77 protein-coding genes, 3 tRNA genes and 1 pseudogene are annotated in these 98,218 nt (G+C 69.7%); 54 read left to right on the top strand and 27 right to left on the bottom strand.

Going from position 1 to position 98,218, the window contains the following annotated elements; translation table 11 throughout:
- The first annotated feature begins 242 nt into the window (after positions 1–242).
- From ACFSE6_RS07250 to ACFSE6_RS07235, 4 genes are all read left to right on the top strand, one after another.
- Positions 243–1,445, top strand: coding sequence for an ADP-ribosylglycohydrolase family protein (locus tag ACFSE6_RS07250; protein WP_388004283.1), 1,203 nt, complete (start codon positions 243–245; stop codon positions 1,443–1,445).
- A gap of 115 nt (positions 1,446–1,560) precedes the next feature.
- Positions 1,561–2,847 carry an ABC transporter substrate-binding protein gene (locus tag ACFSE6_RS07245; RefSeq protein ID WP_388004280.1) on the top strand — a complete coding sequence of 429 codons (1,287 nt, stop codon included), beginning with the start codon at positions 1,561–1,563 and terminating at the stop codon, positions 2,845–2,847.
- Positions 2,848–2,914: 67 nt separating this feature from the next.
- Positions 2,915–3,862 (top strand): carbohydrate ABC transporter permease, encoded by a 948-nt coding sequence (locus ACFSE6_RS07240; protein ID WP_388004277.1) that lies wholly within the window; start codon positions 2,915–2,917, stop codon positions 3,860–3,862.
- Positions 3,849–4,730: a carbohydrate ABC transporter permease gene (locus ACFSE6_RS07235; RefSeq protein ID WP_388004274.1), complete on the top strand. Its 882-nt coding sequence runs from the start codon at positions 3,849–3,851 to the stop codon at positions 4,728–4,730. Before ACFSE6_RS07240 ends, ACFSE6_RS07235 begins: the two co-directional genes overlap by 14 nt.
- Positions 4,731–4,752: 22 nt before the next feature.
- Here the strand turns inward: ACFSE6_RS07235 and ACFSE6_RS07230 are convergent, their stop codons facing one another.
- Positions 4,753–5,805: a LacI family DNA-binding transcriptional regulator gene (locus ACFSE6_RS07230; protein WP_388004271.1), complete on the bottom strand. Its 1,053-nt coding sequence runs from the start codon at positions 5,803–5,805 to the stop codon at positions 4,753–4,755.
- A 94-nt stretch (positions 5,806–5,899) separates the two neighbouring features.
- On the bottom strand, positions 5,900–6,727 hold the full coding sequence (locus ACFSE6_RS07225) for an IclR family transcriptional regulator (RefSeq protein WP_388004267.1): 828 nt from the start codon (positions 6,725–6,727) through the stop codon (positions 5,900–5,902).
- A gap of 265 nt (positions 6,728–6,992) precedes the next feature.
- On the opposite strand from ACFSE6_RS07225, the gene ACFSE6_RS07220 reads away from it, so the two are divergent.
- The 6 genes from ACFSE6_RS07220 to ACFSE6_RS07195 all read left to right on the top strand — a co-directional run bounded on the left by ACFSE6_RS07220 (position 6,993) and on the right by ACFSE6_RS07195 (position 12,915).
- Positions 6,993–8,084 carry a mandelate racemase/muconate lactonizing enzyme family protein gene (locus tag ACFSE6_RS07220; protein WP_388004264.1) on the top strand — a complete coding sequence of 364 codons (1,092 nt, stop codon included), beginning with the start codon at positions 6,993–6,995 and terminating at the stop codon, positions 8,082–8,084.
- Positions 8,081–8,731: an ABC transporter permease gene (locus ACFSE6_RS07215; protein ID WP_388004261.1), complete on the top strand. Its 651-nt coding sequence runs from the start codon at positions 8,081–8,083 to the stop codon at positions 8,729–8,731. The genes ACFSE6_RS07220 and ACFSE6_RS07215 overlap by 4 nt, the downstream gene beginning before the upstream one ends.
- 4 nt (positions 8,732–8,735) lie before the next feature.
- Positions 8,736–9,728: an ABC transporter ATP-binding protein gene (locus ACFSE6_RS07210; RefSeq protein WP_388005001.1), complete on the top strand. Its 993-nt coding sequence runs from the start codon at positions 8,736–8,738 to the stop codon at positions 9,726–9,728.
- Positions 9,725–10,513 (top strand): ABC transporter permease, encoded by a 789-nt coding sequence (locus ACFSE6_RS07205; protein ID WP_388004258.1) that lies wholly within the window; start codon positions 9,725–9,727, stop codon positions 10,511–10,513. Before ACFSE6_RS07210 ends, ACFSE6_RS07205 begins: the two co-directional genes overlap by 4 nt.
- Positions 10,514–10,543: 30 nt before the next feature.
- Positions 10,544–11,488, top strand: coding sequence for a glycine betaine ABC transporter substrate-binding protein (locus tag ACFSE6_RS07200; RefSeq protein ID WP_388004255.1), 945 nt, complete (start codon positions 10,544–10,546; stop codon positions 11,486–11,488).
- 92 nt (positions 11,489–11,580) lie between these two features.
- Complete coding sequence (locus ACFSE6_RS07195; RefSeq protein ID WP_388004252.1) at positions 11,581–12,915, top strand: Gfo/Idh/MocA family protein; 1,335 nt, start codon at positions 11,581–11,583, stop codon at positions 12,913–12,915.
- 102 nt (positions 12,916–13,017) lie between these two features.
- Here the strand turns inward: ACFSE6_RS07195 and ACFSE6_RS07190 are convergent, their stop codons facing one another.
- Positions 13,018–15,054, bottom strand: coding sequence for a DUF6807 family protein (locus ACFSE6_RS07190; RefSeq protein ID WP_388004249.1), 2,037 nt, complete (start codon positions 15,052–15,054; stop codon positions 13,018–13,020).
- Positions 15,055–15,467: 413 nt separating this feature from the next.
- Between ACFSE6_RS07190 and ACFSE6_RS07185 the strand changes: the two genes are divergently transcribed.
- The 3 genes from ACFSE6_RS07185 to ACFSE6_RS07175 all read left to right on the top strand — a co-directional run bounded on the left by ACFSE6_RS07185 (position 15,468) and on the right by ACFSE6_RS07175 (position 18,843).
- Positions 15,468–16,406: a carbohydrate ABC transporter permease gene (locus ACFSE6_RS07185; RefSeq protein WP_388004246.1), complete on the top strand. Its 939-nt coding sequence runs from the start codon at positions 15,468–15,470 to the stop codon at positions 16,404–16,406.
- Positions 16,399–17,343, top strand: coding sequence for a carbohydrate ABC transporter permease (locus tag ACFSE6_RS07180; protein WP_388004243.1), 945 nt, complete (start codon positions 16,399–16,401; stop codon positions 17,341–17,343). The genes ACFSE6_RS07185 and ACFSE6_RS07180 overlap by 8 nt, the downstream gene beginning before the upstream one ends.
- A gap of 177 nt (positions 17,344–17,520) precedes the next feature.
- Entirely contained in the window at positions 17,521–18,843 is a 1,323-nt protein-coding gene (locus tag ACFSE6_RS07175; protein WP_388004240.1) for an ABC transporter substrate-binding protein, read from the top strand.
- 27 nt (positions 18,844–18,870) lie between these two features.
- Here ACFSE6_RS07175 and uxaC read toward each other — a convergent pair whose 3' ends face one another.
- Positions 18,871–20,319, bottom strand: coding sequence for a glucuronate isomerase (gene uxaC, locus ACFSE6_RS07170; RefSeq protein ID WP_388004237.1), 1,449 nt, complete (start codon positions 20,317–20,319; stop codon positions 18,871–18,873).
- Positions 20,320–20,433: 114 nt separating this feature from the next.
- Between uxaC and ACFSE6_RS07165 the strand changes: the two genes are divergently transcribed.
- Positions 20,434–21,909 (top strand): mannitol dehydrogenase family protein, encoded by a 1,476-nt coding sequence (locus tag ACFSE6_RS07165; RefSeq protein ID WP_388004234.1) that lies wholly within the window; start codon positions 20,434–20,436, stop codon positions 21,907–21,909.
- Here ACFSE6_RS07165 and ACFSE6_RS07160 read toward each other — a convergent pair.
- The 4 genes from ACFSE6_RS07160 to ACFSE6_RS07145 form a co-directional block, all read right to left on the bottom strand.
- Complete coding sequence (locus ACFSE6_RS07160) at positions 21,899–22,804, bottom strand: glycoside hydrolase family 43 protein (protein ID WP_388004231.1); 906 nt, start codon at positions 22,802–22,804, stop codon at positions 21,899–21,901. The genes ACFSE6_RS07165 and ACFSE6_RS07160 overlap by 11 nt on opposite strands.
- A gap of 102 nt (positions 22,805–22,906) precedes the next feature.
- A complete protein-coding gene (locus tag ACFSE6_RS07155) occupies positions 22,907–25,027 on the bottom strand; it encodes a hypothetical protein (RefSeq protein WP_388004228.1) in 2,121 nt (706 codons plus the stop codon).
- Positions 25,027–26,367 carry an ABC transporter substrate-binding protein gene (locus ACFSE6_RS07150; protein ID WP_388004225.1) on the bottom strand — a complete coding sequence of 447 codons (1,341 nt, stop codon included), beginning with the start codon at positions 26,365–26,367 and terminating at the stop codon, positions 25,027–25,029. The genes ACFSE6_RS07155 and ACFSE6_RS07150 overlap by 1 nt, the downstream gene beginning before the upstream one ends.
- Before the next feature lie 180 nt (positions 26,368–26,547).
- Positions 26,548–27,561 (bottom strand): LacI family DNA-binding transcriptional regulator, encoded by a 1,014-nt coding sequence (locus ACFSE6_RS07145; RefSeq protein WP_388004222.1) that lies wholly within the window; start codon positions 27,559–27,561, stop codon positions 26,548–26,550.
- A gap of 108 nt (positions 27,562–27,669) precedes the next feature.
- On the opposite strand from ACFSE6_RS07145, the gene ACFSE6_RS07140 reads away from it, so the two are divergent.
- The gene (locus tag ACFSE6_RS07140; RefSeq protein WP_388004219.1) at positions 27,670–29,058 is read left to right on the top strand and encodes a glycoside hydrolase family 5 protein; all 1,389 of its coding nucleotides are present in this window, start codon (positions 27,670–27,672) and stop codon (positions 29,056–29,058) included.
- 219 nt (positions 29,059–29,277) lie between these two features.
- Here ACFSE6_RS07140 and aceA read toward each other — a convergent pair whose 3' ends face one another.
- On the bottom strand, positions 29,278–30,573 hold the full coding sequence (aceA, locus tag ACFSE6_RS07135) for an isocitrate lyase (RefSeq protein WP_388004216.1): 1,296 nt from the start codon (positions 30,571–30,573) through the stop codon (positions 29,278–29,280).
- A 142-nt stretch (positions 30,574–30,715) separates the two neighbouring features.
- Between aceA and ACFSE6_RS07130 the strand changes: the two genes are divergently transcribed.
- Positions 30,716–32,173, top strand: a complete 1,458-nt coding sequence (locus ACFSE6_RS07130; protein WP_388004213.1) for a helix-turn-helix domain-containing protein — start codon at positions 30,716–30,718, stop codon at positions 32,171–32,173.
- A gap of 78 nt (positions 32,174–32,251) precedes the next feature.
- Here ACFSE6_RS07130 and ACFSE6_RS07125 read toward each other — a convergent pair whose 3' ends face one another.
- Together ACFSE6_RS07125 and ACFSE6_RS07120 are read right to left on the bottom strand one after the other, a co-directional pair.
- Positions 32,252–35,227 (bottom strand): discoidin domain-containing protein, encoded by a 2,976-nt coding sequence (locus tag ACFSE6_RS07125; protein WP_388004210.1) that lies wholly within the window; start codon positions 35,225–35,227, stop codon positions 32,252–32,254.
- A 170-nt stretch (positions 35,228–35,397) separates the two neighbouring features.
- A complete protein-coding gene (locus tag ACFSE6_RS07120) occupies positions 35,398–36,960 on the bottom strand; it encodes a UxaA family hydrolase (RefSeq protein WP_388004207.1) in 1,563 nt (520 codons plus the stop codon).
- A 76-nt stretch (positions 36,961–37,036) separates the two neighbouring features.
- Between ACFSE6_RS07120 and ACFSE6_RS07115 the strand changes: the two genes are divergently transcribed.
- Positions 37,037–38,026 carry a LacI family DNA-binding transcriptional regulator gene (locus ACFSE6_RS07115; protein ID WP_388004204.1) on the top strand — a complete coding sequence of 330 codons (990 nt, stop codon included), beginning with the start codon at positions 37,037–37,039 and terminating at the stop codon, positions 38,024–38,026.
- Here the strand turns inward: ACFSE6_RS07115 and ACFSE6_RS07110 are convergent.
- Entirely contained in the window at positions 38,007–38,972 is a 966-nt protein-coding gene (locus ACFSE6_RS07110; RefSeq protein ID WP_388004201.1) for an AraC family transcriptional regulator, read from the bottom strand. The genes ACFSE6_RS07115 and ACFSE6_RS07110 overlap by 20 nt on opposite strands.
- A 115-nt stretch (positions 38,973–39,087) precedes the next feature.
- Between ACFSE6_RS07110 and ACFSE6_RS07105 the strand changes: the two genes are divergently transcribed.
- The 15 genes from ACFSE6_RS07105 to pheA all read left to right on the top strand — a co-directional run bounded on the left by ACFSE6_RS07105 (position 39,088) and on the right by pheA (position 58,791).
- Complete coding sequence (locus tag ACFSE6_RS07105) at positions 39,088–39,966, top strand: NmrA family NAD(P)-binding protein (RefSeq protein WP_388004198.1); 879 nt, start codon at positions 39,088–39,090, stop codon at positions 39,964–39,966.
- 132 nt (positions 39,967–40,098) lie between these two features.
- Positions 40,099–41,196 (top strand): Gfo/Idh/MocA family protein, encoded by a 1,098-nt coding sequence (locus ACFSE6_RS07100; protein ID WP_388004195.1) that lies wholly within the window; start codon positions 40,099–40,101, stop codon positions 41,194–41,196.
- The gene (locus ACFSE6_RS07095) at positions 41,193–42,134 is read left to right on the top strand and encodes a DUF6807 domain-containing protein (RefSeq protein ID WP_388004192.1); all 942 of its coding nucleotides are present in this window, start codon (positions 41,193–41,195) and stop codon (positions 42,132–42,134) included. Before ACFSE6_RS07100 ends, ACFSE6_RS07095 begins: the two co-directional genes overlap by 4 nt.
- 47 nt (positions 42,135–42,181) lie before the next feature.
- Positions 42,182–43,519 carry an ABC transporter substrate-binding protein gene (locus ACFSE6_RS07090; protein WP_388004189.1) on the top strand — a complete coding sequence of 446 codons (1,338 nt, stop codon included), beginning with the start codon at positions 42,182–42,184 and terminating at the stop codon, positions 43,517–43,519.
- 21 nt (positions 43,520–43,540) lie between these two features.
- Entirely contained in the window at positions 43,541–44,317 is a 777-nt protein-coding gene (locus ACFSE6_RS07085) for a cupin domain-containing protein (protein ID WP_388004186.1), read from the top strand.
- A 189-nt stretch (positions 44,318–44,506) separates the two neighbouring features.
- Positions 44,507–46,018: a sulfatase-like hydrolase/transferase gene (locus ACFSE6_RS07080; protein ID WP_388004998.1), complete on the top strand. Its 1,512-nt coding sequence runs from the start codon at positions 44,507–44,509 to the stop codon at positions 46,016–46,018.
- Between the two features lie 100 nt (positions 46,019–46,118).
- Positions 46,119–48,134, top strand: coding sequence for an ABC transporter substrate-binding protein (locus ACFSE6_RS07075; protein ID WP_388004182.1), 2,016 nt, complete (start codon positions 46,119–46,121; stop codon positions 48,132–48,134).
- Between the two features lie 9 nt (positions 48,135–48,143).
- Positions 48,144–49,136, top strand: a complete 993-nt coding sequence (locus ACFSE6_RS07070) for an ABC transporter permease (RefSeq protein WP_388004179.1) — start codon at positions 48,144–48,146, stop codon at positions 49,134–49,136.
- Positions 49,133–50,275 carry an ABC transporter permease gene (locus ACFSE6_RS07065; protein WP_388004176.1) on the top strand — a complete coding sequence of 381 codons (1,143 nt, stop codon included), beginning with the start codon at positions 49,133–49,135 and terminating at the stop codon, positions 50,273–50,275. Before ACFSE6_RS07070 ends, ACFSE6_RS07065 begins: the two co-directional genes overlap by 4 nt.
- Positions 50,276–50,284: 9 nt before the next feature.
- On the top strand, positions 50,285–51,331 hold the full coding sequence (locus ACFSE6_RS07060; protein WP_388004171.1) for an ABC transporter ATP-binding protein: 1,047 nt from the start codon (positions 50,285–50,287) through the stop codon (positions 51,329–51,331).
- A complete protein-coding gene (locus ACFSE6_RS07055) occupies positions 51,328–52,401 on the top strand; it encodes an ABC transporter ATP-binding protein (RefSeq protein WP_388004168.1) in 1,074 nt (357 codons plus the stop codon). Before ACFSE6_RS07060 ends, ACFSE6_RS07055 begins: the two co-directional genes overlap by 4 nt.
- Complete coding sequence (locus ACFSE6_RS07050) at positions 52,349–53,494, top strand: LacI family DNA-binding transcriptional regulator (protein ID WP_388004165.1); 1,146 nt, start codon at positions 52,349–52,351, stop codon at positions 53,492–53,494. Before ACFSE6_RS07055 ends, ACFSE6_RS07050 begins: the two co-directional genes overlap by 53 nt.
- A gap of 22 nt (positions 53,495–53,516) precedes the next feature.
- A complete protein-coding gene (locus ACFSE6_RS07045) occupies positions 53,517–54,392 on the top strand; it encodes a DUF5926 family protein (protein ID WP_388004162.1) in 876 nt (291 codons plus the stop codon).
- A gap of 67 nt (positions 54,393–54,459) precedes the next feature.
- Positions 54,460–55,368, top strand: coding sequence for a glycosyltransferase family 2 protein (locus ACFSE6_RS07040; RefSeq protein ID WP_388004159.1), 909 nt, complete (start codon positions 54,460–54,462; stop codon positions 55,366–55,368).
- A 2,442-nt stretch (positions 55,369–57,810) separates the two neighbouring features.
- On the top strand, positions 57,811–58,791 hold the full coding sequence (gene pheA / locus ACFSE6_RS07035; protein ID WP_388004156.1) for a prephenate dehydratase: 981 nt from the start codon (positions 57,811–57,813) through the stop codon (positions 58,789–58,791).
- A 69-nt stretch (positions 58,792–58,860) separates the two neighbouring features.
- Here the strand turns inward: pheA and ACFSE6_RS07030 are convergent, their stop codons facing one another.
- Entirely contained in the window at positions 58,861–60,087 is a 1,227-nt protein-coding gene (locus ACFSE6_RS07030) for a diacylglycerol/lipid kinase family protein (RefSeq protein WP_388004153.1), read from the bottom strand.
- 127 nt (positions 60,088–60,214) lie between these two features.
- Here ACFSE6_RS07030 and serS point away from each other — a divergent pair, with 127 nt between their 5' ends.
- The 5 genes from serS to ACFSE6_RS07005 all read left to right on the top strand — a co-directional run bounded on the left by serS (position 60,215) and on the right by ACFSE6_RS07005 (position 66,131).
- Positions 60,215–61,483, top strand: a complete 1,269-nt coding sequence (serS, locus tag ACFSE6_RS07025; protein WP_388004150.1) for a serine--tRNA ligase — start codon at positions 60,215–60,217, stop codon at positions 61,481–61,483.
- Complete coding sequence (locus tag ACFSE6_RS07020; RefSeq protein ID WP_388004147.1) at positions 61,480–62,349, top strand: HAD family hydrolase; 870 nt, start codon at positions 61,480–61,482, stop codon at positions 62,347–62,349. Before serS ends, ACFSE6_RS07020 begins: the two co-directional genes overlap by 4 nt.
- Positions 62,350–62,705: 356 nt before the next feature.
- A complete protein-coding gene (locus ACFSE6_RS07015) occupies positions 62,706–64,085 on the top strand; it encodes an ABC transporter substrate-binding protein (RefSeq protein ID WP_388004144.1) in 1,380 nt (459 codons plus the stop codon).
- A gap of 115 nt (positions 64,086–64,200) precedes the next feature.
- Positions 64,201–65,187, top strand: a complete 987-nt coding sequence (locus ACFSE6_RS07010; protein ID WP_388004141.1) for a carbohydrate ABC transporter permease — start codon at positions 64,201–64,203, stop codon at positions 65,185–65,187.
- The gene (locus tag ACFSE6_RS07005) at positions 65,184–66,131 is read left to right on the top strand and encodes a carbohydrate ABC transporter permease (protein WP_388004138.1); all 948 of its coding nucleotides are present in this window, start codon (positions 65,184–65,186) and stop codon (positions 66,129–66,131) included. Before ACFSE6_RS07010 ends, ACFSE6_RS07005 begins: the two co-directional genes overlap by 4 nt.
- Positions 66,132–66,167: 36 nt before the next feature.
- On the opposite strand, the gene ACFSE6_RS07000 is transcribed toward ACFSE6_RS07005, so the two are convergent.
- A complete protein-coding gene (locus ACFSE6_RS07000) occupies positions 66,168–67,136 on the bottom strand; it encodes an NAD(P)H-quinone oxidoreductase (protein ID WP_388004135.1) in 969 nt (322 codons plus the stop codon).
- 5 nt (positions 67,137–67,141) lie between these two features.
- Positions 67,142–68,335, bottom strand: a complete 1,194-nt coding sequence (locus tag ACFSE6_RS06995) for an ROK family protein (protein WP_388004132.1) — start codon at positions 68,333–68,335, stop codon at positions 67,142–67,144.
- A 106-nt stretch (positions 68,336–68,441) separates the two neighbouring features.
- Here ACFSE6_RS06995 and ACFSE6_RS06990 point away from each other — a divergent pair, with 106 nt between their 5' ends.
- From ACFSE6_RS06990 to ACFSE6_RS06970, 5 genes are all read left to right on the top strand, one after another.
- The gene (locus ACFSE6_RS06990; RefSeq protein ID WP_388004129.1) at positions 68,442–69,962 is read left to right on the top strand and encodes a sugar ABC transporter ATP-binding protein; all 1,521 of its coding nucleotides are present in this window, start codon (positions 68,442–68,444) and stop codon (positions 69,960–69,962) included.
- Positions 69,959–70,990, top strand: coding sequence for an ABC transporter permease (locus tag ACFSE6_RS06985; RefSeq protein ID WP_388004126.1), 1,032 nt, complete (start codon positions 69,959–69,961; stop codon positions 70,988–70,990). The genes ACFSE6_RS06990 and ACFSE6_RS06985 overlap by 4 nt, the downstream gene beginning before the upstream one ends.
- A gap of 80 nt (positions 70,991–71,070) precedes the next feature.
- Positions 71,071–72,120 carry a substrate-binding domain-containing protein gene (locus ACFSE6_RS06980; protein WP_388004123.1) on the top strand — a complete coding sequence of 350 codons (1,050 nt, stop codon included), beginning with the start codon at positions 71,071–71,073 and terminating at the stop codon, positions 72,118–72,120.
- Between the two features lie 45 nt (positions 72,121–72,165).
- A complete protein-coding gene (locus tag ACFSE6_RS06975; protein ID WP_388004995.1) occupies positions 72,166–73,305 on the top strand; it encodes a Gfo/Idh/MocA family protein in 1,140 nt (379 codons plus the stop codon).
- Between the two features lie 25 nt (positions 73,306–73,330).
- On the top strand, positions 73,331–74,335 hold the full coding sequence (locus ACFSE6_RS06970) for a sugar phosphate isomerase/epimerase family protein (RefSeq protein ID WP_388004120.1): 1,005 nt from the start codon (positions 73,331–73,333) through the stop codon (positions 74,333–74,335).
- Between the two features lie 19 nt (positions 74,336–74,354).
- Here the strand turns inward: ACFSE6_RS06970 and ACFSE6_RS06965 are convergent, their stop codons facing one another.
- Entirely contained in the window at positions 74,355–74,825 is a 471-nt protein-coding gene (locus ACFSE6_RS06965) for a hypothetical protein (protein ID WP_388004117.1), read from the bottom strand.
- Positions 74,826–74,936: 111 nt separating this feature from the next.
- Between ACFSE6_RS06965 and ACFSE6_RS06960 the strand changes: the two genes are divergently transcribed.
- Positions 74,937–75,021: transfer RNA gene (locus ACFSE6_RS06960), tRNA-Ser, on the top strand.
- 55 nt (positions 75,022–75,076) lie between these two features.
- Here the strand turns inward: ACFSE6_RS06960 and ACFSE6_RS06955 are convergent.
- The gene (locus tag ACFSE6_RS06955; protein ID WP_388004114.1) at positions 75,077–76,147 is read right to left on the bottom strand and encodes a hypothetical protein; all 1,071 of its coding nucleotides are present in this window, start codon (positions 76,145–76,147) and stop codon (positions 75,077–75,079) included.
- Positions 76,148–76,327: 180 nt separating this feature from the next.
- Here ACFSE6_RS06955 and ACFSE6_RS06950 point away from each other — a divergent pair.
- The 7 genes from ACFSE6_RS06950 (at position 76,328) to ACFSE6_RS06920 (ending at position 83,789) form a co-directional block, all read left to right on the top strand.
- A tRNA-Ser gene (locus ACFSE6_RS06950) sits at positions 76,328–76,416 on the top strand.
- Between the two features lie 349 nt (positions 76,417–76,765).
- The gene (locus tag ACFSE6_RS06945) at positions 76,766–77,953 is read left to right on the top strand and encodes a 3-deoxy-7-phosphoheptulonate synthase (RefSeq protein ID WP_388004111.1); all 1,188 of its coding nucleotides are present in this window, start codon (positions 76,766–76,768) and stop codon (positions 77,951–77,953) included.
- A gap of 217 nt (positions 77,954–78,170) precedes the next feature.
- Positions 78,171–79,220, top strand: a complete 1,050-nt coding sequence (locus ACFSE6_RS06940) for an autoinducer 2 ABC transporter substrate-binding protein (protein WP_388004108.1) — start codon at positions 78,171–78,173, stop codon at positions 79,218–79,220.
- Between the two features lie 56 nt (positions 79,221–79,276).
- On the top strand, positions 79,277–80,827 hold the full coding sequence (locus ACFSE6_RS06935; protein ID WP_388004105.1) for a sugar ABC transporter ATP-binding protein: 1,551 nt from the start codon (positions 79,277–79,279) through the stop codon (positions 80,825–80,827).
- A complete protein-coding gene (locus tag ACFSE6_RS06930; protein WP_388004102.1) occupies positions 80,824–81,816 on the top strand; it encodes an ABC transporter permease in 993 nt (330 codons plus the stop codon). The genes ACFSE6_RS06935 and ACFSE6_RS06930 overlap by 4 nt, the downstream gene beginning before the upstream one ends.
- Complete coding sequence (locus tag ACFSE6_RS06925; RefSeq protein WP_388004099.1) at positions 81,813–82,904, top strand: ABC transporter permease; 1,092 nt, start codon at positions 81,813–81,815, stop codon at positions 82,902–82,904. Before ACFSE6_RS06930 ends, ACFSE6_RS06925 begins: the two co-directional genes overlap by 4 nt.
- A gap of 27 nt (positions 82,905–82,931) precedes the next feature.
- Positions 82,932–83,789 carry a sugar phosphate isomerase/epimerase family protein gene (locus tag ACFSE6_RS06920; protein ID WP_388004096.1) on the top strand — a complete coding sequence of 286 codons (858 nt, stop codon included), beginning with the start codon at positions 82,932–82,934 and terminating at the stop codon, positions 83,787–83,789.
- 26 nt (positions 83,790–83,815) lie between these two features.
- Here ACFSE6_RS06920 and ACFSE6_RS06915 read toward each other — a convergent pair whose 3' ends face one another.
- Together ACFSE6_RS06915 and ACFSE6_RS06910 are read right to left on the bottom strand one after the other, a co-directional pair.
- Positions 83,816–84,637: an SDR family NAD(P)-dependent oxidoreductase gene (locus tag ACFSE6_RS06915; RefSeq protein WP_388004093.1), complete on the bottom strand. Its 822-nt coding sequence runs from the start codon at positions 84,635–84,637 to the stop codon at positions 83,816–83,818.
- Positions 84,634–85,077 (bottom strand): OsmC family protein, encoded by a 444-nt coding sequence (locus ACFSE6_RS06910; protein ID WP_388004090.1) that lies wholly within the window; start codon positions 85,075–85,077, stop codon positions 84,634–84,636. Before ACFSE6_RS06910 ends, ACFSE6_RS06915 begins: the two co-directional genes overlap by 4 nt.
- 183 nt (positions 85,078–85,260) lie before the next feature.
- On the opposite strand from ACFSE6_RS06910, the gene ACFSE6_RS06905 reads away from it, so the two are divergent.
- Positions 85,261–85,333: transfer RNA gene (locus ACFSE6_RS06905), tRNA-Arg, on the top strand.
- Positions 85,334–85,401: 68 nt separating this feature from the next.
- On the opposite strand, the gene ACFSE6_RS06900 is transcribed toward ACFSE6_RS06905, so the two are convergent.
- The gene (locus tag ACFSE6_RS06900) at positions 85,402–86,367 is read right to left on the bottom strand and encodes a sulfite exporter TauE/SafE family protein (protein WP_388004087.1); all 966 of its coding nucleotides are present in this window, start codon (positions 86,365–86,367) and stop codon (positions 85,402–85,404) included.
- Between the two features lie 146 nt (positions 86,368–86,513).
- On the opposite strand from ACFSE6_RS06900, the pseudogene ACFSE6_RS06895 reads away from it, so the two are divergent.
- Positions 86,514–87,479, top strand: a pseudogene (locus tag ACFSE6_RS06895) (cation diffusion facilitator family transporter).
- Between the two features lie 9 nt (positions 87,480–87,488).
- On the opposite strand, the gene ACFSE6_RS06890 reads toward ACFSE6_RS06895, so the two are convergent.
- Positions 87,489–88,685, bottom strand: coding sequence for an LCP family protein (locus tag ACFSE6_RS06890; RefSeq protein ID WP_388004084.1), 1,197 nt, complete (start codon positions 88,683–88,685; stop codon positions 87,489–87,491).
- Positions 88,686–88,758: 73 nt separating this feature from the next.
- Here ACFSE6_RS06890 and ACFSE6_RS06885 point away from each other — a divergent pair, with 73 nt between their 5' ends.
- Together ACFSE6_RS06885 and ACFSE6_RS06880 are read left to right on the top strand one after the other, a co-directional pair.
- Positions 88,759–89,217 carry an RrF2 family transcriptional regulator gene (locus ACFSE6_RS06885; protein ID WP_388004081.1) on the top strand — a complete coding sequence of 153 codons (459 nt, stop codon included), beginning with the start codon at positions 88,759–88,761 and terminating at the stop codon, positions 89,215–89,217.
- 149 nt (positions 89,218–89,366) lie between these two features.
- On the top strand, positions 89,367–90,290 hold the full coding sequence (locus ACFSE6_RS06880; protein ID WP_388004078.1) for a sulfite exporter TauE/SafE family protein: 924 nt from the start codon (positions 89,367–89,369) through the stop codon (positions 90,288–90,290).
- 6 nt (positions 90,291–90,296) lie between these two features.
- Here the strand turns inward: ACFSE6_RS06880 and ACFSE6_RS06875 are convergent, their stop codons facing one another.
- The 6 genes from ACFSE6_RS06875 to ACFSE6_RS06850 form a co-directional block, all read right to left on the bottom strand.
- Positions 90,297–90,629, bottom strand: coding sequence for a cupin domain-containing protein (locus ACFSE6_RS06875; RefSeq protein ID WP_388004075.1), 333 nt, complete (start codon positions 90,627–90,629; stop codon positions 90,297–90,299).
- A gap of 80 nt (positions 90,630–90,709) precedes the next feature.
- The gene (locus ACFSE6_RS06870) at positions 90,710–91,198 is read right to left on the bottom strand and encodes a nitroreductase/quinone reductase family protein (protein ID WP_388004072.1); all 489 of its coding nucleotides are present in this window, start codon (positions 91,196–91,198) and stop codon (positions 90,710–90,712) included.
- A 108-nt stretch (positions 91,199–91,306) separates the two neighbouring features.
- Positions 91,307–92,218 (bottom strand): carbohydrate ABC transporter permease, encoded by a 912-nt coding sequence (locus tag ACFSE6_RS06865; RefSeq protein ID WP_388004069.1) that lies wholly within the window; start codon positions 92,216–92,218, stop codon positions 91,307–91,309.
- Positions 92,215–93,153, bottom strand: coding sequence for a carbohydrate ABC transporter permease (locus tag ACFSE6_RS06860; protein WP_388004066.1), 939 nt, complete (start codon positions 93,151–93,153; stop codon positions 92,215–92,217). Before ACFSE6_RS06860 ends, ACFSE6_RS06865 begins: the two co-directional genes overlap by 4 nt.
- Positions 93,153–94,604 carry an extracellular solute-binding protein gene (locus ACFSE6_RS06855; protein ID WP_388004063.1) on the bottom strand — a complete coding sequence of 484 codons (1,452 nt, stop codon included), beginning with the start codon at positions 94,602–94,604 and terminating at the stop codon, positions 93,153–93,155. Before ACFSE6_RS06855 ends, ACFSE6_RS06860 begins: the two co-directional genes overlap by 1 nt.
- Positions 94,605–95,702: 1,098 nt before the next feature.
- Entirely contained in the window at positions 95,703–98,087 is a 2,385-nt protein-coding gene (locus ACFSE6_RS06850) for an HNH endonuclease signature motif containing protein (protein ID WP_388004060.1), read from the bottom strand.
- Positions 98,088–98,218: the final 131 nt, after the last annotated feature.

Below are 98,218 nucleotides of genomic sequence, written 5' to 3'. Positions count from 1 at the left end.
GACCACATCGCCCATGGAGTTGGCGATCGTGGTCGCCGCCTCGACCCCAAAGACCTTGTCAAACAACGTCGGCATGCGTCCGTCCTCTCGTGATCGTGCACAGCGCGGGATGTGGAGCGGTGCATACGGTATTCCACATGCTTCCGCTGGTCAAGAATCGCCGCATTCGCGCTGTGGCAGCGTTCTGTACCTCCAGCCGACAACTATTGACGGGCATCCCACATGCGGAATACCGTCGCGCCATGGATGTCCAAAGCGGCTGGGAGGCCGGCCCCATCACCACTGGCAAGTTCGCGCCGACGAACGAGCGCGAAGGCGTCTCGGAGACCGTCCTCGAAGAGGCTCAGCGTCGCGTGCTACGCGACCGCATCATCGCGGTCGAGGTAGCAGCGACGGTCGGCCACTCAATGGGCGATGTCACCGAAATCATGGATTGGACGGAGATCGAGGAGCAGTACGGACTGGTCACAGAGATGCTGCCCCAGCCCAACAAGTGGCGGGACCAGCGACCCAATCTGCCGGTACTTCGCGGCTACCCGAACGTGTACACCGTTCACGATCGCCCACCGGGAATGAGTGAGGACGGGCACGAGCGCCATCGTCTGAGCGCTACGGCCGTGATCGAGAAGGGGAACCGGGTCACTGTCGAAGATGTGGCACGCGTGTGGGCTCGCGACATCGACCCTGACAAATTTGGGATCTTGCTGGGCGGCCAGGACCAGGTCATCTACTACTCGGTTCGTGCCGGAATCCCGCCTTGGGAGATCGGGAAGTTTGCGTACTTCCCGGGCGCATGGGGAGTGACCGCCATGATGGCTCCGATAGGTGTCGTCAATGCCGGGAACCCCGAAGCCGCGGCGCAAGATGCGCTCGATGTCGGTCGCCTCAAGGACCAGAGCGGCGTCAATGGGAACTACGCGCTCGAGATTGCTTCGGCCGTTGCAGCCGGACTCGCTGAGGGACTGAGCAACGACGCATGTGTCTCGGGCGTCATTGACGCTGCGTTGGCCCGGCTATCCCCAAAGCCCCAGGCAGAGGTCCAACACATCCTGGAGTATCGGGCGCCGGGGAGTGACTGGCGGGAACTCCGAAGTCTCCTCGACGACGAGTACAAGGGCCGAACGATTCTGTGGCCTGTCGAGACGTTGGGAACCGCCCTTGCGTGCCTCTACTTGTGTGACGGCGATCCGTTCGAGTCGGTTGTCGCGGCGGTCAATCTCGGCAGGGACACCGATGGTCGCGCCTGTGTTGCGGGATCGCTGGCTGCGTCGATGGCGGGGAGATCCGGACTACCTGATGACTGGGAGGTAACCATCGCCGAACAGGTCGCAGCAGACCCGTACACCGTGTCCAACCGAACGCCCGAAGAGACCGGGGACGGTCTGCTGCGAGCCCTTGAGGGGAACCTCGCCGACGCGCGGCGACATCTCGCGCGGCTCTCATAAGGGCCCGAGGCCGGGTCGGAGCGAGAGCGTTAGCCCGGCCGAGCCAAGCCAAGCACGGAGACATCGTCTCAAGGAGGAGACAACAATGACCGTTTCACCATGGAAGCGTCGGAGAGTGACCTGGGTCGCGACGGCTGGAGTTCTCGCGCTGGGACTTACAGCCTGCGGGCCCTCCGAAGGAGGGCAGAGCGATGGCGACAGCGAGAGCGCATCACTACGCATCGCGTGGTCGGGGTCCGATGATCGGACGCAACGGACAGAAGAGGCGCTCGATCTCTACCGCGAACAGCACCCCGAGGTCGATATCCAGGTGGAGTTTACGACATCAACGAATTTCTGGGACAGGCTGACCACCCAAGTTGCGGGTGGCAATGCGCCCGACATCATCCAGATGTCCGGCCAAACGCTGGCTGAGTATGCATCGAGCGATGTGCTTCTGGATCTCGAGCCCTACGTCGGCGAGCAGATCGACATTGACGGTTGGGACCAAGAACTTCTCGATCGGCAAACCCTCGACGGGACTCTTTACGGTGTGCCTCCGGGAGTCGACGCTCATGGCCTCATCTACAACGTCACCAAGTTCGACGAGCTAGGCATAGACCCGTTGCCCACGGAATGGTCCTGGAGTGACTATCGAGAAATCGTCAATGCGATCTCTGAGGCCGGAGGCGACGCCTACTACGGCAGCGAGGATGGCGGCAGCTCATACGAGGCATTTCAGACGTTCTTGGCACAGCGCGGCAAGACACTCTTCAATGGTCCTGCGCAGGCTGCGGAGCTGGGATTTGAGAGCGACGATCTTCACGATTGGTGGCAAATGTGGGGTGAGCTCCAGGAGCAGGGCGCGGTCGTTCCACCAGATATGCAGACCGAATTCGGTCTAAATCCAGAGAACTCAGGAGTAATCCAGGATTACGCAGCGATGGACTGGACTACGTCGAGTCAGTTCACCAACTTTGTCGGCCTGACAGACGACGAGCTTGACATTACGACGTATCCGTTCGGGCCGAACGGCACGCCGGGACAGGTTTGGCGCGCCGGCCTCGCGTGGAGCATTACCAGTAGTTCGGAGCACCCGGACGTGGCGGCGGACCTCATCAACTTTCTGGTAAACGATGAGAGCGCTGCCCGGGCACAATTGGCGACCCGCGGAGTTCCAGCCTCACCGTCGGCTGCGGACATCGTCAGGGATGAAGTCGATGACACCGAGATTCGGTCGTTCGAGCATCTGGAGACGGTTCAAGAGCTCGATGCGGAGATCACGCCGCTACTCCCGGTCGGTTGGGGCGATTTCGTCGACGCATACCAACGCATCTACTACGAGTACGCCTATGGACGGATGTCTCTTGACGATGCCGTGGAGACATTCATGACTGAAGCGTCTGCTGCAGTGGAGTCGTAAGTTGTCCCCGCCCTCAACGAAGAAGCCCCGGGCCGCTGGCGACTCAAAGAAGGCGAAATTGCCGGCGGTGGAGTATCCGACCGCTGGCGGCCCGGCAACGGCGCTGGTAGAAGCTCGCCGTCCCAGCAAGCGTCGTGTCAGCGAAGGTGTCGCCGGCTACCTGTTCCTCCTACCGTGGTTCACCGGGCTCGCCCTCATCGTCGCGGGTCCGATGGCGGCATCGCTCTACTTGTCCTTCACATCGTGGAATCCGCTGGGGTCCCCGGAGTGGGTGGGCTTTGACAACTACGTGCGTATGTTCACCGCCGACGCACGGTACATCGCCTCCGTCAAGGTCACTCTTACCTATGTCGTCGTCTCTGTGCCGCTGCAACTGACGTTCGCTCTCGCTTTGGCTATGGCTCTGGACCGAGGGGTGCGAGGGATGCGGTTCTATCGTTCCGTGTTCTACTTGCCCTCATTACTGGGCGGCTCCGTGGCGATCGCCCTGTTATGGCGCCAGGTCTTTGGTGCGAACGGACTGGTGAACCAGTTCCTCGGCCTCATCGGAGTCGATGACGCGCCAAACTGGATCGGAAGTCCGGGTACTGCTGTATACACGCTCGTGGCATTGGCCGTCTGGCAGTTCGGTGCGCCGATGGTGATCTTCTTGGCTGGACTACGCCAGATCCCGGCGATGTATTACGAAGCCGCAGCCGTTGACGGGGCGGGGCGGATTCGTCAGTTCTTCCGTATTACTCTTCCGTTGCTCAGCCCCGTCATCTTCTTCAACCTGATCCTGCAAGTGATCAATGCGTTCCAGGCGTTCACGCCCGCGTACGTGATCAGTGACGGGCTGGGCGGGCCAGTGGATTCGACGCTTTTCTATACACTATATCTCTATCAGGAAGGATTCACGAGCTTCCGTATGGGGTATGCGTCTGCTATGGCGTGGGTATTGCTCGCCGTGGTTGCGATATTTACCGCGATAAACTTCCTCTCCTCAAGGTTCTGGGTCTTCTATGCAGACGAATAGCGTACAAGCACCTCCCGCGAATTCCTTTTCGGTGAGCTCGCGCAGTCGTGGCCGTAGCGCGCGAAGGCACGTGGTGCTCATCCTGGTGGGCTTAGTAATGTTGTACCCGCTGCTGTGGATGGTGTCGAGCTCGTTCAAGCCGGAAGAGCAGATCTTCAGTGATCCAAGCATCATCCCGAGTGACGTCACCCTCGAGAACTACTCTCTGGGGTGGCGTGCTCTGCAGGTGCCGTTCTCGACCTTCTACCTCAACTCGTTTATCGTGGTCGCGGCGTGTATTGTGGGCAACCTGGTTGCTTGCTCGCTAGCAGGCTTTGCCTTTGCTCGGCTGAGGTTTCCACTTAGGAACCTTTGGTTCGCAGTCATGCTGGGAACTTTGATGCTCCCTACGCACGTCACGTTGATCCCTCAGTACATCCTGTTTTCGGAAATCGGATGGCTGAATACGTTTATGCCGCTGATTGTGCCAAAGTTGCTTGCAACAGATGCGTTCTTTATTTTTTTGATGGTCCAGTTTATTCGGTCGCTCCCCACGGAGCTGGACGAAGCCGCAAGGCTCGATGGTTGCGGCTTCTTCGGGATCTATTGGCGAATCATTCTCCCGTTGACCACGCCAGCATTGGCGACGACGGCGATCTTCACGTTCATCTGGACGTGGAACGATTTCCTCACCCCGCTCATCTACTTGGCAAACCCTGAGATGTACACGGTTCCTCTAGGGCTCCGGGCGTTTATGGACGCTGAGAGTGGCTCTTCGTGGGGTGCGCTCTTTGCGATGTCAGTGCTGTCGTTGGGGCCGATCTTTGGATTCTTCATCGCGGCGCAGAAGTATCTCGTTCGAGGTATGGCGACCACCGGCTTGAAGTGACCAAGCCTCGCGGCCAGAGGATTCACCGTCGCGGAGTGGATGCGCGCACCACCACCTCGCCGGAGACGGTCACCTCCCGCACGCCACCGTCGACGTCGAGTGCCAGCGGCGTGGCCAGGCGTCCCATCTCCTCGAGCGGCAGATGCACCGTCGTCAGCGGCGGCGCGACGTCGCGCAACGTGGAGATGTCGTCGAAACCGGCGAAGGCCAGATCATCCGGCACGGACAGGCCCGCCTCGCGGGCCGCCGTCATCGCACCGAGCGCCATGACGTCGTTGACCGCCCAGACCACCTCCGCCTCGGGGGCCCGTTCGCGCAGTTCGGCGAGCGCTCCGTGCCCGCCGTCGCGAGTGAAGGCGCTGGCCACGACGGCATCCGGCGTGACTCCGGCCGCGTCCAGGGCCCCGATAAAACCCTCGAGTCGTTCCCGCGCCGTCAGGTGCCTGTCCGGACCGGACAGGATGCCGAAACGGCGGTAGCCCAGGTCGAGGAGGGCGTTCGCCAGTGCGGCGGCGCCGCGACCGTTGTCCGCCCGGACGGTGGAGACGCCGAGCACCGGCTGGCCGATCAGAGCCACCGTGCCGCCCCGATGCTGGTACCCGGCCAACGCTGCCTGCAGCGCCTCGTTCGCGCGCGCATCGTCCTGCCGGCCGCCGGCGAGGATGATCGCGCGCGCCCGTTGCTGCTGCAGCGTCCGGACGAACGCCAGCTCACGGGCCGGATCATGCTGGGTGTTGGCGAGCGTGACGGCCAGGTGCTCCTCGTCCGCGGCTGCCGAGACGCCGGCGGCGATGGTGGAGAAGTAGGGGTCGGCGATGTCATGGACGATCAGACCGATGGTGGCCGTGCGGCCCCGCGCCATCGCCTGGGCATTCGCGTCCGGCGAGTAGTCCAAACGGGCGGCGGCCTCCAATACCCGGCGGCGCAGATCCTCGCCCACCACCCGGTCCGGGCTGCCGTTGATGGCGCGAGACGCCGTGGCCAGCGAGACGCCTGCCTCGTGGGCCACCTGGCTCAACGTCGCGGCTCGCTCGTCCGAGGCGGACGACGACGGACGCGCACCTCGAGGGCTCATCGCTCCGGTCCGTCCATCCTCGCCCGTCCTTTCGCTGTCGGTCGGCACCGTAGCAGCGGCCGGTCTGCGATCCCGGCGGTGTGAGGCGACCAGGTCAGCTGAGGCCGAGTGCCTCGAGGGGGCTGTCGACCCATCCGAGGGCGTGCGACAGGCGACGCGCCGCCCTGGCCGTGGTTCGACCCATTGTGTCGAGATCGGTCACACGAGACTTCTGTGCGCTGACGTTCAACGCTGCTCGCACTTGTCCGGTGTGGTCGCGGACCGGGGCGGACGCGCCGACCACACCGCTCCGGAGCTCTTCGTCCACCGTGGCGTAGCCGGTCTCACGAACGTCGCGGATCGTGTCAGCGAGGTCTGCCACGTTCCGCACCCGGGCCGTCGGTCCGGCGATCGAGAAGTCGGTGCCGGCGAACTTTGCGGCGAGCTGAGCCTCGGAGTGATCGCTGAGCAGTACCCGACCGGCCGACGTCTGATAAGCCGGAACGACGGGAGCCGTCAGACCCGGAGCACGCCGGCCGTGCGGGAACTGTGTGATCAGCGTCATGACGTCCGTGCCGTAGAGCACACACAGGTGGACCGACTCATCCAACTCCGAGAGCAGGTCGTCCATCGGTCCCCGAGCCTCCTCGAGCATGTGCATCTCCGGGCTCCCGGCCGTCAGCGCGATGAGTTGCCACCCGATGGCGTACCGCCGGGTTTCCGGGTCTCGAGCGACGAAACCGACTGACGCCAGCGCCCGCAACGCCCGAGATACCTGGCTTTTCTCGCGACCGGTGATCTCAGCAAGCCGATTCACGCCCAACCCCCCGGCTCGACGAGCCTCCGGGGAGGCGAGTGCGCGTAGCAGGTCGACATCCCGGCCCAGTCCGGCGCTCGGCCGGCCCACCTGCGTCGCTGCCGACTCTGATGACGCGTTGCTCACCTGGCCCATGCTATCCACACCGATGAGTCCTCTGTTGCGCTCATGCGATCGCTAGTTGCACACAGCGCAACTCTTTGGTTCGCTAGGCAGCGCGAACAGCAACTGGTGGCTGGCGGATGCACGGCGTCCCGCGAGCATCACGACGTGTGACAGGACGCGTCCAGGAGCCGGCGGATGGCGGCTTGCCCGCCCTCGGCGAACCGCCGCGGAGTGGCGCATGGAACGCGTACGGACGACGAGCGAGAGCAGGAGGAAGACGCCCAGCGTGAAGATCACCGATATCCGGATTCAGCACGTCGAGCGGGAACTCGACCCACCGTTCGACGCCGCGTGGGATCCGGTCCCCCGGACGTCCTTCGGTGCGACGCTCGTGTTCGTCGAGACCGACGAAGGCCTGACGGGCATCGGCTCCGGCGACACCATGGCCGGGTTCGACGCGCATGCGCACCACTTCATCGGTGAGGATCCGCTCCGCATGGTCCGACACGTGGAGACGATCGAGTCGATCAATTTCCACGCCGGCCGGTACTGGCCTGTCGAGGTCGCGCTGTGGGACATCGTCGGCCAGGTCTGCGGCCAGCCTGTCGCCACGCTGTTCGGTGGCGATGTCGATCGCCTGCCCGTGTACGCCTCGTGCGGGGAACTGAAGAGTCCACAGGCCCGGGCGGAATCCGCCGTCGCGCTTCGTGACGAGGGGTTCCGGGCCATGAAGATCCGCATCGATCCGCGAGCCGCAGCCGACGGCGTGGCGGCCGTCCGTGCTGTCCGTGACGCCGTCGGACACGACCTCGACCTCATGGTCGACCTCAACCAGGCGTGGCGGCCCCCGGGCGACACCACACGGTCGATCGACGTCGTCACCGCCCGCCGGATCGCCGAGCAACTGCGCGAGCTGGACGTCCTCTGGCTCGAGGAGCCGCTCCACGGCAACGACCACAAAGGGTTGCAGGACCTCCGGCGCACCACAGGCGTCCGGATCGCCGGTGGGGAGATGGCGCAGACCTTCGCCGACTCCCTCGCCCTTCTCGAGGCAGACGCCTACGACGTCTACCAGAACGACGTCGTCCTGGCTGCCGGCATGCACCGGGCCCGACAGCTCGCCGAGCTCGCCCGCCTGCGCAACCGGGCCTTCACCCCGCACACGTGGAGCAACGGCATCGGCCTGCTCGCGAACCTCCACGTCGCTGCCGGGGTCGGTGCGGCGCCCTACCTCGAGTACCCGTACGACCCGCCGGCGTGGACGCCGGAGCGGCGGGACTTCATGCTCGCCGAACCGTTGCGTATCGACGCCGACGGCTGCTTGCCGGTGCCTCGTACACCGGGTCTCGGCGCCGTCCTCGACCCCGGGTTGCGATGACCGAGTTCGTCACTTTCGTCATCGAGCGGTGGGAGGACCTGCTGGAGGCCGCGCTCGGCCATGTTGCGATCGTCGCCCTCAGCGTGCTGTGTGCCGCCGTCCTCGGCGTGCTCCTCGCCGTCGTCACCTACCGCAGCCGACTTGGCGCCTCGCTCGCGGTGAGTTCGACGTCAATCATCCTCATGATCCCGTCGTTCGCCCTGCTCGGGCTGCTCATCCCGCCGTTCGGCCTCGGCTTCACCCCTGTGGTGGTCGCCCTGACTCTCTACGCCCTGCTGCCCATCGTGCGGAACACGACCGTGGCGCTGCGCACCAACGAGCCAGCGGTCCTCGAGGCCGCAGCCGGCGTGGGGATGGGGCGGCGCTCCAGCCTGCTGCGTGTCGAGCTACCCCTGGCCTGGCCGGTGATTCTCGCCGGTATCCGCACCTCGACCCAGCTCACGCTCGGCATCGCCACGGTCGCCGCGTACGTCAACGGCCCCGGGTTCGGTCAGCTCGTCTTCCGCGGCATGTCGACCTTCGGTGGCCCCAACTCCCTCAACCTCGCACTCTCCGGCACGTTAGGAGTCCTCGTGCTCGCCCTCCTGCTCGATCTCTGCTTCGGCCTGGTTCGCCGCGTCACCATCCCCGAGGTGCGCCGTGGCTGACCCCATGATTCGCCTCCGTGACCTCACCAAGCGGTACCCCGGCCAGAACGCACCCGCGGTCGATCGCATCTCGATGGACATCGCCGACGGTGAGATGGTCGTCCTCGTCGGGCCGTCCGGGTGCGGCAAGACGACGACGTTGAAGATGATCAACCGCATCATCGAACCGACGGCGGGCCGGATCGAGGTCGGCGGTGACGACGTCACGCAGATCGAGGTGACTGGGCTGCGTCGCCGGATCGGGTACGTCATCCAGGCTGGTGGCCTCTTCCCGCACATGACCGTGGCCGACAACGTCGGGATTGTGCCCACCCTGCTGGGGTGGGACAAGAAGCGCATCGCACGTCGCAGTGACGAGCTCCTCGAGATGGTCGGACTCGACCCGGCCACGTACCGGGCGCAGTATCCGCAGCAGCTCTCCGGCGGACAGCAGCAGCGGGTCGGCGTCGCGCGGGCACTTGCCGCCGACCCGCCGGTGCTGCTCATGGACGAGCCGTTTGGTGCCGTGGACCCGATTGCGCGGGCGACGTTGCAGGACGAGCTGCTGCGCATCCAGGCCGACCTCCACAAGACGATCGTGTTCGTCACGCACGACATCGATGAAGCCGTCAAGCTCGGTGACCGTATTGCCGTGCTCCAGGACGGGGCCCGAATCGCTCAATTCGACCGGCCGGAGCGCCTGCTCAACGCGCCCGCCGACGAGTTCGTCGAACGGTTCGTCGGTGCCGGCGCGCACATCCGCGGCCTCAGCCTTCGCCGGATCGACGAGATCCCGCTGGATCCTCCCGTCGATCAGGCGCACGACCTGCTGGCCCTGCGCGCCGACGAGAGTCTGCACACCGCCCTCGACCGGTTGTTGATCGCGCCGGATCGTCCGCTGCTCGTCACGGACGGTGCCGGCGGCGTGCTCGGGTCGCTCACCATGGCGACTCTGCTGTCGGCGGTGGAACGCGGCCACCAGGGATCGCATCCGACGGCGGGGGACCGGTCCTCGTGAGCGCTGACGCCATGACGGCCGAACCGACGCGTCCACCGCGGTCCCGGGGCGTAGGCGCGAGGTGGACGAACTACGCCGTTCGCCCGACGGCGCTGGCTGTGCTCTGTGCACTGACGGCCGCGTGGGTCGCGACTCGCGACCTCGATTCCATCGAAGCGCGTGTGTTGACGGCCGGGAACCTCTCCGGTGCGCTCGTCGAACATCTGCGACTGAGCCTGGTGGCCTTCGGCATCGTCCTCGCCATCGCGGTCCCGGTCGGCATTCTCGTCACCCGACGCCGCGCGCGTTGGCTCATTCCCGTGGTGACCGCCCTGGGCAACCTCGGGCAGGCGGTGCCCAAAGTGGGTCTCCTCGTCGTGCTGGCGATCCTGTTCGGGTTGGGCTTCGGCGTCGCCGTGGCCGGCCTGGTCATCGGTGCCACCCTCGTGGTGCTGACCAATACCGTCACCGCACTGCTCAGCATCGATCCCGCCCGACTGGAGGCGGCGCACGGCGTCGGCATGAGCCCGTGGACCGTACTCGTGCGCATCGAACTCCCGCTCGCGGTGCCTGTCATCGCCGCCGGGGCTCGTACCGCCCTGACCCTGATCGTCTCGTACGGCGTCATCGCGATCTTCGTCGACGCGGGCGGCCTCGGAGGGATCCTGCTCACCGGCATCGACGTCTCGCGCACCTCGGTCATCCTCGTCGGTGCCGTCATGAGCGTGACCCTCGCCCTGATGGCCGACTGGGTCGGCTGGATCGCCGAAGACCTGCTCACGCCTCGCGGCCTCTCGGTCCGCTGACCACTGCCCACCGGAAAGAAGGAAGCACTCATGCGTTCACGTTCCCGTCTCACCCTGGCGACCGCGGTCACGGCAAGCCTGCTGCTCACGGCGTGCAGCGACACGGGCGGGGGTGACGGCGAGGGCCCGCTCGCAGGCGCCGACCTCACCATCGGCTCGAAGAGCTTCGCGGAGAGCATCATTCTCGGTCACATGACGATGCTCGCGCTGGAGAACGCCGGGGCGAACGTGGAGGACCAGACCGGCATCGAGTCCAGCGCCAACGTACGCACGGCGCTGACCTCAGGCGACATCGATCTCTACTGGGAGTACACCGGAACCGGGTGGATCACCTACCTGGGCGAGACCGAGCCGATCGCCGACCCGCAGCAGCAGTTCGACGCCGTCGCAGAGGCCGACCTCGAGGAGAACGGGGTGGCGTGGCTGGCGCGCTCACCGATCAACAACGCCTACGCTCTGGCAGCGAGCACGGAGACGGCGCAGGATCTCGGGCTGTCCTCCATGTCCGATCTGACCGCACTGCTTCAGGACAATCCGGAGGCGCTCACGTTGTGCGTGGAGTCCGAGTTCGCCGCCCGGGACGACGGGCTGCCCGGCGTGCTCGAGACGTACGACCTCCAGGACCTGCCGGACGGGAACATCAGCACCGTCGGCGAGGCCATCATCTATACCGAGCTGCGCGACGGCGGGACCTGCAACGTCGGCGAGGTCTTCGCCACCGACGCCCGCATCGCTGCGTTCGACCTCACAGTGCTCGAGGACGACCGGAGCTTCTTCCCCATCTACAACGCCTCCCCGACGGTGCGGGCAGAGACGGACGAGGAGTATCCGGAGATCGCCGAGATCCTCACGCCGATCGCCGAGGCGCTGGACAACGAGACCATGGCCGAACTGAACGCGCAAGTCGACATCGAAGGCCGGTCGGCTGACGACGTGGCCGAAGAGTGGCTGACAGATCAAGGGTTCCTCGACTGAAGCGTGGCCCTGACAGCGACCGGGCGGCCGACCCGGCCGGTGCATCTGGCATGCTGGGCGTAAGCGCTTTCACCCAGCTGAGGAGCACGCCGATGACGAAGTCGTCCGTCCGCCGCTACGCCGTCGCCGGGACCGGCCACCGCGCCGGGATGTACGTCCGCGCCATGATCGGCGATCACGCGGATGTCGCCGACCTTGTCGCCTGGTGCGACACCAATCCGGGCCGCATCGATTTCTACGACGGTGTCATCGCCGAGGCCGGACTCGGGCCACTGCCGCGGTACACACCGGACCGGTTGGAGGTGATGATCCGAGAGGAGTCGGTGGACGCCGTCGTCGTCACCTCCCCGGACCACACTCACGCCGACCTGGTCTCCCGCGCCCTGCTGGCCGGTGCCGACGTCGTGGTCGAGAAGCCCCTGACGATCGACGCCGAGGGGTGCCGCCGCATCACCGAGGCCGTGGACTGGAGCGGCCGAGACCTCGTGATGACGTTCAACTACCGCTACTCGCCCCGGAACTCCTCGCTCAAGGAGGTCATCGCCTCCGGGGAGCTCGGCGAGGTCACGTCGGTGCACTTCGAGTGGGCGCTGGACACGGTGCACGGGGCGGACTACTTCCGGCGGTGGCACCGGGACAAGGCCGGCTCCGGCGGCCTGCTCGTCCACAAGTCCTCGCACCACTTCGACCTCGTCAACTGGTGGCTCGCCGACACCCCGACCCGCGTCTACGCGCGCGGCCGGCGCGCCTTCTACGGCGACGACGGCGCCGGTCGCGCCGAGGCGGGCCCGCGGCCGGCCCGCGGGCGTGAGGCGATGCCGGGGGACCGGTGGTCGCTGGACATGTCGCGCGACGAGTCGTTGCGCCGCCTGTACCTGGAGTCCGAGCAGCATGACGGGTACCTGCGCGACCAGGACGTCTTCGCGCCCGGGGTCACCATCGAGGACAACATGGCGGTCCTCGTGGACTACCGCCGCGGCGCGCTGCTGACCTACTCACTCAACGCGCACGCGCCGTGGGAGGGATATCGCGTCACCGTGAACGGTACGCGTGGTCGCGCCGAGCTCGAGGTGGTCGAGCGCGGGTCGGTCGAGGTCGACGCCCAAGGTCGGTCGGTGCTCGACCCGAGCGCCCGAGAGGCGCAGGATGCCGACGCGGTTCGCCCGAAGGGGGAGCGGCTCGTGGTCCAGCGGCACTGGGAGCGCGCCCGTGAGGTGGAGATTCCGATGGGCGTCGGCTCCCACGGCGGTGGCGACGCGATCCTCCTGAACGACATCTTCCACGGCCCCTCCGAAGACCCGCTGGGCCGCCGGGCCGGATACGTCGACGGGGTGCGCGCCGTCGCCGTCGGCATCGCCGCCAACGCCTCGATCAGCACCGGCGATCCGGTGGAGGTCGAGCAGCTCGGGCTCGGCGTCGAGCTGTAGCCCACCGAGAGCGGACATCTGCGTCAAAAGCGGATGTTCAGACAACCGCTTTTGACGCAGGTTTCCGCTCTCGGCGGTGGGGTGGTGGGGGCGGAGGTGCGCTCAGAGGCGAGCGGCGACCTCGGCCGCCTCATCGTCTGTGAGGCGGCCGTCGGCGATGAAGATCCGGAACCGGCGCGAGATCGACGTCGCCGGCGCGAGCTGGATCGCCTCGGACCACGCCAGCGACGATCCGAATCCCGGGTAGCCCGCCACCCGGACGAACCACGGGTCGCCGTCGTCGCTGGTGATCACGAGGGTGACGTCGCCCTCCGCCGTCGTCGCGGACCAGGCGAGCCACGGCGCCACGGTGCCGTGCACCGCTTCCTCTCCCCGGGCCTGCGCGGTGCGCACATCGACGTCGGAGCACGCCGGCAGACGCCAGAAGAAGCCGCCGTAGCCACCACCGACCCGGCCGTTCGAGCCGGGTGAGCCGAGGGCGAGCGTGTCGGTGGTGGCGTTCGTCAGCGCCGACGTCCACTCGAGCCGCCAGCCGCGCTCCTCCGGGCCCCACGTGAGGGTGCGGATCTCGGTCAGCAGGACCGAGCCGTCGTGTCCGCGCCACGCGAGCTCGGCCTCCATGTACCCGCCGTCGCGATGCTCACCGTGCTCGTCACCGGACTCGGTCGGATGCGCCTGTCCGGGCGTGGCGCGCCACTGCTCGTGGGTGATGCGCCCGTGGTCGTCGCGCCACATGTATCCGCTGCCGCGCACGTACGTCCGGCCGCCCCACAGGTTGTGGCCGCCGACATCCTGAACCGCCATCCCGACCCCGGCGTGCCAGGTGTGGTCCGCCGGAGCGACGGCGCTGACCAGCACGCCCGCGGTGGTCCGTACCGGGTGCAGGTGCGGACGGGGACTGTCGAGCGCTGACGTCCCGGCGCCGTCCACGTACCGCGCCACCTCGGGTGCACCGGTCGTCTCACTCAGGCGCAGCGTGGCGAGCGTGCTGTGCCGAGGTGCCCACGGCGCACCGAGCGTGGTGAAGGTGCGCAGCGACTCCGCCACACGTTCACACCACGCCTCGACGTCGTCGACGACGACGTGCCGACCCACCTCGTCCTCGTGCCAGGTCGTCAACCGGGCGGGGATCGTCGCCGGTTCCGGTGCCGTGCGCACCGCCTCCATCACCCGCATGAACGCCCCCGCGTGCGTGAGCGGGCTCGCCGGCTCGGCCGTGTCGCCGCGCAGGTGCGCCACGAGGTCGGCCAACGCACCCGTGGACGTCGCGGTGAGCGAGCGGGACCCGCGCGCGGTGGAGATCTCGATCCGGTCGGTCTTGTACCAGTACACGATGCGGCCCGCCGAACCGTGCACGATCACCCGCGGCTCGGAGTGCGCCGCCGCGCAGAGCGTCAGGCCGACAGCAACCGGGAGGGCGGTCGCGGTGATGATGCGGATCGAGGACGTGTCGTCCGCCTCGATGTCGTTGGCCCGGAAGAGCTCGGCCTCGACAGCCGCCACGTCCTCGGCGCGGCGCGCTCCAGCCAGCCGCAACGCGGCCTGGACGGCATGAGCGAGCGGGTTGGTGACCACGCCGTCCACGACGTCGACGCCGTCCAGACGCCGCCGACCCGCCCACGGCGCCCGTGCGAAGTAGCTCGTCGCGCGAACCCAGGTCCCGACCGCCCCGACGCCGCGGACCTCCCCGATCTCACCGGCCGCGACTGCGGCGGCGATCGCGTCGTAGGCACTCGAGCCGTCGGCCTGGAACCCGACCTGGACCACCCGGCCGGTCTCCTGCGCGACGGCGAGCAGGTTCTCGTACTCCGCGAGGGACGCCGTCGGGGGCTTTTCCAGGAGGAGGTGGCACCCGGCCCGCATGGCCTCTTCGGCGAGCGGTGCGTGGGTGGGGATCGGACTGGCGATCACCACGATGTCCGGCCGCTGCTCGGCGAGCAGATCGGTCAAGGACGCGTACTGCGGTGCCCGGCCGAGCATCTCGAGGACCTCACCGGCGGCCGGTCGCGGATCGACGACGGCGGTCAGGACCGCGGTGTCGGTCAGGTCCTGCAGGGCGCGCAGGTGGAAGGCGCCGAAGCCCATGGCGCCGACGACGGCGACGCGAAGCCGGCCGTCGCCGTCGTCCGTCGCTTGCATGCGGTAAGCGTTTCCCGGTTGAGTTCGGCTGTCAAGCGAGAGATTTCGGGACGTCTGCCGTCGCTTTCGTCCAATCCCAGTAAGCGTTTCCGCCTGGGTGGCCGCGGTTCCGTGACCCGCCGGTCGTGTGGGCTCGGGTCGCTCGCCTCCGTAAGTGCCCGCTTCGGCCGGAAACGGCATCCTGACCTGCCCTGTCGACGACTGCACCAAGTCGGTCCGGAAGATGCTTGACGTGGCGCCAGGGCGTGGTCATAGTGGAAACGCTTTCCTTCGGGCGGGGTGCGGCGCACCCGGCCATCAACGACGATCAGCCGAGGAGGACGCATGAAGCGCTCCCCCGCCACCCCACGGAGTGGTTCGCGGCGGTGTACCCGGCCGGGGGTCGAGGCCCGTCGGAGCAGGACGGCCCGGCGATGACGGCGCTCGCGGAGCTCTCCCGCCTGAGGAACGGGAAGGGGCGGCGGTCGCCGGCACCGTCCGAACGTGGCGACGGCAAGGCGGCGGTCTTCTTCCTGGCGCCGTGGTTCGTGGGGCTCTTCCTCATCACGGCGGGCCCGCTGGTGGCGTCGCTCTACCTGTCCTTCACCGACTACGACCTGCTGACCGATCCGGGGTGGATCGGCCTGGAGAACTACCGGGCGATGCTCGACGACCCGCGCCTGATGAACTCGCTGCGGGTGACCTTCACCTACGTGGGCGTCTCGGTTCCCCTCCAGCTCGTCCTGGCGCTCCTGCTCGCCGTGGTCCTGGATCGCGGGCTGCGCGGCCTGGCGCTGTACCGCTCGGTGTTCTACCTGCCTTCGTTGCTCGGCGCCTCGGTTGCGATCGCCATCCTGTGGCGTCAGGTCTTCGGGACGAACGGACTGATCAACCAGGTTCTCGCGCTGTTCGGTATCCAGGGGCAGGGCTGGGTCTCGCACCCGGACTACGCGCTCAGCACCCTGATCATCCTCAACGTGTGGACCTTCGGCGCGCCCATGATCATCTTCCTGGCCGGCCTGCGCCAGATTCCGTCGATGTACTACGAGGCGGCCGCTATCGACGGTGCGGGAAAGCTCCGCCAGTTCTTCTCCATCACGATCCCGCTGCTGACGCCGATCATCTTCTTCAACCTCGTCCTGCAGATCATCGGAGCGTTCCAGGCCTTCACTCAGGCATTTGTGGTCTCGGGTGGAACGGGCGGCCCGGCCGATTCGACGCTGTTCTACACGCTGTACCTGTACCAGCAGGGATTCCGCAGCTTCGACATGGGGTACGCCTCCGCCATGGCGTGGGTCCTGCTGGTCATCATCGCCGCGCTGACGGCGATCAACTTCTTCGCCTCGAAGTATTGGGTTTTCTACAATGACTGACCCCATCACCCGCGAGGCGACGCCGGAGAAGTCGCCGGCCACGCGCGAGAGCCGCGGCGAGAGCCTGAGTGAGATCGCGGCCTCGATGCCGGGCAGGCCGCCGTCACGGTGGGTCTGGCTACGCTCCGGGGTCAAGCACCTCATCCTCGTCGCGGCGGGGTTCGGGATGCTCTACCCGTTGCTGTGGATGCTCGCGTCCTCGTTCAAGCCGAACGATCTCATCTTCCGCGAACCCGGCCTGATCCCCTCCGCCCTGGACCTGTCGAACTACGCGAGCGGGTGGACAGCGCTGCTGCACCCGTTCTCGCACTACCTGCTCAATTCGGCGATCATCGTGCTCGGCGCGGTGCTGGGAAACCTCATCTCCTGCGCGATGGCCGCCTACGCGTTCGCGCGGCTGAACTTCCGCTTCCGCGGACTGTGGTTCGCGATCATGCTCATTTCGATCATGCTCCCGATCCACGTGATCATCGTCCCGCAGTACGTGCTCTTCTCCGAACTCGGGTGGATCAACACCTTCTTGCCCCTCGTGGTGCCGAAGTTCCTCGCCACGGACGCCTTCTTCGTCTTTCTCATGGTCCAGTTCTTCCGGGGCATTCCGCGTGAGCTCGACGAGGCCGCTCGAATCGACGGCGCGGGACACGGCCGGATCTTCTTCCAGGTCATGCTGCCGCTCTCGCTTCCGGCGCTGGCGACGACGGCCATCTTCACCTTCATCTGGACCTGGAACGACTTCTTCTCCCAACTGATCTTCCTCACCCAGCCCGACAACTACACCGTGCCGATCGCCCTGAACACGTTCGTGGACTCCACCGGGCAGTCGTCATGGGGAGCGCTCTTCGCCATGTCGATCGTTTCCCTCATCCCGGTGTTCTTCGTCTTCCTCTTCGGTCAGAAGTACCTCGTGAAGGGGATTGCGACCACCGGCATCAAATAGCTCTCTCGGCACCTGGTGCCCCTGAACCGACGTTCCCTCCAACCGACCCCCAATCCCGACCTTCGCGAGAAGGACGGCGACGACCACCGTGCGGCGCCCGCTCGACGGCGTGGCGGCAGGCGTCCCTCGGCACCAACACATAGCCACGCATCACCGGACAGAGAGGTCTTGGAGATCATGAGCCGAACCGTGCGACGCCTCGTCCCGGCCGCCGGGGCCGCGTTGGCCCTGGCCGTCACCGCGGCCTGCGGGCAGTCAGAGAACATGGCCGAGCAGGCCGCAGACGGCGACGGCGCCCAGGGGGAAGGCGGCGACGAGCAGATCACCCTGCGCTACGCCTGGTGGGGCTCGGACTTTCGCCACGAGGCCAACCAGGAACTCATCGAGATGTTCGAGGAGGAACACCCGAACATCGACATCGTCCCCGACTTCACGGACTGGTCCTCGTACTGGGACAAGCTGGCCACCGCCGTCGCCGGTGGGGACACGCCGGACATCATGCACCAGGAAGAGCGCTACCTCCGCGAGTACTCCAGTCGCGGTGTGCTCGCCGACCTCTCCCAGTACGACATCGCGACCGATGCGATCGATGACACCATCCTCGCCAGCGGCGAGGCCGACGGCGGACTCTACGGCCTCGTCAACGGCGTCAACGTGTACTCGGTCCTGGCCAACCCGCGGGTGTTCGAGGACGCCGGGGTTGAGATGCCTGACGACACGACGTGGAGCTGGGAGGAGTACCAGGAGGCGATGACCGCCGTCGGCGACAGCGGCGAGGACGTCTACGGCCTGGTCGATCACGGGTCCAACGAGGCCGGGTTCAATGTCTTCGCCCGGCAGCACGGCCAGTCGCTGTACACGGCGGACGGTGAGCTCGGATACGAGGACGAGCTCCTCGTCGAATACTGGAACATCGCGCTCAACCTGCAGGCCAGCGGCGGCCAGACTCCGGCGAGCCTGAGCAGCGAACAGGTCGATGCCGCACCCGAGGTCACGCTGTTCGGTCAGGGACAGGCCGCTGTCGGCATCTGGTGGTCGAACCAGCTCGCGACCCTGGAGGACGCCTCCGGCGAATCACTCGAGCTCCTGCGTTGGCCCGGCGAGAGCACCGAGGAACGACCCGGCATGTATTACAAGCCCGGCATGTACGTCTCGATGTCCGCGACCACCGAGCACCCCGAGGAAGCCGCGATGTTCATCGACTGGATGAACAACTCCGTCGAAGCCGGCGAGGTCATTCTCGCCGACCGCGGCCTTCCGGCGAACCTGGACGTGCGCGAGCAGATCACGCCGATGCTGCCCGAGCCGGACCAGCGGGGTGCCGAGTTCCTGGCAGACCTCGAGGACGAGATCGTCGACAGTCCGCCGGTCCCGCCCGTGGGCTCGGGGGAGACCCAGGACATCCTCAAGCGGTACAACTCCGAGGTCCTGTTCGGACGGCTGACGCCCGAGGAGGCCGCTGCCCAGTTCCGGGAGGAGGTCGAGGCCGCCATCGGCTGAGGCTGCGACGCCGCGACCTCGCGGACCTCAGCCGGCGACGGCCGGCACCCGCACCGGCGGGTAGGCCGCCTTCGGGATGTGGTAGGCGAGGTCGACGGCCGTCTCGATCGCCTCGTCCATCTCCAGCCGGTGCTCGGCGACGAGCCGCGCGAGGTATCCGGCGTCGACGCGCCGGTTGAGGTCGAACCGGGCCGGGATGGAGGGATAGGCGCGAGTGTCGTCGACGAACCCGCTGGTGTTGTAGAACCCGGCGGTCTCGGTGACGGCCTCGCGGTAGCGGCGCATGCCGTCGGGGGAGTCGAGGAACCACCACGGCGCGCCGAGCTTCATCGCGGGGTAGACGCCCGCCAGCGGGGCGAGCTCGCGGGAGAACGTCGTCTCGTCGAGCGTGAAGACGATGAAGCGGAAGTTCGGATGGTGGCCGAACGCCTCCAGCAGCGGCCGCAGCGAACGGGTGTACTCGGTGCCGATCGGGATGTCGTAACCCTTGTCGTGCCCGAAGGCTCGCGCCAGGCCGGCGTCGTGATCGCGCAGCGAGCCGGGGTGCAGCTGCATCACCAGGCCGTCCTCGGTGGACATCCGGGCCATCTCGAAGAGCATGTGCCCGCTGAACGCCTGCGCCTCGGCCGCCGTGGCCTCGCCCGTCAGGGCGGCACGGAAGATGCGCGCCGCCTCCCGGGCCGGAAGCTGCGTCGTGTCGGTCAGCAGGTGGCCGTGGTCCGTGGCGCGTGCGCCCGCCTCGACGAACGCCCGGCGGCGTTGCCGAAGCGCGGCCAGGTACCCCTCGTAGTCACCGGCGTCGACGCCGGAGACCTCCGAGAGCGCGCCCAGCTGGCCGCGCCAGTCCGCACGGTCGACGTGCAGCAACGGGTCGGGACGGAACGTCGGCACCACGCGGTCGCCCCACCCCTCGGCCGCGAGGGACGCGTGCTGGGCGAGGTCCGCCGTGGCGGGGTCGGTGGTGGCGATAATCTCCAGGCCGAACCGTTCGAACAAGGCCCGCGGACGGAACTCGGGCCGCCGGAGGATCTCGGACAGCTCGTCGAACAGATCGTCGGCGTTCTCGGCGGACGGGCGGCGCGTCACCCCGAACACCTCGACCAGCTCGTGCTCGAGCCAGTACCGGGTGGGCGTGCCGCGGAACAGGTGCCAGTGCTCGCAGAATCGCCGCCAGATCGCCCGCGGGTCCTGCTCGACCTCGACCTCGGCGCTTGCGTCGACCGGCGCCACCCCCATCTGCGGCAGGGACACCTGACCCTGGGAGATCACCATGCGGACCAGGTAGTGGTCCGGGACCACGAGGAGCTGGGCCGGGTCCGGGAACGGCCGATCCTGGGCGAACACGCCGACGTCGACGTGACCGTGCATCGAGACCAGCGGCAACCCGGCCGTCGCGGCGTAGATCTCCTTCGCGAGCGGCCGCAACTCGCCTGCGGGCAGGGCACGGTCCGGGTGCAGCACCCAGGCTTCGGACATGGAACAGGACTCCTCGGTTGGCGTCGGTGGCGTCGTCGTCACTAGGATGTAAACGCTTTCGCAGAATCTACCAGCGTTCGGACCCCCGTTGTAGTGTCCGACCCGGAGGCCGATGTGACCCACCGCTTGTCCCTGTCCACGCTGCCGCACCTCGCCGAGAACGTGCAGCGTCCCGCCGTCGACCCGCGCGACCTCGGCACCGGGCTGGTCCACCTCGGCGTCGGCGCGTTCCACCGTGCGCATCAGGCGGTGTACACCGAGGACGCCATGGCTGCCGGCGGCGAGACCCGATGGGGCATCCACGCCGTCACCCAGCGCTCGCCCCGCGTGGCCGAGCAACTCGCCCCGCAGGACGGTCTTTACGGCGTGCTCACCAAGGGGCTCGACGATGCCGGATCCCCGACGGCGCAGCTGCGCATCGTCGGAGCGGTCCGCGAGATCTCCTTCCCGGGCGAGCAGACCGCTGCCGTGCTGTCCCGGCTGGCCCATCCGGCCACGCACGTCGTCACTCTCACGGTGACGGAGAAGGGCTACCGCCGCTCCGGCACGGGCCTGGACCTGGACGACGACGGCGTCCGCGCCGACGTCGCCGCGTTGGCCGACGAACTGGGCGGACGCGCCGTCGATCGGGCTGCCGGCAGCCCGATCGGGATGCTCGCCCGCGGCCTGGCCCGCCGGGCGCGACAGGACGCCACCCCCATCACGGTGGTCACCTGCGACAACATCGTCCACAACGGCGCGATGCTCACCGGCCTCGTCCAGGAGTTCCTGGCCGCCGCCGGCGCCGACGACGTCGCCGACTGGGTGCACGACCATGTCACCTTCCCCTCGACCATGGTCGACCGGATCGTCCCGGCCACCACGGACGCCGATCGCGCCGAGGCCGAGGCGCTCGCCGGACTGACCGACGCCGGACTCGTGGTCGCCGAGCCGTTCCGGCAGTGGGTGATCGAGGACGCGTTCGCCGGCCCACGTCCGGCGTGGGAACGCGCGGGGGCCACGCTGACCTCCGACGTCGCGCCGTTCGAGGACGCCAAACTGCGGATCCTCAACGGCTCACACTCCTACCTCGCCTACCGTGGGGCCGTCCTGGGCCACCGCACCATCGCCGAGGCCGTGACCGACCCGGTGCTGGGCGAGGAGGTCCGCGCCTTCATCGACGAGGACGTCATCCCGACGCTGACGCCGCCTCCCGGCGTGGACCTGGCCGACTACCGCGACTCCGTCCTCGGCCGTTTCGAGAACCCGGCGCTCGGACACACCACCATCCAGGTGGCCATGGACGGCTCGCAGAAGCTTCCCGTGCGGTTGCTCGGCACGGCACGCGACCGGCTCGCACAGGCGGCTGTGCCGCACCGGGCCGCGCGCGCGGTGGCCGCGTGGATGGTGTTCGTCGCCCGCGCCGCCGAGGGCAGGAACGGTCTGGAACTGGACGACCCGCTCGCCCCGACACTGGCCGAGGCCGCAGCCGATGGGGGCCGCCTGGGGGAGCGGCTGCTCGGCATACGCGAAATCTTCCCGGCCGAGCTGGCCGAGGACGATCGGTTCCGCTCGGCCGTCCTCACTCAGGTGACCGAGCTCAGCGACTGAGGGGTACCACGGCCCGCGGCCGGTCACCGTCCCAGACGAGCTCCGTCACCCACATGTGCCGGCCCTGCTCCCATACGCCGACGTCCTCGGGCTGCCAGGCGTGATGGATCATCAGGGTGCGACCCTCGTGCTCGACCACCACGCAGTGTCCCGGACCGGCCATGAGCGGATTGCCGGTCAGTACGGGATCCGGCGTCTTCCGGCACGGCCCCATCGGTCCGTCGCAGACGGCGTGGCCGACGGCGTAGTCGGCCGAGCGGAAACCGTTCGCGCTGTAGAAGAGGTGGAGCGTTGCGCCGCGGCGGAACAGGAAGGGGCCCTCCACGAGGTCGCCCTCCCACTCGAGGTCGCTGCCTACCACCCGGGTGGGCGAGCCGGAGAGCGCGAGACCGTCGTCGCTGAGCGTGGCGGCGTAGAGCCACGTGCGTTCCTCGACCGCGTTGCCGTCGTTCTTCCACCACAAATATCGCGTGCCGTCGGTGTCGGTGAACGGCGTGGCGTCGATGGAGCCGCCCTCGTCCGCCTGGAAGATCAGCGGCTCCTCGGAGTCGTCGAGGTACGGCCCGGCAGGGTGGGAGGCGACCGCACGTCCGATCCCCTGCAGGCCCGTGCTTCTGACCCGCGCCGTGTAGTACATGACGTAACCGGTGCTGGTGGCCGCGACCTCCGGCGCCCACGTGAAGCCCTCCTCGGCCCAGCCGGGCAGCTCCGGCAAGGCGTCTCCGACCGGCCGCCAGGTCCGCAGGTCAGGTGAACGCAGCACCGGTGCGTTTCCCCGCGGGCCGTTCGTGGCGTAGGCCCACCACTCGCCGCCGGCGTGCAGGACGGCCGGATCGGCGAAGTTCTCCGGCCAGACGCGCGCGGGCTTCGCGGGTGAGTCGGTGCGGGTGGTCACGGCGCTGGTTCTCCCTCGACGGTGGCGCGGTCGCACCAGCCTACGCAGGCCGTCGGCCGCCTGGTCCCGCTCAGCGCTGGTCGACGCGCCGTTCGGCGCAGATCAGGGCGCGGGGATGAAGCCCTCGGCACGGACGGACCAGCCGGACGGGAACCCGGGCGCCGCCGTCCCGGGACCGCCGTCCCAGCCGCCGGCCATCATGGCCAGCGCGGTCAGCAACCCGCCGTTGCCGGGCAGGTAGGCCGGCAACGTCTCGCTCTGCCAGTTGTGTCCGTTGGGCAGATACGTGTTCTTCGCGGCCGCCGAGAGCAGGAGGTCGACCGCGGTGCTCGGCTCGCCCAGCCGCGTCGCCGTCATCGCCAGGGCGGGGAAGTCCCAGCCCCACGTGCTCGGCCAGTCCCAGTCGGCGAGGACGTCGTGCAACGTGGCCCGGACGATCTCGGGGTCGAGCGCGCCGGTGGCCGGGACCACGCCGAGCCCGTAGACCATCGACGGGTGGTCCGCACGCACGGTGCGCGGCCGGAGCGGCCCGCTCGCGCCGTCGTCGGGGACGGTCCCGACGGCCGCGTACCGACCGGCTGCCACGAGCGGGGACGCCATACCGTCCGCCACCTCGGTCCAGCGCGGTTCCGGTGCCAGGCCGGCGCGCCGTCGCCACTGCTGAGCCACCCGCAACGCCCATGACCAGGAGGCGAGCTCGAACGGCGGGTTCGTCACGCGATGCCGCTCCTCGGCGTAGGACTCCTGCGCCGGAACCAGCGGCGGCCCCAGCGCGAAGCCGTCCGGTGTCGGTTCTGCGACGTCGGCCATGAACCGGGCCGTGGCCTCGACCAGATCGCCGTACCGCTCCACGGCGCGCGGAGTCCCGGCCCGGCGCAGCAGCTCGGCCAGGTGGATGACGTGCGGCTGCTGCCACAGCAGGAACGGTCCGATGTGGCTCGGGCTCTCCTGGCCGTCCGGGCCGACCTGCTTCGGCCACCGGGCGCCGTCGTACCCCTGCTGGCGAGCCGTCTCCCGGGCCACGGGGAGGATCTCGCGGTAGAACTCCATGCTCGGTTCCAGCAGCTCCGGCCGGCCCCAGAGTGCGAAGTGCGCCGCGTGCCAGTAGTGCATCTCGAGGTGGAAACGGCCGCGCCAGCTGTTGACCAGCAGACCGGTCTCCTGCGGTGGCAGGCACCCGGAGCACTGGATCGCGGTCAGGTATTGGGACAGCACCGCGCGGCGTTCCAGCTCCGGCGCGCGCGGATCCGCGCTGCCGGAGAGGTCGAGTGCGGCGCCGGTGGTCCAGAACCGCTTCCAGTAGCCGGCCGCAGCGGCCAGCGTCTGCGTCACCGTCGGCAGCGGATCCGGCGGCTCCTCCTGCGCCAGACCGACCACCACGTCCAGCACCGAACCCGGGCCCGTCGCCAGCACGGCGTGCTGCCCGACGCGTCGCACGTCCGGCGCCGCCACGCGAACCCGGTGGAGCGGCCGGTCGGCGCCGTCGAAGAAGCGCGAGAGAACGACGGCGGAGGCGTTCCCCGCGGCCTCCAACTGAGTCCGATGCTTCTCCGGGGCGGTCCAGTCGGCGCCTCCGGCCCACGCCTCGCAGCCGTACGGGAAGGCCAACCGCACGCCGAGCTGCGCGCCCTCCGACGGCGGATCGACCTGCTCGATCCGCACGGCGAGGACGTCGGCCTCCGGGTGGCACGCCGTCGTCACTCGCAGGCGCCGGCCCGCCAGGGTGACGTCGCTGGTGAGACGGCCGGCCCACAGGTCCAGTACCTGCCGGCACGGTCCCAGCTCCGTGATCGACGGCGTGGTGCCGTCGAGGATCAGGCCCAGCCGGAGGAGGTCGAGCCGGTGCGGGTTCGCGCGCAGCCACCGCACGTGCGCCGGCATGGCTGCGTCGTCCCGGCCGGTGGGCTCGGCGTCGACGTACGCGACCTCGCCGCGGCGGGTGCGGTAGACCCGCCGCGGCAACTCCGGCGCGCCGCCCCTCCACGCCGCTCCGCCCTCCGGCGGCGGCGTGGAGTGCCACGCCCACTGGGTGAACGTCCCGAGCAGGGTGCCCGGTTCGCCCCCGGACGTGTCCGGGACCGGGTACGCCTCCGGGAACGTCTGCAGCCCCGTGACGTCGACGCCGCAGGCGAGCGAGCCGTTGCCCACCTGGAGCGGCGAACGCGGGTCGATCCGGTCGACGACGACGGTGTGCCGCCGCACGAGCGCCTTGCGGTCGAGCATCAGCCGCCGGCGTCGATGGCGGCGTTCATCTCGTCGACGAACTGCTGGCCCGCCTCTTCGGGGCTCGTCCGGCCGAAGAGGACGTTCTCGTTGATCCGCTGCAGGGTCGGCACGGACTCGGTCGAGCCGGTCGGTCCGACGACGAAATCGCCGTCGATGAGTTCGCTGATGCGGTCGATGTAGCCGAACTCCTCCTGCTGGACCGGCTCGAGTTCCGGCTCGAGGTGCTCGCGCAGTTCGGAGACCGCCGGGACGCCGCGGTCGGAGCCGATCGCGTCGGCGGCGGCGGTGGAGGTGGTGAGGAAGTCGACCAGCTCGGCGGCCGCCTCCGGGTGGCCGGAATTGGCGCTGATCGTGTACAGCTGCGAGGCCTGCAACCACTGGCCCGGCTCCTGCTCGGTGGTCTCGCCCGGGGCGCGCAGCATGACGAGTTCGTCACCGGAGGCGTCGGCGAACGCCTGGAGCTGGTTCGTCCAGGCGAACATCATGCCCGCGCGCCCCTGCCCCATGAGGGTCTGCTCGGGGTTCGGCTGGCCCATGAGCTCGGAGCTGATGGATGCCTCCGGCGTGGCGCCGGACTCCATGAGGCCGCTCGTGTAGTCGAACCACCCGGTCACCGTCTCCGGAGTGATCGCCAGGCCTCCGTCCTCGGTGTAGAGGCCCTGCCCGGTGTGCTGGTCGGCGTAGAGGTCGAGGGTGTCCGGTTGCGTCGGGTCCTCGGCGCCGTAGACGTCGTCCGGTGTGCTGGCCGAGATCTCGGTCGCGATCTGCGCGTAGTCCTCCCACGACCACGTGTCGTCGTCCGGCATGTCGACGCCGGCGTCGGCGAAGACCTGCGGATTGGCGACGACGCCGAAGCTGTTCACGCCCGTCGGGATCCCGTACTGGGTCTCGTCGAAGTAGCCGTTCTGCAGGGCGGCCTCGTCGTAGGCGGAGGTGTCGATGATGTCCGAGACCTCGCCGAGGTCGAGCAGCACGCCGCGGGATCCGTACTCGCGTGGGTAGGCACCGCCCATCGTGATGACGTCGGGTTCGTCACCTGCCGCGACGGCCGTGGCGAGGCGGTCGAAGTAGGCGTCGAAGTCGGTGAACTCCGTCTCGACCGTGATGTCCGGGTGCTCCTCCTCGAAAGCGCTGACGGCCTCCTCGGTCATCTGGGCGCGGTCGGGGTTGCCCCACCAGGAGAATCGGATGGTCGCGCCGTCGCCGGCGGCTGCCTCGCCGTCGTCGTTCTGTTCGGCGATGTTCTCCTGCTGACCGCAGGCCGCGGTCAGCAGGAGGGCCGCTCCCGCCCCGACCGCGAGGGCGGCCCGTCGACGTGGTCTCGTCGTGCTCTGCATGGGTGTGCCTTCCTGCGCGTCGTTGCGTGGCCCCTCGGGTCCCGCAGGTGCGAAACCGCTTACATTCGGGTAGTCGACCACATCCTCCTGGCCCGGTCAACGCCCGATTACACCGGTTACCCCATTGTGATCTCGCGGTTCTGGGTCCGGTGGGTGACCGGCCCCGCCCGTCGTGGCCGGTCAGCCGCCCGTGGACTCCCGGATCCGGAGTGTGTACGGCTGGGTGTGCGTTCCGCCGGCGCGGGTGCGGTCCGGACGGAGAATCTGAGCGAGCAGTCCGTCGACGGCGCGGCGGGCGATCTCGTCCCGGCCCGGATCCACGGTGGTCAGGCGTGGCCGCGCGAAGGCTGCCTCGCGGATGTCGTCGAACCCGGTCACCGCGACGTCCTGCGGCACGCGCAGACCGCGGTCAAACAGTTCGCGCGTGGCACCGAGGGCGAGGGCGTCGTTCAGGGCGAACACGGCGTCGATCTCCACCCCGCGGTCGAGGATCTCGGCCATGGCGTGCGCGCCCGCCTCGAGGGTCCACGCGGTCGCCGGTCCGTGCCGCTCCGGCGCGTGAGGCAGGTCGGCAGCCTCGAGCGCGTCCCGGTGCCCTGCTGTGCGCAGGTAGCCGGCCCCGACCTCGCCGGTGTCGTAGGAGCCGACGACGGCGATGCGGCGCCGCCCGATGGTCAGGAGGTGCTCGGTCAGGGCCCGGGCACCGCCCCGGTTGTCCATGGCGACGTGATCGAGGTCCGGGTTCAGCGGGCGCTCGCCGAGCAGGACCATCGGGAACGGGACGTCCAGATCTGCGCCGTCGTCCTGCCGCAGGCCGATCGGGGAGAAGATCAGTCCGTCGCTCATCCGACGCCGCTCCGAGGTGAGCACGCCCAGCTCCCGCTCGCGCACGCCTCCGGTCTGCTCGAGCAGCACGGTGTAGCCGCGGTCGCCGGCGGCCTCGACTATGCGGTCGGACAGCTCGGCGAAGTACGGCAGGCTGAGCCGGGGCACGGCCAGCATCACCATCCCGGTGCGGCCGATGCTCAGGCTCCGCGCCGCGAAGTTCATCTGGTAGCCGAGCTCGGCGATGGCGGCCTCGACCTTGCGCACCGTGACCTCGGCGACGTTGGGCGCGGCGTTGACCACGTTCGAGACCGTCTTGACCGACACCCCGGCGTGGCGGGCGACGTCGCGCATGGTCACCGCCGACACGTCACGCCTCCTGCCTGGCTCGATGGACCGTGGACGAGCGCCTAGCGTACGCTCGCGAACCCCGGCAGGTAACCGGTTACCCACCTAAGGTGACGGCGGAGGGGAGACATGGAACGACGACGCTTGCGGACCGGCGGTGATCGGATGGTCGACGGCGACGGTGACGTCATCCGGCTGCGGGGCTTCGGACTCGGCGGGTGGATGACCATGGAGAACTTCATCACCGGCCATCCCGCGACCGAGTCCCAGACCCGCCGGGCTATGCGGCGCGTCCTGGGTGAGGACGCCTACGAGGCGTTCTTCGAGACCTTCCTCGCCTCGTTCTTCGGGGAGGACGACGCCGAGTACCTCGCCTGGCTCGGCGTGAACTGCCTGCGTGTTCCCTTCAGCTACCACCACTTCGAGGACGACGCCGCACCGTTCGAGCTGCGGGAGGAAGGCTTCCGGCACCTGGAGCGGGTGGTCCGGCTGTGCGCCGGGCGCGGCATCTACACCGTGCTCGACCTGCACGCGGCGCCGGGGTACCAGAACCAGAACTGGCATTCCGACAACCCGACGCACTGGGCGCACTTCTGGCGGCACCGCCACTTCCAGGACCGCGTGGTGCACCTGTGGGAGGCGTTGGCCGAGCGGTTCGCCGACGAGCCGATGGTCGCCGGCTACAACCTGCTCAACGAGCCGGCCGACCCGAGCGGGGAGGTGGTCGGCCCGTTCTACGAGCGCCTCGCCCACGCCGTGCGTGCCGTCGACCCGCACCACACGCTTTTCCTGGACGGCAATACTTACGCCACTGACTTCACGGCGCTGGCCGACCTGGCCGAACTCGACAACGTCGTCTTCACCGCGCACGACTACGCCCTGCCCGGGATCGCCAACCCGAGCCGATACCCGGGTCAGACCCGCGGTCGCCATTTCGACCGTGGCATCGTCGAGGAGAGCTTTCTCAGGCGGACCGAGTTCATGCGCTCGACGGGGACGCCGATCTGGGTCGGTGAATTCGGTCCGCTCTACACCGGCGACGCGCGCCGCGACGGCGAGGTGCTCCTCCTGCTGGACGATCAGCTCGACATCTACGACGCCCACGGCGCCGGCTGGAGCCTGTGGACGTACAAGGACATCGGCACGCAGGGTGTCGTCCACGCGGACCCGGATGGGCCGTACCTGAGCCGGATCCGGCCCGCGCTGGAGAAGAAGCGGCGGCTCGGTACCGACTCCTGGGGTGGGAGCGAGGAACAGATTCGCCACGTGCTCGAGCCGATCGAGCAGCTCGTTGCCACCGAGTTCCCCGATTTCGACCCGTACCCGTGGGGGAGCAAGCAGTGGATCAACCTGCTCGTGCGGCACGTCCTGCTGGCCGAGCCGCTCGTGGACGAGTTCGCCGAGTGCTTCCGCGGCGCCGATCCGGTCGAGGCCGCGGAGCTCGCCGCCTCCTTCGAGTTCGGCACCTGCGTGCGGCGCGAGCCGCTCGAACAGGTGCTGCGCGCCCGCCTGCGGTGATCGGCGGGTCCGCGGGCCGGCATCGGGTGTCGCGGGACGTCCAGTCCTCGCTCGTTCCTCGCTCGGACGGCCAGACCCAACCAGCCCGGCGACACTCCGATGCCGACCGCGCGGTCGCTGGGCGACCTGCCGCTCCGTGCCAGACCCAGCCAGCCTGGCGGCACTCCCGCCGCCACCCGCCGAACTGGCCCGCCGGCCCGCGATGGAGCGGCCTGTCCCTCAGAACTGCTGGGCCTCGGTGGAGCCGACCAGGGCCAGCGTGGTGCTGTCCGGGTTGAGCGCCGTCGAGACGAGGTCGAAGTAGCCGGTGCCGGCCTCCCGCTGGTGCTTCGTGGCGGTGTAGCCGCTGGGCTCGGCGGCGAACTCTGCCTGCTGCAAATCGACGTAGGCGCTCATCGCGCGCTGGGCGTAGCCCGAGGCCAGGTCGAACATCGAGTGGTTCAGGGCGTGGAACCCGGCCAGCGTGATGAACTGGAAGCGGTACCCCAGCGCCGCGAGTTCGTGCTGGAACGTCGCGATCTGGTCGTCCGTGAGGTGCTTCTTCCAGTTGAAGCTCGGTGAGCAGTTGTAGGCCAGCAGCTTGTCCGGGTACTCGGCGTGGACGGCCTGGGCGAACTCGCGTGCCATGCCGATGTCCGGCGTGCCCGTCTCGAACCACAGCAGGTCCGCGTGCGGCGCGAACGCCAGCCCACGGGCGATGGCGGACTCGAGGCCGGGCCGGACCCGGTAGAACCCCTCACTGGTCCGCTCGCCGGTGAGGAAGGGGCGGTCGCGATCGTCGACGTCGGAGGTGATGAGGTCCGCGGCCAGGCTGTCCGTGCGGGCGATCATCACGGTCGGGACGCCCGCGACGTCGGCCGCCAGCCGGGCGGCGTCGAGCGTGCGGATGTGCTGCTGCGTCGGCACGAGGACCTTGCCGCCCAGGTGGCCGCACTTCTTCTCGCTGGCGAGCTGGTCCTCCCAGTGGATGCCGGCCGCACCGGCCTGGATCATCGCGTGCGCGAGCTCGTAGGCGTTGAGCGGGCCACCGAAGCCGGCTTCGGCGTCCGCGACGATGGGCGCGAGCCAGTCGCGGGTGAGGTTGCCCTCGGCGTGCTCGATCTGGTCCTGACGCAGCAGCGCGTTGTTCAGACGCCGCACGACGGCGGGCACCGAATTGGCGGGGTACAGCGACTGGTCCGGGTACGTCTGCCCGGCGAGGTTGCCGTCGGCGGCGACCTGCCAGCCCGAGAGGTAGATGGCCTTCAGCCCGGCCCGGACCTGCTGCACGGCCTGACCGCCGGTGTAGGCGCCGAGCGCCCGGACGGGCTCGTCCTCGTGGAGCAGGCGGCGCAACGTCTCCGCGCCGCGGCGGGCGAGCGTGGCCTCCTCCCGGACCGAGCCGCGTAACCGGACGACATCGTCGGCGGTGTAGGTCCGTTCGATCCCGGACCACCGCGGGTGCGTCTCCCACTCCAGCCGCAGGTCGCTCGCGCTCTGTGTCTGATCCCCGGGCCGGGACATCGGGTACATCATGGCGATCCTCCTCCTCTCGCGCGGGTCCTCACCCGCGCCGTGGCACCACAATGCGTGAAAGAACGCAGACAACAACCGGCCAGTAGAGGTGAAGATCTCCGGATCTTCACAACAGGAGAGGAATCGTGGCATGCTCGGTGCCATGGCAGCCGCCGACCACGACGACGCCGGTGCCGATGTCCTGACGATCGGGCGGCGCATCCGTCAGCTCCGTACCGCCCGGTCCATGACGCTGGACGCCCTGGCTGCGGCCGTGGGGCGTGCGCCGAGTCAGCTCTCCATGATCGAGAACGGCAAGCGCGAACCGAAGCTCAGCCTGCTGCGCGCCCTCGCGCGCGAACTCGGCGTGACGCTCGATGCGCTGCTCGAGGCCGACCCGCTGGACGAGCGGACCCGGCTGGAGATCGACGTCGAGCGGGCAATGCGCTCGCAGACGTTCTCGGCCCTGGGAATCGAACCGTTCCGCATCGGCAAGCACGTGCCCACCGAGGCGTTGCGCGCACTGCTGGCGCTGCAGGGCGAGATCGAGCGACTCCGGGACGAGCGGCAGGCCACGCCGGAGGAGGCCCGCCGCGCCAACGTGGAGCTCCGGCATCTCATGCGGCGCCAGGACAATTACTTCCCGGAGCTGGAGGCCAAGGCGGCCGAGATCCTGACCGCCGTCGATCACACGGGTGGGCCGCTGACCCAGCGCACCGCCAGCGACATCGCGGCGCACCTCGGCTTCACGCTGCACTACGTGCCCGACCTGCCGCAGACCACCCGCAGCGTGGCCGACCTCAAGCACGGCCGGCTCTACCTGTCCAACCGCATCCAGGGCGATCCGCGCACGGCCGTCCTGCAGGCGCTCTCCAGTCAGATCCTCGGCCACTCCGAACCGACCAGCTACGCCCAGTTCCTCCGCCAGCGCGTGGAGACCAACTACCTCACCGGCGCATTGCTGATCCCCGAGGAACGCGCCGCGCGCGCCCTGCGGGCGGCCAAGGAACGCCGCTCGATCTCCATCGAGGACCTGCGCGACGCCTACTCGGTCTCCTACGAGACCGCGGCCCACCGGTTCACGAACCTCGCCACCCGCCATCTCGACCTGCCGGTGCACTTCCTCAAGGTCCACGAGTCGGGAACCATCACCAAGGCCTACGAGAACGACGACGTGAACTTCCCGACGGACCGGCTCGGCTCCATCGAGGGCCAGATGTGCTGTCGCCGCTGGTCCTCGCGCGCCGTCTTCGAGGTGGACGACCGGTTCAACCCGTACTTCCAGTACACCGACACCGGCAACGGCACCTACTGGTGCACGGCGCGCGTGGAGCACTCCAGCGAGGGCGCGCACTCGGTCAGCGTCGGTGTCCGGTTCGACGACACCAAGTGGTTCGTCGGGCGCGAGACCGGCAACCGTGCCGTCTCGCACCACTCCACCGAGGTCTGCTGCCGCCGCCCGCCGGCCACCTTGGAGTCCGCCTGGCGGGACGAGGCGTGGCCGAACGTGCGCACCCCACGCACCCTCCTCGCCACCCTGCCCACCGGTGCGTTCCCCGGCGTCGACACCACCGACCTGTACGAGTTCCTCGAGGCGCACGCGCCCGAGAACTCTGCGTGAGGACTCGACCGCGGCACCGGTCGCCGACCGCTGCAGGCATGCCAGGCGCGCTCGGCGAGCGGTGCCGTCGGCGCGCGCTCAGCCGTCGTGCGGCGACCGCGCGTAGCCGACCTGCAGTTCGGCCGCCGCGGCGACGTCGAAATGCCCCTCGACGGCGGTCAGCCGCACGTAGCGGGCGTCGGCCGTCTCCCAGGTGGCGTACTTGTGGGCGGCGTCGTCCTCCCAGGTCCCGTCCGCCACGACGTCGAACTGCTCGCCGTCATCACTGATCGCGACCTCGTAGCGGGTGATGACCCCGTTCGGGTTCCCGTCTTGGCGGGGGAGATAGGCCAGCCCCCGGACGTCGCGCTGCCGGCCGAGATCGAGCGTGACGCTCGCCGGTAGGGGATCCGTCGCGGCAGGAGCCGAGTGCCAGAACGTGGAGCGTCGCCCGTCGATCGCCATACAGGCGATGTTCGGGTCGCTGTGCTCGCTGCTCGCGCTGGCCGTCATCTCGTCCTGCGGGACGAGATGCTCCAGGGCTGCGGGAGCGTCGTCGGGCACGGGTGGTTGCTCCGGGCCGTCGGGCGTCGTGGTCAGGCCGGGTCCACGCGCGCTCACCACGCCGATCTCGGCCGCCCGTGCCGACCGGACGCCACACTGGTGCTCGCCCGCCTGAGCGATCAGCCGGACGAACCGCGCGTCGGTCGCTGGCCAGGCCGCGACCTTCGTCGAGGTGCTCGTGCGCCACCTGCCGTCGGCGACCGTCTCGAACGCCTGGCCGTCCGCGCTGACCTGGACCTCGTAGTCGGTGATCATCCCGCCGGTGCCGCCGTCGAGCTGTGGCTGGTACGTCAGCGCCTGAACGCGTTCCACCTCGCCGAGGTCGACCGTGACGGCCTGGGGTAGGTCGTTCGAGGGATCGAGACTGCTGCTCCAGCTGGTCTCCGGCCGGTCGTCGACGGCGTGGGCCGCTTCGTGCGTCCACCCTTGGAGCACACCCTGTTCCGAGGTCGCGCTCGCCGAGGACCGGGGAAGCATCTGTGGCTGCGGGCCGGTCGGGACCACCCGGACGTCGTCGAACTGGGCGTTGTGCCACGCACTGACGCCGAGCGCGGCGTTCCCGGTGCGATGCCGGGTGTCGCGGACCTCGGCGAGCACCTCGCCGTCGAGAAGGACGCGGACCCTCTGGTCCCGCATCGACAGCGTCAGTTCGTGCCACGAGCCCACCTCGACCGCCTCGCTGCCCTGAGCGAGGACGACCTCCTCGCTCAGCGCATGGTCACGGCTGATCAGCTGCCATCCATCCGTGCCTACGCGAGCGTGGTACCCGCTCGCCGGCGTCCCCCACGACTGCCCGGAGACCCGCCCGCCGATCTCGACGTGGCCGGGCTCTTCGAGCAGCACGTCGCTGCGCACCGCGTAGTCGCCCCACCAGCGCGGATCCCCGATCATCGTGCTCAGCGGCAGTTCGCCCACGTGCCCCCAGCTGATCGGCTGACCGGTGACCACCTGTCGGTAGCACGTGCCATCACGCCCACCCGCGCACGGTGCGGCCTCGAAGGCCCCGGCGAGATCCGAGAAGAACGGCGCGGCCCGGCCGGGCTCGACCGCGTCGAAGTCCTCGTGGAACGGCACGTCGAGGCGGTCGTGGACGGATGCCCGGGGCGCGGCTTCCCCCTTGCCGGGGCCGTCAGCCGTGGTGAGCGAGTAGAGCCGGCCCGGCTCGAGGTGCAGGGTGATCTTCTGGGCGTCGGGTCGGACGGTCCCGAGCCGTCGGAACCAGTCGGACTCGTCGTCGGACCGGAGATCCGTCCCCCAGAGGCTCAACGGCTTGCCGGGCAGATTCGCCAGCTCCAGCGTGACGGTGGTCGGTTCGCTCATGTCCAGCGTCTCGATGACGGTGCTCCAGTCCCCGCCGTCGGGGGAAACGAGGGCGACCTGGGTCGCGCCGGAGTCGAGGCGCCGGCTGCCCGTGTCCAGGTAGCGCCAGCCGGGCTCGGCGAACTGGTTCGTGTGGGCGAAGGACCAGATGCTGCGCCCGACGTCGTAGAACCCTGACCACGGCCATTCGGCAACCATGAGGCCGGTGTCTGCCATCGTGATGTTCGCGTACCAGGCGGAGATCGGCGACCACACCATCATCCCGGTGATCTGCGCGTCGATGAACATGCGGTTGGCGGCACGGGCCAGCGGGCCTGCGCCGGCGTCGTGCGCGAGCGCACTCTGCTCGCCGATCCACAACGGTTTGTCCAGCGACCGGGCGGTCTCGGTGCTCGAGCACTCGCTGTAGTCGGTGCGCCAGCCGCACGGTGAGTGCATGTTGGCGATGTCGACGGCGTCGCCGAAGGCCTGGTCGGCCGCCATGTCGTCCGCTACCCGCCAGCCGAAGTTCGGGGTGTCGTCGGCGGCAGTCAGTTCGACCTCGGGGTGGTGCTCCTCCAGCGCGTCGGCCCAGGCGACGTACCAGTCCCGGTCGTATCCGGCTTCGTTCCACCCGCCCATGAAGTCGATGGCGATGCCGTGCTGCTCGGCGCAGTCCAGCCAGGAGAGCAGGTAGTCGATGTTGTCCTGGCTCCAGAACCCGCCGTCCAGCCAGTGCGGGGCGCCCCATTGGAGTCCGCCGAGTGTGATGTCGGGGTTCCGCTCACGTGCCTCGCGCATCAACCACCATTCGTAGCCGCGACCGCAGTCGACCTCGTCGGGTTCGCGCATGTGGCTCGGCTCTGCGCCCGACGTCGAGTTGGTGTCGGCTCCGATCTCCACCTTCAACATCTCGAGTTCGGCGCCGTAACCCGGCTTGAAGAGGTAGTCGAGGATCTGGCTCCGCTCGGGCTCGGGGTAGTCGAACAGCAGACGACTCGACGCGCCGGCGCTCACCGCACCCAGGCCGTCGAACTCGCGCCCCGCATCCGCGCCGTCGATGTGCACGGTCTCGGTGGCCGCCCCGCCTGCTGCCGGGCCTGCGGCCCCTCCGGCTGGGCCTGCGGCTCCGTCGGCCGGGCCGGCGACGGCCACCGGGCCGACGAGCGCCGCGATCAGAAACAGGGCTGTCCGTGCCCCCCAGTGACGCATCCTGCCTCCTCATCGAGTTGGTCAGAGGTTAGACCACTGCTTCGGGCACTCCAAGTCCAGAACCAGATGCGTGCGCTTTTCCGCACCTCGACCGCTACGCTGGTCGCCGACCGCTACAGGCATGCCAGACGCGCTCGGCGAGCGGTGCAGCGGTGGGCGGACTCAGGAGTTCAGGTGACCGTGCCGAGCTGCCACGGCTGGAACTCGTCCTGGCCCAGATCCAGCTCCTCGCTGACCGACTGCCGGCCGGAGGCGACGGCGAGGATCGTCTCGGCGATCTCCTCACCGACCTCCTCGAGCGTGGCCGTGCCGTCCACGATCCGGCCGCAGTTGAGGTCCATGTCCTCGTGCATCCGCCGGTACATCTCGGAGTTCGTGGCGAGCTTGATCGTGGGCGCGGGCTTGGAGCCGAGCACCGAGCCCCGGCCGGTGGTGAAGCAGACGACGGTCGCACCGCCGGCGACCAGGCCGGTGACCGAGACCGGGTCGTAGCCGGGGGTGTCCATGAAGCCCAGGCCGGGGGTGTCGATCTGCTGGGCGTACTCGTAGACCGCCGACAGTTCGGCGGACCCGGCCTTGGCGACCGCCCCCAACGACTTTTCGAGGATCGTGGTCAGGCCGCCGGCCTTGTTGCCGGGGGAGGGGTTGTTGTCGAGCGTGCCCCCGCCGGCGGCGGCATAGTCCTGCCACCAGGTGATCCGGTCCAGCAACGCACGCCCGACCTCCTCGGAGACCGCGCGCCGGGTGAGCAGGTGCTCGGCGCCGTAGACCTCCGGCGTCTCCGCCAGCACCGAGGACGCGCCCGCGCCGACGAGTAGGTCGGAGGCGTACCCCAGCGCGGGGTTGGCGGTGATGCCGGAGTAGCCGTCCGATCCGCCGCAATTCAGTCCGAGCACGAGCTTGCTGACGTCCACCGGCTCGCGCCGCGCACGGTCGACCTGCGGGAGCATCGCCCGGATCCGTTCAACGGCGGTGCGCACCGTGGCCCTGATCCCGCCGGTCTCCTGGACCGTCATGGTCTCCACGACCATGCCCTCCGGCAGCTCGAGGTCCTCGACCAGTGCCGTGACCGGGATCATCTCGCATCCCAGGCCCAGCACCAGCAGGCCGCCGAAGTTCGGGTGTCGCGCGTAGCCGCGCAGGGTCCGCAGCAGCGTCCGACCGCCCTCGGAGTCCGGGACCAGTCCGCAGCCCGACCCGTGCGTCAGCGCCATCACCCCGTCGACGTGGGGATAGTCGTCCAGCGCGCCGAGGCCCCGGAACTGGTCCGCGATCATCCGGGCCGAGGAGGCCGAGCAGTTCACCGAGGTGATGACGCCGATGAAGTTGCGGGTGCCGACCCGGCCGTCGCCACGGACGTATCCGTCGAAGGTGCGCCCGCGCATCCTCGCCGGCGGGGTCTCGCGGGCGGTACCGAACGCGTACTCGCGTGCGCCGTCGTCGAAGGCGAGGTTGTGGCTGTGGACGTGCTCACCGGCCGTGATCGCCCTGGTGGTCCGGCCGATCACCTGTCCGTACTTGCGCAGCGCCGTGCCGATGGTCATGTCGCGGACGGCCAGCTTGTGCGCCCGCGGGACCGTCGTGGCGACCGTGACCGCGCGGTCGCCCACCGACACCGTCGTCCCGGCGGGCAGGTCGGCCGTGGCGATCGCGACGTCGTCCTCGTCGCGGAGCAGGATCGCCGTCGCCTCGGCGGTGGTGGCGCCTCCCGGTGCAGCCGTCGCCTCGCTCATCTCACCTCTCTCCCGCGGGGAACCGCGTAGGCTGTGCGTAAACGCTTCCACCCTATCCTGTCCCCGGGAGGTCACGATGGCGACGATCCACGACGTCGCGCGCGAAGCCGGCGTCTCCATCGCCACGGTCTCCCGAGCCCTCAACGGGGGGCCGCGCGTCAACGAGGCCACGCGCCGCCGGGTCCTGGAGACCGCCGCCGCGCTGGACTTCCGTCCCAATCATGCCGCGCGCGGGCTCGCCACCGGGCGTCTCGGCAACGTGGGGGTGTTGCTGCCGGACGTCGCGAACCCGTTCTTCGGGGCGGTGTTGGCCGGCATCGCCCGGGCCTCCCAGGAGCGCGGGTTCGGCGTCTTCGTGGCGGACTCGCGCGAGGACGCCACCGCCGAGCCCGAGCTCGCGGGCCGGCTGAGCCAGCAGGTCGACGGCCTGGTCCTGGTCGCCCCGCGGATGTCCGACGACGACGTCCGCAGCTACGCTGCCCGGCGCCCCACCGTCCTGGTCAACCGTCTCGTCGACGGGGTCGACGGCGTCGCGGTCGACGCCGCGCAGGGGATGTCCGACCTGCTCGCCCAGGTGGCCCTGCTCGGACACCGCACGGTCTGCTACCTCGACGGACCCGCGGCCTCCCGCGCCGGCACTGCCAAGCGGGCGGGCCTGTCGGCCGCCGCCGAGCAGTACGGCGTCGACCTGCACGTCGAGCAGTCCCAGGCGCCCACCTTCGCGGCCGGCCGCGCCGCCGCCCAGCGCGTCCTCGACTCGGGATGCACCGCGGCGGTGTGCTTCGACGACCTGCTCGCCTGGGGCGTCCTCACCCGCGTGCGCGAGCTCGGCGTGTCCGTCCCGGACGACCTGAGCATCACCGGCTTCGACGATTCGCTCGAGGAGGGGATGGTCAGCCCTGGGCTGACCACGGTCTCGGCACGGAACCGGGAGATGGGCACCATCGCCGCCGGGATGCTCGAACGGCGGCTGCGTGACACCACGCTCGGGCCGGCCACCGAGGTGCTGCGGTGCAACGTCGTGGTGCGCGGCTCGACGGCGGCACTCAACTCCCGACGGCGGTGACGTCGGCGCGCTCGAGCCGTGCCGGGCGGGACGCACGGTGGGTGCGCGGGCTCACGCCCCGCTCGCGGGTGAACGCCGAGGTCAGTGCGAAGCCGTTCGCATAACCCACCTCCCGGGCGATCGCGTCGACGGTCCGGTCGGTCCGGTCGAGAAGGTCCGCCGCCAGGGTCAGCCGCCAGGAGGTCAGGTAGGTCAGCGGTGGCTCGCCGACCAGGTCGCGGAATCTCCGGGCGAAGGCCGCCCGGGACGCGCCCGCGTGTTCGGCCAGCCCGGCGACCGTCCAGCCGTGCGCCGGTGCCGAGTGCATCAGCCGCAGCGCCCGGCCGACCACCGGATCGCCGAGTGCGCGGTACCAGCCCGGAGCGCGTGCCTCCGGCCGGGCGAACCACGCGCGCACCGTGCTGATCAGGGCCAGATCGAGCAGCCGGTCGAGGGCGAGCTGCTGCCCGGGTTGCTCCTCGGCGAGCTCGGCGGCCAGGAGCTCGGTGACCGTGGTCGGCATGTCCGACCCCGGGACCACCAGCACGCGCGGCAGTGCGTCCAGCAGCCGCCGGCCGACGTCGCCGGAGACCCGGTAGGTCCCGCTCGCCAGCACCGTGGCTCCGGGGGTGGCGGCGTCGACGTCCGGGAGATCGGCGGGGGCGCCGTCCGTCGTCGTCAGCACGTTGCCCGGCCCGACGACGACCTCCGGTTGGGTGCTCGGGTCGTCGGCGACGATGAACGGGCGGGACCCCGTGACGACGCAGACGTCCCCGGGCCCGAGCCGGATCGGTGTGCCGGCCTGCGGGCCGGTGTCGATGAACCAGGTGTGCCCGTGCAGGGGGCTGGCGAGCGACAGCGTGGCGCCGTCGGCGATCCGCAGCGCCCACGGCGGTACCAGGACCGTGCGGCAGAACGCCGCGCTGCGCGCACGCACGCCTTCGAGGAGATCGGCCAGCGCGTCCACCACACCAGCGTAGACGATCAGACATGTTCACGAGCCTGCAGGCCATGGCGCGTCTCGATCAGACGACGTCGAATGAAGACGTCCGCATCACACGCACCATCGAAGGAGCCGTTCCATGTTCACCGTCGCAGGCGTCACAGGCCACGTCGGATCGGCCGTCGCCGACACTCTTCTCGCGGCCGGCCAGGAGGTCACCGTCCTCGTGCGTGATCGGGCCCGCGCCGCAGCGTGGCGCGGGCGCACCACGCTCGCCCAGGTCGACCTGCGCGAGCGCGACCGGCTCGCCGCCGCCCTGCGCGGCAGCGACGGCCTCTTCGCGCTGCTGCCCTTCAGTCCAGGTGCTGAGGACATCGACGCAGACCAGACCCGGCTCGTCGACGCCATCGCCGGGGCCGTCGCCGACTCCGGTGTCCCGCACGTGGTGCTGCTGTCCTCGCTCGGGGCCGACCTCGAGGACCCGCCCGAGGTCATCGCGTGGCTGCGCCGGCTCGAGCAGCGCCTGGCCGCGACCTCCGCCGTCGTCACCGCCGTGCGCTCCACGCACTTCCAGGAGAAGGTCGCCGACGTGCTCGGTCCCGCCACTACCGAGGAGATCTACCCTGTCTTCGCCTCGAACGCGGACGAGCCGGTGCCGATGGTCGCCTCGCGGGACGTCGGCGCCGTGGCTGCGCAGGCGTTGCAGGACCCGCCCGCGGCTTCCCAGGTGATCGACGTCCTGGGCCCGGCCGTCTGCGAACGGCAGGTCGCGACCGTGCTGGGGGATGCCCTCGGCCGCACCCTGGAGGTCCTCACCGTCCCGCGTCCGGCCTGGATCCAGACCCTCGCCGCAGCGGGCCTGCCCGCGCGCGCCGCCGAGCTGCTGGCTGGTCTGTACGAGGCCGGTGACCGCGGCGTCCTGCGGCCGGCCGGCGATCGACAGGTCGTGGGCGAGACACCCCTGGAGGCCACCGTCCGCGCTGTCGTTGCTCGGACGGCCGCGGTCACGACCGGGTAAGCGCTTCCAGAACGTGGACACGGGTCTTGGTACTGAGCGGATCCGGTCGTAGGCTGCACGAAAACCGGGAACGATGCAGGTCCCTGTCTCGTCCCTTGTGATAGCGCTTTCCGCCCGCAACGAAGGGTCGCAATGGAGCACAGACCGGTCCGGGTAGGGCTCATAGGTGCCGGTGGTATCGCTGGCGGACGCCACATGCCGACGATGCGCGAGTTGGACGGCCGGCTCGAGGTCGTCGCGGTGGCGGACGTCGACGCCGACCGTGCCCGTGCCTTCGCGGAGACCTGGCAGATCCCGCACAGCTACGGCTCGGTCTCCGAGCTGCTCGCCGTGGAGGAGTTCGACCTCGCCGTCGTCTGCACCCCGCCCGGGGCGCACCGCGACGCGATCGTCGCCTGCCTGCAGGCCGGTGTCCACGTCTGGTGTGAGAAGCCGCCGGTGCTCTCGCTCGCCGAGTACGACGAGATCGCCGCGCTGGAACGCGACGGTGGGCCGTACGCCTCCTACGTCTTCCAGCACCGGTTCGGCTCCGGCGCCGCCCGGCTGCGTGAGCACATCGCCGCCGGCACCCTCGGCCGGCCGCTGGTGGCCGTGTGCCACACGCTCTGGTACCGCGGGCACTCCTACTACGAGCCCGAATGGCGCGGACGGTGGACGAGCGAGGGGGGTGGGCCGACCATGGGCCACGGCATCCACCAGTTCGACCTCGCGCTCAGCCTCCTCGGTGAGTGGGACGAGATCCGCGCCCTGACCGGCACGCTGGACCGGGACATCGAGACCGAGGACGTCTCCATGGCGGCCGTGCGCCTGGAGTCCGGGGCCATGCTGTCCGTGGTCAACAGCATCCTCTCGCCCCGCGAGACGAGCTACCTGCGGTTCGACTTCACCGACGCCACCGTCGAACTGACGCACCTGTACGGCTACGACGACTCGAGCTGGCGGTGGACACCCGCCAGCCACGTGGCCGAGGACGTGGCCGCGAGCTGGCCGCCGAGCGAGAACATCGCGAGCTCGCACGCCGCGCAGTTGCGCGTGCTGCTGGACGCCATCGAGGCGGGAGTCCGGCCGCCGAGCAGCGGCGTCGACGGACGCCGCTCCCTGGAGTTCGTGGCGGGTCTGTACGCCTCGGCGTTCACCGGCCGCCCCGTCCACCGCGCCGACCTGACGCCGGACAATCCCTTCTACCACGCCCTGAACGGCGCGTCCGTCACCGAGGAGGCCCACGCGTGAGCGACCAGCACAGCCACGGCGCCGGATCCGCGCTCGGTGTCACCCACGACGTCGGCTCCGCCCTGACCGTGCGCGCCGGCGCGACCGAGATCGCCCGGTACGTCTACGCACCGGACTTCCCTGCCCTGGAGGCCCGCAAGCCGTACATCCACCCGCTGCGCGCGCTCGACGGTGCACTCGTGTCCACCTACCGGCCCTGGGACCACCGCTGGCACAAGGGCCTGCAGATGACCTACTCCGAGGTCTCCGGTGAGAACTTCTGGGGCGGACCGACGTTCCGCGAGGGCTCCTACCACCAGCTCGACAACGTCGGCCGCATGCACCACACCGGCCTGCCCGGGCTCGAGGTGACGGACGAGGAGGCCCTGGTCACGGAGACCCTGGAGTGGATCACCGCCGCCGGCGAGCGCTGGGTCGAGGAGACCCGGCGGCTCCGGTTCCACGGCGTCGATCGCGACGCCGGTGAGTGGGTGCTCGACTTCGCCACCTCGCTGACCAACGTCCGCGGCAGCGACCTCGTTCTCGGCAGCCCCACGACGAACGGCCGCCCCAACGCGGGCTACACCGGCCTGTTCTGGCGCGGGCCGCGTGCCTGGACCGGCGGCGAGATCATCGCCGACGGCGGCCGCGGCGGCGAGGAGATGATGGGCGAGCGTGGCCCGTGGCTCGCGCTGACCGGCCGGCACGACGGCGTCGACGGCGCCGGCACCCTGCTGTTCTTCGCCGGCACGTCTTCGGCCGAGGTGCCGATCACCTGGTTCGTACGCTCCCAGCCCTTCGCCGCCGTCAATCCCTCGCCCTCGTTCGACACCGAGGTGACGCTGCCGCCGGGCGAGACTCTTGAACTGACGCACCGCGTGGTCGTCATCGACCACGCACCCGGACGCGAGGGCCTCGAGGCCGTCGCCGCCCGCCTGGCGCCGCCGGCCGCCACCTGACCCGGCGCCATCGACCATGAACGAGACGACGACGTCCCGGAGGAGACATGGCACGGAACCGACTGAGGAACGCACGCGGCGTACGCCGTCGCCGGCTGGCCGCCGTCACCGCGGCCGGCTGCCTGGCCCTGGCCGCCTGCGGCCAGGCGGAGAACCTCGAGGAACAGCGCGGCGGTGACGACGGCGGGGGTGGTGACGGTCCGGTCGAGCTGCGCTTCACCTGGTGGGGTGCAGACGCTCGCGGCGACCTGACGCAGGAGGTCATCGACCTGTTCGAGGAGGAACACCCGGATATCCGGATCCAGCCGCAGTGGACGTCGTGGGAGTCGTACTGGGACCGGCTGAACACCGAGGCCGCGGCCGGTGACATGCCGGACATCATCCAGATGGACGAGAGCCAGATCGCCACCTACGGCCAGCAGGGCACCCTGCGCGATCTCGGCAGCCTGGACGGACTCGACCTGTCCGGTATGGAGGACAACGTGCTGCAGACCGGCGAGGTCGACGGCACGCTCTACGGTGCGCCCGTGGGCATCGCGCTCCACGCCATGGCCTACAACCCTGAGGTGCTCGACCAGGCCGGCATCGAGGTGCCGGACGACACTACGTGGACGTGGGACGAGTTCTACGAGCTCGCAGGCCGTGTCCACGACGAGCTCGGGGACGAGGGCGTCCACGGAATCAGCTTCTGGTCGTTGCAGTCCGCGAACCTGCAGAACATCGCCCGTCAACGCGGCGAGGAGGTCTTCCCGCGTGAGGGAGAGACGCCGATCAGCCGCGAGACCATCGTCGAGTTCTTCGAGCAGAACCTCGAGCTCGTGGAGACCGGTGCTGTGCCGCCCGGTGACGTCCAGACCGAGGGCGTCGGATTGTCGCTGGAGCAAGGATCCTTCGCGACCGGCGAGGCCGCGTTCCACCCGCTGTGGCACACCCAGGTCCAGGCCTACGTCGACGCCTCCGGCATCGAGATGGGGCTGCTGCGCCAACCCGCGCTCGAGCCAGGCGATCACCGCATGGTGAACAAGGCCTCGATGTACTGGTCGATCGCGGAGAGCACAGATCACCCGGAGGAGGCCGCGACGTTCGTGGACTTCCTGCTCAACGACCCGGAGGCGGCCCGCATCCTCGGCGTCGAGCGCGGCGTGCCGGCCATCCCCGAGATCCAGGAGGTCATCGAGCCCGACCTCGGCCCGACCGGGCAGCTCTCCGTCGAGTTCGCCGCGGACCTCCAGGATGAGGTCGTCCCCCCGCCCCAGGTCACCCCCAGCGGGGCAAGCACATGGAGCGACGACTACCAGCGCATCGCCGGCGAGGTGCTCTTCGGCCAGATCACGCCCGAGGATGCGGCCGATCAGCTGCTGGGCATCATCGAGGGGTACCAGTGAACCAGGCATGAGGAGCAGCGCATGAGCATCGACGACGCCGGACGCCCGGTCGGCGGGGGCGCGAGCTTCCCCGGCGGGGTCAGCGTCAGCCACCTCAAGGTCTACGACTGGCCCGCGCCCGACCTCGACGGCGTCACCGGCGGCGGCTCGCCGCACCTGCACACCGTCTCCGGGGAGGCATACGTGGTCCTCGGCGGACACGGCCGGGTCCAGACGATCAGCTCCGAGGGATACGCCGAGCAGGAGCTCCGTGCCGGCACCGTCTTCTGGTTCACACCGGGGACCGTGCACCGGCTGGTCAACGACGGCGACCTCGAGATCCTCGTCGTCATGCAGAACGCCGGCCTGCCCGAGGCGGGTGACGCCGTCCTGACCATGCCGAGCCAGATTCTGGCGGACCCCGACCGCTACGCCGAAGCCGTCGCGTTGCCCGTGGCGGGCGCCGCTCCCGAGGAGATCGCCGCAGCCGCACGCCGACGCCGCGACCTGGCCCTCGAGGGCTACGCCACCCTGCGCGCCGATCTCGAACGCGACGGGATCGACGCACTACACCGGCTGCACGAGGCCGCGGCACAGCTGGTCCGAGCGAAGGTTCCCGGGTGGCAGCAGACCTGGGCCGGCAGCGTCGGGGCCCAGGCCCGGGCGGCCGAGGACGCGATGACCAGCCTGGCGCAGGGCCTTGCCGGGCATCTCGCCGGGGCCGCCACCCATGTGACGACGGCGCGACCCGGCCCGCGGACTGCCGGGATGTGCGGGTGGCTACGGACCTATCCGTTGCCGCCGCTGGCTGAGGCCTGAGGGCTGACGGCGCCGTGGAGGACCGGCGCCACCGTTCCGTTCCGTTGACAGGACCGGGGTGCGGCGTGCAGGCTACCTACAGCGCTGTAGGTAAGCGCTGTAGGTAAGCGCTAGAGATCGACGGGACGGCGATGTCCCGGTCCGAGGAAGGACGGGCGATAGGCCTTGTCGCAGACTCACCCCAACGTCGTGGTGCTCATGACCGACCAGCACCGGGCCGGACTCACGGCTGGTGAAGGCGGGAGGCACGACACCATGCCGCGACTGGACGCACTGCTGGATTCCGGAGCGCGTTTCGACCGTGCGTACACCACGTCACCTGCGTGTGTCCCGGCCCGCACCAGCTTGCTGACCGGCCGGTTCCCCACGGCGCACCGGGTGCGCCAGAACAGCACGGCGGCTAGCGCCTTGTACGAGCGCGACCTGCTCGACGTGCTCCGCTCGGCCGGTTACTCCCTGCACTTCTGCGGCAAGCCCCATATGCATCGTGGACCCGACGACTTCGACAGCTTTCACGGGCCCTACATGCACGAACACGGTCCGCGGCGTACGCCGGAGGACGCCGCCTTCGACGAGTGGCTTCATGGCCTGGACCACCGGGTCGCCGGCGAGCCGTCGCCGCATCCGGTCAGCGCCCAACTGCCCTATCGGATCGTCTCGGACGCAGTGGATGTGCTCGACCAGGTCGGCGACGATCGCCCGTTCTTCCTCTGGGTGTCGTTCCCGGAACCTCATAACCCGTACCAGGTTCCCGAGCCCTACTTCAGCATGTTCGGTGAGCAGGACGTGCCTCCACGGCTCGCGGGCCCAGAGGCATTGGAAGACCTCTCGTGGCGATATCGGTGGCTGCACCGGCTGATCTCGGACAAACGGCCGGGCTTCGACGACGAGTGGCGCCGTTACCGTGCGAACTATCTCGGCATGCTCCGACTTCTCGACGATCAGATCGGCCGGTTGCTTGACCACCTCGGCGACCGACTGGAAGACACCGTCGTGGTGTTCCTCAGCGACCACGGGGACTATGTCGGCGAGTACGGCCTGCAGCGCAAGGGCGCCGGCATGTCAGAAGCGCTCATGCGGGTGCCGTTCGGGGTGGCCGGACCAGGCGTGGTTACCGGACGGCACCGTGAGCTCGTTTCGCTTGCCGATGTCCTGCCAACGGTGTGCGACTGGCTGGACCAGGATCTGCCTGCCGGGGTGCAGGGTCGCAGCCTCGCTCCACTGTTGATCGGTGCGGAGGGGCCGCCGGAGGAATTCGGCAGCATGCTCGGGGAACTCGGCTACGGCGGCGTGTCCTACGACGAGACCGACCGGCCCCCGCTCCATTTCCCGTACGAAGGGACGACCTTCGACGAACTCAACTCGGTGACTCAGAGCGGTGGGCTGCGAATGCTCGTCACAGAGCGGTACAAGCTGCTTGTCGACGACCGTGGCGAGGAGGAGCTATACGACCTCGACATGGATCCCGCCGAGCAGATCAACCGCGTCGACGACCCGGAGGTGCGCGAGGTCCGCGACGAACTGCGCCTACTCCTGGTGCGTTGGATGATCCGCGCGGCCGACGACCTTCCTGTCGGCCAGTACATGCCGAAGACCCGGCCGCACAACTGGCGTTGGGTCATCGGCGACACCGGTCCCGCAGACACGCCCGGGAGCGAACTCGCCCCAGCGGCGTCCGGCAGTGGGGCCCCGGACAACTGAGCGACGGCGCCGACTCCGACAGGAGGTGCCGAGTCGCGACAACAGAACATCACCGACCGGCCGCCTGGCCGGGTGCAATGCCGCACACAAGGAGGTCACCGTGGACCTGGACAGAGCATCGACGACGACGGCGGTACGCCGCCGAGACATCCTGCGCCTGGGTGGCGTCGGCCTCGTGGCCGCCTCCCTGTCCAGCTGCGGGTTCTTCTCGACCGATCCCACCGACGGGCACGGAGGCGGCGCAGGCACCGATGCCGCGAAGGGGCCGGAGGCTCCCTCACTTGCCCAGCGAGTCGAGGCCGGCGACCTGCCACCGCTCGAAGAGCGCTTGCCAGCTACACCCATGGTGCTCGAGCCGTTGGAAGAGATGGGGCGCTATGGCGGCGACCTGCGCATGCTCATGTCCTCGGTGGGTAGCGATCTGCTCAACGCAACAATCGGCTACGAGAATCTCGTGCGGTGGAAGTCGGACGCGACGCAATTGACTCAGGACCAGGTGATACCGAACGTCGCCGAGGATTTCGAGATCAGCCCCGACGGCACCGAGTTCACGTTTACCCTGCGCGATGGGCTGAGGTGGTCCGACGGCGAGCCGTTCACGGCCGAGGACATCCTGTTCTGGTTCCACGACGTCATCAGTAACGAGGAACTCACCCCGGACGGACTGCCCGAGTGGCTGAACACGGGAGGAGAAGAGCCGCTTGTCGTCGAGCAAACGGGCGAGCGCACGGTCGTCTTCCGATTCTCCGCTCCCAACGGCCTATTTCTCGTCAACCTCGCCACCCAGCGAGGTGACATCGTCACCGGATTCCCTCGGCACTACCTCGAGCAGTTCCACAAGGACTACGCCGACGACATCGACGGTGTGGTGGAACAGGAGGACGCCGAGGACTGGGTCGACCTGTTCTTCACGAAGGCAGACCGTGCCGACCCGCCAGGTCTGTTCTGGCAGAACCCGGAGGTCCCCACCCTGAACGCATGGGTGATCACCGAGGCGATCACCTCCGACAGCCAGCGGGTCGTGGCCGAACGCAACCCGTACTACTGGAAGACCGACCCCGACGGCAGTCAACTGCCGTACCTCGACCGGGTCACCTTCCACATGGTCACCGACCCCGAGGCTCAAGTGGTCGAGGTAACCAACGGCAACGTCGACCTGGTCGAACGCGGAATCAACACGTTGCGAAACAAGCCGGTCTTCGCGGACGCCCGCGAGGACGCCGGGATCGAGTTCTTCGACACCATCCCGCAACAGATGAATCAGATGATCATCATGGTCAACCTGACGCACCAGGATCCCGCGTTGCGCGAGGTCTTCAGCGACCGCGACTTCCGTATCGGTCTCTCCTACGCCTTGGACCGTCAGGAGATCATCGACACCGTCTTCGCGCGGCAGGGCGAGCCGTGGCAGGCCGCCCCACGGCCCGAGTCCCCGTTCTACAACGAGACGCTGGCTACGCAGTACACCGAACATGACCTCGAGCTCGCTGCAGAGCATCTCGACCGAGTTGTCCCGGACACCGACGCCGACGGCATGCGGCTGCGACCCGACGGGCGGCGCCTCAGGTTCCAGATCGAGGTTTCCACCGACTTCCCGGACCTCGTCGACGCACTCGAGTTCGTACGCAACCAGTGGGCACAGGTGGGCGTCGACATCGGCATCAAGAGCCAGGACGCCACCCTCTTCGGAGAACGGATGGAGGCGAACGCCCACGACGCCTGTGTCTGGATCGGCGGCGGAGGTCTCGGGCCCACGCTCGACCCCTTCTACTACATGCCCTACAACTTCAATACCCGGTACGCGATGCCCTGGTATCGCTGGTACATCAACCCGGACAGTGAACAGGCCGAGGAACCCCCTGAGCCGGCGCGTCGTCAGCTCGAGTTGTACGGCGAGCTCTTGCGGACCCCCGACCAGCAGGGCCAGATCGACCTCATGGCCCAGATCACCGACATCGCCGCCGAGCAGTTCTACTGCATGGGCGTCGCGCTGCGTGAGCGCGAGTACGGGGTTGCCGCGACCCGAGTGCGGAACATCCCGTCCAGCACTGTCAACGGGTGGCTGTACGCGGGCATGATGCCGGCCAATCCGCAACAGTACTTCGTCACCGAGTAGGTACCCGAGATGGCGCGCTACCTCGTCCGCCGGCTTGCTTACATGGTGCCGACGCTCATCCTGATCTCGATCGTCTCTTTCGTCATCATCCAGCTGCCGCCCGGTGACTACCTCTCCACCGTCGTGGCACGGCTCAGCGCTCAGGGTCAATCCGTGGATCAGGCTCAGCTTGAGGCGTTGCGTGACCGGTACGGACTGGGCGATCCGGCTGTGGTCCAGTACTTCAAGTGGATCAGCAACATCGTCCTGCACTGGGATTTCGGGCAGTCATTCGAGTGGAACCGACCGGTCGCCGAACTGCTCGCGCGGCGGCTTCCCGTCACCATCGCCTTGTCCGTCATCACCCTGTTCGTCACCTGGATCATCGCCTTCCCCGTCGGTGTCTACTCCGCCGTCCGGCAGTATTCGGCCGGGGACTACGTGGTCACGACTCTCGCGTTCCTGGGGCTGGCGACGCCGAACTTCCTCATCGCGCTGGTTCTGCTGTACCTCGGACAACAGGCTTTCGGAGTCACCCTCACCGGGCTGTTCTCGCCGGAGTTCGCCGACTCAGGATGGAACCTCGGCAAGATCCTGGATCTCGCCGCGCACCTGTGGGTCCCCGTGGTCGTCCTCGGCACGGCCGGAACCGCGGGGCTGATCCGCATCCTGCGGGCGAACCTCTTGGACGAGCTGCGCAAGCCCTACGTGGTCGCTGCGCGGGCACGCGGCGTCCCGGAACGCACGCTGTTGCTCCGGTATCCGCTACGGGTGGCACTGAATCCCTTCATCTCAACCATCGGATGGGTGCTTCCCGCCCTGGTTTCGAGTGAGGTCATCGTCTCCCAGGTGTTGTCCCTACCGACGACCGGACCGTTGCTCCTCGGGGCACTGCGGAGCCAGGACATGTACCTCGCCGGCGCGATCGTGCTCATGGTCAGCGTTCTGACGGTGATCGGGACGCTCGTTTCCGACATCGCCCTGGCCTGGCTGGACCCACGCGTGCGGATGGGACAACGATGACGACGACCGAGGAGATCCCCACCACCGACTCCGCTCCGAAGGCCGCGACCGGTACCGCCACGGCGAGCAAGTCCGCTCTCGTCTGGCGTGGCTTCCGCAAACACCGGCTCGCGATGGTCGGCCTGATCGTGAGCGTCTTCATCTACCTGGTGGCGGCGTTCGCGGAGTTTCTCGCACCGTTCGACACCGCCGACCACGACGCTGATCACACCTATGCACCGCCCCAACGGCTGCACATCCTCGACACCAGCGAAGGGCGAGTCGATCTCGGCCTGTACGTGTACGGCTACGAAACCTCGCTCGATCCCGAGACACTTGAGACCACCTATGAGGTGGACCGGTCGGAGAAGATCGACGTCCGCTTCTTCGACGACGGCCCGGAGTACGAGCTGTGGGGCCTGATCCCGAGCAACCTCCATCTCATCGGGCCCGTCGACGACGACCAGCCGATGTACCTGTGGGGTGCAGATGAGAACGGCCGGGACGTCCTCAGCCGAACCATCGCTGGAACGCGTGTGTCGATGTCCATCGGGCTGGTCGGCGTCGCCCTCGCATTCCTCCTCGGCATCACGCTCGGTGGCGTCTCGGGTTACCTCGGGGGTCGCGTCGACACAGTGTTGCAGCGCGTGGTCGAGTTCTTCATGTCACTGCCGGTTCTCCCGCTCTGGCTGGGCTTAGCCGCCGCGCTCCCGCAGAGTTGGGGACCACTGCAGCGGTACTTCGCCATCACGGTGATTCTGGCGGGCATCGCCTGGACCGATCTCGCCCGTGTCACCCGAGGCCGTTTTCTCTCGCTGCGCGAGGAGCAGTTCGTCACGGCCGCGATCATCGACGGCAACAGCAGGCCGCGACTCATCTTCCGACACATGCTCCCGTCCTTCACCAGCCACCTGATCGCCTCGCTGACGCTGTCCATTCCGGGGATGATCCTGGCGGAGACCGCGCTGAGCTTCCTCGGCCTCGGTCTGCAGGCTCCGGTCGTCAGCTGGGGCGTCCTTCTCCAGGACGCGCAGAACATCCGCGTGGTCTCGTCGGCTCCATGGCTCCTGCTGCCCGGCGGTGTCGTCGTCCTGGCGATCCTCGCACTCAATTTCGTCGGCGACGGGCTGCGCGACGCCGCCGACCCGTACCGACGGTAAGGAGAGCCGATGCGGGAGACCGTGCTGACCGTGGAGGACCTGCGTACCCACTTCGCCACCGACGACGGCCAGGTCCGTGCTGTTGACGGGGTGAGCCTGTCGATCCCCCGCGGCAAGACCGTATGCGTCGTCGGAGAGTCCGGTTGCGGCAAGTCCGTCACCGCCCGATCGATCCTCGGCCTGGTCGATCCGCCCGGCAGAGTCGTTGACGGTCACATCTGGTTCCGAGTCGCACCGGGCGCGGAGCCGGTCGACCTGGCGGCGCTCGACTCGCGAAGCGAGCGACTGCGACGCATCCGCGGCAACGACATCGCCATGGTCTTCCAGGAGCCGATGGCGTCACTGTCGCCCATGTACACGGTGGGCCAGCACTTCGTCGAGGCTGTTCGGCTGCACCTGGATCTGAGCAAGGACGAGGCACGGGACCTCGGGATCTCCCTGCTACGTCGTGTCGGTATCCCGAATGCCGAACATCGGATGGAGGCTTACCCGTGGCAGCTCTCGGGAGGGATGTGCCAACGGGTGATGATCGCGATCGCATTGGCGTGCGGGCCCGCTCTGCTCATCGCGGATGAACCGACGACGGCTCTCGATGTGACGACCCAGGCACGCATCCTCGACCTTCTGGCCGAGCTGCAGGAGGAGACCGGGATGGCGATGATGTTCATCACTCACGATCTGGGCGTGGTGGCGGAGATCGCCGATGAGGTTGTCGTGATGTACCTAGGGACCATGGTCGAGCAGGGGCCGGTCGACGAGATCTTCCATGATCCCAAGCACCCGTACACCCGGGCTCTGCTGGAGTCGATTCCCACGATGGGATCTGGCCGCCGCAGCCGGCTGCCGTCGATTCGCGGTCAGGTACCGCACCCCCTGAACCGCCCACCTGGCTGTCCGTTCCACACCCGATGTGACAGCGCGGTCCGCGGCGTGTGCGACGTCGAGGATCCCCCGACGGTGACGTTCGGGCGAGACCGGCGAGCTCGCTGTGTTCTGTACGACACGGCCGCCTTCGCCGGTCAGGTTCGCCGGACCCCCACGACGGAGACGCAATGACCGACGCCGCAACCACCAGCACCGGCGTCGGCCGGGACGAAGGCACCGTGCTGCTCCGGCTCGAGCGGCTACGCAAGGACTTCCCGATCCGTGGCGCCGGCCTGTTCGCCCCGGCCACTGGCACCGTGCACGCCGTCAACGATGTGGACCTCCAAGTACGTGCTGGGGAGGTTTTGGGGTTGGTCGGCGAGTCCGGCTGCGGCAAGACCACCCTCGGCCGGTGCCTCGTGGGCATCGAACGCCCTACCGCCGGTCGGGTGCTCTACCGGACCAGTGCCGAGGATGTCGTCGACCTGGGTGGAGTCGGCACCCGCGAGCTGCGCCGGTACCAGAGGGAGATCCGCGTCATCTTCCAAGACCCGTTCGCCTCGCTCAATCCTCGTATGACCGTCTTCCAAACCATCGCCGACCCATTGGTCCGGCACCGACTCGCCCGTGGTCAGGAAGTCGAGGACCGTGTGACGGAGATGATGCGCCGTGTGGGGCTCTCTCCGGGACATCGCGACCGGTTCCCACACGCGTTCTCCGGTGGCGAGCGGCAACGTATTGCCATCGCGCGTGCACTGATCGTGCGACCACGATTGGTGGTAGCGGACGAGGCAGTCTCGGCCTTGGACGTCTCGGTCCGCGCCCAGATACTCAATCTGCTCAGCGACCTACGCGAGGAACTGGACCTCACCCTCGTCTTCATCAGTCATGACCTGTCTGTGGTCGAGAACATCTCGGACCGCGTCGCTGTCATGTACCTGGGACAGGTGGTGGAGGTGGCGGACACAGAGTCCCTCTACCGGGCACCGCGTCATCCGTACACCGAGGCGCTGCTCTCGGCGGTGCCGCAGGCAGAACCCCGCGGTCGCCGCAAGCGTCGCCGAATCCGCCTCTCCGACGACCTCCCGGACCCCGCAAACCCACCGCGCGGGTGCCCGTTTCACACGCGTTGTCTCTACGCGGACGAGGAATGTGGCATTCATACTCCCGAGCTGAAAGGCGACCACGCCGTCGCGTGCCACCACACCGATGCGCTCCACCTCGCGGGGGTGGATGAGCAGGACGATGACGCCGGTAGATGACCGTCCGGGCCCCGATCGGCGCGGCGGTAGCCTCAGAACCGTGGTGAAGAGACGCCGGGGTCAGCCGGTACGACCCCGTCTGACTGACGTTGCCGCCATCGCTGGGGTGTCGATCAAGACCGTCTCCAACGTGATCAATGGGTACGAGTACATCGCTGAGGAGACTCGCACCCGGGTGCTGGACGCCATCGACGAGGTCGGCTATCGGCCAAATCTCTCTGCGCGGAACCTTGCTCGCGGTCGCGCCGGGGTCATCGCGCTGGTGCTGCCGAAGCTGGACATGCCCTACTTCGCCTCACTGGCACGCGAAGTCATCGAGGAGGCCGAGCGGCACGGTTGGTTCGTCCTCATCCGACAGACCCACGGCGAGCTGGCCTCGGAACGGGAGGCGATCGCCGGTGGCCTGCCGCAGCGGATCGACGGTCTTGTCGTCAGTGCGCGCGGCCTGCGCGCCGAGGACGTGCGGGACCGCGGTGATGACACGCCATTGGTCTTTCTCGGGGAGCAGTACCCAGCTGGTGTCGCCCCGCACGTCGGCATCGACAACGTCGCTGCGGCCCGCACCGCGACCGAGCATCTGGTCGAGATCGGCCGACGTCGTATCGCCATGGTCGGCGCCCGGGCTGACGTTCCGGATGACCAGCGCACCAGCGGTTACCGAGCGGCGCTCGAGGCCGCCGGGCTTCCCGTCCGGGCCGCCTGGATGAGCCCGGTCGAAGCGAACTCCGGCGAGGAAGGGGAGCGTGCTGTCGCCGAACTGTTCACCGATGCGGACGAGATGCCCGACGCCATCTTTGCGATCACCGACTGGGTCGCGCTCGGCGTCGTGCGCGCCCTCCATCTCCGCGGGCTTCGAGTTCCGGAGGATGTCGCCGTCGTCGGCTTCGATGACATCCCGTACGGCCGCGCCGTCACCCCGGCGCTGACGACGATCTCTCCGGATCGTGCCGAAGTGGCGGCCGGCGCGCTGGAACTCCTCGAAGAGCAGATCCAGGCAGCGCAGCGTGGTGAGCGCGCCAGCCCGACCGAGCGCCAGGTCCGATTCAGGTTGCTCGTGCGGGAGAGCACCGCGGCTCGCCAGACCCCCGGCTGAACTCCACGTACCCTGGTGCGCCATGGGTAAGAAGAGCCGCAGGAAGCAGTCCGGCCCGCCCGCGCAAGCGAAGCCGAAGGCCGCGAAGGTCGAGTACGTCGAGCGCCCGTTCGAGGGGCTGCCGGGTGAGACCGACCTGGTCGCCATGCGTGAGATCGTCCCGGCGGCTACCGCGACCGTGCGGACCACCGCCGAGCACGGTGGTGCCGACGTCCAGCTCGTCACGCTGCTGCCCGACTTCCTCCCCGCGCTGCGCCGTGAGGACGGCACGGTCCTCGTCGCGCTGCAGACGGCCTCGCACTCCGGGGACGCCTCCCGTGACGTCGCCGTCGCGCTGCTCGCCGCACTGGAACTCGAGCCGGGGCAGCCGTTGCGCTCGACCGGCATCGTCGAGCCCGGGCCGCGGCTGCAGGACATCCTCGACCTGTCCGTGACGCCCGAGCTCGAGGTACACGACTCCTTCCAGTTCTGGATCGACGAGGACACCGCGGCCCAGCCCGACGTCGCCGCCGCACTCGAGCAGGCGAACGCCAACATCGTGCCGACCGTGCGCATCGAGGGCGTCACCTCCGCCTACTGGTGCCGGATGAGCCGTGAGTTCCTGCGCTGGGCACGCCCTGAGGAGCCGGAGCAGGTCCTCGACGGCATCGCCCGGCTGCATGCCGAACGTGCCTCCGCGGTGGAGGAGGATGCCAAGTTCGTCGGCGCCTTCCGGGCCTGCGGCCTGTCCATCCCGGTCTGGGAGCTGGCGCGAGGGACCGAGGCCGAGGAACTCACCGAGCCGGCCGCCGCCTTCGAGAAGCGGCTGAGCGAGGCGATCGCCGTCACCGATCCGCTCACCCCGGAGCAACGCCGTGCCCGCGCCGGCATCGTCTCGCGTCAGGTGAGCCTGCGCTGAGGTTCCACCTGCCTCCCGACGGCGCTGCATGCGCGGTCTTGGTCCGATCCGTGGCTAGGCTTGACGTGTGACGTCAGCAGGAGCGCGGTCGCAACGGGTTGCCGTCGTGATCCCGGCCAAGGACGAGGCCGAGAGCATCGCGGCAACGGTTCGTGCGGCGCGCGCCATCCCGCACGTCGACCTCGTCCTCGTCGTCGACGACGGCTCGATGGACGAGACCCAGCACGCCGCCCGCCGGGCCGGCGCCGTCGTCGTCCGGCACTCCGTCAACCGTGGCAAGGCCTCCGCCATGGAGACCGGGGCCTCGGTGGTCGCCATGCGGGATGTGGAAGGCGCGCCGCCTCGGCTCCTGCTGTTCATCGACGCCGACCTCGGCGAGACCGCCGTGGCCACCTCACCGCTGGTGGCGCCCGTCGTCGCCGGTACCGCGGACTGCACCATCGCCGTTCTCCCGCCGCAACCCGGCGCCGGAGGCCGCGGCATCGTCACCGGCCTGGCGCGCAAGGCCATCGAACGCACCACCGGGTGGCACGCCACCCAGCCGTTGTCCGGTCAGCGCTGCCTGACCCGGGACGCGTTCGACGCCGCGACACCGCTCGCCCGCGGCTGGGGCGTGGAGACCGGGATGACGATCGACCTGCTCGTCGCCGGCTTCACCCTGCAGGAGGTGCCGTGCGACCTGCGGCACCGCCCGTCGACGAACAACCTCGCCGGCCAGCTCCACCGCGGCCGCCAGTACCGTGATGTCACGCTCGCCGTGAGCGCACGCCGGGTGCGCGGCGTCCGTGTGCCGCACGCACGCCGCGGCGACAACCCGGCCAGACAGAAGCCCGGCCGGCCCTACCGCGCCTGGGCCACGCCGCCGGAGGGTGAGTCCTCCGACGGGGCATCGGCGGACGCGCCGCCGTCGTCCGACAGACCGTCGCCGGGCTCGTCGCCGTCGGCGCGTTCGGGGCCGGATCCCGCCGGGAGCTGAGCGGCCCGCGAGCGGCCCAGCAGCCAGCCGGTCAGCACGGCCACCAGCAGCGGCACGGCGATGGAGATGGCGATCGCGGGCAGGACGATGCCGGAGTCGTTGGCGGCGAAGCCGATCACGAACGTCACGCCCAGGGAGATCAGCGCCGGCCGCAGCATGGCCGCCAGCCGCGCGACCCCGGGGGTCCGTTCGCCGGTCAACCAGCCGTAGGCACCGGCGCGGCTCGAGCGTGCCGCCTCGCGCAGCGGCCGGGCGAGCAGCAGCAGGACGACGATGATCCCGCCGATCGCCATCAACGTCAGGACGGACCCGAACAGGTTGGCGAGGTTCTGCTCGACCTTCCGGATGACGATCGGCCAGAGTCCGCCGTCGAGCACGGTCTCGACGAACCGACCCAGGTGGGTCCGGTCCTCGGGCGGGCGCAGCCAGTCCAGCAGGGAGAAGCTCGCGGCGAGGACACCGGTGGCGGCCAGCACGAGCAGAATCCGTTGCCAGGTCAGCCGTACCCCCGCCACCAGCAACGCGAGGATGAGCATGCCGGGGATCAGCGCCGGCGGACCTCCGAAGTCCGCGCCGATCGACGGGTGGCCGACCAGGACCACGGCGACCGCGCCCAGGGCGAGCACCAGGGCCGCCGCCCGCTTCCGGTGCCCGCGGCGCACCAACGGATCGGCGAGGCACGTGGCCACGAGGATCAGCGAGGCCGCGAAGAGCGAGAACGAGGAGTTGTTGAAGCCGTAGAACCGCCCGCCCACCTCGGGTTGGATGCCGAGCAGTGCCGAGACCTGCAGCCGGGCGCCGGTCACCACGTCGACCGCGAGCACGGCAGCGGTCAGGCCGGCCACCACGGCCACCGGTGTCAGCAGCTGCGACCGCCACGGCCGGGCGAGCGCGATCGCCGCGATTCCGATGGTGATCATGGCGACGGCGCCCAGGTGGACGAGCGCCGGATTGTCGGCCTGCCACCACGGCAGCAGGTTCGCCAGGTAGGAGGCGACGGGCAGCGAACCCACACCGACCGCGACGGCCCGCACCGTGCGCAGCGGGGCGCCTGGCCGACGCGAGCGCAGCGCGGCCGCCGTCCGTGCGGCGGCGGCGCTGCGACGGCGGTCGAGCCATGCGGCGGTGCGGTCGAGGAAGCGCCGGTTCAGCCCGACGATGACCGCCGCGTACAGCAGCAGGTTGACGAGCACCAGGACGGAGGTAAACGGGCCGCGCAGCGGACGCACCGCCGCGGCGTGCCGCTGTTCGTCGGCGAGGTCGTCGACCCGCTCGCGTGCGGTGCCCTGATCGGGGGACGCCAGGGCCGGTGCGCCGACGAGTCCGGGCGGTGCGTCGACGTCGAGCATGCGCAGGATCGTCGGGGTCAGGTCGGTGGACTGGATCATGCCGGGTTGGCGGGTGGACCGGCTCTCGAGCAGGGCGCCGCCCTCGTCCGGTAGCTCGCCGAGCACCTCGGGGCCGTCGGCGAGTGCGAGCTGCATCGCCGCCACCGAGCCGGAGTCGGCCACGGAGGCGAGCAGGATGGTCGCGTTCGGTGACACCGCCCGGACGGCCTCGACCACGGCGCCGACGCGCTCGTCGAGCCGGGCGACCTGCTCACTGCGTTCAGGGGAGGTCAGCAGCCACGCCTCGTCCGGCTCGGGCGCCGGCGTCTCCTCCGGATCCGGTTCTTCGGTGGCCGTCTCGTCCTCGGGCACCGGATGGACGAGCGGACGGTTGTGGTCCCGGACGGCACCGACGTCGACCATGGCCAGGTCGTGACCCGGAAGGTGGGACGTCAGGGACGACTGCAGTACCGCGGGCTCGCTGTCGGCAAAGAGGTAGTCCCCGGCGACGACGCCGTTCCGGCCGGCCAGCCCCACCGCGGCGCCGGGGCCCACCGCCAGCGCCGAGATCTCGGCGTCAGTGAGGACGTCGCCGAGGAGTCCGGGGCGGGCGTCGTACCCGTCGACCGCGGCGGCCTCGAGGAACCCCTCCCACGCCGGCACGGACCCCTCGCTGTCCGGCGAGAGCAGACGCCGGCACGTCCCGTAGTCCTCCATCGGCTGGTCCGCAGCGCGACGCCCGGAGGAGACGGCGAGCCAGCCGTCGGCGGGGCAGGAGAAGGAGCGCACCGAGCGCGCGACGAGGTTCGCGGCCGCTCCGCGCTCGGCCAACTCCCACAGGTTCGGGGTGGCCAGTGCGGTCAGGTCCTCCCAGCGCAGACCCGCGGTGCCGATGACGACGACGTCCGGACCGTCCCCGGCCCGGTCGTCCTGGGCCGACTGCGCGTTCCGGTCGGGCGGGTCGCTCTGACCGGCCGCCGCCAGATTGCTGCCCATGGACAGCACGAGGGCGAGCATGACGAGCACGGCAAGGGTCACCACGACCCACTTCTGCCAGTTGTTCCTCCTGCCCACGTCTGCAGCCTACGTGCGGGGCGCGGTTAGCCTGGCGCCTGTGACCACGCACACCACGGATCCGTCCAGGACCGGGTCCCGCCGACCCCGATACGCCTACCTCGGCCCCGAGGGCACCTTCACCGAGTCCGCCCTGCTCCAGGTGACCGGGGGCGAGGACACCGAGAGCTTCCCGTGCAGCGACGTCGTCACCGCGCTGGAGATGGTCCGTGCCGGTACGGCCGACTACGCCGTCGTCCCGATCGAGAACTCGGTGGAGGGTGGGGTCAACGCCACCCTCGACACGCTCTCGACCGGCGAGCCGCTGCTCATCGTCCGCGAGATGCTCGTCCCCGTCGCCTTCGTCCTGTGCGCCCTGCCGGGCACCCGTCTCGAGGACGTCCGTCAGATCTCCACCCACCCGCACGCGTGGGCCCAGTGCCGTGGCTGGATCGGCCGGAACCTCGACGGCGTCACCCACGTCCCGGCTACCTCCACCGCCTCCGCCGCGGCGTTGCTCGCCTCGGGCGAGCCGCAGTCCTTCGACGCCGCGCTGTGCTCCGAACTCTCCGCGCGCGAGTACGGCCTCGAGGTCCTCGCCTCCGGGGTGGCGGACAACCCGAACGCCGTCACCCGGTTCGTCCTCGTCGCCACTCCGGGGCACCTGCCGGAGCCGACCGGGGCGGACAAGACGACGCTGATGGCACACCTGCCGGACAACGAGGCCGGCGCCCTGTTGCGCATGCTCGAGCAGTTCGCGACCCGTGGGGTGAACCTCTCCCGGATCGAGTCCCGGCCGATCGGCGACTCGTTGGGCCGGTACTCCTTCTCCATCGACGCCGAGGGGCACCTCGCTGACGAACGGGTCCAGGCGGCCTTGGTCGGCCTGCACCGGGTGTGCCCGATCGTGCGTTTCATGGGCTCCTACCCGCGGGCCGACGGCGTGCGGCCACGGTTGCTGCCCGGCACCACCGATGCGGACTTCCGGGCCGCGCGCGACTGGGTGACGAGCCTGCTCGGCTCAGGCTCCGGGTCCGAGTAGTTCCGGTCCCAGGTCCGAGTGGGCCCGGTCCGCCGAGTCAGCGGCGCGCACCGGATCCGGGCCCCTCACTCACGGGGTGCGGACCACCAGACCGCCCTTCTCGACCCGGGCGTGGACCGCCGTCGCGTAGCCGACGAGATCGCCGTCGACCTGGACGTGCTCCGGCTCGTCCGTGCGGACGGTGAGGGACCTCGCCCGCCGGAACTCGATCGAGCCCGTGGTGTAGGGCATGCGGTCCTTGCGGATGCCCAGGCCCTGCAGCGTGACCTTGCGCAGCAGGTCGGCCCACCCGATGAGGCCGCCGCGGGTGTCGAGCACGGCCACGTCCAGCCAGCCGTCGTCGAGCTGCGCGTCCGGGAACAGCACGACGCCGCCCGGCAGCCGGCCGCAGTTGGCGAACAGGATGGTCCGCGCGGTGAACGGCTCGCCGGGGCCCGAGTCGCCCAGTTCGGCCGTGGCGTGGACCTTCCGGCCGGTGAGGTGCCGCACGCCGGCCACGAAGTAGGCGATCCAGCCCAGCTTCGCCTTGAGCTCGTCGTCTGCGCCGGAGACCATCGCGGCGTCGAAGCCGAGCCCGCCGATGACGAGGAACACATGCTCCTTGTCCGGCTCCGGACTGGGGGCAGGGACCTCGCCGGTAGCCGGGGCGGCGGGATCGAGGTCACCGATGTCGGAGGCCTCGCCGGAGTCGGTCCAGTCCGCCGACCGTGCGGTCGAGGCGTCCTCGCGGCCGCGTACCTTCGCCTCGTCTGCGGGCGAGAGCGGCTCGGTGCGCAGCCAGCCGAGGTCCATGGGCCGGTCGCGGCCGGTCAGCGCGGTGGCGACGGTCTCGCGCAGGCTGCCGATCGGCAGGTCGAGGTTGCGGGCGAGCAGGTTCCCCGTCCCGAGCGGGACGATGCCCATCGGGACCTCGGTGCCGTGCAGGGCCTCGCCCACCGCGCGCATCGTGCCGTCGCCGCCCGCCGCGACCACCACCGACGCTCCTGCGTCCAGCGCCCGCCGTGCCTGACCGAGTCCGGGATCGTCCACCGTGGTCTCGAACCACATCGGCTCCTCGAGCCCGGCCTCGGCCGCCGTCTGCATGATCAGGTGCCGCAACCGCTGGACGTCGTCGGCCTTGGACGGATTGACCACGACGGCGGGCGGCCCGGGCCGGGCATGCCGCTCCGGTTCGGTCTCCGTCACGGAGAACGGTGGCGTCCGGCTCCGGACGGCGTGCCAGGCCACCGCTCCGATCACCACAGCGACGACCGCCAGCACCAGGGCGGCGAGCGCCACCCACTGTTCCCACGCCATGAGGGGCAACGTACCGGCAGGTCGCCGGCTCGGCGCGGCGGAACGGCACGGCGGGCCCACGGTCGGCGACGACAGCGTGCCGTGAGGGTACCGGCCGGTGTCGGTACGCCCATTAGAGTCGGGGATCATGATCGATCTGCGAGCCCTGCGTGAGGATCCGGAGACGGTCCGCGCCAGTCAGCGCGCCCGCGGCGCGGACGAGTCGGCGGTGGACGCCCTGCTGGAGGCCGACGTCCGGCGTCGCTCCGCGCTCACGCGCTTCGAGGAGCTGCGCGCCGAGCAGAAGCAGGTCTCCAAGTCGGTCGGGAAGGCCTCACCCGAGGAGCGTCCGGCCGTGCTCGCGCGGGCCAAGGAGCTGTCCGAGCAGGTCAAGGCCGCCGAGGCCGAGGCCGACGAGGCCGCCGCCGAGGTGGACCGGTTGCTGGACACCTTCCCCAACGTCATCGTCGACGGGATCCCGGCCGGTGGCGAGGACGATTTCCGCGTGCTGCGGGAGGTGGGGGCGCCGCGGGACTTCGCCGCGGAGGGCTTCACACCGAAGGATCACCTCGATCTCGGCGAAGGGCTGCGGGCCATCGACGTCGCGCGTGGGACGAAGGTGGCCGGCGCGCGCTTCTACTACCTCACCGGCATCGGCGCGCGGCTCGAGCTCGCGTTGCTCAACGCGGGCCTCGATCAGGCGCTCGCGGCGGGGTTCACGCCGATGATCACCCCGACGCTCGTCACCCCGCACACGATGCGCGGCACGGGGTTCCTCGGCGCGCACGCCGCGGAGGTCTACCACCTCGAGGAGGACGACCTCTACCTCACCGGTACCTCGGAGGTGGCGCTGGCGGGGTATCACGCCGACGAGATCCTCGACCTGAGCGGTGGGCCGCAGCGGTATGCCGGGTGGTCGACGTGCTACCGCCGCGAGGCCGGCTCCTACGGCAAGGACACTCGCGGGATCATCCGCGTCCACCAGTTCAACAAGCTCGAGATGTTCGTCTACGCGCCGATCGAGGACGCGGCGGCCGAGCATGAGCGACTGCTGGCATGGGAGGAGGAGATGATCGCCAAGGTCGAGCTCCCGTACCGCGTCATCGACACCGCCGCCGGCGATCTCGGCCTGTCGGCAGCCCGGAAGTTCGACTGTGAGGCGTGGCTGCCCACCCAGCAGCGGTACATGGAGATCACCTCGACCTCGAACTGCACCACGTTCCAGGCCCGCCGTCTCGGGATCCGCGAACGCCACGGGGGCGGCACCCGCCCGGTCGCCACACTGAACGGCACCCTGGCGACCACGCGGTGGATCGTCGCGCTGCTGGAGAACCACCAGCAGCCGGACGGATCGGTGCGCGTGCCGGAGGGGTTGCGGCCCTACCTCGGCGGCCTCGAGGTGCTCGAACCCGCATGAGCGGCACGGACACCACGGCGCTGAGGGAGCGGGCGGCACACTGGCGGACCCAGGTCCCCGCGGGCCTGCCGCCGGCCGGACCGGACCTGATGGTCGCACTCGACATCGACGGCACTCTGCTCTCGCACGACGGTGAGCTCACCGCGGAGGTGCGAGCAGCGGTCGCGGAGCTGCGGGACGCGGCGGCGCACGTCGTGCTGGCCACCGGGCGGTCGGTCCAGGGGACGCTGCCGGTGGCGCGTCAGCTCGGGCTGAGCGACGTCCCGGCGGTCTGCTCCAACGGTGCGGTGTGCCTGGCGCTGGCCGGAGGTGACTACGAGCTCACCGACGTCGTCACCTTCGACCCGGGTCCCACGGTGCGCCTGCTGCGCGAGGAGGTCCCGCAGGCGCTGTTCGCCGTCGAGGATCTCGGCCGGGGGTTCAAGGTCACTGCCCCGTTCCCGATGGGGGAGCTGACCGGTGAGGTCGAGGTGGTCAGCCTCGAGGAGCTGGTGGAGGCCCCCGCAACCCGCGTCACGGTGCGGGCGCCGGACCTGTCCAGTGAGGACTTCCACGACCTCGTCCAGCGGGTCGGCCTGCACGGGGTCGGGTACGCCGTCGGGTGGTCCGCATGGCTCGACATCACGCCCGAGGGCATCTCCAAGGCGAGCGCCCTGGAGATGCTGCGGGAACGTCTCGGCGTCGAGGCGGGCGCGACCGTGGCGATCGGTGACGGCGGCAACGACCTGGAGATGCTGGACTGGGCCGCCCACGGCGTCGCCATGGGGCAGGCTGCGCCGCACGTGACGGCCGTGGCCGACGCCGTGACGGCGACGATCGAGGAGGACGGTGCCGCCGTCGTCCTGCGTGCCCTCCTCGCCCGCTGACCCGACCGAGCGGCCCACCCACCGCCACCCCCACCCGCCGCCGCCCCCGGTCGCGACTCGTCAGTTTTGTGCCGACTTGTCGATCATGTGCTGACTTGTCGTATCGCGTCGAGAGGTGGCAGCTCGGCACAAGGTTGACCAATGGGCACATCAGTGACGAGTCGCGGGCCCCGGGTGGGTGCGCTCCCACGGTGCCGAGCCACGGTGCGTAAGTGTTGTCGGATCGTTACCGGTTTGCCGCGGGATCCGGTTGATTTCCTGCCTCCGGGGGGCTTCAGTAAGGCTGACCAGAGCAGGCCGCCCGTGCCCACATCCGAGTCGTGGTGCGTGCCCGCCCACGTGACAAGGGAGACGCGATGAGTAGGACGATCAGGCGCCGGACGACCGCGGGGATCGCGGGCGTCGCGGCCCTCACCCTGACCCTGGCCGCCTGTGGCGGTGCCGGCGACCTCAACGGTGGCGGCGGTGGCGGCGGGGGCGACGACGCCGGCGGCGACGCGGACTGCTCCGAGTTCGAGGAGTACGGGACCTTCGAAGGGGAGACGGTCACCCTCTTCACCTCGATCCGAGAGGTCGAGGCCGACCAGCTCCAGGACTCCTTCGCCCAGTTCGAGGAGTGCACGGGCATCACCGTCGAGCACAACGGCTCCGGTGAGTTCGAGCAGCAGGTCGTCGTGCAGGCCGAATCGGGCAACGCTCCCGACCTTGCCGCCTTCCCCCAACCCGGCCTGCTGCAGCGTATGGCCAATGACGGACACCTCGTCGAAGCGCCGGCGGAGGTCGAGACCAACGTCGACGAGGGCTGGACCGAGGACTGGAAGAGCTACGGCACCGTCGACGGCACGTTCTACGCGGCACCGTTGATGTCGAACGTGAAGTCCTTCGTCTGGTACTCGCCGTCGGACTTCGAGGAGAACGGCTACGAGGTCCCGGAGACATGGGATGAGCTGATGGACCTCACCCAGCAGATCGCGGATGACCACGGCTCGGACAGCGTCAAGCCGTGGTGCGCCGGTATCGAGTCCGGTGGCGCCACCGGCTGGCCGGCCACGGACTGGATCGAGGACATGGTCCTGCGCACCGGCGGCGGCGACGTCTACGACCAGTGGGTCAGCCACGAGATCCCGTTCAACGACCCGCAGGTCGTCGAGGCCGTCGACATGGCCGGTGACATCCTGAAGAACGAGGACTACGTCAACGGCGGCATCGGCGACTCGCGCTCCATCGCCACCACCTCGTTCAACGACGGCGGCCTGCCGATCCTCGACGGCAACTGCTTCCTGCACCGGCAGGCGAGCTTCTACGAGGCGCAGTGGCCCGAAGGCACCGACGTCGGGCCGGACGGTGACGTCTACGCCTTCTACCTGCCGAGCGTGAACGCGGACGAGACCCCCGTCCTGGTGGCCGGTGAGTTCGTCGGCGCGTTCAACGACAACGAGGCCACCCAGGCGGTGCAGCGCTTCCTCTCCTCCGACACCTGGGCGAACACGCGCGTCGAGATCGGCGGCGTCATCAGCGCGAACCTCGGGGTGGACCCCGAGCTCGCCTCCTCCGACGTGCTGCGGCAGTCGATCGAGATCCTCCAGGACCCGAACGCCGTCGCCCGCTTCGACGGCTCGGACATGATGCCGTCCGAGGTCGGCGCCGGCTCCTTCTGGTCCGGCATGGTCGACTGGATCAACGGCTCGGACACCGAGAGCGTGCTCGACGGTATCGAGAACTCCTGGCCGAACTGACGCCTGGGCGGGCGCGCGGCAGCACGCCGTGCGCCCGCCCGAGCCTCGGGTGAGGTAGGCGTGCCGGGCAGCCGGCGCAGGACGGTGCCGGGCGGCCGGCACGGGGAGGTGGAGCGTGGACTTCTTCCTGTACACCAAGTGGGGCCAGATGGTGCTGGCCGTCGGCCTGTTCGCCTTGGTGATCGCGGCGATCTTCGGCATCGCCAAGCTCGGTGACCGGGTCCGTGGCGGCTCGCGCACCGCGATCATGGTCCTGTGTTTCGGCGGGCCGGCCGCGTTCCTGTTGGTGCTGGGTCTGTTCTACCCGGCGCTGCGGACCACGGTGATGTCCTTCATGGACGCGCGCAGCGATTCCTTCGTCGGCCTGGCGAACTACGAGTGGGTCTTCACCAACCCGGACTCGCTGCGGGCGTTCATCAACACGTTCTGGTGGGTGGTCCTGGTCCCGCTCGTCTCGACCGGCGTCGGGCTCGCCTACGCGATCCTCGTCGACCGGACCCGCTTCGAGCGCATCGCCAAGACGCTGCTGTTCATGCCGATGGCGATCTCGTTCGTCGGCGCCGGCATCATCTGGCGGTTCGTCTACGAGTACCGCGGCGCCGCCCAGGAGCAGATCGGCCTGCTCAACGCCATGCTCGTGGGCCTGGGCCTCGAACCGCTGCGGTTCCTGCAGGACTCGCCGTGGAACACGTTCTTTCTCATCCTGGTGATGATCTGGATCCAGGCCGGGTTCGCGATGGTGCTGCTCTCCGCGGCGATCAAGGCCATCCCGGACGACATCGTCGAGGCGGCCCGGCTCGACGGCGTCAACGCCTGGCAGATGTTCCGCTCCATCACCGTCCCGAGCATCCGCCCGACCCTGGTGGTCGTGATGACCACGATCATCATCGCCACGCTGAAGATCTTCGACATCCCCCGCACGATGACCGGCGCCCGCTTCGACACCCAGGTGCTGGCGAACATGATGTACGACCAGTCGTTCACGTTCGGCAACAACGGCACCGGCTCGGCGCTCGCCGTCGTCATCTTCGTCCTCGTCATCCCGATCGTCGTGTTCAACGTCCGGCAGATGATCAAGAACCGAGAGGTCCGTGGAGCATGAGCACGACTCCGGCGGCGGTCGCCGTCGAGCAGCGTCCCGGCGGCGCCGACCCGCTGGGCGCCGGCCCGAGCACCTCCGTCTCCGCCCGGGCGAAGACGATGCTCTCCTCCCGCGTCGGGTCCGCCGTCGCCGTCGTCATCGCGGTGCTCTGGACGGTCCCGGTGGTCGGGCTGCTCGTCAGCTCCATCCGGCCGGCGGCGGACATTCGTACCAGCGGGTGGTGGACGTTCTTCACCGAGCCCACGTTCACGCTGGAGAACTACCAGGAGGTCCTCTTCGGCCGAGCCTCCTCCGGCGAGCTGGCGAACTTCTTCGTCAACTCCGTGGTGATCACCGTCCCGGCGACGATCGTCCCGCTCGTGGTCGCCACCATGGCCGCCTACGCCTTCTCGGTGCTGCAGTGGCGCGGCCGGGACACGCTCTTCGTCGTCGTCTTCGCGCTGCAGATCGTGCCGCTGCAGATGTCCCTGATCCCGCTGCTGCGGATCTTCGCGAACAGCTGGGCGCTGGAGACGTTCCCGTACCTCGCGGTCTGGGTGGCGCACTCCTGCTTCGCCATGCCGCTGGCGGTGTTCCTGCTGCACAACTTCATGTCCGAGGTGCCTCGTGAGCTCATCGAGGCGGCGCGGGTCGACGGCGCCGGCCACGTGACCGTCTTCCTGCGGGTGATGCTGCCGCTGCTGGTCCCCGCCATCGCGTCCTTCGCGATCTTCCAGTTCCTCTGGGTGTGGAACGACCTGCTCGTCGGCCTGACGTTCACCGGCGGCAACAACGAGGTCCAGCCGTTGACGGCGCGCCTGGCCGAGATGGCCGGATCACGCGGGCAGGACTGGCACCTGCTCACCGCCGGTGCGTTCGTCTCCATCGTCATCCCGCTGATCGTCTTCCTTGCCCTGCAGCGCTACTTCGTGCGCGGTCTGCTCGCCGGTTCGGTCAAGGGCTGACGGGCGGGCCGGTCACGGCAGGCGGCGGCTGCGCGCTCAGCGGGTCAGCACCACTGTGCCGAAGACCTGACCGGACTCCAGCAGCTCGTGCGCCGTCTCAGCGTCCGCGAGCGGGACGCGCCGGTCCACGACAGGTCGTACGCGCCCGTCGTGCAGCATCGGCCAGACCGCCTCGCGGACCTCGGCCACGAGGGCGGCCTTCTCCGCGGGCGGCCGTGAACGCAGGGTCGTCGCGTGCAGGCTCGCCCGCTTGGCGAGCATCCGGCCGAGGTCGATCTCGCCCCTGCGGCCCTGCTGCAGGCCGATGACGACGAGGCGGCCATCGGCGGCGAGGCACCGGACGTTGTCCTCCAGCGCGCCGGCGCCGAGCACGTCGAGCAGGACATCGACCCCGCGCCGGTCGGTGGCGGAGTGGACCGCGTCGACCACATCCTCGGCTCGGTGGTCGATCGCCACCTCCACGCCAAGGTCACGGCACCGTTCCGCCCGTTCCGCGCCGCCGGCGGTGGCCAGCACCCGGGCGCCCAACGCGGTGGCGAGCTGGACCGCCACGGACCCGACGCCGCCCGAACCACCGTGGATGAGCACGGTGTCCCCGGTGCGCATCCCGGCGACGTCGACCAGGTTCGACCACGCCGTGCACACCGCCTCCGGCAGGCCGGCCGCCTCGACCAGGCCGACGCCCTCCGGCACCGGCAGCACCTGCCCGGCGGGGACCGCGACCCGCTCGGCGTAGCCCCCGCCGGTCAGCAGGGCGCACACCTCCTGCCCCACCTGCCATCCGCTCACCCCATCGCCGAGCCCGGCCACCGTGCCGGAGACCTCTAGCCCGAGGATGTCGCTCGCCCCGGGCGGCGGGGGATAGTGACCCGCCCGCTGCAGCAGGTCCGCCCGGTTGACGCCGGCCGCGGCGACGTCGATGAGCAGCTCTCCCGGCCCGGGTTCCGGGTCGGGGACCTCGGTCAGGGCGAGGCGCTGGTCCGGGCCGACGGCGATCGCGCGCATGGCACCTATCGTGCCAACTCCTCGGCGATCCCGGCATCGATCGCGGCGGGGGAGAGGACGTGCTGGGCGGCCATGGCGGCGGCGCCGAGCACACCGGAGCGACCGCCAGTGCGGGAGGCGACCAGCCGGAGGTGTTGGGTGGCCAGCGGGAGCGACCGGCGGTAGACGACCTCGCGGATCCCCGCCAGCAAGTGCTCACCCGCCTCGGCGACCAGCCCGCCGATGACGATCACCGAAGGGTTGAGGAGGTTCACGCACGCGGCGAGCACCGCGCCGATCTCGCGGCCTGCCTCGCGCACCGCGTGTGTGGCCTCGAGGTTGCCGCTGCGCACCAGCGCCACGAGCTCGCGCCCGTCCGCCACGTCGATCCCGTGCTCGCGGAGCCGGTCGGCCACGGCGCGGCCGCTGGCGACGGCCTCGAGGCACCCGACGTTGCCGCACCGGCAGGCGATCTCCGCGCCGTGCGGGACGGCGATGTGGCCGAGGTCGCCGGCGCCGCCCTGAGCGCCCCGGCGCAGTTCGCCGTCGCTGATGACTCCGGCACCGATGCCGGTGGCCACCTTGACGAAGAGCAGGTCCTGGACGTCCGGCCAGACGGCGGCGTGCTCGCCCAGGGCCATGAGATTGACGTCGTTGTCGACCAGGACCGGCGCGCCCAGCTCGCGTTCCAGGTGGGCCGGGACGTCGTAGCCGTCCCAGCCGGGCATGATCGGCGGGCTGACCGGTCGCCCGGTGGAGTGCTCCACCGGCCCGGGAAGTCCGACGCCGACGGCGACGAGGTCCTCGCCGCGGCCGCTCTCCTCGAGCAGGCGCCGACCGACCGTGATCACGCGGGCCAGCACGGCCTCCGGTCCGTCGGCGATGGCGAGCACGTCCTCCGTCTCCGTCAGGACCGAGCCGGAGAGGTCGGTCACCGCGAGCCGGGCGTGCACGGCACCCAGGTCGACGGCGAGCACGATCCGGGCAGCGGGGTTGAACGCGAACGTCGCCGGTGGACGTCCGCCGGTGGACGTGGCCTCCCCAGTGGGAGTGACCAGGCCCGTGGCCATCAGGGTGTCGAGCCGGGAGGCGATCGTCGAGCGTGACTGGCCGGTGTGCGCGGCTATCTCGGCCCGCGTGCGTGCCTGCCCGTCGAGCAGGAGTTGGAGCAATTCGCCAGCGCCGCTCGGGCGCGCCGCGGCCGGCGCGATCTCGCTCATGGCCACAGTCAAACACTCTCCTTCTGAGACGCCAGCGTCCATAACATGTCGATAACTGTGCACCTTTTGCTTGACCCTACGCAAAAGTACCCCTAGCTTTCTCGACATGGCCGATGACGCCACGGCAACGCCGCTGCTCCGTATGACCGGGATCGTCAAGACGTTCCCGGGCGCCCGTGCGCTGGATGGCGTCGACCTCGAGATCCGGCCCGGTGAGGTGCACTGCCTCCTCGGCCAGAACGGCGCCGGCAAGTCCACGCTCATCAAGGTCCTCGCCGGGGCGCACCAGCCGGACGAGGGTGAGATCCGGTGGGAGGGCGAGCCGGTCACGATCGGCTCGACCATGGCGGCCCTGGATCTGGGAATCGCCACGATGTACCAGGAGCTCGACGTCGTCGACGGACTGAGCGTGGCCGAGAACATCTTCCTCGGCCACGAGCTGGCGGCCGGAGGCGTTCTGCGCCGCCGCGTCTCGCACAGCCGTGCCCGTGAACTCCTCGCGCAGCTCGGTCATTCGGAGATCCGGCCGGGCCGCGAGGTCGGCACGCTGTCCGCGGCCGGCAAGCAGGTCGTCTCCATGGCACGCGCACTCTCCCGCGACACCCGCCTCATCGTCATGGACGAGCCGTCCGCCGTATTGGACCCGGAGGAGGTGGAGAACCTCTTCCGGGTGGTGCGCACGCTGTCCGCCCAGGGCGTCGCCGTCGTCTACATCTCCCACCGCATGGACGAGATCCGGCAGATCGGTGACCGCATCACCGTCCTCAAGGACGGACGCACCGTCGCCACCGGACTGGACGTCGCCGAGACCCCGACGCCGGAACTGATCTCGTTGATGACCGGCCGGGACGTCGCGACCGACTTCGGGGGCGCCTCGTCCGGGCCCGGGACGGAGGAGCCAGCTCTCGAGGTCACCGACCTCGCCGTCGAGGGGGTCTTCGACGGGGTCTCGCTCACGGTGCGTCCTGGAGAGGTGGTCGGGCTGGCCGGTCTCGTCGGCGCCGGTCGCTCGGAGATCCTGGAGACGATCTACGGGGCCCGCCGTGCGACGTCGGGGACGGTGCGCGTCCACGGCCGCACACTGCGCCGCGGCTCTGTCAGCGACGCGGTCGACGCCGGGATCGGCTTCGCGCCCGAGGAGCGCAAGAGCCAGGGCCTGCTGCTCGACGAACCGGTGTACCGCAACATCACGCTGTCGACGTTCGCCCGGTTCGCCCGCGGCGGCCTGCTCGCCGAATCGGCCGAGCGCCGCGCCGCGCGTGAGCAGGCCGAGGCGCTTGATCTGCAGCCGCCGGACGTCGGCCGGGCGGTCCGCACGCTCTCCGGCGGCAACCAGCAGAAGGCCATGCTCGCCCGCTGGCTCGTGCACGGCTGCGACGTGCTGCTGCTGGACGAGCCCACCCGTGGGGTCGACGTCGGGGCACGCGCCGAGATCTACCGGCTGATCCGCCGGCTCACCGAGTCCGGCACCGCGCTGCTGCTGGTCTCCAGCGAGATCGACGAAGTGCTCGGCCTGGCCGATCGCGTCCTGGTCATCGCCGACGGGCACGTCGTCCACACCGGCACCACCGCAGACATTGACGAGCACCGGGTCCTCGACCTCGTCATGGAAGGAGCACGTGCGTGAGCGAGTCACCGTCCACCGCGGCCGAGGCACCCGCCACGACCGGCCAGCAGACCGTGTCCGGAAGCGGCGAGCCGAAGTTCCGCCTCGGACTGGGGCACAGCCTCGGCCTTGTCCTCGCCCTCGTGGCGCTGCTGGTCGTCGGCGTGACCACCTCTGGCGAGCGGTTCGTCGGCCTCGACAACATCATGGTGATCCTGCGGCAGGCGGCCGTGATCGGCGTCGTCAGCATCGGCGTCACGTTTGTCATCACCGCCGGCGGCATCGACCTCTCGGTCGGTTCCGTCCTCGGGTTGTCCACGGTGTGGGCGAGCACGGTCGCCACCCAGACCATGGCCGAGGACGTGCACTGGATCGTCCTCGTCGCCTGCGCGCTCGCCGTGGGCACCGTCTGCGGCCTGGTCAACGGCTTCCTCGTCGCCTATGGCGGCGTCGTCTCGTTCATCGCGACCTTGGCGATGCTCGTCGCGGCGCGCGGGCTCGCCGAGATCATCTCCGACCGGCAGACTCAGATCGTCTCCGTCCAGGGCTTCCTCGACGTCTTCCGCGGCAATCTGCTCGGTGTCCCGGTGCTCGTCTGGGTCTTCGTCATCGTGGCCGTCGCCGGCTGGTTCCTGCTCGCCCGCACCACGTTCGGGCGCCGCACCATCGCCGTCGGCGGCAACCCCGAGGCGGCGCGACTGGCCGGCATCAAGGTTCGCCGCCACACCGTGTGGGTCTTCGGCATCTCGGGGCTGTGCGCCGGGATCGGCGCCGTACTCATGCTCGCCCGGACCACTGCCGGCACCTCGACACACGGCTACCTGCTGGAACTCGACGCCATCGCCGCCGTCGTCATCGGCGGCACGCTACTGGCCGGCGGACGCGGCTCCATCGTCGGCACGGTGCTCGGCGTCCTCATCTTCGCCGTGCTGCAGAACCTTTTCACGCAGAACAACCTGGACTCCTCGGTCCAGGCGGTCACGCGCGGCGCCATCATCGTGCTCGCTGTCATCCTGCAGCGCCGGTTCTCCAGCGCCCGCCGGACCTAGCACGGCCCGCCTGCGCGACCGCCGTGCAGTCCCGCACCACCCATCCGTCACGCACCGTCCCACCCGTTCAAGGAGGAACCATGTCCCGTATCCCGCGCCGGTGGCTGACCGTCACCGCACTGACCTCGGCGGCCCTGCTCGTCGCCGGCTGCACCTCGAACGAGCCGCAGACCGAGGACGACGGCGGTGACGACGCCGCCCAGGCCGCACCCGCCGGCGCCAACGACGAACCCGGCGAGACCGTCACGATCGGCTTCTCCGCGCCCGCCGCGGACCACGGCTGGATGGGTGCCATCACCACCGCCGCCCAGGAGGAGGCCGACCGGTTCGAGGACATCGACCTCCAGGTGGCCGAGGGCACGAACGACGTCAACGTCCAGATCAGCCAGGTCGAGCAGTTCATCAACGACGGCGTCGACGCGATCGTCGTCCTGCCCTTCGACGGCGCCGCGCTGACTGAGGTGGCCACCCAGGCCATGCAGGAAGGCATCCCGGTGGTCAACGTCGACCGCGAGTTCTCCACGCCGGAGGCTGCCCGGGTGACTGTCCTCGGCGACAATTACGGCATGGGCCGCAGCGCCGGCGAGTACATCTGCGAGCGGCTCGGCGACCAGGGCGATGCGGTCATCGCCGAGATCGCCGGCATCGACTCCCTCCCGCTCACCCAGGACCGGAGCCAGGGCTTCTCGGACGCGCTCGCCGAGTGCGATCTCGAGGTGTCCAACCGCGTCGACGCCGACTTCACCGTCCAGGGCGGTGAGGAGGCTGCGTCGAACCTGTTGCAGGCCGCGCCGGAGATCGACGCCATCTGGAACCACGACGACGACCAGGGAGTCGGAGTCCTCTCCGCCATCGAGAACGCCGGACGCGACGAGTTCTTCCTGGTCGGCGGCGCCGGTTCAGCGAACATGATGCGCGAGATCGAGTCCGGTGACAGCGTCGTCGAGGCCACGGTCATCTACCCCGCGACCCAGGCAGCGGACGGTATCCGGCTCGCCAGGCTGCTGGCTCAGGAGAAGGCGATGAGCGACCTGGTGGAGGTCGAGGTGCCGCGCATGGTCCAGCTGTACGCGCCGGTGGTCACCGCCGATAACGTCGACCAGTACCTTCCGACGGCGTTCGAATCCTGAGAGGTGACTGTGACGGAGACGGTTAAGCCGCGCCTGGGCGTGGCGATGATCGGGTACGCGTTCATGGGTCGTGCCCATTCGCATGCGTGGCGGACCGCCCCGCGGTTCTTCGACCTGCCGATGGCGCCGGAGATGGCGGTGCTGGTGGGGCGTAGTGCGGCGGCTGCCGCGGCGGCGGCCGACCAGCTCGGCTGGCGTGAGGTGGAGACGGACTGGCGCCGGGTCCTCGAGCGGGACGACGTCGATCTCGTCGACATCTGCACGCCGGGCGACTCGCACGCCGAGATCGCCGAGGCGGCGCTGGAGGCGGGCAAGCACGTGCTCGTCGAGAAGCCGATGGCCAACACGGTCGCGCAGGCCGAGACCATGGTGGCGGCGGCCGTCGAGGCACGACGGCGTGGGGTGCGGTCGATGGTCGGGTTCACCTACCGTCGCGTGCCGGCGATCCAGCTGGCGCGCCAGCTCATCGCCGACGGGCGGATCGGTGAGGTCAGACAGGTGCGTGCGCAGTACCTGCAGGATTGGCTGGCCGATGCTGAGGCGCCGTTGTCCTGGCGGCTGGACAAGGACAAGGCCGGCTCGGGGGCGCTGGGGGACATCGGCGCGCACATCGTCGATCTCACGCAGTTCCTCACCGGGCAGCGGTTCGCCGGGGTCTCGGGCATGCTCGAGACGTTCGTGACCGAGCGCCCGGTGGCCGAGTCGTTCAGCGGGCTGCACGGCACGGGCGGGTCCGAGCGTGGCCCGGTCACGGTCGACGACGCTGCGCTGTTCACGGCGCGCCTGACCTCCGGTGCGCCGGCGGTGCTCGAGGCCACCCGGTACGCCTGGGGCCGGAAGAACGCGATGCGGATCGAGATCTCGGGGACGTCCGGATCGCTGGCGTTCGACTTCGAGGAGATGAACGTCCTGCAGTTCTTCGACGGCACGGAGGAGGCGAGGACCGGCGGCTTCCGGCGGATCCTGGTCACCGAGCCGGACCATCCCTACACCGGGCACTGGTGGCCGGCGGGCCACGGGCTGGGCTACGAGCACGGGTTCACCCACCAGGTCGTCGACCTGGTCGAGGCGCTCGCCGCCGATCAGGACCCGGCGCCGTCCTTCGAGGACGGCCTGCACGTGCAGCGGGTGCTCGATGCCGTCGAACGATCGAACGCCGAGACCCACCGCTGGGTCCAGATCTGAGGACGTACGAGGAGAGAGGCACGACATGGCACGCAACGTCACGCTGTTCACCGGGCAGTGGGCCGATCTACCCTTCGAGGAGGTCGCCCGCCTGGCCGGCCAGTGGGGGTACGACGGCCTGGAGATCGCCTGCTGGGGCGACCATCTCGACCCCTGGCGCTGGGACGACGACGCCTACGTCCAGGGCAAGCTCGAGGTTCTCGAGCGCAACGGCCTGCAGGTCTGGACGATCTCGAATCACCTCAAGGGCCAGGCCGTCTGTGACGACCCGATCGACGAGCGGCACCGCGAGATCCTCTCCGACGAGCTCTGGGGGGACGGCGACCCCGAGGGGGTACGTCAGCGGGCTGCGGAGGAGCTGAAGAACACGGCCCGGCTGGCGGCCAAGCTCGGCGTGAAGACCGTGACCGGGTTCACCGGCTCATCGATCTGGAAGTACGTGGCGATGTTCCCGCCCGTCCCGGAACGGCTGGTCGAGGCCGGCTACCAGGACTTCGCGGACCGGTGGAACCCGATCCTCGACGTCTTCGACGAGGTCGGCGTCCGCTTCGCCCACGAGGTCCACCCCTCCGAGATCGCCTACGACTACTGGACCACCCAGCGGGCCCTGGAGGCGATCGGGCACCGGGAGGCGTTCGGGCTGAACTGGGACCCCAGCCACATGGTCTGGCAGGACCTGGACCCGGTCGCCTTCCTCTGGGACTTCCGTGACCGGATCTACCACGTGCACTGCAAGGACACGAAGAAGCGACTCGGCAACGGACGCAACGGCCGGCTCTCCTCGCACCTGGCGTGGGCCGACCCGCGCCGCGGCTGGGACTTCATCAACACCGGTCACGGAGACGTGCCGTGGGAGGACGCGTTCCGGATGCTCAACGCCATCGGCTACGACGGTCCGCTCTCGGTCGAGTGGGAGGACGCCGGCATGGACCGCCTCGTCGGCGCCCCGGAGGCGTTGGAGTTCGTCCGCCGGCTCTCGCGTTACGAGCCCTCCGGCGCCGCCTTCGACGCCGCCTTCTCGACGCGCTGACCTCGCAGGCGCGGGCCGGCTACGCCGTCGGTTGCGGCAGGCCGGCCCGCCACCTGGCGCGACGCCACGCCACCATGCCCGCGATCGCCCCGCCGGCCGCCGGCAGGAGGACGAGGGACAGGACCTGTCGCAGCCCCCACTCGAGGGCCGCCAGCTCCGCCGGCGCCCGGGTGATGACGAGCGTCAGCACCGCGAACGCGACGATCCCGGTGAGCGCGAAACTCAGCAGGAACCAGCCCACGCTGGCGCCGCGCCGCAGCAGCAGAGCCGGCACGGTGAAGGCGACGGCGGCGGCGACAAGCACCGGCACGAACCCCGCGATCGCGAAGATCCAGCTCGGCAGGGCGCTGCCCTGCGGGTCGCCCGGCTCCCAGGTGACCTCCTCGACGACCGACAGGACGACGACGGCGACTCCCCAGCACAGCGCGTACGCCAGCGCGGAGAGCAGGATGTCGCTGGTGCGCAGGGCCCTTCGGGGCGCTCGAGACATGTTCCTCCTGGTGACTACGCAGGAGGGTACCTGCCCGCGACGCCGCGATCGGCGCACGACGTACCGTGCCACGTACACTGTCCTGCGCTGCTGCGCCGTCGTGCGCGGCCGGGAGGGTTGACAGAGCGGCCGAATGTGGCGGTCTTGAAAACCGTTGTGGGGCAACCCACCAAGGGTTCGAATCCCTTACCCTCCGCTTTCACGTGCGCTCGCGGCGCGCGCCCTCGGCGGTGAGTGCCGGCGTCGCAGGGCTAGCCGTCCTGGAGCCGGTCGGAGACCTCCCAGCCGGAGGTCTGGGCGCGGCGCTGGTAGCCGCGACGTCCGAAGATCGCTTCTCGGACGTCGCTGTTCTCATCCCACGACGAGCCGAGTGCGCCGGCGACCATCCCCATCGAGCTCGACATCCAGGCCAGCGAAAGATAGTTGCCGATACTGGCGGACTCGCCCTGCAACTGCTGGGACATGTACTGCGGGTCAATGACGGCGACAGCGCCGACGAGGATCGCCACGTAGAGCAGTGCGTACATGATGGTGACCGCAGACGCCACGGTGGCCAGCATGCCGGTGTTACGCAGTACCGACTCGCGGCGCGGCCGTCCGCGTTCCCAGAGCCCGTTGTAGCCGATCAGCCACGCGGACATCACCGCGATGGCGAGAAGCATGACGAGCAGCATTCGCGCGGGGCTGGCGGCCGCTGCCATCGTCCAGATGCTCGAGTAGAAGATGCCGAACGCTCCGGTGGCGGCAGCCGCGGCACTTGCGCTGGACAGTGCCGGGGCCAGTCGCCACGGCCGGTTGGCGCGGACGATGCCGATGAGCAGCCGGGCATAGCCACGCGCACCTGTGATCGCGAAGAGCTGATCGCCCTGATCCGTCTCCATTGACCGCCGCGTTGGCTGCAGAACATCTCTGCGGCGGTTCCGGGCGCGGAACACATCCCCGTTGCGTTCGGCGAGTGCCGACACGGCGCGGACGACCGTATCGTGCAGGCGTCGACGCAGCGCCAGTCCCTGCGAAGGGGCGGAAATGAGCGCGACGGTGCATTCGCCGCTGAGGTCCGCGACGAGTGGCTCTCCGTCCACGAAGCGAGGCAAGTCGGTGACGTAGACGATCAGATCTGAATCCCAACGACGCTGCAGTGCCGCGGCCTCACTGTCGATAGGGACGCGGCCGTCGGTGTCGAGCGGGATGCTCTCCTTGCCGACGCGGATCGACCACTCACCGTCGTCGAACTTCTCGGCGAACTCCTGCTCGAATCGGGGTGCCAGGTCGGAGAGGATGCGCAGCGGCAGTTCGGACTCGGCCAGCAGGCTCAGCCTCATCCGCCACACCGCCCTTCTCGACGTTGTCCCGCCCGATCTGGGCGCCCCGTTCATCATGGGGGAGGTGTTCGTGCGGCGCCAGGCAGGCGGCCGGAGGGCGCCGCCACACGGCGTGGTACATCCCACGCCGTGAGGCTTTTTGCCCGCCGCAGCCGGACCGGTAGCCTGGGGTCCGGACTTGGAGACGTCGCATAGTCTGGTCTAGTGCGCGGCCCTGCTAAGGCCGTGACGGGGCAACCCGTCCGTGGGTTCAAATCCCACCGTCTCCGCTCTGTCCCGAGGGCCGGAATCGTTGGAATCGCAACGATTTCGGCCTTCGGTGTGTCACGGGTCGGCATCGAGCCCGAGGCCGGGTCCTTCGGGGCGACGCCGCTCACATCGTGGGGGCGGTTCGACAGGGCCGATGTGCGGCTCTACTGTTCCTGCTGTGAACACCCGTTGGTATTGGCGCTTTCCGTTGGCTCCGGTCGGAGCTCGGCGGGCTCGCGCCTGACCGACAACCCGCACCGGAGCCAGCACAGGGCCTGAGACGCGACGCGCGTCCGGGCCCTTCGTCGTCGGACGGGCCTCGGGCGGGACACGTGCGGCGGCGCCGCCCACGTCCCGCCAGGAGATTCCGTGACCACCACAGCCGACCATCAGACCGCGCGCCGACGCGCCGATCACCGGGACGCACCGGACCCCGACCGATCGCGCGAGCCGCAGCACGCCACCAGCGACCTGCGGATCCGGGCGCTCGACCGACTCCCGACACCGCGCGAGTTCGTCGCCGACCTCCCTCTCGGCGCTCGCCGCGGCGACCTGGTGACGGCCTCGCGGAGCGAGGTCCGCAAGGTGCTCCGCGGTGAGGACGATCGGCCGCTCGTCATCGTCGGGCCGTGCTCGATCCACGACCCCGACGCCGCGCTCGACTACGCCGAACGGCTGGCCGCCGCCGCACGACGACACTCCGGCGACCTCCTGGTGGTGATGCGTGCCTACTTCGAGAAGCCGCGCACCACAGTCGGCTGGAAGGGCCTGATCAACGACCCGCACCTGGACGGTACGCACGACGTCCACCACGGCCTGCGCCTAGCTCGCGAGGTGCTGCTCAGCATCCTGGACACGGGCCTGCCCGTGGCGTGCGAGTTCCTCGAGCCGACCTCGCCGCAGTACCTCGCCGACGCCGTCACTTGGGGCGCGATCGGCGCGCGCAACTCCGAGTCCCAGGTCCACCGCCAGCTCGCCTCCGGGCTGTCGATGCCTGTCGGGTTCAAGAACGCCACCGACGGTGACGTGCAGGTCGCGATCGACGGGTGCGTGACCGCCGCGAGCGAGCACCTGTTCTTCGGCGCCGACGCGGACGGGCGGGCCGCCGCCGTGCGCACGACAGGCAACCCGGACTGCCACGTGATCCTGCGCGGCGGCCGCGGTGGTCCCAACTACGCGGCCTCCGATGTGACCGCGGCGCTCGACCTCGCGCGCCGCTCGCGTCTCGACGGCCCCGTGCGCGCCGGCGTGGTGGTCGACGCGGCACACGGCAACTCGGGCAAGGACCACGTCCGCGAGGCGGAGGTGGTGCGTGAGCTGGCGGCGCGGCTGGCCGGCGGCGAGGCGGGTATCACGGGCGTGATGATGGAGAGCTTCCTCGCCGCGGGACGGCAGGAACCCGCTCCGCTTGACGAGCTTGCCTACGGACGTTCGGTCACGGACCCGTGCCTCGACTGGGCCACGACGCAGGCCCTCCTCGAGGACCTCGCCGCGGCGGTGCGTCGTCGTCGGGCTGGCGCTGACCGTGCGGCGCCCTCGGGACCGGCACAGGAATGACGAATCGGCACAGGAATGACGAGTCGGCACAGGAGTGACGAGTCGGCACAGGCGGGTGGGGGCCACGGCGGTGCGGGCAGCGTCGCGACGAGGGAGGGTGAGCCTCCACGACGTGACGCCGTCGGGGCAGTATGTTCACAGGTGGTCCGTACCACCGACCTGACAGCGATGTTGACCGGTCCCCCGACGCCGAAGCCGTCGTCACAGGAGGTTCGTCATGAGGATTCGTAGGACACGACTGACCGTGGTCGCCGCCGCGACAGCCGCCCTCGCCCTGGCCGGTTGCACCGAACGGGCCGACGACGGCGGTGGCGGCGACGGCGGGGGAGAGGCCGGTGAGGGCGGTGGCGACGGCGAGGTGAGCGTCGCGTTCGTCCCCAAGATCCAGGGCATCCCGTATTTCGAGGCGATGAACACCGGCGGCCAGGCCGCCGCCGAGGAGATCGAGGGCCTCGAGTGGATCTACCAGGGCCCGACCGAGGCCGATCCGGCGGAACAGACCGACATCGTCCGCTCTCTCATCCAGCAGCAGGTCGACGTCATCGTCGTGGCCCCGAACGACCCCGACTCCATGGCGCCGGTGCTCCAGGAGGCCCAGGACGCGGGCATCCACGTCGCCACCTCGGACACGGACGCGCCGGACTCGGTCCGCGAGGTCTTCGTCAGCCAGGCCTCACCGGAGGGCATCGGCGAGTACGTCGTCGACACTCTCGTCGACGCCATGGGCGGCTCGGGTCGGTACGCCATCGTCTCCTGCGGGGAGACGGCAGAGAACCTCAACACGTGGATCGACGTCGAGCGTGAGTACACCGAGTCCGAGTACCCGGACGTGGAGATCACGGACGTCGTCTACGCCGGCGAGGACCAGGCCCGGGCCACCGAGATGGCCACCGACCTGATGAACGCCGACCCGGAGCTGACCGGCCTGGTCGGGCAGTGCACCACCTCCGCGCCGGGCGTGGCGCAGGCGGTGCGGGACGCCGGCCGGATCGGTGAGGTGTTCACCGTCGGTGTCGGCACGCCGCAGTCGATGGCGCCCTACCTGGAGGACGGGTCCTCCTCCGGCTCGATCCTGTGGGACGTGGAGAACCTCGGCTACCTCACCGCCTGGGCCGGCGCGCAGCTCGCGCGCGGTGAGGAGTTCCAGGCGGAGAACGAGGTCAGCGACGAGATCACCGGCGTCACCTTCGACGAGGAGACGAAGGAACTCCTGCTCGGGCCGCCGCTCGTGCTGACCGAGGAGAACGTGGGCGACTTCGACTACTGACAGGTGTGGCAGCCGGCCCGCGTGAGCGCGGGCGGGCTGCCGCGGAGGACGCATTCATGCAGACGCGTGAGGAGACGCAGCCGCTGCTGTCCCTGCGGGACATCAGCAAGCGGTTCGGCGGTGTCCGGGCGATCCGCCACGCCGATCTGGAGCTGCGGCCCGGGCAGGTGCACGCGATCGTCGGGGAGAACGGTGCCGGCAAGTCGACTCTGATCAAGATCCTGTCCGGTGCGGAGCAGCTGGACACCGGCACGATCACGCTCGACGGCGAGGCCATCGGGATCCGGACCCCCGCGGACGCGATCGAACGTGGTATCGCGACCGTGTACCAGGAGTCTCAGCTCTTCGGCGAGCTCACGGTCGCGGAGAACATCTTCATCGGCCGGGAGCTGCGGCGCGGGCCACGGGTGGACTGGGCCGAGCAGAACCGCCACGTCGTCGAACTGCTCGGTCGCCTCGACCTGCCCGCGGACATCGCCACCCGCGCGGTGGGCACTCTGTCCGCCGCCGAGCAGCAGCAGGTCTCGATCGCCAAGGCGCTCTCACGCGACGCGCGCGTGCTCATCCTCGACGAACCCTCCGCCATCCTCACCCAGGCCGAGATCGACGTGCTCTTCCGGGCGATCCGGCGCCTGACCGACCAGGATGTGGCGATCATCTACATCTCGCATCGCCTCGACGAGCTGTTCTCCATCGCCGACGTCGTCACGGTGATGCGGGACGGCCGGACCCTCGGCACCTACGACCTCGCCGAGATGGACGTGCGCCGTATCGCCGAGCTCATGGTCGGCGGCGAAGTCCTCGAGAGCAGCCGGGACCGGCGCGGGACCAGGGGCCAGCCGCGCCTGTCCCTGCGGGGCCTCGGTTCCTCGGGCCGGTTCCATGACATCGACCTCGACGTCGCTCCCGGCGAGGTGGTCGTGCTCTACGGACTCATCGGATCCGGCGTCGCCGAGATCGCCTCGGCCGTCTACGGGGTGGACCCGATCACCGCCGGCGAGCTGATCCTGGAGGGCCGGCGCGTGCGGCCCCGCTCACCGCGGCACGCCCGCAGCCTCGGGATCAACCTGCTGCCGGCCAACCGCAAGGCCGCGGGGATGTTCAGCTTCCAACCGGTCGCGTTCAACATCTCCGTCGGGAATCTCCGGTACTTCCGGCGGCTCGCGGTCTGGCTGGACCGCGATCGTGAACGCACGGCGGCGCGCGGTCTCATCGACCGGCTGGCGATCAAGACGCCGGACGAGCGCACCCACGTCGGCAATCTCTCCGGCGGCAACGCGCAGAAGGTCGTCCTCGCGCGCCAACTCGTCGAGCGCCCCCCGGTCCTCGTCCTCGCCGAACCCACCCAGGGCGTCGATATCGGTGCCAAGGAGGAGATCCACCGGATCATCGCCGAACTCGCCGACGCGGGCACCGCCGTCCTCGTCACCAGCTCCGACCTCGGGGAGGCGATCCGTATCGCCGACCGCCTCGTCGTCGTCCGCGAGGGCACCGTCTTCGCAGAGTTCCCGCCGCACGCCCGCCAGTCCGAGGTGCTGGCGGCCGCCGCCGGTGAGCGGAGCGGCACCGACGGCGGGTCGGCCGCCCAGGGGGAGGCACCGTCATGACCACGCTTACGACCGGCCGGGGCCGTCGGCGCATCCTGCCGCCGCCGGTGACCGGCCAGGAGCTCGTCCTCATCGGCGTCATCGCCGCACTGTGGCTGATGCTGACGCTGGTGACGCCTTCGTTCGGGACGGCGGCGTCCCTCCAGCCGCTTCTCGTGCGGTTGGCGCCGGTGGCGGTGATCGCCGTCGGCATGACCCTGGTCATCGTCAGCGGAGGCATCGACATCTCGGTCGCTGCCTCGCTCATGGTCTGCAGCGTGGTGACGGCGAAGCTGCTGGTCGGCACCGGCCTGCCGATGCTCCCGGCGTTGCTCGTCTCCCTGGGCCTGGGCGGACTGCTCGGCGCGATCAACGGGTTGCTCATCGTCTACGGCCGGGTCCACGCCATCATCATCACCTTCGGCACCGCGAACCTGTTCCAATTCATCGGTCTGCGGATCTTCGACTCCCAGACGGTGAACAACATCCCCGCCGCCTTCGCCTTCCTCGGCCGCGGCGAGGCCGGGCGTACCCTCGGTGTCCCGCACAGCTTCCTGCTGATGCTGCTCATCGTCGCCGCGGCGTGGTGGTACATCCGGCACATGCCGAGCGGCCGTCACTTCTACGCGATCGGCGGCGATCAGCGCTCGGCCCGCCTCGCCGGCATCCCGGTCGGCCGGCGGATCATGAGTGCCTATGTCCTCACCGGCGTGCTGGTCGGCCTCGCCGCCTGCATGACCCTCGCCGGGGGTACCTCGACCCTGGACCAGAACGTCGGCCGCGGGCAGGAGCTCGCGGTGATCGCCGCCGTCGTCATCGGAGGTACCTCGATCACCGGCGGCCGCGGCTCGGTCCTCGGCAGCGTCCTCGGAGCGCTGCTGGTCCAGACGGTGCGCTCCGGTGTGACACAGCTCGGCTGGCCGTCCCAGCTCGCCAATCTCTTCGTGGGTCTGTGCATCGTCATCGCCGTCGGCACGGACCTGATGCGGGAACGGAGGCGTGCCCGATGACCACCACGACCAGCTCCCCGGCGCCGGCGCCGGGTGGGGCCGCCGACGAGCGCGAGTCGCTCGCCGCTCGGCTCCTGCGCACCCTGCTCACCCAGCGGCTGGCACTGCTCGCGGTGCTCATCGCCGTCGTCCTCGCCGTGATGTTCAGCCTGGACGCCGCGGGCCGGCTCTCCGCCAGCTACAACTTCGACTACATGTCCGCGGTGCTCATCAACGCTGTTCCGCTGACCATGCTGGCGCTGGCCGAGCTCGTCGTCATCCTCACCGGGCGTGGCGCGATCGACTTGTCCGTCGGCTCGATCGTCTCGCTCGCCGGGATGTTCTTCGGGTTCAGCTACGGGGTCTGGGGATGGCCGTTGCCGGTGGCGCTCGTGGCCACGGTGCTGGCGGGGGCGGTCCTCGGCGGGTTCAACGGTTTCCTCGTCGCCGGTCTCGGTTTCCCGCCGCTCATCGCCACGCTCGCGACCTATTACGGCTACTGGTCCATTGCCTTGACCGTGAATGACCAGCGCCCCGTCAACACCGAGCCGATCCAGGGGTTGTACTCGCTCTCCCGGTCGGTGGAGCTGCCTCTCATCGGTCCGTATGTCCCGCTGGTCCCCGGCGGGGTCTTCCTCTTCCTCCTGCCCACCGTCGTCGCCGTGTGGCTGCTGGTCTCGCGTTTCCTCTACGGGCGCAAGCTCTACGCCGTCGGCACGAACGACGTCGCGAGCATGTGGGCGGGGCTGGACGTACGCCGCACCCGCGCCTGGGCGTTCATCATCTCCGGGGCGATCTCCGGTCTGGTCGCCGTCGTCACGGTCTCCCAGTTCGCCTCGGCCCGGCCGGACGCCGGAACGGCCGGGAACGGCATGGCCCTGCCCGCCATCACCATCGCGGTGCTCGGCGGCGTCGCCATCACCGGTGGCATCGGCCGTGTCGCCGGTGTGGTCGGGGCGGCCCTGCTGGTGGTGTGGCTCGATGCCGGCATCCTGCTGCTCTTCGCCGGGAACATTGCCTCGCAGGTTCAACTGCTGGCCCTGGGCCTGATCCTCATCGGTGCGGCCCTACTCAACGGGGTGACCTCGCGCCGGTACGGCACCACCTGACGGCTACGGACACGACAAGGAGTGGTCATGAGATTCGGCATCCACAGCATGGTCTGGGTGGGGGACTGGAGCGAGGCCAGCGCCCGCTTCGCCATCGAGTCGACGGCGAAGGCGGGGTACGACCTCATCGAACTCACCGCCATGGACCCCTCCCAGCTCGACGTCGCCATGACGGCCGAGCTGCTGCAGGAGCACGGGCTGGGCGCGACCGCCTCGCTGGGGCTGGACGCCTCCACCGACGTCTCCAGCGAGGACACCGACATCGTCGCGGCCGGCCGGCGCCGGCTCTTCGACGCCCTGCACCTCGTCCGAGACCTCGGCGGCGACATCCTGTGCGGCGTCATCTTCTCCGCCCTGCACAAGTACCACCAGCCGGTCACGGATCGGGGCCTGGCGAACTCGCAACGGGTCCTCGCCGACCTCGCCGACGAGGCGGCCGCGTCCGGGATCCGGCTCGGACTGGAGTTCTGCAACCGGTACGAGACGAACATCCTCAACACCACGGAGCAGACGCTCGCCTACATCGAGCAGGTCGGCCGCGAGAACGTCGTGGCGCACCTGGACACGTACCACATGCACATCGAGGAGCGGAACATGCGTGACCCGGTCCTCGCCGCGGCCGGCGCCGGCAAGCTCGGCTACGTCCACGTGGGTGAGTCGCACCGTGGTCCGCTCGGGACGGGCAACGTGCACTGGGACGAGTTCCTCCCGGCGTTGCGTGAGGTCGACTACGACGGCGTCGTCACCTTCGAGTCCTTCTCCTCCGAGGTGGTTCACCCGGCGCTGTCGAGCACGCTGGCGATCTGGCGCAACCTGTGGACGGACAGCCAAGCGCTCGCCGCCGACGCGCGCCGCTTCCTCGCCGAGCATCTCGAGCGTCACTGACCCGACCCGCCCCGCCCCGCGACTCGTCACTCGTGTGCCGACTCGTCGATCTCGTGCCGATTGGTCGATCGTGTACGGCTCGGCTCCTCGGTGAGGTACCGCATGAACTGCCGCGGCCCCGCAGTGGCGCCGCCGTCGACCGGCAGCGTCACCCCGGTGATCCACCGGGCGTCGGCCGAACCGAGGAAGGCGATCGCGGCGGCGATGTCCTCCGGCCGGCCCACCCGGCCGAGCGGCACGAGCTCCCGAGCCGCCGCCAGGGCCGCCTGCTGCTCGTCCCACACCCGCGTGCGGATCGTGCCCGGCGCCACCACCGTCACCGTGATGCCGTCGGGCCCGTACCGCACCGCGAGGTTCTGCGCGAGGTTCGACAGGCCGGCCTTGGCCGCGCTGTAGGGCTCTTCCCCGAACGCCGCCAGGCCGTTGACCGAGGAGACCATGACGATGGCGGGGCGTTCGCTACGGCGCAGGAGCGGCACCGCAGCGCGCACGCAGCGCACGACACCGGTGAGGTTGAGATCGATCAGGTCGTTCCAGAACTCGTCCGTCATCTCGGTGAGGTCGTGCATCGGGCGTGATCCGCCGGCCACGGTGACGAGCTGGTCGAGCCGTCCGTATTGCTGTGCGACGGCGGCGAAGGCGTTGTCGACGGCGGAGGAGTCGTGCACGTCGCACGGCACCGCCGTCGCTCGCTCGCCGAGCTCCGTCTCGAGGTGCGCCGCCGCCTCGGCGTCGTGATCGGCGAGGACCACGGTGGCGCCCTCGCCGTGCAGGCGCCGCGCCGCCGCGGCGCCGATGCCGTGAGCTGCGCCAGTGACGAGCGCGATCTGACCGGCGTAGCGCGTCACAGCTCCTCCCGCCCGGCCGCCACGGGAAGCGACGTCGTCGTGGCCGAGCGGAGCGCTACCGACGTACCCGCACGGAGCGTCGCCGGGATCTCCGCGATGGTGTCCACGTGCGCAATGAGGTCGCGCAGCACCTCCTCGTCAGCCTCGCCCGAGAGCTCGACGTCGTAGGTGATGCCGGTGGATGTCGCCGGAGTGCCCGAGAAATCGCCGTCGACATGGACGAGCACCCGATGCAGACGCAGGCCCCGGCCACCGGCCTCCCGGAACAGGTCGTTCGAGATGCACGCGGCGACCGCGAGATGGAGCAGCTCGCCACCGCTGAAGCCCTGCCCGCCGCCACCCGCCGACCGCGGACGGTCCACGACGAGCGTGTACGGTCCCGCGCTACCGAGCGCGGTGACCTGCCCGTCGACGTTGCGTACTTCGACGTCGAACGCCATCGTCTCGCCTCCCTCGCCGTGTGCCGAGCCGTGTGCCGACGCCGCGTGCCACGCATGACCGGCGCCGCGGCCGACCGGATGATCATCCCCGAGAACCATGTCGGTGACCACTCTCACGCGAGGCCCGCTTGGTGGCGGGTGAGCGGTCGCGCTAGAGTCGACCTCGGCCCTTTTCGGGGTCCTGCGCCCGTAGCTCAATGGATAGAGCATCTGACTACGGATCAGAAGGTTGGGGGTTCGAGTCCCTCCGGGCGCGCAGGGAGCTCTCGTCCACGACGTTGGACGAGAGCTTTTTCGTCTGTGGCCAGGCGTGTGTCGAGACGCTCAGACCAGGCGAGCCGGTTCGAGTTCGTCGGGGTCCACCCGGTCCGCGTTCGTCGCGCTGGGCGCCGGGTCCGGAGCGTCCGGAACGGGCCGGGACGCGCCAGTGGCCGAGCGTCGCAGGGTGACGACGACACTCGCCACCCACGCGGCGACCACGAGGACCAGCGCAGACGCGGTCACCGCCGTCGGGAGATCCAGCGCGCCCGAGAAGGTGCGCAGGTTGAGGGCCACGACGAGGAAGCCGATGGTCGCGCCGAGATGCGCCGTCGGGAGTTTGCGGGTCAACCAGGCCGCGAGCGGGGCCGCGGCCATGCCGCCGGCGGCGAGCCCGATCACGAGCGGCCACACCACGGCCATGCCGTCCGGCAGCGTGACCCAGAACCCGATCACGGCCGCTCCGGCGGCGAAGATCTCCCCGACTGAGACCGATCCGACGACCTGGTGCGGCGCGAGCCGAGAGCTGGTGAGCATGACGGGCATGGCCACCGGGCCCCAGCCTCCTCCGCCGACCGCGTTGAGGAATCCGCCGACCAGGCCGGTCGGGGGAGCGGCAACCGTGCGCGGCCGCTGCGCAGCGACGCCGGTGCGCGCCCGTTCGCCGCTCCGGACGAACCGCCATACGATGACGAGGCCGAGGCCGATGAGCAGACCGCTCGTCACCGGTGTCGCGGCATCGAGATTCGCCAGACTCGTCAGGGCCCAGGCGCCGGCGAACCCGCCGATCGCGCCAGGGATGCCGAGTGCCAGTGCCGTCGGCCAGTGCACGTTGCCGAGCCGGTGATGCGCGACGCCGCTGACGACGTCGGAGGCGACCGTGGCGAGGTTGATCGACGCCGAGGCGAGGGCGGGTGCTATCCCCAGGCCGAGGAGGACGGTGGCGGTGATGGTCCCGAAGCCCATCCCGAGGCTGCCGTTGACCATCTGCGCCGCAAATCCCGCGACGACGGCGATGACGAGGAGTCCCACGCTCTTCCCTCAGGGTCGGAGACACGTGCCAATAAAGTCGACTGACTAGATCGTCAATAGCAAGTATGTCGACGTCGCTCAGGGTTGTCTACCCGTGCCTGAGTCACACCTCGGCGTCAGGGAGGGGACGGGCGTAGTTTGACGCCATGGCTGGTGCGGACGTGGCGACCCGAGACCGGAGCGAGGAGGTTTCCGCTATCAGCCTCACCGTGCTCTTGGCGTTCGGTGCCAATCTGCTCATCGCCGTGGCCAAGTCCGTAGCGGCCGTGTTCACGGGAGCCGCGTCGATGGTGGCTGAGGCGGCGCACTCGTGGGCGGACACCGGCAACGAGGTCTTCCTCATGGTGGCGGACCGCCGCGCGGCCCGCCGCGCCGACGCCGACCATCCGGCCGGCTATGGGCGCGAGGCGTACGTGTGATCGATGATGGCCGCCGTCGGGCTGTTCGTCGCCGGCGCGGCGGTCTCGATCATGCACGGCGTTCAGGAACTGACCGAACCGGAGCCGGCGTCGAACTTCGCGGTCGCCTACGTTGTCTTCGCGATCGCGCTGATCTTCGAGGGGACGTCGTTCCTCCAGGCATTCCGGCAGATGCGCCGCGAGGCACGGCAGGTTCGCCGCGACCTCCTCGAGCACGCGCTGCGCACCTCGGACCCGACGTTGCGCGCCGTCTTTGCCGAGGACTTCGCCGCGATCGTCGGCATTCTCATCGCGGCCGGGGGTGTCCTGGCGCATGACCTCACCGGATCCCCGGTGCCGGATGCGCTCGGGTCGATCCTGGTCGGGATCCTCCTGGGCGTCATCGCGGTCATCCTCTTCGACCGCAACCGAGCCTTCCTCGTCGGCGTCGCGCTCGACCCCGATTCACGCCGCGCGGTTCTCGCAGCGTTGCGCGAGCACCCGGAGATCGCTCGGGTGACGCGCTTGCACGTGCAGTTCGAAGGACCGCGACGGGTGCTGCTCGTGGCGAACGTCGACCTCGTCGGTGACGTCCCGGAGCACGAGGTGGGACCTCGGTTGCGGCGGCTTGAGGCGCAGCTCGAGGAGCGCGCGACGGTGGTCGAGGCCGTCCTGTCGATCTCTGCCCCGGACGAGCCGGCAGTCGAGAGTTAACGCCTCGTCTCAGCAGGCGGTGTTGAGGTCCTTGGCCGAGTCGCCGAAACCGTCGTCGGCGGGCGTCTCTTCCGGTGTCGTCTCCTCGCCGGCGGTTTCCTCGGCTTCGGGCTCCTCGTCGCTGGAGTCACCCGTCGGGTCCTCGGGCGAGTAGTCGGTCGCGGCCTCGTCCTCCGCCTCGCCCGCGAGGGGCTCATCGGCTCGCAGGCGCTGCCAGATCTCGTCCGTCTCGTCCGTCCACTGCAGGCGGTTCGTGTCGAGCGGATACGGCTCGGTCGGTGTCGTGACGAACGTGACGTCCTCGGACCTCAGCCCCTGCATCGCGAAGCCGAGACCAGCCAGGTCCGGCAATGAGTTCAGGCTCGGGCTGACGCTCAGTGAGCGCAGCGCCGCCTGAGCCATGCCGTAGAGCTCGGGGGCGTCGAACAGCACATTGTGGGAGAGCACGTCGTCGACGAATGCCGACATCAGGTGCTGCTGACGCTCGATGCGCTCGGGGTCGGTGCCGTCGCCCACGCCGACTCGTGCTCGGGCGTACCCGAGGGCGTCCGTGCCGTCGAGCACCTGCTGCCCGGCGTCGAGGGTCAGTTGCGCCTTCGGGGCGTCGATCGGTTCCGGGATGCAGATGTCGATGCCGCCGAGCGCATCGACCATGTCCACGAACCCACCCATCTCGACGAGAACGAACCCGTCGAGCGTGAGCCCCGTCAGATGCTGGACGAGATTGATGTCGCACGCGACGGCGGACTCGTGGTCCTGCCCGGCCTGCCAGGCGTAGGCGAAGGCGCTGTTGAACATGCCGAATCGTGCGGGGATCACGTCACCGGACGTGGTCCGGCAGTCCGGGATCTCCACCATCGTGTCGCGCGGGACGGAGACGAGTTCGGCGCGCGAGCGGTCGGCGGCGACGTGGGCCACGATGTGCGTGTCGGCGAGCACGGAGGTCTCGTCGTCGACGTGGTTGCCCTCGCCCTGACGGCTGTCGGAGCCGATGATGAGGATGTTCAACGGCTCACCGGCGTTCGGATCACCGGGCTCGTCCGCCTGCCCGTCCGCGTTCGACGGCGCGTCGACGAGGTCGTCGACGTCGATCTCGGTCACCTGGTTACGCAGGTCCGTGACGACGGCGGTCGGCACCGCGAGTGCCAGAGCGAGGACCGCCAGGCCGAGGCGGCCCGCGACGGCGGCGCGCCGAGAGCGGCCCAAGCGACGAGCGTGTCTGGGGTGTTCTTCCTGGTCGGCGCGCACCGGTCCAGGGTAGGCGCGAGAGGATGCAATCATGAGGATTTCTGCCAGAGCCGACTATGCGGTGCGTGCCGCGGCCGAGCTCGCCGCCGCGAGCGAGGACGGCGCCGTCGCCGCCGAGGCGCTCGCGGCCGCGCAGCACATTCCGCACCGATTCCTCGAAGGCATTCTCACCGCGCTGAAGCGTGACGGCATCGTGGCGAGTCGGCGCGGCCCACGCGGCGGGTACCGGCTCGCCCGGCCCGCCGCGGAGATCACGGTGGCAGACGTCGTCCGTGCGGTCGACGGGCCCTTGGTGTTCGTCCGTGGAGAGCGCCCGCCGGAACTGGAGTACGCCGGCGCTGCCGCCGACCTGCCCGCTGTCTGGGTGGCGTTGCGGGCGAACGTGCGTGCGGTGCTCGAGACCGTCACGGTGGCCGATCTCGCTCAACGGGCCATGCCCGACGTCGTCAGGGCGCTGACCCGGGAGGAATCGGCGTGGTCGAACCCGTGACACCAAGACCGGTCGTGACGCTCTAGCGGCGAGGCCGCTCCCTCCTCCTGGCACCGGACATGCCGAGCCAGGTGTTGTTCCCTACTTAAGAGGTCGGGTATAACTGCTTTCGCGCGAACCTCGCCGCGTCCTCCCGGAAGGACTCCCGCATGCAGTCACTCGTCCTCCTCGCGCTCGCCGGGCTCGGCGCCCAGCTCGTCGACGGAAGCCTCGGCATGGCCTACGGCGTCACCTCGACCACCCTGCTGCTCGCCGTCGGCACGAACCCCGCAGCCGCCTCGGCGACCGTCCACCTCGCCGAGATCGGCACCACGCTCGCCTCCGGCGTCTCGCACTGGCGCTTCGGCAACGTCGACTGGTCCGTCGTGCGTCGCATCGCCCTGCCCGGGGCGATCGGCGCGTTCGCCGGGGCGACATTCCTGTCGTGGCTCTCCACCGAGGTCGCCGAACCGGTGATGTCAGTCCTTCTGCTCGGGCTCGGCCTGTACGTCCTGGTGCGGTTCACCGTGCGCGGGTTGCGCACGACCCACCTCGGCCAGCCGTTGCGGCGGCGCTTCCTCGCACCGCTCGGCCTGGTGGCGGGTTTCATGGACGCCACCGGTGGTGGCGGCTGGGGACCGGTCGGCACACCGGCGATCCTCGCGAGCGGTCGGTTGGAACCACGGAAGGTGGTCGGTTCGATCGACACCAGTGAGTTCGTCATCGCGGTCGCCGCCAGCGTCGGCTTCCTCGTCGGACTGGGGACCGCGGGCATCAACCTGTCCTGGGCGCTCGCCCTGCTCGCCGGCGGCCTCGTCGCGGCGCCGATCGCCGCCTGGCTGGTGCGCCACGTGCCCCCGCGCGTGCTCGGTTCCCTCGTCGGCGGGTTCATCGTGCTGACCAACACCCGCACGATTCTTCGCTCGGACTTCGTCTCGGTCACCGCACCGGGCAGCACGGCCATCTACGCCGCCGTCGTGCTCGTCTGGGTGAGCGCGGTGGCCTACTCCTTCCGTGAGCACCGGCGTGCCGGCCGGCTCACCGACGGAGCGGTCGAGCCCGTGGAGGCGGGATCCGAGGCGTCCGCCCAATGAGGCCGGCTACTCGAGCCACTCGGTCTCGAACCGCTCGTGCTCGTGGATGTGGACGGCTTCGTAGAGCTCGCCTTCGCCCAGCGTCTGGAACTTGTGCGGCGTCATCGCCGGGACCACGAGGATCTGTCCGCCGACGGCGACGATCTCGTCCGTGCCGACGGTGAAGCGCGCTTCGCCCGACCGCAGCACGAACGTCTCCGCATACGGATGCCGGTGCAGCCGTGGCCCGACGCCGTCGCGGTCGGTGCGTTCGAAGATCACCGAGACGCGCGAGCCGTAGAGGTACCCCTCGAAGTTGCCGTTCTCGAGCTGCGCCGTCTCGATCACCTGGGCGGACATGACCTCAGCGTCCGCCGTTCCGTCGGGAATGGCAAGAGGGAGCGCGATGCGCCTGGTCGTGGCTACCGGGGCGACCCGGCTCAACGCGGTCCGATCCGAGGCCGGCGTGAGGACGGGGCGGGCGTGAGGACGACGACGGCGGTAGGCGTCGACCGCAGGGCGGCGTAGTCGTCGAGGTTCGGCTCCACCGTCCGCCAGCGTGCCCAGAGGCGGTCGCGCTCCTCGGCCTCCGCGGCACGAGCGAGCACCGGCTGCGGCACCCGGCCCGGCAGGTGCATGGTCGCGGCGGGCGTGGCCCGGAGGTTCAGCCACCACGCGGGTTCCCCCTCACCCCAGCCGTTCATCGCGAGCACGGCGACGTCCTCGCCGTCGGGGAGGTACCCGAGGATCGCGGCGCGCTCCCGACCGGTCCGCCGGCCCGTCGTCGTCAGCCGCAGGGTTCCCCACGGCCGCTTCTCGGAGGGAGTCCACAGGCCCGACCGGCCACCGCTGGCGCGATAGAGGGCCCGGTGCATCCGCCAGGCCGTGGTGACGAACCACCGCGGCGGGACACTGGCTCGTCGGGACATCGGGACTCCTGGGTATCCGGCCGTTGCGACGTCGTCATCCTGGCAGCAGGGTGGCCCGGACGGCATCGGCCGATCGGCCGGTCCTGCCGGCCGGGAAGCCAGGCGGTCTTATCCCTTCACGCCGCCCGTCATGGCGAAGCCGGCGCCGAGCCGGCGGCCCATGAGGAGGTAGAGCACGACGACCGGTAGCGAGTACAGGATCGAGAACGCCGCCAGCTGGCCGTAGGCGATCTGCCCGTACTGGCTGGAGAAGGTGTAGAGGCTCACCGCGGCCGGCAGTTTGTCCGGCGAGAGCAGGAGCATGAACGGCACGAAGAAGTTTCCCCACATCGTCACGAACGTGAAGATCGTGACGACGGCGGTCCCCGGACGCATCAGCGGCAGCACGATCGCCCACAAGGTGCGCATCGTCGATGCGCCCTCGGTCCACGCGCTCTCCTCGAGGTCTTTGGGTACCCCGTCCATGAAGTTCTTGGTGAGGAACATGCCGTAAGGCAGGGACGACGTCGCCAGGAACAGCACCGCACCGAACATCGAGTCGATGAGGTTGACCTGCACGAACATGGCGTACACCGGGATCATCACCGCGGTGATCGGCAGACCGGTGGCGAAGATGATCGTCAGCAGGAACGGTCGCTTGGCCCGGGACTGGTAGCGCGAGAGCGGGTACGCGGCCAGCGCGGAGGAGATCACCGTGATGGCCGTGGCCCCGCCGCACAGCACGAGGGAGTTCCACATCGGGCGGAACGTCGTCTCCTCGTTGAGCACGGCCCGGAAGTTCTCCGTCGACGGCGGATCCGGCCATTGCACGGACAAGGTGGCCTGCGGGTCGAGCGAGGCGAAGATGACCCACAGCAGCGGTACCGAGAACAGGGCGGCGATGAGCACGAGCACGAGGTTCGACACCGCCCCCACGGCACGGCCCCGGACGCCGCCGTTGTCGGACGTCCCTCGTGAGCGGCCGCGCGGTGCGGCCCGTCCGTTCGTGCCGGTCTCGCGTTCGAGCGTCGCGCCGGTCATATCTTCTCCTCCCGGGGCAGGAGCTTGAGATAGACGATGGAGGCCAACCCTCCGATCAGCAGGAGCAGCAGGGCGACAGCGGTGCCGTAGCCGAGCTGGCCGAAGGAGAACGCCTGCTCGTACATGTACAGCGGCAGGGTCTGACTGGAGGTGCCGGGCCCGCCGCCGGTCATCACGAAGATCAGACCGAAGACGGACAGCGTCTGGAGCGTGATGAGCATGAGGTTGGTCATGATCGTGCGGCGGATGATCGGCACCGTCACGAAGAAGAACCGGCGGATCGCGCCGGCGCCGTCGATCTCCGCGGCCTCCTCGATGTCCGGCGAGACTTCGGAGAGGGCGGCGACGTACATGAGCATCGTGAACGCCGTGCCGCGCCAGATGTTGGCGAAGGAAACGGCGATGATCGGCAGCGCGAAGAGCCAGTCCTGCGGCGGGAGGCCGATGGTGGTGAGGATCTGGTTCAGCGAGCCGTCGTCCCCGAGGAAGGTCGTCCACAGGTAGGCGGCCACCACCTCGGGCAGGATCCAGGCCCCGATGACGATCGCGCCGGTGACGGCGACGATCACCTTGGTCGCCCGCCGCATGAGCAGCGCGAGGATCATCCCGAGGATGTTCTGGCCGATGATCGCCGAGACGACGGTGAAGACCACCGTGAGGACCACGGAGTTCCAGAACTCGGGTGTCTCGAAGGCCGTGATGAAGTTGTCGAAGCCGACGAACTCGGTGCGATTGGCGCCCTCGCCGCGCAGGGCGCGGTTGGTGAAGGCCAGGTAGATGCTGTAGCCGATGGGCCCGGCCAGGAAGAGGACGAGGAGCGTGACCGACGGCAGGAGAGGCAGCCCGCGCAGAGCGGTGCGGCGCAGGTTCCGTTCGGGGCGCGGTGCCGGCGGCGCGGTGGTCGTCGCCGGTTCGGTGGCGGTCGGTGCGGCCATCAGCTCGCCTCCGACGTGTTCTCGGGCCCGACGATGTCGCGCACGTCGGCGTCGTAGGCCGCCTGCGCCTGTTCGGGAGTGCCCTGACCGGTCATGACGGTCTCCATGGCGGCCTGGATGGCGGCGGACACCTGGGGGTAAGGGGCGAGTGCCGGCCGGTACTCGGCTTTGTCGACGAGCTCGGTGAAGAAGTCGATCGTGGGGGAGTACCCCTGGTAATCGGGATGGTCCGCGACATCGGAACGGATGGTCACCTGGTTGTCGGCGACCGCGAGGCCCGCCATGTTGTCGGTCGACATCATCTCCTCCAGGAACGACCACGCGAGGTCGGGTTTGCTCGACAGCTGCGGGATTGCCCACGACCATCCGCCGGCGAGGGAGACGACGCCGGGTGCGCTGCCGTCCTGCGTGGGCATCGGCGCGACGTCGATGACGTCCGGCCACTCGGGCCACTCGGCCGCCCCGCCCTCGACCCACGATGAACTGATCCAGCTGCCGTCGAGGTTCACCGCGACGCGGCCCTCCGGCATCCAGGTGTTCTGGACCAACTCGGACAGGTTCGGGTCGAGCGCCTGCCCGATGCCCGGGGTGAGGCGCTCGCTGAAGATCGTGCGGAGGAACTCGAGCGAGTCCAGGAAGCCCTGGCTGCCCAGCACCCACGTCTCGGACTCGGCGTCGTAGAGGCGATCGTCGGTGCCGTAGAGCAGCATCTCGAAGCCTTGCATGCTCGCCTTCTCGCCCTGCGGCTTGCCCGAATAGACGTTGATCGGGATGACGTCCGGCAGCTCGTCCTTGAGTGTGCGCATCGCGTCGAGGATGTCCGTCCAGGTGCTGGGGCGCCACGGGACCGAGAGGCCGGCCTGCTCGAAGAGATCCTGGTTGTACCAGAGGCCGCGGGTATCGGTGTGTGTGGGCACGGCGTAGACCTTGCCGTTCTGCCCCGTGACCGCTTCTTTCCCCGGCTCGTAGAAGTGTTCCCAGTTGTCCCAGCCGGCGATGAAGTCGTCGATGGGTCGGAGATACCCGGCGGCGACGTCGGACTGGAGAATGAAGGTGTCCTCGTAGACGAGGTCGGGGGTGGTGCGCGGCGAGGACATCATGAGCTCGTTCTTGGTGAAGTAGTCCTCCTCGGCGGCGACGAGGGGCACGAGCTCGACCGTCACGTCGGGATGGCGCGTGCTGTAGGCCTCCATCACGCCGGTGAGGTAGTCGCGCATGATGGTGCCGGACCCGAACTGCTGGTAGCTGATCCGGAGCGTGTTGGGCGCGGCGTCGGCGTCGCCGCACGCAGCGAGCGGCAGGACGACGGCGGCTCCGCCGGTGATCCGGAGCATGGTGCGCCGGTCGACACAGGTGCCGAGCACGCCCCGATCGAGCGGTGGCGGCGCGCCGCGTGCGGCACTCGTCCGGTTGCCGCGCCGCCACGGACGACGACGCATCCCACCTCGCATGGAGCCTCCTTTGGCTGCCGGACTCGTCGTCGAACGAGCGTCAACGTACGGTGCGCAGCCGTCTGCAGCGACCCGGACACGCGCAAGAAGGTGGAATTTCGGACGGCGGGCGTGCGGAGGAACCGGTTCGGCGTTGGGTGCCCGGTTCGGCGCTGGGTTCCCGATTCGGCGTTGGGCGACCGGTCCGGCGGGCGGCGACCGGTCCGGCGGGCGGCGCGCCCGGCCCTACGGGCGGCGCGTCGCTCCGAGCCCACGAGGGCAGGTCCCTAAACTGGGTGCTACACAGGTGAAGGCCCCTCGCGAGTAAGGGTCGCGAGGGGCCTTCGGCTTGATCGGTACCGGTGACGCTACCGATCGACCACTCGAGGTCTGCTGGTCCCGACGGCTTCGTCACCCAGCCGCCGTCGGCTGGCGTCGGTCCCGATGGAACCTGCCCGGCCGTTTCGGCGTCCGGATCCTCGACCGAAGCCGAGGTCTCGACCGAAGCCGAGCTTCCCCCGACCTGAGCCGGGTACCCCGCACGCCGGAGACCAGACGCCACAGCGCCGGCCTCGATCCGACCGTCGAGCCGGGAGCTCTCGGGTCAGCCGCCCTTCTCCCGAAGGAGTCGGGTCGGGACCGGCCGGAGGTCTCGTGAGACCTGGACACGATCTCGCAGGAGGCCGTGGCCTGCGCGATGATCGGTCAACCGCGACCGGTCAGATGGACCAGCTTCTCTTGAGTTGTCGGCACCTCCCGGGGGAAGTGCGTAGGAGAAGTTTTATGCCCGTTCACCCCGGGGCGGCAAGGGTTTGCGGGCAATTCACAGGGCAGTCGCGTGTCGTCCACAGACGGGAGCCGACTTGTCCACCGGCGCGGAGAGTTTTGCACCGCCTGTGCACAGGCCCTGTGGAGATCGTGTCGGTAGGAGTCGGGGTGATGTCGCACGTCCGAGGGGCCGGGCGGCGGGTTCGCTCCGGGCGGGGGCGACACGTGCGCGACTGTGGTGTCACACGTGCGGGACTGCGATGTCAGAAGGGCGGTGGCCCATCTGCGCCGGGCGTGTTCGGTGGGGCTTTGATCTCGGTGAGCGTGATCGTCCCGTCGGCTGCTCGTTGGTTAGGTGTGGCCGGTCTGGGTGGTCCATTCGACGGTGCCGTCGGATCGGCGGTGGACGGTCATGGCGCCGGCGGTTTTGATCAGGTGGTCGCGGTCGCAGAGGAGTTCGAGGTCCGCGGCGTTGGTCTGGCCGCCGTGTGCCCAGGGGTGGGTGTGGTCGATCTGGCATTCGTGGGCGGGGACGGCGCACCCGGGTCGGGTGCAGGTGATGTCGCGGTCCTGGATGAGTTCTTGGAGCCCGGCTGGCGGGCGGTAGCGGCGACGACCGAGGTTGAGGGGGACGCCCGTATCCGGGTCGGTGATCATGGCGCGCAGGGTGCCACCGGCGGCCAGGGCGAGTGCGGCGCGGTCGGTGATGGCGCCGTAGCCGGCGAGCGTGGCTGCCGGCGTGGGGACGGCGTCGATGCCGGTGAGCGGGTCGGCGGCACTGGTTGCGCCGGCCTGTTCGTGCTGTCCGGCCAGTTGCTGGGCAGACTCCTGCCCAGTAACTGGGTGGGCAGACTCCTGCCCGGCTGTCGGGTGGGCACCCTTGTGCCCGAGAGCCGCTGGGTGGTCAGGGGTGCGTCTCGAGCCTGTTGTTCCGTGGTCTGGTTCGGGCGGGGCCTGGCGTTCGGAGGGTGTTGTGAGGCGTTGCGCTTCGAGCAGGAGGTCGGCGGGGATGGTGACTCGGATCTGGGGTTTGACCACGGGGAGGTGTTCGCCGCCGCGGCGTAGCAAGGCGGCCAGGAGCGGGGAGATGACGGCGATTTCGGGGATGCCCGGGTCGAGGTCGGGAAAGTGGCCCTGAACCGGGGCCTGGCCGGCCGCATCGGCCGTGCCGGTCGCGCTGGCCGTGCCGGTCGCGCTGGCCGTGCTGGTCGCGCCGGCAGTGTTGTTGCCGGTATCGCCGTCATGATTACTGCGGGCGTGGCCGGCGCTGCGCTGGCCGCCGCCGTGGCCGGCGTCGTGGTCACTGCCGCCGTGGCCGGTGCCGCCTCCGTCGTCGTTGTCGGCGGCCCGGACGTGCGCGTGATCGGCGGCTTGGTTGGTGGCGTCGGCGGGGTTCTCCCCGAGCGCGGCTGTGAGGCCGGGAATGCCCTCGGGTGATGTGTGAGGGCCGGTGGTGCCGGTGAGGATTGCGGCGTGGGTCAGGGCGAGCAGGGCGTCGGCGCGAAGTTGGTCGGTGGTGCGCGGGTCGCCGCCGGCGCGGGCGGAGGTGGCGATCGCGGTCAGGGTCTGATCGATCTGGACGCTGTCGGGGGCGGGCAGGACGGCGGTCAGGGTGGCCATGCCGTCCCCGCGGCTGCGGGTGCGGGTGACGTGTCGTCTGGCGCGGGCGCGGGCGTGACGGTGTTCGGCTTCGACGGGGTCGACCTCGGTGATGCGGTCGTGGATGTCGGTGCGGAGTTTGCCGGCGGGGTTTCCAGCCGCGGTAGGCAGGATGTCTTGTTCGACGGCCCAGGCGACCGGGGTGGGCGACTCGTCCAGTGTGGTGATGATGGTCGTGGCTTTGCGGTAGTCGATCTGTCCGTGTTCGAGGGCGGCGGCGGTGTCAGTGAAGGTGCGTCTCATCCCACGTCCGACGCGGACCAGCGTGATGGCCTCGTGGCGGGAGATCCCGAGCCGGAGGGCGATTTCCTCGCTGGTGGTGTCCACGCCACGGCGTCGGCTGTGCGTGCCGCCGCGCTCGCGGGTGTTGTCCCGGGCGGGGTGATCGAAGAGTCGGGCCGAGCGGGATAGTGCGGCGGCACCGCGGGCGGCGATCGCGCTTGCCCAGGACTGGACACGACGGGCGGCGGCGACCAGTTCGATCACGGCGGTACGGTCGAGCTCGTCGGGGTCCAGATCCGCCAGGGCCGCGGCGAGTTCGGGTCCACCAGGCATCGTGGCCGCGGTCGTGACCGGCACGCCAAGCTGGTCGCCTGCCTCGGCCAGGACCTGCTCACGCGCCCGCCAGGACTGCGCGGCATCGTCGGCGTCTTCGCGGCCCTCGACGGTGGCGCCGGCTCCGCGAGCGGGATCGGTGGCCCGTTCGAGCCGGCGCGCGGGCTCGTCCTGCCCGACCGGTGCGCGTCGGTGATCGAGCCCGGGCTGGTCCGGATGCTCGGCGAACGGGTCCGGACCGAACGGATCGGGGGCGTACCCCTCCAGGCCGGGGCTTTCCGAGACACCGTCCAGGCCGTGGCCGAACATGCTGTCGAAGACCTCCTGGGCCCACGGGTCGCCATCGCCGGCCAGGCGAGCCAGCCCGGGCAGGCCACCGGCTGCTCGGATCGCGCGGGCCTGGTCGACCCGATCGTCCTGACGCCACCGCGCCGCCGCCTCAAGCAGATGCACACACGGGCGCCCACCGAGCCCGTCCTCCGGGCAGCAGTACCCCGCTGCCTGCATCTGCTCCGTCGTCATGTACCGAACACTAGTTCGACCCACTGACATAGGAGGGGGGTGTCCCTATCTCTGCCGTCAAGCGGCGGCGGGGGTGGGTGGGTCGTAGAAGGCGCCGTTGCGGAGCATGGCGTGTAGGACGTCGATGCGAC

Source organism: Georgenia deserti (genome assembly GCF_042680605.1).
GTDB lineage: Bacteria > Actinomycetota > Actinomycetes > Actinomycetales > Actinomycetaceae > Allobogoriella > Allobogoriella deserti.
This window is presented reverse-complemented; position numbering and strand designations above follow the sequence as displayed.

Excerpts from the sequence above, each read along its gene's own strand:
- ACFSE6_RS07250 (WP_388004283.1), top strand. The coding sequence starts at position 243 with ATGGATGTCCAAAGCGGCTGGGAGGCCGGCCCCATCACCACTGGCAAG.
- ACFSE6_RS07235 (WP_388004274.1), top strand. The coding sequence starts at position 3,849 with ATGCAGACGAATAGCGTACAAGCACCTCCCGCGAATTCCTTTTCGGTG.
- ACFSE6_RS07230 (WP_388004271.1), bottom strand. The coding sequence starts at position 5,805 with ATGAGCCCTCGAGGTGCGCGTCCGTCGTCGTCCGCCTCGGACGAGCGA.
- ACFSE6_RS07215 (WP_388004261.1), top strand. The coding sequence starts at position 8,081 with ATGACCGAGTTCGTCACTTTCGTCATCGAGCGGTGGGAGGACCTGCTG.
- ACFSE6_RS07210 (WP_388005001.1), top strand. The coding sequence starts at position 8,736 with ATGATTCGCCTCCGTGACCTCACCAAGCGGTACCCCGGCCAGAACGCA.
- ACFSE6_RS07200 (WP_388004255.1), top strand. The coding sequence starts at position 10,544 with ATGCGTTCACGTTCCCGTCTCACCCTGGCGACCGCGGTCACGGCAAGC.
- ACFSE6_RS07195 (WP_388004252.1), top strand. The coding sequence starts at position 11,581 with ATGACGAAGTCGTCCGTCCGCCGCTACGCCGTCGCCGGGACCGGCCAC.
- ACFSE6_RS07190 (WP_388004249.1), bottom strand. The coding sequence starts at position 15,054 with ATGCAAGCGACGGACGACGGCGACGGCCGGCTTCGCGTCGCCGTCGTC.
- ACFSE6_RS07185 (WP_388004246.1), top strand. The coding sequence starts at position 15,468 with ATGACGGCGCTCGCGGAGCTCTCCCGCCTGAGGAACGGGAAGGGGCGG.
- ACFSE6_RS07180 (WP_388004243.1), top strand. The coding sequence starts at position 16,399 with ATGACTGACCCCATCACCCGCGAGGCGACGCCGGAGAAGTCGCCGGCC.
- ACFSE6_RS07175 (WP_388004240.1), top strand. The coding sequence starts at position 17,521 with ATGAGCCGAACCGTGCGACGCCTCGTCCCGGCCGCCGGGGCCGCGTTG.
- uxaC (WP_388004237.1), bottom strand. The coding sequence starts at position 20,319 with ATGTCCGAAGCCTGGGTGCTGCACCCGGACCGTGCCCTGCCCGCAGGC.
- ACFSE6_RS07155 (WP_388004228.1), bottom strand. The coding sequence starts at position 25,027 with ATGCTCGACCGCAAGGCGCTCGTGCGGCGGCACACCGTCGTCGTCGAC.
- ACFSE6_RS07150 (WP_388004225.1), bottom strand. The coding sequence starts at position 26,367 with ATGCAGAGCACGACGAGACCACGTCGACGGGCCGCCCTCGCGGTCGGG.
- ACFSE6_RS07140 (WP_388004219.1), top strand. The coding sequence starts at position 27,670 with ATGGAACGACGACGCTTGCGGACCGGCGGTGATCGGATGGTCGACGGC.
- aceA (WP_388004216.1), bottom strand. The coding sequence starts at position 30,573 with ATGATGTACCCGATGTCCCGGCCCGGGGATCAGACACAGAGCGCGAGC.
- ACFSE6_RS07130 (WP_388004213.1), top strand. The coding sequence starts at position 30,716 with ATGGCAGCCGCCGACCACGACGACGCCGGTGCCGATGTCCTGACGATC.
- ACFSE6_RS07125 (WP_388004210.1), bottom strand. The coding sequence starts at position 35,227 with ATGCGTCACTGGGGGGCACGGACAGCCCTGTTTCTGATCGCGGCGCTC.
- ACFSE6_RS07120 (WP_388004207.1), bottom strand. The coding sequence starts at position 36,960 with ATGAGCGAGGCGACGGCTGCACCGGGAGGCGCCACCACCGCCGAGGCG.
- ACFSE6_RS07115 (WP_388004204.1), top strand. The coding sequence starts at position 37,037 with ATGGCGACGATCCACGACGTCGCGCGCGAAGCCGGCGTCTCCATCGCC.
- ACFSE6_RS07105 (WP_388004198.1), top strand. The coding sequence starts at position 39,088 with ATGTTCACCGTCGCAGGCGTCACAGGCCACGTCGGATCGGCCGTCGCC.
- ACFSE6_RS07100 (WP_388004195.1), top strand. The coding sequence starts at position 40,099 with ATGGAGCACAGACCGGTCCGGGTAGGGCTCATAGGTGCCGGTGGTATC.
- ACFSE6_RS07090 (WP_388004189.1), top strand. The coding sequence starts at position 42,182 with ATGGCACGGAACCGACTGAGGAACGCACGCGGCGTACGCCGTCGCCGG.
- ACFSE6_RS07085 (WP_388004186.1), top strand. The coding sequence starts at position 43,541 with ATGAGCATCGACGACGCCGGACGCCCGGTCGGCGGGGGCGCGAGCTTC.
- ACFSE6_RS07070 (WP_388004179.1), top strand. The coding sequence starts at position 48,144 with ATGGCGCGCTACCTCGTCCGCCGGCTTGCTTACATGGTGCCGACGCTC.
- ACFSE6_RS07065 (WP_388004176.1), top strand. The coding sequence starts at position 49,133 with ATGACGACGACCGAGGAGATCCCCACCACCGACTCCGCTCCGAAGGCC.
- ACFSE6_RS07060 (WP_388004171.1), top strand. The coding sequence starts at position 50,285 with ATGCGGGAGACCGTGCTGACCGTGGAGGACCTGCGTACCCACTTCGCC.
- ACFSE6_RS07055 (WP_388004168.1), top strand. The coding sequence starts at position 51,328 with ATGACCGACGCCGCAACCACCAGCACCGGCGTCGGCCGGGACGAAGGC.
- ACFSE6_RS07050 (WP_388004165.1), top strand. The coding sequence starts at position 52,349 with ATGCGCTCCACCTCGCGGGGGTGGATGAGCAGGACGATGACGCCGGTA.
- ACFSE6_RS07045 (WP_388004162.1), top strand. The coding sequence starts at position 53,517 with ATGGGTAAGAAGAGCCGCAGGAAGCAGTCCGGCCCGCCCGCGCAAGCG.
- ACFSE6_RS07030 (WP_388004153.1), bottom strand. The coding sequence starts at position 60,087 with ATGGCGTGGGAACAGTGGGTGGCGCTCGCCGCCCTGGTGCTGGCGGTC.
- serS (WP_388004150.1), top strand. The coding sequence starts at position 60,215 with ATGATCGATCTGCGAGCCCTGCGTGAGGATCCGGAGACGGTCCGCGCC.
- ACFSE6_RS07020 (WP_388004147.1), top strand. The coding sequence starts at position 61,480 with ATGAGCGGCACGGACACCACGGCGCTGAGGGAGCGGGCGGCACACTGG.
- ACFSE6_RS07015 (WP_388004144.1), top strand. The coding sequence starts at position 62,706 with ATGAGTAGGACGATCAGGCGCCGGACGACCGCGGGGATCGCGGGCGTC.
- ACFSE6_RS07005 (WP_388004138.1), top strand. The coding sequence starts at position 65,184 with ATGAGCACGACTCCGGCGGCGGTCGCCGTCGAGCAGCGTCCCGGCGGC.
- ACFSE6_RS07000 (WP_388004135.1), bottom strand. The coding sequence starts at position 67,136 with ATGCGCGCGATCGCCGTCGGCCCGGACCAGCGCCTCGCCCTGACCGAG.
- ACFSE6_RS06995 (WP_388004132.1), bottom strand. The coding sequence starts at position 68,335 with ATGAGCGAGATCGCGCCGGCCGCGGCGCGCCCGAGCGGCGCTGGCGAA.
- ACFSE6_RS06990 (WP_388004129.1), top strand. The coding sequence starts at position 68,442 with ATGGCCGATGACGCCACGGCAACGCCGCTGCTCCGTATGACCGGGATC.
- ACFSE6_RS06980 (WP_388004123.1), top strand. The coding sequence starts at position 71,071 with ATGTCCCGTATCCCGCGCCGGTGGCTGACCGTCACCGCACTGACCTCG.
- ACFSE6_RS06975 (WP_388004995.1), top strand. The coding sequence starts at position 72,166 with ATGATCGGGTACGCGTTCATGGGTCGTGCCCATTCGCATGCGTGGCGG.
- ACFSE6_RS06970 (WP_388004120.1), top strand. The coding sequence starts at position 73,331 with ATGGCACGCAACGTCACGCTGTTCACCGGGCAGTGGGCCGATCTACCC.
- ACFSE6_RS06965 (WP_388004117.1), bottom strand. The coding sequence starts at position 74,825 with ATGTCTCGAGCGCCCCGAAGGGCCCTGCGCACCAGCGACATCCTGCTC.
- ACFSE6_RS06955 (WP_388004114.1), bottom strand. The coding sequence starts at position 76,147 with ATGAGGCTGAGCCTGCTGGCCGAGTCCGAACTGCCGCTGCGCATCCTC.
- ACFSE6_RS06940 (WP_388004108.1), top strand. The coding sequence starts at position 78,171 with ATGAGGATTCGTAGGACACGACTGACCGTGGTCGCCGCCGCGACAGCC.
- ACFSE6_RS06935 (WP_388004105.1), top strand. The coding sequence starts at position 79,277 with ATGCAGACGCGTGAGGAGACGCAGCCGCTGCTGTCCCTGCGGGACATC.
- ACFSE6_RS06930 (WP_388004102.1), top strand. The coding sequence starts at position 80,824 with ATGACCACGCTTACGACCGGCCGGGGCCGTCGGCGCATCCTGCCGCCG.
- ACFSE6_RS06925 (WP_388004099.1), top strand. The coding sequence starts at position 81,813 with ATGACCACCACGACCAGCTCCCCGGCGCCGGCGCCGGGTGGGGCCGCC.
- ACFSE6_RS06920 (WP_388004096.1), top strand. The coding sequence starts at position 82,932 with ATGAGATTCGGCATCCACAGCATGGTCTGGGTGGGGGACTGGAGCGAG.
- ACFSE6_RS06910 (WP_388004090.1), bottom strand. The coding sequence starts at position 85,077 with ATGGCGTTCGACGTCGAAGTACGCAACGTCGACGGGCAGGTCACCGCG.
- ACFSE6_RS06885 (WP_388004081.1), top strand. The coding sequence starts at position 88,759 with ATGAGGATTTCTGCCAGAGCCGACTATGCGGTGCGTGCCGCGGCCGAG.
- ACFSE6_RS06880 (WP_388004078.1), top strand. The coding sequence starts at position 89,367 with ATGCAGTCACTCGTCCTCCTCGCGCTCGCCGGGCTCGGCGCCCAGCTC.
- ACFSE6_RS06875 (WP_388004075.1), bottom strand. The coding sequence starts at position 90,629 with ATGTCCGCCCAGGTGATCGAGACGGCGCAGCTCGAGAACGGCAACTTC.
- ACFSE6_RS06870 (WP_388004072.1), bottom strand. The coding sequence starts at position 91,198 with ATGTCCCGACGAGCCAGTGTCCCGCCGCGGTGGTTCGTCACCACGGCC.
- ACFSE6_RS06865 (WP_388004069.1), bottom strand. The coding sequence starts at position 92,218 with ATGACCGGCGCGACGCTCGAACGCGAGACCGGCACGAACGGACGGGCC.
- ACFSE6_RS06860 (WP_388004066.1), bottom strand. The coding sequence starts at position 93,153 with ATGGCCGCACCGACCGCCACCGAACCGGCGACGACCACCGCGCCGCCG.
- ACFSE6_RS06855 (WP_388004063.1), bottom strand. The coding sequence starts at position 94,604 with ATGCGAGGTGGGATGCGTCGTCGTCCGTGGCGGCGCGGCAACCGGACG.
- ACFSE6_RS06850 (WP_388004060.1), bottom strand. The coding sequence starts at position 98,087 with ATGACGACGGAGCAGATGCAGGCAGCGGGGTACTGCTGCCCGGAGGAC.